Source organism: Paraniabella ginsengisoli, assembly GCF_022513635.1.
GTDB lineage: Bacteria > Bacteroidota > Bacteroidia > Chitinophagales > Chitinophagaceae > Niabella > Niabella ginsengisoli.
In genome coordinates this window covers 115,343-230,685 of the sequence record NZ_JAKWBL010000001.1, presented here as the reverse complement: position 1 = coordinate 230,685, position 115,343 = coordinate 115,343, and the positions used below count along the sequence as shown (strand labels likewise).

General features: G+C 38.4%; 127 protein-coding genes, 2 tRNA genes, 12 pseudogenes and 3 riboswitches (2 of these 144 running past the window's edge). Of the genes and pseudogenes, 73 read left to right on the top strand and 68 right to left on the bottom strand.

What is annotated here, in order from left to right:
• On the top strand, positions 1–297 hold the 3' portion of the coding sequence (gene tpx, locus MKP09_RS01255; protein WP_240825979.1) for a thiol peroxidase. 201 nt of this gene lie to the left of the window's left edge; only the last 297 of its 498 coding nucleotides appear in the window; its start codon lies beyond the left edge, outside the window; its stop codon occupies positions 295–297.
• Between the two features lie 50 nt (positions 298–347).
• On the opposite strand, the gene MKP09_RS01250 is transcribed toward tpx, so the two are convergent.
• Positions 348–419, bottom strand: a tRNA-Arg gene (locus MKP09_RS01250).
• Between the two features lie 406 nt (positions 420–825).
• Here MKP09_RS01250 and MKP09_RS01245 point away from each other — a divergent pair.
• Together MKP09_RS01245 and MKP09_RS01240 are read left to right on the top strand one after the other, a co-directional pair.
• Positions 826–1,098 carry a DUF6496 domain-containing protein gene (locus tag MKP09_RS01245; RefSeq protein WP_240825977.1) on the top strand — a complete coding sequence of 91 codons (273 nt, stop codon included), beginning with the start codon at positions 826–828 and terminating at the stop codon, positions 1,096–1,098.
• Positions 1,065–1,550: a hypothetical protein gene (locus MKP09_RS01240; RefSeq protein ID WP_240825975.1), complete on the top strand. Its 486-nt coding sequence runs from the start codon at positions 1,065–1,067 to the stop codon at positions 1,548–1,550. Before MKP09_RS01245 ends, MKP09_RS01240 begins: the two co-directional genes overlap by 34 nt.
• A 243-nt stretch (positions 1,551–1,793) precedes the next feature.
• Here the strand turns inward: MKP09_RS01240 and MKP09_RS25155 are convergent, their stop codons facing one another.
• From MKP09_RS25155 to MKP09_RS01205, 9 genes and pseudogenes are all read right to left on the bottom strand, one after another.
• Complete coding sequence (locus MKP09_RS25155) at positions 1,794–2,093, bottom strand: chloride channel protein (protein ID WP_262915061.1); 300 nt, start codon at positions 2,091–2,093, stop codon at positions 1,794–1,796.
• Between the two features lie 5 nt (positions 2,094–2,098).
• Positions 2,099–2,536 (bottom strand): annotated as a pseudogene (locus MKP09_RS25150) (chloride channel protein); the annotation flags it as partial.
• Positions 2,475–3,095 (bottom strand): chloride channel protein, encoded by a 621-nt coding sequence (locus tag MKP09_RS25145; protein ID WP_262915060.1) that lies wholly within the window; start codon positions 3,093–3,095, stop codon positions 2,475–2,477. The gene MKP09_RS25145 and the pseudogene MKP09_RS25150, both read right to left, overlap by 62 nt.
• 28 nt (positions 3,096–3,123) lie before the next feature.
• Positions 3,124–3,195: riboswitch (Fluoride riboswitch) on the bottom strand.
• Between the two features lie 107 nt (positions 3,196–3,302).
• Positions 3,303–3,881, bottom strand: coding sequence for a MarC family protein (locus tag MKP09_RS01230; protein WP_240825973.1), 579 nt, complete (start codon positions 3,879–3,881; stop codon positions 3,303–3,305).
• Positions 3,882–4,108: 227 nt separating this feature from the next.
• Positions 4,109–5,611 (bottom strand): TonB-dependent receptor plug domain-containing protein, encoded by a 1,503-nt coding sequence (locus MKP09_RS01225; protein WP_240825971.1) that lies wholly within the window; start codon positions 5,609–5,611, stop codon positions 4,109–4,111.
• The gene (locus MKP09_RS01220) at positions 5,602–5,877 is read right to left on the bottom strand and encodes a hypothetical protein (protein WP_240825959.1); all 276 of its coding nucleotides are present in this window, start codon (positions 5,875–5,877) and stop codon (positions 5,602–5,604) included. Before MKP09_RS01220 ends, MKP09_RS01225 begins: the two co-directional genes overlap by 10 nt.
• A 100-nt stretch (positions 5,878–5,977) precedes the next feature.
• A riboswitch (cobalamin riboswitch) is annotated at positions 5,978–6,186 on the bottom strand.
• A 177-nt stretch (positions 6,187–6,363) separates the two neighbouring features.
• Positions 6,364–6,864: a YeeE/YedE family protein gene (locus tag MKP09_RS01215; protein ID WP_240825958.1), complete on the bottom strand. Its 501-nt coding sequence runs from the start codon at positions 6,862–6,864 to the stop codon at positions 6,364–6,366.
• A gap of 8 nt (positions 6,865–6,872) precedes the next feature.
• Complete coding sequence (locus tag MKP09_RS27180) at positions 6,873–7,223, bottom strand: YeeE/YedE family protein (protein ID WP_317235161.1); 351 nt, start codon at positions 7,221–7,223, stop codon at positions 6,873–6,875.
• A gap of 295 nt (positions 7,224–7,518) precedes the next feature.
• Positions 7,519–8,262, bottom strand: a complete 744-nt coding sequence (locus tag MKP09_RS01205; protein WP_240825956.1) for a sulfite exporter TauE/SafE family protein — start codon at positions 8,260–8,262, stop codon at positions 7,519–7,521.
• 115 nt (positions 8,263–8,377) lie between these two features.
• On the opposite strand from MKP09_RS01205, the gene MKP09_RS25135 reads away from it, so the two are divergent.
• The 10 genes and pseudogenes from MKP09_RS25135 to MKP09_RS01155 all read left to right on the top strand — a co-directional run bounded on the left by MKP09_RS25135 (position 8,378) and on the right by MKP09_RS01155 (position 16,414).
• Complete coding sequence (locus MKP09_RS25135; RefSeq protein WP_262915059.1) at positions 8,378–8,962, top strand: amino acid permease; 585 nt, start codon at positions 8,378–8,380, stop codon at positions 8,960–8,962.
• A gap of 59 nt (positions 8,963–9,021) precedes the next feature.
• Positions 9,022–9,411, top strand: coding sequence for an APC family permease (locus MKP09_RS25130; protein ID WP_317235227.1), 390 nt, complete (start codon positions 9,022–9,024; stop codon positions 9,409–9,411).
• 167 nt (positions 9,412–9,578) lie between these two features.
• Entirely contained in the window at positions 9,579–9,758 is a 180-nt protein-coding gene (locus MKP09_RS01195) for a hypothetical protein (protein ID WP_240825954.1), read from the top strand.
• Positions 9,758–10,926 (top strand): annotated as a pseudogene (locus MKP09_RS01185) (trans-sulfuration enzyme family protein). The gene MKP09_RS01195 and the pseudogene MKP09_RS01185 overlap by 1 nt, the downstream one beginning before the upstream one ends.
• A gap of 214 nt (positions 10,927–11,140) precedes the next feature.
• Positions 11,141–12,352: a T9SS ring complex lipoprotein PorK/GldK gene (gene porK, locus MKP09_RS01180; RefSeq protein WP_240825931.1), complete on the top strand. Its 1,212-nt coding sequence runs from the start codon at positions 11,141–11,143 to the stop codon at positions 12,350–12,352.
• 40 nt (positions 12,353–12,392) lie between these two features.
• A complete protein-coding gene (locus MKP09_RS01175; protein WP_240825930.1) occupies positions 12,393–13,022 on the top strand; it encodes a GldL-related protein in 630 nt (209 codons plus the stop codon).
• Positions 13,023–13,078: 56 nt separating this feature from the next.
• Positions 13,079–13,453 (top strand): hypothetical protein, encoded by a 375-nt coding sequence (locus MKP09_RS25125; RefSeq protein WP_262915057.1) that lies wholly within the window; start codon positions 13,079–13,081, stop codon positions 13,451–13,453.
• 106 nt (positions 13,454–13,559) lie between these two features.
• The gene (locus tag MKP09_RS01165; RefSeq protein ID WP_262915056.1) at positions 13,560–14,588 is read left to right on the top strand and encodes a GldM family protein; all 1,029 of its coding nucleotides are present in this window, start codon (positions 13,560–13,562) and stop codon (positions 14,586–14,588) included.
• 60 nt (positions 14,589–14,648) lie between these two features.
• Entirely contained in the window at positions 14,649–15,710 is a 1,062-nt protein-coding gene (porN, locus tag MKP09_RS01160; RefSeq protein ID WP_240825928.1) for a type IX secretion system ring subunit PorN/GldN, read from the top strand.
• Positions 15,711–15,757: 47 nt separating this feature from the next.
• Positions 15,758–16,414 (top strand): DUF6089 family protein, encoded by a 657-nt coding sequence (locus MKP09_RS01155; protein ID WP_240825926.1) that lies wholly within the window; start codon positions 15,758–15,760, stop codon positions 16,412–16,414.
• A gap of 3 nt (positions 16,415–16,417) precedes the next feature.
• On the opposite strand, the gene MKP09_RS01150 is transcribed toward MKP09_RS01155, so the two are convergent.
• The 3 genes from MKP09_RS01150 to MKP09_RS01140 form a co-directional block, all read right to left on the bottom strand.
• Complete coding sequence (locus MKP09_RS01150) at positions 16,418–17,254, bottom strand: metallophosphoesterase (RefSeq protein WP_240825924.1); 837 nt, start codon at positions 17,252–17,254, stop codon at positions 16,418–16,420.
• 32 nt (positions 17,255–17,286) lie between these two features.
• A complete protein-coding gene (locus MKP09_RS01145) occupies positions 17,287–18,552 on the bottom strand; it encodes a lipopolysaccharide biosynthesis protein (protein WP_240825922.1) in 1,266 nt (421 codons plus the stop codon).
• Between the two features lie 335 nt (positions 18,553–18,887).
• Positions 18,888–20,552 carry a M1 family metallopeptidase gene (locus MKP09_RS01140; RefSeq protein ID WP_240825920.1) on the bottom strand — a complete coding sequence of 555 codons (1,665 nt, stop codon included), beginning with the start codon at positions 20,550–20,552 and terminating at the stop codon, positions 18,888–18,890.
• A gap of 8 nt (positions 20,553–20,560) precedes the next feature.
• Between MKP09_RS01140 and MKP09_RS25120 the strand changes: the two genes are divergently transcribed.
• The 3 genes from MKP09_RS25120 to MKP09_RS01130 are packed head-to-tail and all read left to right on the top strand — an operon-like array spanning position 20,561 to position 22,685.
• A complete protein-coding gene (locus tag MKP09_RS25120; protein ID WP_262915055.1) occupies positions 20,561–21,187 on the top strand; it encodes an ABC transporter substrate-binding protein in 627 nt (208 codons plus the stop codon).
• Positions 21,070–22,386 (top strand): ABC transporter substrate-binding protein, encoded by a 1,317-nt coding sequence (locus tag MKP09_RS01135; RefSeq protein ID WP_262915220.1) that lies wholly within the window; start codon positions 21,070–21,072, stop codon positions 22,384–22,386. Before MKP09_RS25120 ends, MKP09_RS01135 begins: the two co-directional genes overlap by 118 nt.
• Before the next feature lie 14 nt (positions 22,387–22,400).
• On the top strand, positions 22,401–22,685 hold the full coding sequence (locus tag MKP09_RS01130; protein WP_240825917.1) for a CBU_0592 family membrane protein: 285 nt from the start codon (positions 22,401–22,403) through the stop codon (positions 22,683–22,685).
• Here the strand turns inward: MKP09_RS01130 and MKP09_RS01125 are convergent.
• Positions 22,672–23,268, bottom strand: coding sequence for a TetR family transcriptional regulator (locus MKP09_RS01125; RefSeq protein ID WP_240825914.1), 597 nt, complete (start codon positions 23,266–23,268; stop codon positions 22,672–22,674). The two genes, MKP09_RS01130 and MKP09_RS01125, sit on opposite strands and share 14 nt — an antisense overlap.
• Positions 23,269–23,617: 349 nt before the next feature.
• Here MKP09_RS01125 and MKP09_RS01120 point away from each other — a divergent pair, with 349 nt between their 5' ends.
• From MKP09_RS01120 to MKP09_RS01090, 8 genes are all read left to right on the top strand, one after another.
• Positions 23,618–24,298: a TonB-dependent receptor plug domain-containing protein gene (locus MKP09_RS01120; RefSeq protein ID WP_317235226.1), complete on the top strand. Its 681-nt coding sequence runs from the start codon at positions 23,618–23,620 to the stop codon at positions 24,296–24,298.
• Positions 24,289–24,735 (top strand): hypothetical protein, encoded by a 447-nt coding sequence (locus MKP09_RS01115; protein WP_240825896.1) that lies wholly within the window; start codon positions 24,289–24,291, stop codon positions 24,733–24,735. Before MKP09_RS01120 ends, MKP09_RS01115 begins: the two co-directional genes overlap by 10 nt.
• Positions 24,717–25,127, top strand: coding sequence for a hypothetical protein (locus MKP09_RS01110; RefSeq protein ID WP_240825894.1), 411 nt, complete (start codon positions 24,717–24,719; stop codon positions 25,125–25,127). The genes MKP09_RS01115 and MKP09_RS01110 overlap by 19 nt, the downstream gene beginning before the upstream one ends.
• A gap of 122 nt (positions 25,128–25,249) precedes the next feature.
• Positions 25,250–26,761, top strand: a complete 1,512-nt coding sequence (locus MKP09_RS01105) for a SusC/RagA family TonB-linked outer membrane protein (RefSeq protein WP_394800995.1) — start codon at positions 25,250–25,252, stop codon at positions 26,759–26,761.
• Positions 26,755–27,783 (top strand): SusD/RagB family nutrient-binding outer membrane lipoprotein, encoded by a 1,029-nt coding sequence (locus MKP09_RS01100; protein ID WP_317235224.1) that lies wholly within the window; start codon positions 26,755–26,757, stop codon positions 27,781–27,783. The genes MKP09_RS01105 and MKP09_RS01100 overlap by 7 nt, the downstream gene beginning before the upstream one ends.
• On the top strand, positions 27,753–28,148 hold the full coding sequence (locus tag MKP09_RS25115; RefSeq protein ID WP_317235223.1) for a SusD/RagB family nutrient-binding outer membrane lipoprotein: 396 nt from the start codon (positions 27,753–27,755) through the stop codon (positions 28,146–28,148). The genes MKP09_RS01100 and MKP09_RS25115 overlap by 31 nt, the downstream gene beginning before the upstream one ends.
• The gene (locus MKP09_RS01095) at positions 28,145–28,285 is read left to right on the top strand and encodes a hypothetical protein (RefSeq protein ID WP_240825892.1); all 141 of its coding nucleotides are present in this window, start codon (positions 28,145–28,147) and stop codon (positions 28,283–28,285) included. The genes MKP09_RS25115 and MKP09_RS01095 overlap by 4 nt, the downstream gene beginning before the upstream one ends.
• 93 nt (positions 28,286–28,378) lie before the next feature.
• Positions 28,379–30,745 carry a phosphocholine-specific phospholipase C gene (locus MKP09_RS01090; protein ID WP_240825890.1) on the top strand — a complete coding sequence of 789 codons (2,367 nt, stop codon included), beginning with the start codon at positions 28,379–28,381 and terminating at the stop codon, positions 30,743–30,745.
• A gap of 36 nt (positions 30,746–30,781) precedes the next feature.
• Here the strand turns inward: MKP09_RS01090 and MKP09_RS01085 are convergent, their stop codons facing one another.
• From MKP09_RS01085 to MKP09_RS01050, 8 genes are all read right to left on the bottom strand, one after another.
• Positions 30,782–31,396 (bottom strand): YdeI/OmpD-associated family protein, encoded by a 615-nt coding sequence (locus MKP09_RS01085; protein WP_240825886.1) that lies wholly within the window; start codon positions 31,394–31,396, stop codon positions 30,782–30,784.
• A gap of 62 nt (positions 31,397–31,458) precedes the next feature.
• A complete protein-coding gene (locus MKP09_RS01080; RefSeq protein WP_240825885.1) occupies positions 31,459–31,605 on the bottom strand; it encodes a hypothetical protein in 147 nt (48 codons plus the stop codon).
• An 88-nt stretch (positions 31,606–31,693) separates the two neighbouring features.
• Positions 31,694–32,092 (bottom strand): ClpB D2-like domain containing protein, encoded by a 399-nt coding sequence (locus tag MKP09_RS01075; protein ID WP_240825883.1) that lies wholly within the window; start codon positions 32,090–32,092, stop codon positions 31,694–31,696.
• Positions 32,089–32,667 carry an AAA family ATPase gene (locus tag MKP09_RS01070; RefSeq protein ID WP_240825881.1) on the bottom strand — a complete coding sequence of 193 codons (579 nt, stop codon included), beginning with the start codon at positions 32,665–32,667 and terminating at the stop codon, positions 32,089–32,091. The genes MKP09_RS01075 and MKP09_RS01070 overlap by 4 nt, the downstream gene beginning before the upstream one ends.
• Positions 32,668–32,675: 8 nt before the next feature.
• Positions 32,676–32,939 (bottom strand): ClpX C4-type zinc finger protein, encoded by a 264-nt coding sequence (locus MKP09_RS01065; protein ID WP_240825870.1) that lies wholly within the window; start codon positions 32,937–32,939, stop codon positions 32,676–32,678.
• A gap of 148 nt (positions 32,940–33,087) precedes the next feature.
• Entirely contained in the window at positions 33,088–33,744 is a 657-nt protein-coding gene (locus MKP09_RS01060; RefSeq protein WP_240825868.1) for a ClpP family protease, read from the bottom strand.
• Between the two features lie 169 nt (positions 33,745–33,913).
• The gene (locus MKP09_RS01055) at positions 33,914–34,594 is read right to left on the bottom strand and encodes a ClpP family protease (protein ID WP_262915054.1); all 681 of its coding nucleotides are present in this window, start codon (positions 34,592–34,594) and stop codon (positions 33,914–33,916) included.
• Positions 34,595–34,849: 255 nt separating this feature from the next.
• On the bottom strand, positions 34,850–35,659 hold the full coding sequence (locus tag MKP09_RS01050; RefSeq protein WP_240825866.1) for a diacylglycerol/lipid kinase family protein: 810 nt from the start codon (positions 35,657–35,659) through the stop codon (positions 34,850–34,852).
• Positions 35,660–35,881: 222 nt separating this feature from the next.
• Here MKP09_RS01050 and MKP09_RS01045 point away from each other — a divergent pair, with 222 nt between their 5' ends.
• Both MKP09_RS01045 and MKP09_RS27750 read left to right on the top strand, forming a co-directional pair.
• Positions 35,882–36,277 carry a phosphatase domain-containing protein gene (locus tag MKP09_RS01045; RefSeq protein WP_240825864.1) on the top strand — a complete coding sequence of 132 codons (396 nt, stop codon included), beginning with the start codon at positions 35,882–35,884 and terminating at the stop codon, positions 36,275–36,277.
• A gap of 17 nt (positions 36,278–36,294) precedes the next feature.
• Positions 36,295–36,588: a phosphatase domain-containing protein gene (locus MKP09_RS27750; RefSeq protein ID WP_394801020.1), complete on the top strand. Its 294-nt coding sequence runs from the start codon at positions 36,295–36,297 to the stop codon at positions 36,586–36,588.
• 154 nt (positions 36,589–36,742) lie between these two features.
• Here the strand turns inward: MKP09_RS27750 and tig are convergent, their stop codons facing one another.
• Positions 36,743–38,140 carry a trigger factor gene (tig, locus tag MKP09_RS01040; protein ID WP_240825862.1) on the bottom strand — a complete coding sequence of 466 codons (1,398 nt, stop codon included), beginning with the start codon at positions 38,138–38,140 and terminating at the stop codon, positions 36,743–36,745.
• Positions 38,141–38,223: 83 nt separating this feature from the next.
• A tRNA-Leu gene (locus tag MKP09_RS01035) sits at positions 38,224–38,305 on the bottom strand.
• 230 nt (positions 38,306–38,535) lie between these two features.
• Between MKP09_RS01035 and MKP09_RS27175 the strand changes: the two are divergent.
• The 7 genes and pseudogenes from MKP09_RS27175 to MKP09_RS00995 all read left to right on the top strand — a co-directional run.
• A pseudogene (locus MKP09_RS27175) lies at positions 38,536–39,062 on the top strand (HD domain-containing protein); the annotation flags it as partial.
• Positions 39,036–40,097, top strand: coding sequence for a RelA/SpoT family protein (locus tag MKP09_RS01025; protein WP_394801019.1), 1,062 nt, complete (start codon positions 39,036–39,038; stop codon positions 40,095–40,097). The pseudogene MKP09_RS27175 and the gene MKP09_RS01025, both read left to right, overlap by 27 nt.
• Complete coding sequence (locus MKP09_RS01020; RefSeq protein WP_240825852.1) at positions 40,088–40,786, top strand: ACT domain-containing protein; 699 nt, start codon at positions 40,088–40,090, stop codon at positions 40,784–40,786. Before MKP09_RS01025 ends, MKP09_RS01020 begins: the two co-directional genes overlap by 10 nt.
• A gap of 252 nt (positions 40,787–41,038) precedes the next feature.
• Positions 41,039–41,313 (top strand): annotated as a pseudogene (locus MKP09_RS27745) (adenylosuccinate synthetase).
• Positions 41,297–42,298, top strand: coding sequence for an adenylosuccinate synthetase (locus MKP09_RS01005; RefSeq protein WP_394801018.1), 1,002 nt, complete (start codon positions 41,297–41,299; stop codon positions 42,296–42,298). Before MKP09_RS27745 ends, MKP09_RS01005 begins: the two are co-directional and overlap by 17 nt.
• Positions 42,299–42,379: 81 nt before the next feature.
• Positions 42,380–42,796 (top strand): hypothetical protein, encoded by a 417-nt coding sequence (locus MKP09_RS01000; RefSeq protein ID WP_240825823.1) that lies wholly within the window; start codon positions 42,380–42,382, stop codon positions 42,794–42,796.
• Positions 42,797–42,820: 24 nt separating this feature from the next.
• Positions 42,821–44,080 (top strand): anthranilate synthase component I family protein, encoded by a 1,260-nt coding sequence (locus MKP09_RS00995; RefSeq protein ID WP_240825821.1) that lies wholly within the window; start codon positions 42,821–42,823, stop codon positions 44,078–44,080.
• Here MKP09_RS00995 and MKP09_RS00990 read toward each other — a convergent pair.
• The 3 genes from MKP09_RS00990 to MKP09_RS00985 form a co-directional block, all read right to left on the bottom strand.
• Positions 44,069–44,446, bottom strand: a complete 378-nt coding sequence (locus tag MKP09_RS00990; RefSeq protein WP_240825812.1) for a type II toxin-antitoxin system death-on-curing family toxin — start codon at positions 44,444–44,446, stop codon at positions 44,069–44,071. The genes MKP09_RS00995 and MKP09_RS00990 overlap by 12 nt on opposite strands.
• A gap of 64 nt (positions 44,447–44,510) precedes the next feature.
• Positions 44,511–44,636 carry a hypothetical protein gene (locus tag MKP09_RS25110; protein WP_262915053.1) on the bottom strand — a complete coding sequence of 42 codons (126 nt, stop codon included), beginning with the start codon at positions 44,634–44,636 and terminating at the stop codon, positions 44,511–44,513.
• Positions 44,637–44,773: 137 nt separating this feature from the next.
• Positions 44,774–45,451 carry a class I SAM-dependent methyltransferase gene (locus MKP09_RS00985; RefSeq protein ID WP_240825810.1) on the bottom strand — a complete coding sequence of 226 codons (678 nt, stop codon included), beginning with the start codon at positions 45,449–45,451 and terminating at the stop codon, positions 44,774–44,776.
• 150 nt (positions 45,452–45,601) lie between these two features.
• Here MKP09_RS00985 and MKP09_RS00980 point away from each other — a divergent pair, with 150 nt between their 5' ends.
• A complete protein-coding gene (locus tag MKP09_RS00980) occupies positions 45,602–46,333 on the top strand; it encodes an esterase family protein (RefSeq protein WP_240825807.1) in 732 nt (243 codons plus the stop codon).
• Positions 46,334–46,497: 164 nt separating this feature from the next.
• On the opposite strand, the pseudogene aat reads toward MKP09_RS00980, so the two are convergent.
• Both aat and MKP09_RS00970 read right to left on the bottom strand, forming a co-directional pair.
• Positions 46,498–47,141, bottom strand: a pseudogene (gene aat, locus MKP09_RS00975) (leucyl/phenylalanyl-tRNA--protein transferase).
• A 29-nt stretch (positions 47,142–47,170) separates the two neighbouring features.
• Positions 47,171–47,464, bottom strand: coding sequence for an ATP-dependent Clp protease adaptor ClpS (locus tag MKP09_RS00970; RefSeq protein WP_240825798.1), 294 nt, complete (start codon positions 47,462–47,464; stop codon positions 47,171–47,173).
• A gap of 139 nt (positions 47,465–47,603) precedes the next feature.
• Between MKP09_RS00970 and MKP09_RS00965 the strand changes: the two genes are divergently transcribed.
• From MKP09_RS00965 to MKP09_RS00955, 3 genes and pseudogenes are all read left to right on the top strand, one after another.
• A complete protein-coding gene (locus tag MKP09_RS00965; protein ID WP_240825796.1) occupies positions 47,604–48,017 on the top strand; it encodes a hypothetical protein in 414 nt (137 codons plus the stop codon).
• 200 nt (positions 48,018–48,217) lie between these two features.
• Positions 48,218–49,894: pseudogene (locus MKP09_RS00960) on the top strand (GMC oxidoreductase).
• A gap of 211 nt (positions 49,895–50,105) precedes the next feature.
• Positions 50,106–50,750: a gluconate 2-dehydrogenase subunit 3 family protein gene (locus MKP09_RS00955; protein ID WP_240825794.1), complete on the top strand. Its 645-nt coding sequence runs from the start codon at positions 50,106–50,108 to the stop codon at positions 50,748–50,750.
• 7 nt (positions 50,751–50,757) lie between these two features.
• Here MKP09_RS00955 and MKP09_RS00950 read toward each other — a convergent pair whose 3' ends face one another.
• The 5 genes from MKP09_RS00950 to MKP09_RS00930 form a co-directional block, all read right to left on the bottom strand.
• The gene (locus tag MKP09_RS00950; RefSeq protein WP_240825793.1) at positions 50,758–51,033 is read right to left on the bottom strand and encodes a Trm112 family protein; all 276 of its coding nucleotides are present in this window, start codon (positions 51,031–51,033) and stop codon (positions 50,758–50,760) included.
• 8 nt (positions 51,034–51,041) lie between these two features.
• On the bottom strand, positions 51,042–51,752 hold the full coding sequence (locus tag MKP09_RS00945) for a thiamine phosphate synthase (RefSeq protein WP_262915052.1): 711 nt from the start codon (positions 51,750–51,752) through the stop codon (positions 51,042–51,044).
• Positions 51,661–52,737 (bottom strand): AIR synthase family protein, encoded by a 1,077-nt coding sequence (locus MKP09_RS00940; protein WP_240825791.1) that lies wholly within the window; start codon positions 52,735–52,737, stop codon positions 51,661–51,663. Before MKP09_RS00940 ends, MKP09_RS00945 begins: the two co-directional genes overlap by 92 nt.
• Positions 52,724–53,446, bottom strand: coding sequence for a class I SAM-dependent methyltransferase (locus MKP09_RS00935; protein ID WP_240825790.1), 723 nt, complete (start codon positions 53,444–53,446; stop codon positions 52,724–52,726). Before MKP09_RS00935 ends, MKP09_RS00940 begins: the two co-directional genes overlap by 14 nt.
• Before the next feature lie 77 nt (positions 53,447–53,523).
• Positions 53,524–53,611: riboswitch (TPP riboswitch) on the bottom strand.
• A 59-nt stretch (positions 53,612–53,670) separates the two neighbouring features.
• Entirely contained in the window at positions 53,671–54,738 is a 1,068-nt protein-coding gene (locus tag MKP09_RS00930; protein ID WP_240825789.1) for a glycoside hydrolase family 18 protein, read from the bottom strand.
• Between the two features lie 470 nt (positions 54,739–55,208).
• Between MKP09_RS00930 and MKP09_RS00925 the strand changes: the two are divergent.
• The 5 genes and pseudogenes from MKP09_RS00925 to MKP09_RS00905 form a co-directional block, all read left to right on the top strand.
• Positions 55,209–55,541, top strand: a pseudogene (locus MKP09_RS00925) (SulP family inorganic anion transporter); the annotation flags it as partial.
• Positions 55,542–55,612: 71 nt separating this feature from the next.
• Positions 55,613–56,734: a SulP family inorganic anion transporter gene (locus tag MKP09_RS00920; RefSeq protein ID WP_240825787.1), complete on the top strand. Its 1,122-nt coding sequence runs from the start codon at positions 55,613–55,615 to the stop codon at positions 56,732–56,734.
• A gap of 220 nt (positions 56,735–56,954) precedes the next feature.
• Positions 56,955–57,743, top strand: coding sequence for an SDR family oxidoreductase (locus MKP09_RS00915; RefSeq protein ID WP_240825785.1), 789 nt, complete (start codon positions 56,955–56,957; stop codon positions 57,741–57,743).
• A gap of 76 nt (positions 57,744–57,819) precedes the next feature.
• Positions 57,820–58,179, top strand: coding sequence for a hypothetical protein (locus MKP09_RS00910; RefSeq protein WP_240825776.1), 360 nt, complete (start codon positions 57,820–57,822; stop codon positions 58,177–58,179).
• Positions 58,180–58,181: 2 nt separating this feature from the next.
• Positions 58,182–59,088, top strand: a pseudogene (locus tag MKP09_RS00905) (helix-turn-helix domain-containing protein).
• A 10-nt stretch (positions 59,089–59,098) separates the two neighbouring features.
• Here the strand turns inward: MKP09_RS00905 and MKP09_RS00900 are convergent.
• The 10 genes and pseudogenes from MKP09_RS00900 to MKP09_RS00865 form a co-directional block, all read right to left on the bottom strand.
• Positions 59,099–60,223 (bottom strand): cysteine desulfurase family protein, encoded by a 1,125-nt coding sequence (locus MKP09_RS00900; protein ID WP_240825774.1) that lies wholly within the window; start codon positions 60,221–60,223, stop codon positions 59,099–59,101.
• Between the two features lie 309 nt (positions 60,224–60,532).
• Positions 60,533–60,817 (bottom strand): GNAT family N-acetyltransferase, encoded by a 285-nt coding sequence (locus MKP09_RS00895; protein WP_240829033.1) that lies wholly within the window; start codon positions 60,815–60,817, stop codon positions 60,533–60,535.
• Positions 60,818–61,164: 347 nt separating this feature from the next.
• Positions 61,165–62,640, bottom strand: a complete 1,476-nt coding sequence (locus MKP09_RS00890; RefSeq protein WP_240825772.1) for a hypothetical protein — start codon at positions 62,638–62,640, stop codon at positions 61,165–61,167.
• Entirely contained in the window at positions 62,577–62,954 is a 378-nt protein-coding gene (locus MKP09_RS00885) for a hypothetical protein (protein WP_240825770.1), read from the bottom strand. Before MKP09_RS00885 ends, MKP09_RS00890 begins: the two co-directional genes overlap by 64 nt.
• A gap of 369 nt (positions 62,955–63,323) precedes the next feature.
• Positions 63,324–65,063, bottom strand: coding sequence for an AsmA family protein (locus MKP09_RS00880; RefSeq protein WP_240825768.1), 1,740 nt, complete (start codon positions 65,061–65,063; stop codon positions 63,324–63,326).
• A 120-nt stretch (positions 65,064–65,183) separates the two neighbouring features.
• Positions 65,184–65,552, bottom strand: a pseudogene (gene metG, locus MKP09_RS25105) (methionine--tRNA ligase subunit beta); the annotation flags it as partial.
• A gap of 44 nt (positions 65,553–65,596) precedes the next feature.
• Positions 65,597–66,520: a methionine--tRNA ligase gene (locus MKP09_RS25100; protein ID WP_262915051.1), complete on the bottom strand. Its 924-nt coding sequence runs from the start codon at positions 66,518–66,520 to the stop codon at positions 65,597–65,599.
• Complete coding sequence (locus MKP09_RS25095; RefSeq protein ID WP_262915050.1) at positions 66,504–67,289, bottom strand: class I tRNA ligase family protein; 786 nt, start codon at positions 67,287–67,289, stop codon at positions 66,504–66,506. The genes MKP09_RS25100 and MKP09_RS25095 overlap by 17 nt, the downstream gene beginning before the upstream one ends.
• 83 nt (positions 67,290–67,372) lie before the next feature.
• A complete protein-coding gene (locus MKP09_RS00870) occupies positions 67,373–67,660 on the bottom strand; it encodes a type II toxin-antitoxin system RelE/ParE family toxin (protein WP_240825766.1) in 288 nt (95 codons plus the stop codon).
• A gap of 14 nt (positions 67,661–67,674) precedes the next feature.
• Positions 67,675–67,908, bottom strand: coding sequence for a hypothetical protein (locus MKP09_RS00865; RefSeq protein WP_240825764.1), 234 nt, complete (start codon positions 67,906–67,908; stop codon positions 67,675–67,677).
• Between the two features lie 156 nt (positions 67,909–68,064).
• On the opposite strand from MKP09_RS00865, the gene MKP09_RS00860 reads away from it, so the two are divergent.
• The 13 genes and pseudogenes from MKP09_RS00860 (at position 68,065) to MKP09_RS00795 (ending at position 75,921) form a co-directional block, all read left to right on the top strand.
• Entirely contained in the window at positions 68,065–69,270 is a 1,206-nt protein-coding gene (locus MKP09_RS00860) for an erythromycin esterase family protein (RefSeq protein ID WP_240825762.1), read from the top strand.
• A 129-nt stretch (positions 69,271–69,399) separates the two neighbouring features.
• Entirely contained in the window at positions 69,400–69,588 is a 189-nt protein-coding gene (locus MKP09_RS00855) for a hypothetical protein (protein ID WP_240825760.1), read from the top strand.
• On the top strand, positions 69,546–69,842 hold the full coding sequence (locus MKP09_RS00850) for a hypothetical protein (protein WP_240825758.1): 297 nt from the start codon (positions 69,546–69,548) through the stop codon (positions 69,840–69,842). The genes MKP09_RS00855 and MKP09_RS00850 overlap by 43 nt, the downstream gene beginning before the upstream one ends.
• Complete coding sequence (locus MKP09_RS00845; RefSeq protein ID WP_240825756.1) at positions 69,800–70,789, top strand: phosphohexomutase domain-containing protein; 990 nt, start codon at positions 69,800–69,802, stop codon at positions 70,787–70,789. The genes MKP09_RS00850 and MKP09_RS00845 overlap by 43 nt, the downstream gene beginning before the upstream one ends.
• Before the next feature lie 125 nt (positions 70,790–70,914).
• Positions 70,915–71,148, top strand: coding sequence for a hypothetical protein (locus tag MKP09_RS00840; protein WP_240825748.1), 234 nt, complete (start codon positions 70,915–70,917; stop codon positions 71,146–71,148).
• Positions 71,149–71,288: 140 nt separating this feature from the next.
• Positions 71,289–71,612, top strand: a complete 324-nt coding sequence (locus MKP09_RS00835) for a hypothetical protein (RefSeq protein WP_240825746.1) — start codon at positions 71,289–71,291, stop codon at positions 71,610–71,612.
• A gap of 213 nt (positions 71,613–71,825) precedes the next feature.
• On the top strand, positions 71,826–72,293 hold the full coding sequence (locus tag MKP09_RS00830) for a hypothetical protein (RefSeq protein WP_240825744.1): 468 nt from the start codon (positions 71,826–71,828) through the stop codon (positions 72,291–72,293).
• A gap of 139 nt (positions 72,294–72,432) precedes the next feature.
• Positions 72,433–73,229: pseudogene (locus tag MKP09_RS27740) on the top strand (SDR family NAD(P)-dependent oxidoreductase).
• Between the two features lie 158 nt (positions 73,230–73,387).
• Positions 73,388–73,771, top strand: a complete 384-nt coding sequence (gene rpsF, locus MKP09_RS00815; protein WP_240825738.1) for a 30S ribosomal protein S6 — start codon at positions 73,388–73,390, stop codon at positions 73,769–73,771.
• Positions 73,772–73,807: 36 nt separating this feature from the next.
• Complete coding sequence (rpsR, locus tag MKP09_RS00810) at positions 73,808–74,071, top strand: 30S ribosomal protein S18 (RefSeq protein WP_240825728.1); 264 nt, start codon at positions 73,808–73,810, stop codon at positions 74,069–74,071.
• Between the two features lie 140 nt (positions 74,072–74,211).
• Entirely contained in the window at positions 74,212–74,583 is a 372-nt protein-coding gene (gene rplI, locus MKP09_RS00805) for a 50S ribosomal protein L9 (protein WP_240825726.1), read from the top strand.
• 293 nt (positions 74,584–74,876) lie between these two features.
• Positions 74,877–75,281, top strand: a complete 405-nt coding sequence (gene rbp / locus MKP09_RS00800) for an RNA-binding regulator (protein WP_240825716.1) — start codon at positions 74,877–74,879, stop codon at positions 75,279–75,281.
• Positions 75,282–75,411: 130 nt separating this feature from the next.
• Positions 75,412–75,921, top strand: coding sequence for a hypothetical protein (locus MKP09_RS00795; RefSeq protein WP_240825714.1), 510 nt, complete (start codon positions 75,412–75,414; stop codon positions 75,919–75,921).
• A 649-nt stretch (positions 75,922–76,570) separates the two neighbouring features.
• Here MKP09_RS00795 and MKP09_RS00790 read toward each other — a convergent pair.
• The 3 genes and pseudogenes from MKP09_RS00790 to MKP09_RS00780 form a co-directional block, all read right to left on the bottom strand.
• On the bottom strand, positions 76,571–77,083 hold the full coding sequence (locus MKP09_RS00790; RefSeq protein WP_240829031.1) for a S66 peptidase family protein: 513 nt from the start codon (positions 77,081–77,083) through the stop codon (positions 76,571–76,573).
• Between the two features lie 63 nt (positions 77,084–77,146).
• Positions 77,147–77,415 (bottom strand): annotated as a pseudogene (locus MKP09_RS00785) (LD-carboxypeptidase); the annotation flags it as partial.
• A 92-nt stretch (positions 77,416–77,507) separates the two neighbouring features.
• Entirely contained in the window at positions 77,508–78,401 is an 894-nt protein-coding gene (locus MKP09_RS00780) for a S66 peptidase family protein (RefSeq protein ID WP_240825705.1), read from the bottom strand.
• Positions 78,402–78,676: 275 nt separating this feature from the next.
• On the opposite strand from MKP09_RS00780, the gene MKP09_RS00775 reads away from it, so the two are divergent.
• Genes MKP09_RS00775 through MKP09_RS00765 form a run of 3 tightly spaced genes read left to right on the top strand, consistent with a single transcriptional unit; the run spans position 78,677 to position 80,582 of the window.
• The gene (locus MKP09_RS00775; RefSeq protein ID WP_240825703.1) at positions 78,677–79,291 is read left to right on the top strand and encodes a phosphatase PAP2 family protein; all 615 of its coding nucleotides are present in this window, start codon (positions 78,677–78,679) and stop codon (positions 79,289–79,291) included.
• Positions 79,291–80,001, top strand: a complete 711-nt coding sequence (locus MKP09_RS00770; RefSeq protein WP_240825695.1) for a hemolysin family protein — start codon at positions 79,291–79,293, stop codon at positions 79,999–80,001. Before MKP09_RS00775 ends, MKP09_RS00770 begins: the two co-directional genes overlap by 1 nt.
• Positions 79,998–80,582 carry a transporter associated domain-containing protein gene (locus MKP09_RS00765; RefSeq protein ID WP_240825693.1) on the top strand — a complete coding sequence of 195 codons (585 nt, stop codon included), beginning with the start codon at positions 79,998–80,000 and terminating at the stop codon, positions 80,580–80,582. Before MKP09_RS00770 ends, MKP09_RS00765 begins: the two co-directional genes overlap by 4 nt.
• 609 nt (positions 80,583–81,191) lie before the next feature.
• On the opposite strand, the gene MKP09_RS00760 is transcribed toward MKP09_RS00765, so the two are convergent.
• Positions 81,192–82,766, bottom strand: coding sequence for an OmpA family protein (locus tag MKP09_RS00760; RefSeq protein ID WP_240825683.1), 1,575 nt, complete (start codon positions 82,764–82,766; stop codon positions 81,192–81,194).
• A gap of 238 nt (positions 82,767–83,004) precedes the next feature.
• Between MKP09_RS00760 and MKP09_RS00755 the strand changes: the two genes are divergently transcribed.
• From MKP09_RS00755 to MKP09_RS00735, 5 genes are all read left to right on the top strand, one after another.
• Complete coding sequence (locus tag MKP09_RS00755; protein WP_240825681.1) at positions 83,005–83,907, top strand: polyprenyl synthetase family protein; 903 nt, start codon at positions 83,005–83,007, stop codon at positions 83,905–83,907.
• A 307-nt stretch (positions 83,908–84,214) separates the two neighbouring features.
• Positions 84,215–84,403 carry a DHH family phosphoesterase gene (locus MKP09_RS00750; protein WP_394801017.1) on the top strand — a complete coding sequence of 63 codons (189 nt, stop codon included), beginning with the start codon at positions 84,215–84,217 and terminating at the stop codon, positions 84,401–84,403.
• Positions 84,404–84,444: 41 nt separating this feature from the next.
• A complete protein-coding gene (locus MKP09_RS00745) occupies positions 84,445–84,876 on the top strand; it encodes a DHH family phosphoesterase (RefSeq protein WP_240825677.1) in 432 nt (143 codons plus the stop codon).
• Positions 84,873–85,265, top strand: coding sequence for a DHHA1 domain-containing protein (locus MKP09_RS00740; RefSeq protein WP_240825675.1), 393 nt, complete (start codon positions 84,873–84,875; stop codon positions 85,263–85,265). The genes MKP09_RS00745 and MKP09_RS00740 overlap by 4 nt, the downstream gene beginning before the upstream one ends.
• Before the next feature lie 191 nt (positions 85,266–85,456).
• Positions 85,457–85,735: a hypothetical protein gene (locus MKP09_RS00735; RefSeq protein ID WP_240825673.1), complete on the top strand. Its 279-nt coding sequence runs from the start codon at positions 85,457–85,459 to the stop codon at positions 85,733–85,735.
• Between the two features lie 4 nt (positions 85,736–85,739).
• Here MKP09_RS00735 and MKP09_RS00730 read toward each other — a convergent pair whose 3' ends face one another.
• Entirely contained in the window at positions 85,740–87,710 is a 1,971-nt protein-coding gene (locus MKP09_RS00730) for a KUP/HAK/KT family potassium transporter (protein ID WP_240825670.1), read from the bottom strand.
• A gap of 280 nt (positions 87,711–87,990) precedes the next feature.
• Between MKP09_RS00730 and MKP09_RS00725 the strand changes: the two genes are divergently transcribed.
• Both MKP09_RS00725 and MKP09_RS00720 read left to right on the top strand, forming a co-directional pair.
• Complete coding sequence (locus MKP09_RS00725) at positions 87,991–89,604, top strand: hypothetical protein (RefSeq protein WP_240825663.1); 1,614 nt, start codon at positions 87,991–87,993, stop codon at positions 89,602–89,604.
• A 194-nt stretch (positions 89,605–89,798) separates the two neighbouring features.
• A complete protein-coding gene (locus MKP09_RS00720; RefSeq protein ID WP_240825661.1) occupies positions 89,799–91,247 on the top strand; it encodes a tetratricopeptide repeat protein in 1,449 nt (482 codons plus the stop codon).
• 252 nt (positions 91,248–91,499) lie between these two features.
• Here the strand turns inward: MKP09_RS00720 and MKP09_RS00715 are convergent, their stop codons facing one another.
• The gene (locus tag MKP09_RS00715) at positions 91,500–91,664 is read right to left on the bottom strand and encodes a hypothetical protein (protein ID WP_240825659.1); all 165 of its coding nucleotides are present in this window, start codon (positions 91,662–91,664) and stop codon (positions 91,500–91,502) included.
• A 291-nt stretch (positions 91,665–91,955) separates the two neighbouring features.
• Here MKP09_RS00715 and MKP09_RS00710 point away from each other — a divergent pair, with 291 nt between their 5' ends.
• The 3 genes from MKP09_RS00710 (at position 91,956) to MKP09_RS00700 (ending at position 93,725) form a co-directional block, all read left to right on the top strand.
• Positions 91,956–92,351 (top strand): hypothetical protein, encoded by a 396-nt coding sequence (locus MKP09_RS00710; protein WP_240825657.1) that lies wholly within the window; start codon positions 91,956–91,958, stop codon positions 92,349–92,351.
• Between the two features lie 132 nt (positions 92,352–92,483).
• Complete coding sequence (gene purQ, locus MKP09_RS00705; RefSeq protein ID WP_240825655.1) at positions 92,484–93,209, top strand: phosphoribosylformylglycinamidine synthase subunit PurQ; 726 nt, start codon at positions 92,484–92,486, stop codon at positions 93,207–93,209.
• A gap of 63 nt (positions 93,210–93,272) precedes the next feature.
• Positions 93,273–93,725, top strand: coding sequence for a protein-disulfide reductase DsbD domain-containing protein (locus tag MKP09_RS00700; protein ID WP_240825653.1), 453 nt, complete (start codon positions 93,273–93,275; stop codon positions 93,723–93,725).
• Positions 93,726–93,981: 256 nt separating this feature from the next.
• Here MKP09_RS00700 and MKP09_RS00695 read toward each other — a convergent pair whose 3' ends face one another.
• Complete coding sequence (locus MKP09_RS00695; protein ID WP_240825651.1) at positions 93,982–94,551, bottom strand: UbiX family flavin prenyltransferase; 570 nt, start codon at positions 94,549–94,551, stop codon at positions 93,982–93,984.
• Positions 94,552–94,561: 10 nt separating this feature from the next.
• Complete coding sequence (locus MKP09_RS00690; protein WP_240825638.1) at positions 94,562–95,113, bottom strand: DUF502 domain-containing protein; 552 nt, start codon at positions 95,111–95,113, stop codon at positions 94,562–94,564.
• Between the two features lie 251 nt (positions 95,114–95,364).
• On the opposite strand from MKP09_RS00690, the gene MKP09_RS00685 reads away from it, so the two are divergent.
• The 5 genes from MKP09_RS00685 to MKP09_RS00665 all read left to right on the top strand — a co-directional run bounded on the left by MKP09_RS00685 (position 95,365) and on the right by MKP09_RS00665 (position 102,364).
• Positions 95,365–95,520 (top strand): TetR family transcriptional regulator, encoded by a 156-nt coding sequence (locus MKP09_RS00685; protein ID WP_240825635.1) that lies wholly within the window; start codon positions 95,365–95,367, stop codon positions 95,518–95,520.
• Positions 95,514–96,002, top strand: a complete 489-nt coding sequence (locus MKP09_RS00680) for a TetR/AcrR family transcriptional regulator (RefSeq protein WP_240825632.1) — start codon at positions 95,514–95,516, stop codon at positions 96,000–96,002. Before MKP09_RS00685 ends, MKP09_RS00680 begins: the two co-directional genes overlap by 7 nt.
• On the top strand, positions 95,989–97,341 hold the full coding sequence (locus tag MKP09_RS00675) for a TolC family protein (protein ID WP_240825629.1): 1,353 nt from the start codon (positions 95,989–95,991) through the stop codon (positions 97,339–97,341). Before MKP09_RS00680 ends, MKP09_RS00675 begins: the two co-directional genes overlap by 14 nt.
• A 30-nt stretch (positions 97,342–97,371) precedes the next feature.
• Positions 97,372–98,583, top strand: coding sequence for an efflux RND transporter periplasmic adaptor subunit (locus MKP09_RS00670; RefSeq protein WP_240825626.1), 1,212 nt, complete (start codon positions 97,372–97,374; stop codon positions 98,581–98,583).
• A gap of 106 nt (positions 98,584–98,689) precedes the next feature.
• Complete coding sequence (locus MKP09_RS00665) at positions 98,690–102,364, top strand: efflux RND transporter permease subunit (protein ID WP_240825624.1); 3,675 nt, start codon at positions 98,690–98,692, stop codon at positions 102,362–102,364.
• 105 nt (positions 102,365–102,469) lie between these two features.
• On the opposite strand, the gene MKP09_RS00660 is transcribed toward MKP09_RS00665, so the two are convergent.
• The 16 genes and pseudogenes from MKP09_RS00660 to rfbA form a co-directional block, all read right to left on the bottom strand.
• A complete protein-coding gene (locus MKP09_RS00660) occupies positions 102,470–102,901 on the bottom strand; it encodes a DUF417 family protein (RefSeq protein ID WP_240825622.1) in 432 nt (143 codons plus the stop codon).
• Between the two features lie 237 nt (positions 102,902–103,138).
• Positions 103,139–103,723 (bottom strand): 50S ribosomal protein L17, encoded by a 585-nt coding sequence (rplQ, locus tag MKP09_RS00655; RefSeq protein ID WP_240825620.1) that lies wholly within the window; start codon positions 103,721–103,723, stop codon positions 103,139–103,141.
• A 144-nt stretch (positions 103,724–103,867) separates the two neighbouring features.
• Positions 103,868–104,869: a DNA-directed RNA polymerase subunit alpha gene (locus tag MKP09_RS00650; protein ID WP_240825608.1), complete on the bottom strand. Its 1,002-nt coding sequence runs from the start codon at positions 104,867–104,869 to the stop codon at positions 103,868–103,870.
• Positions 104,870–104,988: 119 nt separating this feature from the next.
• On the bottom strand, positions 104,989–105,594 hold the full coding sequence (gene rpsD, locus MKP09_RS00645; RefSeq protein WP_240825606.1) for a 30S ribosomal protein S4: 606 nt from the start codon (positions 105,592–105,594) through the stop codon (positions 104,989–104,991).
• A gap of 197 nt (positions 105,595–105,791) precedes the next feature.
• Positions 105,792–106,094 (bottom strand): 30S ribosomal protein S11, encoded by a 303-nt coding sequence (gene rpsK / locus MKP09_RS00640; protein ID WP_449586705.1) that lies wholly within the window; start codon positions 106,092–106,094, stop codon positions 105,792–105,794.
• Between the two features lie 268 nt (positions 106,095–106,362).
• Positions 106,363–106,743, bottom strand: coding sequence for a 30S ribosomal protein S13 (rpsM, locus tag MKP09_RS00635; protein WP_240825591.1), 381 nt, complete (start codon positions 106,741–106,743; stop codon positions 106,363–106,365).
• Between the two features lie 37 nt (positions 106,744–106,780).
• Positions 106,781–106,900: a 50S ribosomal protein L36 gene (rpmJ, locus tag MKP09_RS00630; RefSeq protein ID WP_449586404.1), complete on the bottom strand. Its 120-nt coding sequence runs from the start codon at positions 106,898–106,900 to the stop codon at positions 106,781–106,783.
• A 25-nt stretch (positions 106,901–106,925) separates the two neighbouring features.
• A complete protein-coding gene (infA, locus tag MKP09_RS00625) occupies positions 106,926–107,147 on the bottom strand; it encodes a translation initiation factor IF-1 (protein WP_240825575.1) in 222 nt (73 codons plus the stop codon).
• A gap of 153 nt (positions 107,148–107,300) precedes the next feature.
• Positions 107,301–107,693: a hypothetical protein gene (locus MKP09_RS00620; protein WP_240825572.1), complete on the bottom strand. Its 393-nt coding sequence runs from the start codon at positions 107,691–107,693 to the stop codon at positions 107,301–107,303.
• Positions 107,694–107,832: 139 nt separating this feature from the next.
• Entirely contained in the window at positions 107,833–109,926 is a 2,094-nt protein-coding gene (recG, locus tag MKP09_RS00615; RefSeq protein WP_317235222.1) for an ATP-dependent DNA helicase RecG, read from the bottom strand.
• Positions 109,927–110,145: 219 nt separating this feature from the next.
• Positions 110,146–110,649 carry an RNA polymerase sigma factor gene (locus MKP09_RS00610; protein ID WP_240825570.1) on the bottom strand — a complete coding sequence of 168 codons (504 nt, stop codon included), beginning with the start codon at positions 110,647–110,649 and terminating at the stop codon, positions 110,146–110,148.
• 117 nt (positions 110,650–110,766) lie between these two features.
• Positions 110,767–111,441, bottom strand: coding sequence for a tyrosine-protein phosphatase (locus tag MKP09_RS00605; protein WP_240825569.1), 675 nt, complete (start codon positions 111,439–111,441; stop codon positions 110,767–110,769).
• A gap of 94 nt (positions 111,442–111,535) precedes the next feature.
• Positions 111,536–112,516, bottom strand: a complete 981-nt coding sequence (locus tag MKP09_RS00600) for a UDP-glucuronic acid decarboxylase family protein (protein ID WP_240825567.1) — start codon at positions 112,514–112,516, stop codon at positions 111,536–111,538.
• Between the two features lie 265 nt (positions 112,517–112,781).
• Positions 112,782–114,097 (bottom strand): annotated as a pseudogene (locus MKP09_RS00595) (UDP-glucose dehydrogenase family protein).
• Between the two features lie 177 nt (positions 114,098–114,274).
• Positions 114,275–114,856, bottom strand: coding sequence for an acyltransferase (locus MKP09_RS00590; protein ID WP_240825565.1), 582 nt, complete (start codon positions 114,854–114,856; stop codon positions 114,275–114,277).
• 5 nt (positions 114,857–114,861) lie between these two features.
• Positions 114,862–115,343, bottom strand: partial view of a glucose-1-phosphate thymidylyltransferase RfbA gene (gene rfbA, locus MKP09_RS00585; RefSeq protein WP_240825563.1) — the 3' portion only. The gene runs 373 nt beyond the window's last position; only the last 482 of its 855 coding nucleotides appear in the window; the start codon falls outside the window, past its right edge; its stop codon occupies positions 114,862–114,864.

Sequence of the window (115,343 nt, the reverse complement as noted above, 5' to 3'; positions counted from 1 at the left end):
AACGAAGAGGCCAGCTCGCTTGACAACACTGTAGTTGTAAATATTTCTAAGGATTTGCCCTTTGCACTCAAGCGTTTTTGTGCAGCAGAAGGACTTAACAATGTGGAAACCCTATCTGATTTTCGTGGTAGTTTTGGTACCGATTACGGTGTGTCGCTTGTTGATTCTGGTATGAAAGGGTTACTGAGCCGTGCTGTAGTTGTGGCCAACGAAAACGGGGAAATAACATATACCGAGCAGGTTCCCGAAATAGCGCAGGAGCCTGATTATAATGCTGCCCTGGCTGCACTAAAATAATAAAAAGTTAATTAAAAAGCCCCGGCTAAAATTTTAGCCGGGGCTTTTTGTGGCCTCGCCCAGAATCGAACTGGGATCTGGAGCTTCGGAAACTCTTATACTATCCATTGTACTACGAGGCCAAAAATTCAAAAAACAAATTCTAATTCTAGAATACTACAAAATAACAACCTCTTTAACTATCCCCGTCCGACCAAGGTCATCCGGACTGGCATTTACTACGAGGCTTTTTTCGCGGCTGGCAAAATTAAGTTAAAACACTTAACCTTAACGCTATTGTTTGTCAAAGTTTGAGCAGCATTTTTATCTTTTATAAAACAAAGATTTTAAAAGTCTTTACATAATCTATCCACGACCTCTATGAGAAGTTTCCTTGTATATAATTTTTCTGCATTTTTTATTATATCATTTTCAAAAAATGTTATGTACCTTTTGTGGATGTAGTCTCACATATGATTAAGAATACATGGTATACTTTTTGGAAACGTTGTATTACAATCAATCTTCTAATTCATTAAATTCACCACTATGGCAAAATATTCTAAAGCCGCCGGCAAGTCTGTAAAAACAGCAATGCGCAAAATGAAAAAAGGCAAATTAACCTCCGGCACATCTGACAAAAAAGTAACTTCCAAAAAGCAAGCCGTTGCTATTGGCCTGTCTGAAGCCAGAGAAAAAGGCGCAAAAGTCCCTGCAAAAAAACAGCAGCTAAGAAAAAAGCGGCAGGTAAAAAAGCTACACCCGCTAAAAAAGCTGCTCCAAAAAAGGTGGCGGCTAAGAAAGCGGCTCCGAAAAAAGTAGCGGCTAAAAAGGCGGCTTCCAAAAAATCAACACCAAAAGCAGCACCAAAGAAAAAAACAGCAGCTAAGAAAAGTGCACCGGCCAAGAAGAAGTCTGCAACTACTCCATTAAAGAAATCGCCGGCCAAGAAAAAATCATCTGCGAAAAAAACAGCGTCAACTTCAAAAGCAAAAATGCCCGGCGAAACTTCTGACACCGGAGCATTTGTTGATAATGATGCTAACACTACAGTAGATGAAACAATAACCAATAATGATATAAACAATAGCATTACGCCTGAAGCGCAGGAAGGAACAGCAGTTTTTTCAGGTTCGCAACCTGATCAGAAATGGATGCCAGATGACTTGAAAACTTCACCACACGATTCCTTTCATGGAAATATAAATCCATCAAAAGCAAAGACCGGCGTTAAACCTTCCGGTAAAAAACCACTTTGGGATTCTAGGAAATAAAATTTAAAAGAGAGCCGCTGAAATGTTTCAGCGGCTCTTTTAATATCGAAGTTGTTTAAACTTATTTTTTTACCACATAGCAACATAGGTTTTATAATAAACAGGAAGCACAAGAAACATATAAGTTTTATTTACAAGAATTATGTTCCGCCAAAGGCGAATCTATATATCCTCAAATGAAGCAAATGCTATGTACCTATGTGCTAATTTCAAAAAGTCTAAACAAGTTTATCACGCGTCAGTCTACAAATCCTGAAATGCCTTTCCAGCATCTTTAACCATTATTTCGTTTTTTACCTCACCAATAATCTGGCCCTGATAAATACTATTATGACCTGACATCAAGTAGGCAACAACACAAGCTAATCCAACATACACACCGCAATCTGCGCCAAACAATTCTATTCCCATTAAAGTACAAGCCAAAGGAGTATTGGTTGCGCCAGCAAATACCGCTACAAAACCCATTCCTGCTAATAAGCTAACCGGCAGCGGAAGAAATAAAGATAAAGCGCTACCCAACGTTGCGCCTATAAAAAACAAAGGCGTTACTCACCGCCCTTAAACCCTGCTGACAAAGTGATAACCGTAAAAGCAATTTTTAGTAGAAAGACCTGAGGCTCCATTTGGTCATCAAAAGCTTCAACAATACCGGCTATTCCTAAGCCAAGATATTTGCTTGTGCCTAATAAATAAATCAGGCCAATGATTATTAAACCACCAATGACGGGTCGAAGTGGAGCATAACTAAATGTTGATTTGAAGAGAGATGTAGCTCGATGTAGCAACCGGCTAAACAATGCGGCGCATAAGCCAAAAATAATTCCTGCGGCAACTACATATAAAATAGCCGTTATTGAAATCTTCGGAACATCTGAAATATGATAATGCGTATGGCCAACCTGCCATAGCCTTGTAACCATATCAGCAAAGATGGAAGCTGCAAAGGCAGGTAGAATAGCATTGTAACGTATCCGACCAATTAAAAAAACTTCTAATCCAAATACAGCACCGGCTAAAGGTGTGCCGAATACAGATCCAAAACCGAGCTACAGACGCAATCAATAAAATGCGCCTTTCTTCATTTGTCAGCCGAAAAGGTTTGCTAAGCTGGTCAGCAATTGACCCTGCCATTTGTATAGCTGTTCCTTCACGTCCAGCAGAACCACCAAACAAATGAGTTAAAATAGTTCCCGCATAAACAAAAACCGCCATTTTTAAAGGAATTTTATTGGCTGGCTGATGAATCGATTTCAATATCAGGTTGTTCCCTGATTCAACACTTTTACCGTAATGATGATACACCCAACCAATAAGGAACCCCGCCGCAGGCAATAACCAAATGATCCATTTATGTTGTTCGCGAAAAGATGTAACCCAATTAAGAGAAGTCAGGAAAGCAGCAGAAGCCGAGCCAATTAAACCACCAAGAATACTGCATATAAGCAACCATTTAACTATAAAGGAAAACCCGGGATATTTTTTGAAAAGATTGCTTAACCCTGTAAAAGTATGTTTGAATGATAGTGACTGGTGAGTGGACATAATTTTCCTGATTAAAATTTTTATAATTGATTAATCAGGCGTCATCAGCCTCGCATTGGCGGGCGGTTGGGTAAGGAAGAACACCATTTCCTTTTTGCTTTGCGAAGATACATACGATGTACGAATTACGATGTACGATTTTTTTGTGCTGGATAAAATTGCTAAATATTGCTGTGATACGTACATCATTCACCGTACATCATACATTTACTGTAATAGCCCTGCTGCATTAGCAGCAAATATTTTTACTGAAATAGCTAAAAGGATCACACCAAAAAACTTTCTGATAGCAATCAATCCGCTTGGGCCTAACAACCTTGATATAGTACTAAGCGATTTTAAAACAGTGTAAATAACGATCAGGTTTAATACAATGGCTATAAAAATAGTTTGCACCTGGTAATTAGCTTTTAAAGACATAATAGTTGTTAACGTTCCCGATCCGGCAATTAGGGGAAACGCCAGCGGAACAACCGTAGATGCTTTTACGTCACCGTCGGATTTGAAAAACTCAATACCTAAAACCATCTCCAGCCCCAAAATAAAAATAACTATAGAACCCGCTACAGCAAAGGATTTCACGTCTAAACCTAAAACATTCAGAATGGGATCTCCCAAAAATAAAAATAAGATCATTAACGCTCCCGCTATTATAGTTACACGAAACTCTCTTATACCACCTGCCTTATTTTTTATAGAAATAAGAATAGGTACAGACCCGATTATATCAATAATAGCAAAAAGTGTAAATGCAACGGTAAGTATCCCTTTATAGCTAAAATCCATATTGCTTGTTTGGTTTTTGGACAATCTGAAAATGCCACAACGAATATAAACTATTGTTTTTGCTATTAAACATTGGTTATAAATGAATAGATAGAATAGTTACCTTAAAGAGCCTCTCTATCAAAGCTTAAGCCGTAGGCCTACGTTTAAAGACCTTCCTAAAACATCGTATCCATATACTTCATAATAATCTGCATCCAGCAAATTTGTAACCTGCGCAAAAACTTTTAGTTTCTGTTTAAAAAAGTATATTCTCCGTATATGTCCCAAAGGCTATAAGCTGTAAGAGGTACATTCAATTGGCCATAAGGAGGTACGGATTCAAAATACAAATCATTTCTTTTCCCGAAGTTTTGAAAATTGGTACTCACAAAAAATGATTCCGTTACCTGGTAACCCAGGTTGGCACCGAAGGCATGTTTGGGCCTTTTAAAAAGATTATTATAAGTAGTATCACCTACCGCGGCTGCAGTAGTCACTTCGCCTTCCGTAAAAGTGTAAAATAGTTTTAGCCTGATATCATCAGTAAAGCGGATGACTGATTCAATCTCCACACCATGATCTTTTTGGCGATTATAATTTATATACTGCTGGTTTTGATAAGCAATTATATTTTTTGTGTTTCGCGAAAAGCCAACTACGCGTATATCGAACTTTTCATCTGAAGTAGTATATTGAACACCCCCGTCTATAGTATTTGATTCTTCAGGTTTAAGTTCAGGATTTGCACCAAAAGAACCATACAACTCGGAAAGTACCGGCACTCTGAAAGCTGTTCCATAATTTATAAAAAGTTTCAGCTTGTTGCTGATCGAATAAGATGGATTGATGGAATAGGTAAAATTATTTCCGTACCTGGAATGATTGTTTAAACGGCCACCTACTTCCATATTAAATCCTTTCCAGTTTTTAAGAAATAGAGAAACATAAGGGCTTACCATTTGTACACTCGTATCCCCACTGGTAGGATTGGGATCTTTCATGGTAATATCATCATATCTTACGCCTACTAATGTTTGAAAGTATTGATGCCAATCTACTCTACTAAAAATCTCTGCGGTCTTTTTGTTTCCTTTGTAAGCCTTTACAAATCCTTCCGGATATTGTCTTTCAACATCATCAAAAGAAAAAATACCGGTAATGCTTGCCTTGTCAAAACTGTATTGGGCCTGGGTTCCGGTTGAAAGTAATTTTGAAAGGAACGCGTTTTGTCCGCCAACGAATGCATTATTAGCAAACGTGCTTTTAAAATAAGCATAACGAAAGAAAGGTTTTACATGAAACCGATCTGTTACAGCGCCATCAATATCAATACTGGCGGCGTTTCGCAGCATCCCATTCCGTGGAAAATTTTGATTTCCCAAAGTATCTTTTGCTTCTGCTATACCTCCCGTTTCATCATGCATGAAAGAGATATTATAAGAAGATCCGCCTAAACTTCCATTTAATCCGGCATGGGCTTTAAGCGTGTTATAACGGCCATAGCTGATTCCTCCATACAAACTGGCCGGTTTTTCCATCCCTTTCTTTGTAATAATATTGATCACACCAGCTACTGCGTCAGTTCCATATAATGTACTTTGCGCGCCTTTCAATATTTCTATTCTTTCAATAGCATCAACAGGAAACATTCTTAAATCAAAAGCACCGCCAACTCCGGTAGGATCATTTACAGGCACACCATTCACTAAAATAACAGTGTATGCGTTTGCAGCACCTCTTAAATACACACTCTTATCTTTTCCCGGTTGGTATTACTACCGTTAACAATAAGTCCCGCCTGCTCATTAAGAATTTGCGAAACATCCTTACCGCCCGCCTTCTCCAGATCTTCGCTCGTAATGATCGTTACTACCTTACCTGTTTCACTTATCTTTTTAGGAAAGCGGGTTGCTGTTACGGTTACCTTTTCGAGATTTTCGTTAAGCGTTTCGGTTTGCGCCTGTAGTGTGCTGTAAAAAACAACAGCAACCACTACTAAAATTTTTCTTTTCATTGTTTGATAGAAACTTTAGTTTGACTGCTTCCGGAAATAAACAATAGGAAATATAAGCGCCGCAGCGGTTACACTCCATGCCTTTCACCCGAAAGCCTGAATGATTATAAAGATTGTGGCAGGTCTTCTGGCTTGGCCCTTCTTCAAAACCTTCCCATTCCTTATTCGGAACAGTGGTTATCTATTGAAGCTTGTAGCTCCTGTTGGAGCTGGGCCAGCTTACAGCTACGGGGATAGCGCCGGATTTTCACCGGACTTCCCTTTTAATGCTATGCCTGAGGCAGAGCAACCAAAATCGCCGCGAAAGTAATGAATTGTAAGAAGGTTTGTTCTACAATAAGTTCTAAGCAATTAATTTTTATTGAGTCAGCAATAAACATATCTCATCAGTATTGCCACGCTCGCTTGTACAGCAGCATAAATATCAACCTATATAAACAACGCCATTTCGCGTCAACCTGGTCTGACGGCCTCCGTCTGACCACGCTAATGTGGTAACTTTTCTCTTAAATAGCCGTAAACCCAGGTGCCAGCCACGGCGCATATCAATACAACTATAACTACTAAAGCTCCCGTTCCGATTTGTGCAAATAAAGGACCCGGACAAGCGCCTGTCATAGCCCAACCTAAGCCAAACAAAAGCCCACCGAAAACCTGTCCCTTGTTAAATTTCTTAGATTGAAAAGTAATAGTTTCTCCACGTATGGTTTTTATGTTGAACTTTTTTATCACCCATATAGAAATCATTCCCACAAATACAGCGCTGCCAATTACGCCATACATATGAAAGCTTTGAAAACGGAACATTTCCTGTATCCTGAACCACGAAATAATTTCGGCTTTCACAAATACAATCCCAAACAAAACGCCAACAATAAGATATTTTATATTGTATAACCATGAATGTTTAGTTCGAGAGTTACTTTCACTAGCTTCATTAATCTCAACCTCAAAATCTGCAATACGGGTTTCACTAAAGTTTTTCATAGCCGTTTTTATAATTTCATAATTATTGGAAGGATCAAATTGGCCATTACAAAACCGCCAATCATAAAGCATATGGTTGCAATAAGCGATGGCCATTGCAAATTGCTTAAACCCATAATTGCATGGCCGCTTGTACAGCCGCCAGCATAACGCGTTCCAAAGCCAACCAAAAAACCTCCTGCTACCAATAGTAAAAAACCTCTTAGTGACAGCAATCCATCCCAACTAAAAATTTCTTTGGGCAGCAAATGTTGTGTATCATATATGTTATAGGTTTTGAGTTCAGCTAATAATGCCGGTGCCACTTCTACTTCATTAGGGTTTGATAAGAAATAAGCCGCCACGTAACCGCCGATCAAAATACCTCCAACAAAAAATAAATTCCAGGCTTCTTTTTTCCAATCGTATTTGAAGAAAGAAATATTGGCTGGAAAACAGGCGGCACATATATATGCCGCAAATTTGAAGAAATACCAAACTTCTTATTACCTAACAATAAAAGAGCGGGGACAATCAATCCTATCAGGGGTCCCGCTATATACCACGGCCAGGGTTGTTTTATTAGTTCGATCATGATTAAAGTTCTTTATATTTTCGAATGTTATAATTTGATCACACTTATCACTTCATGTATAATAATATAAATGCCCATTATTAACACAAACCATCCAAAGCTTTTTTAAGAACAGTTGCTTCTATGCGCTTTCCTATTGCCGATCCTATAAATATACCTACAACAGAAATGCCTGTTACTGTCAGTAATAAATCCCAATCCATAATATGATGAGTAATGTCATCAGCAAAGCCGACCAGACTATTCATTGTTATAATAACCAATGATGTGCCTATAGCGGTTTTTACGGGTAAACGCAATAATATCGTCAGTGCCGGTATTAATAGAAACCCACCTCCTGCACCTAACAAGCCTGTCACCAATCCCACAGCTATTCCATAAACAGATACTTTGAAAATGCCAGCCTTTTGCACTGTTGATACGGAAACATCCCTATTATTTTTGATCATTGAAAAAGAAGAGCCGATCATTAAAAACGCAAATAGCAACATTGTTATAAATGCAACAGAGATCTTAAATCCAACAACGTTTAGCATAACAGGCAAATGCGGAATGATGTAATGCCTGATACAAAATACTGTTACCACAGACAAAGTTCCGAAAATGAGAACCGTTTTGATCTCTATTTTTTTATTTACAAAATTTGTTACAGAACCTACAAGGCTTGTTGTTCCTACAATAAATAAGGAATAGGAAGTCGCTAAAACAGGGGAAACATTAAAAAGATAAACTAATATAGGAACGGTTAGTATAGATCCACCTCCACCTATAAGTCCCAGTGAAAGACCTATCAGCAAAGCAACTATATACCCAATTATCTCCATACAGTATACTTACAGTTACACAAATATCATTCAAATCCAACAAAGACATACATCCTGATAAACCGACACATGTAGCAAGAACTATCTTTTAAATATTTCTTTATCTTCAACTTTAATGAAAAAACAACTGGGACTTTTTGATCTCACCATGATCAGCGTGAGCTTTGTTATAGGCATGGGTATTTTTCGGGCGCCCGTTAATGTTGCCGCAGCCACCCCTACGCCCCTTCTGTTTTATTTGTGCTGGATCGCTGGCGGCCTTGTTGCATTATGTGGTGCATTGACATATGCTGAAATTGGTTCGCGCTCACCTATAACAGGCGGATACTATAAAGTTTTTTCTTATGCTTATCATCCGTCTATTGCTTTTGCTATCAATTGTATTATTTTGGTCAGCAATGCTGCTTCTGCCGCCGCTGTGGCGCTTGTTGGCAGCGAATATATTGTTGGCGTTGTTGCTCCCGAGGCCAAAGATGCCCTGTTTATGGCGATCCCATCAAATGCCAGCCATATAAAAACTATCGAGATCATTATTGCAATTACGTCAATAGCGATTTTTTATGTTGTAAATATGCTGGGTTTACGCCTTAGTGCCCGCACGCAGAATGTGTTGATGATTATAAAAATAGGATTGGTGGTATTGCTAATCGCACCCATTTTTTTGCTGATCAGGCAGCGGCTACATCCATTGCTCCATTAAGAACAGAGCAAATTTCAACACCTTTACGGGAATATATAAAAGCTTTTGGAATAGGATTGGTGGCTGTAAGTTTTACCTATGGCGGTTATCAGCAAACCATTAATTTTGGCGAAGAAGTAAAAAACGCCAATAAAACTATACCACGCGGCATACTTTTGGCGATCCTGTTAATTGTTAGTTTGTATATGCTGATTAATTACGCTTATGTTAAAGTAATCGGTTTTGAAGAGTTAAAACAAAGTAAGAATATTGCTGCTATAATGGCTTCAAAAATATTTGGTGCTAAAGCAGAAATGGTGCTTTCTGTATTGTTGTTTTTAGGTGTATTAGCGTATATCAACTCATCACTGCTAAGCAACCCGCGCGTAATGTATGCAATGGGAAAGGACCGGATACTTCCTGTTTCTTTCACACAAAAAACAAGTATGATGCATTTGCTTTGGCAATAAGCGCGTTTGCGATCTTAACAATGTTCATCGTTTTCTGGGCAAAGGAATTTGACAAAATACTCAGCTTTACTATTTTTCTTGATTGTTTTGGTATGGCCTTATCTGCTGGAAGCATTTTTTATTTCAGAAAAAAGACCAAACATCTCAACAATAAAGACATATACAGTATGAAACTGTATCCTTTGCTGCCTATTATTTTTATAGCAGCTTATACTTTTGTAGGCATTAGCATAGCGCTCGATTATGAAAAGAATGATTATGCAGCGTTAACAGGCTTGGGTGTTTTGGCCTTTTTCATGGTATTATATTTTATTTTTTACAGAAATATTAAAAAAGAAACTTTATAATGGATCTTTCATTTATAATTAACGAATTAGGTGAAGAAAGGGATCAGTACTTTAACGCTATCGCTCCTCCGATATGGCAAGCCAGCAACTTTGCTTTTAAAGATGTAGAAAGCTTCAGCAATGCTTTTAAAGATGAAAGGAACGATTATATATACAGCCGCGGCATTAATCCAACTACTGACATCTTGCGAAAAAAGCTTGCTGCATTAGATGGCGCAGAAGACTGTCTACTTTTCAATAGCGGGGCCGCAGCTATTTTTGCTGGAATATTAGCCAATGTAAAAGCAGGCGACCATATTGTTTCTGTAAAAAACCCTTACAGTTCTGCAAAAAAATGTTCGACTCGATGCTGCCAAGGTTTAATGTAACGGTCAGTTATATTGATGGCAAAACGATCAACGAATGGCAGGAAGCCACCAAAGCAACAACCGTTCTTTTTTATCTCGAATCGCCCAACAGCTGGACTTATGAGTTACAACCTTTGGAGGAAATTGCCGCTTTCGCCAGACAGAAAAATATTATCACTTTTATTGACAATACCTACTGCACACCCATTTATCAAAATGTAATGGATATGGGCATAGATATAACCATGCAAACGGCTACAAAATATATTGGAGGGCATAGCGATACTTTAGGCGGTGTGCTTTGTGGCAGCAACGCCCAAATGAAAAAAATATTTGATACCGAATTTATGACCATCGGCAGCGGCTTACAACCTTTTAATGGCTGGCTGTTACTGCGCGGTTTACGAACATTGCCCATGCGTTTAGAGCGCATTAACCAAACAACGCAGCAATTAATCACGTTTTTAGATCAAAATCCCAACATAGAAAAAATCATTTTTCCTTTTCATCCTTCATTCGATCAATATGAATTGGCTAAAAAGCAAATGAAGGCAGCTTTAGGATTAGTAACCATCGTTCTAAAAAATAAAACAAGAGCAGCAATCATACTGTTTTGCGAAAGCCTGAAACACTTTTTAATGGCGGTAAGCTGGGGAGGGCACGAAAGCCTTGTAATTCCCAGGTGTGCTTTTATACCTGAAAACTTATTCGACCCTAATAATGAGAGCCATCGCCACATACGTCTTTATTTTGGACTTGAGGAAGTAGCTTACCTGATGAAGGACTTAGAGCATGCTTTAGATATTTCGGCTCAAAAATAATCAATAGCGAATTTTATAATTCAATAAAGATCAGTAGACTAATTCCCGTTTCTACTTCAAAATCATCTTTTCGTCAATTTTAGGCAAGGCTTATCTGTAAAATCATCTCTGCATTATATTTATTACGCCAAATTACAAATTTGGTATATGTTTTGCTCAAAAAGTAGTTTTGACTTGGTTTAAACCTAATCTAAATAAAATTCGGTCATTTAATATGAATAAAATCATTGCTCTTTTATGTATTGTAATTTTTGTATCAGTTCATGCAGATGCGCAAAAAGGACAAAGGCTTAAAAAATTAGTAGGTAAAAAGTCAAACATATCTGGCACACTTCCATTATCAGTAATTGAAATACCTACAGGAACATTTGTAATGGGAGACGAAACCGACACTTCTTCTGTTTTAAAAAGAGAACAATCCAAGCCGGTGCTAATCAGTGGTTTTTATATGTCGCAAACCGAAATTACCAACGCTCAATATAAAGAGTTTGTTCATTGGGTAAGGGATTCAATAGCTGCTCGGATTTTAGGTGGCGAGTATGTGAACGTCAATTCAGGAGATACCGCAGTAAACTGGAAAAATGCTTCCAAAATAAATTATGCGAATCCGGAAATTATGAGCCGCCTCGGCGACCTTCTGCTTGACCCATCCCGCACATTGAACAATAAAAGAACCATTGACCCCCAAAAGCTTGTTTATTTATTACAGGGGTTTAATTACCAGGAAGCGGCAAAAAGAGAAAACAAAAACAGAGCACCGAGTGAATTCATCTATAAGTATTCCGTTCCCATTTATCCTGACACACTTTGCTGGATGAGGGATTTTGGTTATTCGAACAATGAGCAAATGGCTGTTGGTTATTTTAGCAGCCCAAAATATCAAAATTATCCTGTTGTTGGGGTTAGCTGGAACCAGGCCAGTGCTTTTTGCGACTGGATGACCAAGCAAAAAATAAATACTTACCAGACAAAAAATAAATTAGCCGAAGGTGGTAAATGCCGTCTTCCAACTGAAGCGGAGTGGGCATATGCAGCAAGCCTTAATAATGCTGATGACCCTGATAAGGTAGCCGACAATGATTCTACCGCAGTTGCTGATATTAATGCTGAAGGTAAAATTTTCCCGGTTTATGTAAACGACAGAAAAAGAGGAAAAGCCGGATTATATAATCTGAAAGACAATGTTTCTGAATGGATGATCACTTCTTACTATGAAGGTGGGGAAAATTTTCAAAATAGGTTTAATCCCGATATTCAGTTTGGTACGCCACAATCCCAATCAAAATTTCAAAGAAGAAAAGTATTAAGAGGCGGTAGCTGGAAAGATTCTCCTTATTTAGTTACAACAAAGAACAGGTCTTACGAAGATATGGACGCTACACACTCCTATATTGGTTTTCGTGTTGTCATCAACCTTCCTGAATAATTATTATTCCAACAAAATATAAAACAATAAATAAAACTATATGTCGGCAGAAAAAAATTCGAACATACAACGCTATTTAAATATTTTCTTCTCTCTTGGCGCGGTGCCGGTTCTGTTGGGGGCTCTGTTTAAATTAACAAATACTGCTCCTATTGGCGATCCTGACACATGGTTAAAGTTCGGAATGTACACTGAAGCATTGGTTTTTTTGATTTATGCATTGATGTACGCCTTCAAACCAGAAGCGTTAGATGATGCAACGACAGTTGCTGTAATAGAAAATACATCCGTACAAAAAACATCGCGCACCGGAAGCGCTTTAGCATCAATGGATGAGATGTTGCAGGCCGCAGACATTACTCCCGAATCGTTAAACAGGTTAAGTGATGGTTTTAAATCGCTCGAAGTAAATATCAATAAAATAAGCAGCGCAACTAATAGTGTAGTAGAAACCGAAGAATATGCGAAACAGGTTAAGGAAGCAACACTTTCTATACACAGAGTCAATACATACTATAATAAACTTGCAGAAACTTCTCATGCACTGATCAATAGTGCAGAAGATGCAAAAGCAACGCAGAAAGAAATGGCAGACTTGGCTAAAAACCTGGCTAAACTAAACCAGATGTACAGCAGTATGATCTCTGCAATGCAAATGAAAGGTGCATAGCATAAATCTTCTAAACGCGAAATTCTAAATTTTAAATTCTAAATACATAATTCCAAATGGCTTTACCTAAAGAGCCCCGTCAAAAAATGATCAACGTGATGTATTTAGTGCTTACAGCATTGTTAGCGCTAAATATATCCAGCGAGGTATTGAATGCATTTAGAACGATGGATAAAAGTTTTTTAAATGCCAACGCAACCATCGATAAAAAAACGCAGACCATTTTTTCTTCGCTCGAACAAAAAATAAATGATCCCAAAACCAGGGATCTTGCAGCTATTTGGAAGCCAAAGGCAGACAGAGCAAAGCAATTGTCGGATGAACTGATAGCATATATCGATAATATAAAAACGCAGATACAAAATGAAGCAGGCGGCGCTGATGGCGGTCATTTCAATGAAAAAACACAAATGCTGCCACAAAAATTTTAGTTGAGGGAGATGAAGGAAGTCAGTTACTTAATAGATTAACCGATTATAAAAAAGTCTTTTAGGTATCGATGCAAAAATCAATAACCAGTTTAAAAACAATTTACCATTGGACCTCAGTATGCCTGATGTTCAAAATAAAAGTAACAATAACTGGGAGGCAGCGTATTTCAGAAGAACCCCGGCTATTGCAGCGATCACCATTCTTTCTAAATTTCAAAGTGACATTAAAAATGCGGAAGCACAAGTAGTAGAATATTGTCATAATCAAATTGGTGAAGTACAGGTAGTGTATGATGAATTTCAAGCCCTGGCAACTGCCAATGCGCAGTTCCTGTTACCGGGTAGTGAATTTACTATAACGGCTGGCGTGGGTGCATTTAGTAAAAACGCGAAGCCCACTGTAACTATTGATGGCGTTGCGGTTCCACTTAATGCTAATGGACTGGCAGAATATAAATCAATTGCCGGAGGTCCCGGATCTTATACACGAAAAGTGAATATTTCTTTTATCAAACCAGACGGAACAACAGCCACGCTTACAAAAGATATTAATTATGTTGTGGCATCTCCTACTGGCTTGACCGTAAGTGCAGACGCTGTAAAAGTTTTATATGTTGGGCTTGACAATCCTATTTCAGTTGGTGGCGGTAGCGGAACAAATGCGAAAAATCTTCGTGTATCCATTAACCAGGGATCAATCTCCGGAAGTGGTGGCAAATACATTGCGAAAGTTACAACTCCGGGCACAGCAAAAGTTACTGTAAATGATGGTAAGCAAAATACCAGTTTTGATTTCAGGGTTAAATCTGTTCCAACGCCAACAGCAATGGTAGGCGCAAGCAAAGGTGGACGCATGCGCGTTAACTCCTTCAAGGCGCAAGCTGGCGTACGTGCAGAATTAGAGAATTTCGTGTTCGAAGGCGTTAAGTTTACGGTGTCTAGTTATACGATGACTTTTACAGGTGCAGGATATCCCGAGTTTATGCATAAAGCAGTAAGTGGAAACTCATTTAGTGGAGTGCGCAGCCTTATTGAACGAGCACAACCAGGCAGCACAGTTACTATCGATGAAATAAAAGCTGTTGGGCCTGGAGGAACAAGAACATTACCACCTATAGCATTTAACTTATATTAATAGCAAATAGCTCTTGTTTGTTAAGGCGGTATCATACTATTAAAATCATAAAAATATAAAATGATGAAATTTCGTTTTATCTGTAGCATAGTTTTATTATTGTTCGTTAGCGGAACCGTTGTTGCGCAACGTTCACCTCGAAGTGCTTACGATACACCATCATCTCCATCCAAAAACAATAATAATACTGGCAACAACACGAAAAAAGCAACACAGCCAGAAAAGCCTATTGTTGAGCAAGAAGGTGGTGAAAGCGGCGACTACGATACCAGTATGCCGGAAGCTAACATGCCAATAGAAGTTGTGGAAGATGAAGGTGAAGGCGGATTGTATGGCACAACTAAACCTTCTTTGAGAAAAGATAATATTTTGGTTGATGATAATACAGACAGCGCTGCAACACCACTACCCTATACACCCTTGTATTCAGCTGATGCGATGTACCGGGTTAGAGTATGGCGTACTATTGACGCACGCACCAATCAAAATGCGAAATATTTTTACAACAAAGCTATTGAAGGCGAAGACAACAAACGCCTGATCAATATTATGCTAAAAGCAATTAAAGAAGATAGCATACAGGCTTTTAGCAGTATTGATGACAGGTTTACAACTCCTATAACTTTTGAAGAAGCGCTGGCAGGTTTTGGTGGCGGCACAGATACTTCCGCAAAATATGATATGGAAGGTAATATAGCTGGTTACCAGGTTAGAAGCAGAGCAGTATCACCCGATTCAATATATAAATTCAGACTTAAAGAAGAATGGTTGTTTAATAAACGTGATGGAAAAACTTATGTAAGAATACTAGGCATTGCACCTGTTACCAGCTACACAAGTTCAGACGGATACACTATGGAAAACAGTGAACATGCTATTTTTTGGATTTATTATCCCGACCTGAGAAAAACATTAGTTCGCAATAACATTACCAATCCATTGAATATTGGAGGTTATGTAACATGGGAAGAAGTTTTTGAAAACAGGCTCTTTGAAAGCCGTATTCTTAAATCAACATTAGATGCTGAAAATGGATTTAAGAATACACCGCTAAAAGTAGATCAGGCTGAAGTAATTCAAAAACAGTTGAACAATTTAGGTGCTCGCGGATGGACTAGATAAGCCGAATATTTACGGATCCGGACAACAAAATAATAAAAAGTACAAGAATGAAATTCAATAAAAAAGCGCTCTATATTTTATTTGCTATAATTACCATTTCTGCTCATACAAATGCGCAGGATTACAGACCTCAAAAAAATAGTTTAGGATTTAACTTTGGAGCCCTTACCTATTCCGGCCGTTTTGCTGTGGGAAGTTCCCTTGCCGATCATTCTTCATTATACGCTTCCTTAGTATATAGAAGAAGGGTTTGGGATAAACTATATGTTCGTGCTGAAGCTTTTGGAGGCAGGATGAGAGCTGATAATACAAATATTGAATCTCAGGCTAATAAGCCTAACGGAAGGTTTCAAACTGAAATGGCTGAAGCCACGGTTAAAGCAGAGTATGATTTTTTGGATCTGCATGCACATAAGTTCACACCATTTTTAAATGTCGGTGCCGGTGCATATGGCATGTTCAATTACTCCTCTAGTGTAGGGTTGAAAGACAGAAGCGACAAAATTGGTTTTGTAATGCCAGTTGGTGGCGGTGTAAAATATAAGCTTAATAACCGCATCAAGCTATTAGCAGAAGGCAACTTGAGATTTTTCTCTAAAAATTTAGACGGCAGAACTGGAGGAGACATCAGTAACCCCAACAGATATTATAGTTTTGGCTTTGGAATGATTTATGAACTGGAGCCATTTAATGTACTCTGGTAATTTTCATATTGTTTGTAATTCGAACAAAGTTATCTCGGGTCTTACATTAAACCTTACAGGCAAATAATGTCCTAAAGCCCGATTAATGTATACCGTCCTATTGTTTCCTAAATTAATTTCACCTGCCGAATACTTTTTGTTTTGTACAGGTAGGATTGGCGGTGGTAAAAAGGGTGGTTTACACTGTCCGCCATGAGTATGTCCTGCCAGGATCCATCCTTCGTAATTGTTCCATATATCAAGATCACAGGTATCCGGATTGTGAGATAAAACCAGATTAGCGATGCCCGGATTATATTTGCTCATTGCCATTTCAGGGTTAAAATTAGTTCCCCATAAATCGTCAATACCGATAATGTTCAAATTACTTACTAGCACGTTGTTATTTCTTAAAACAGTGATCCCTGCGTCTTTTGCAATTGCGGTAACAGCATCAGCCACGTCGGGTTGTGACCAATTTTTCCCATAATCATGATTACCCAAAATGCCGACCGTACCTTGTACTCCTTTAACAGCATACTTCAATACTTCTTTCAATTCGGTGTAATTGCCAGCGGTATCAAAACTTATAAAATCTCCTGTATAAACAACGATATCTGGCTTATAAAGCGAGGCTTCCTTAAAAGATTTAATTAGGTACTCCTTATCAACCTTGCCCACATGTATATCACTAATCTGCATCACTATTGTTCCCTTTAAATGTGGCGGTAAATTGGAAATATGAATTTTTTGTCGAACGAATTCCAGCCAATGAGGTTCTATCTTCCAGGCGTAAAAACCCGTCAAAGCCGATGCGCCAGCAAGCATTCCCAATGTCTTTGCAAATCTTCTACGGTTCATTAAAAAAGGAGTTATGTACTTAAGGAGTTCGTTTATTTTTTCTTTCCCCATGGAGTACGATTAAGTACTGCTTCTAAAACAGGTTTAATGTCTGGCGACATTTTTAAATAAATGACTCCTGTAATATAAAGTGCTGCAAAAAATACAGACCGCCCGACTAACGCCCAAAAGCAGTGCATCTCTTTAAACAAAAAATAAGTTGAAAAAAACGCCACAGCCGCTAACACAATATTGTATGCGGTCTTTATATTAAAAGGGAAAAGAGCGAATTTTTTCCAAAGAAAATAAATGCGGATACCGTTGTATATAGCGTAAGAAATAAGTCCTGCAATTGGCGGCCCCACAATGCCATAAGCTTTTGCAAAAAGGTAAGATAAAGGAAGAATAATAATCAACAGGATCACGCCACTCCAGGTCTCAAATCTCCAATATTTTGATGTAGCAATCACCTGCGCATTTACACCCGTTCCCAGGTCAATCACTCTTGTAATACCCATAACAATGAATGCTGAAAAACCAAGGGCCCACTCAGGTTTTAATTTAAAAAAATGGACAGCATCCACGAAGTTCAGTGCGATCAGGCAAAACAAGAGCAGCGATATGATTAATAAATTGATGGAGGATCGCGTGTAGATGTCGCTTATCTTCTTTAGATCCTTTTGCTTCCATGCATTTGCCAGATGAGCCACAGATACGTTGATAACGCCGCGCTGGGGCGCCTGTATCACGCTGGTCATCAGTTGCGCAAAAGTAAAAATGGCAAGATTTGTCAACCCATCTTCCACTACAGAACCGATAACCAAAGAATCAAACACCTGGGACAACATCGACACAACAATAGAAAAATAAACAACGCCGGTAAACCTGAATAATATCTTCCGTATACGTTTTGTAACGAAACTGATTTTAAAATTAAGTTTAAACGATCCGGTAGATATGAGGTAAATAAGCATCGTTAACGCTATACACGGATAGGTGAGTGCATACAATTTAATAAACAAACCAAAATCATTAATAACACCTGTGGCAAAAAGAATAACCAAAATTAGTATCAATACCCGCCACTCTACCTCTTTTAAAAAAGTAGCAAATACAGGACGGCGTATGCTTTGGCAATAGGCTTCAAGTATATTATACATCGTAAGCCCAAATCCAAATACATAAACCCAATAATAATAGTCAACAAAAAGCGGTGAGTTTGTACTATACTTCCGAACGACTAAATACTCGAATGAATAACCAAATGCCAACACAATTAAAAAGCCAATAATACCCGTAATGATAGCGATAGCCAGCATATCGTTCTTATCGCGGCTCAGCCTGTCTTTATAGTAGGGGAAAAAATTTCAGAACATAACTTGGCATTGCCACAGCGCTAAGCGATGCAATTAGCGCTGACAAGTTGATGAACAAGCCGGTAAGGCCGTATTCCTCACTTAAAAAGAGATCCTGCTTACCAAAAAATAAGTATTCAAAAACCCGATAGCAAAGCCAAAGTAAATGACCAGCGATGATATGATGCTTTGCCTCCTGATTTTCCCACTCATTGCATGTTTCCGGTTTAGCTTTTATTTAATCTGAAACCAGCTTTCAAACATAGAACATTTTGAAGTTTGAAGCGGAAAGCCTGGATTTAAAATTTGATTTCTTTAACAGTAATATAAAAATCGGGGGCTACCGCAAGTTCTTTGCCACCTGCATTTGATAAGGAAATTTTCTTTTCAGATTCAGTTGGATACAGCCATTTTCCATTTATCAATTTTACTGGCATATTAAATCCTTTCACCACATTTGCCCACTTGTAAGCGATCTGACTTCCTTCAATTTTAAATTGAAGTTCAGGAATTTTAATCGTTCTTAAATATTGATCAAAAATCTTACTTAAATCTTTACCGCTTTTATCAATCATGTATTTTTCCACCTGCTCAGTTGTTACCGTTTGATGATAGAATTCTCTATTCAATCCTCTTAAAATATTTTTAAAGAGCACATCATTATTAATGATCTGCCGAATCGTATGCAGCATGTTACCACCTTTATAATACATATCGCCGCTGCCTTCTTCATTCACTCCATACCTTCCAATTATAGGTATATCATTAGTTACATTTTTCCTCGTTCCAATTACATATTCACGGCCCGCTTTCTTCCCGAATTCACATTCCACAAACATCGTTTCACTGTAGTTAGTAAAGCTTTCATGTATCCACATATCTGCAATATCTTTTGAAGTAATATTATTGGCAAACCACTCATGGCCACTTTCGTGAACAATAATAAAATCAAATTTCAATCCCCAACCGCTTCCACTAAGATCTTTACCTAAATATCCCATTCCATATTTATTACCATACGCCACACCGCTCTGATGCTCCATTCCCAAGTGAGGCGCATCAATCAGTTTATAGCTATCTTCATAAAAAGGATAAGGCCCCATCCAACTTTCAAAGCATTTGATCATCGGCTTTACCACGGCAAACTGTTTCTTTGCTTTCTCAAGATTATAATCTAACACCCAATAACTAAGATCCAGCAATCCCTTCTCCCCTTTCATTTGATCTGTGAAATTTACATACTTACCAATGTAAGGAATGATATTGTAATTGTTGATCGGGCTTTTTACTTCCCATTTCCAGGTTGAAGTTCCATCGCCATTCTTGCTACTATTAATCAATCTTCCATTACCTACCCCTACTAATGTGTCGGGCACAATCATCGAAAGTGTAGCGCCGCTATCCGGTTCATCGGCTTGATAATCTTTACAAGGATACCACACACTTGCGCCCAATCCCTGACAAGCCACGGTGGCCCAGTCTCTGCCCTGCTCATCTTTAGTCCATATCCATCCACCGTCCCAGGGCGCATTTTTAGCCTCCACAGGTTTTCCGTGAAAGTAAACGGCAATCTTTCTTGAACCAGGTTTAATTTTATACATCGCATTCGGATCTCTAAAAGTCACCCAAAAAACATTACCTTCTCTCTCAATCGGAAGCAACTTTCCTTCATAAACCACACTATCAATCATCATCGGTTCCTGCATATCAACCTGCATCCGCTTTGCGCCAGTATCATAAAAAGTAATGATATTATTGCCACTAATCGTTTTAGACGGAAAGTCCGGCTTCACAGTAAGGTCATACCTCAACACATCCCAGCCAACTCGCCCCGCGCCATAACTACCTCGCAAACTGTCCTCACGAGTAAATGTTTTCTTTTCAACACCAAGTTGTGCCGCAGCATTATTAGCAAGCATTACTACAAAAAATAAAACGACTACTTTGCAAAATATTTTAACCATAGTTATGATTGAGCTGTAAATTTAACCTTTCATCATTAAAGTATATTTTAGAAATTGATAAACGGCTTACGCAGATATTTTTTTATTTTGAGCGTGCCCCTCGTGTGGCCAAGCACCAATCTAAACACTCGGGTCGGGCTGCTACAGGGTTACCGCCCCTTCGCTACGCTACGGGGCCGCTCGGTTTCACCTCGCGCCTTTCGCATCCCTCACGCAAAACTCCGGTTGCGTTTCTTTTATTTATAATTGTTGTTGCAGCCTGTTCCTGTGCAGATGGCAGTAAATCTGGTAAACAAATATTTCATTACAACGAATACACGGGCATCGCGTCTCTCGATCCTGCTTTTGCAAAAAACCAGTCAACCATGTGGCCAGCGCATCAACTGTTCAATACACTGGTAGAAATTGATGATAGCTTAAATATCAAACCATCACTTGCCACTCATTGGGATATTTCAGAAGACAAACGCACTTATACTTTTTATTTAAGGAAAGATGTTCTTTTTCATGATGATGCCTGCTTTCCGCAAAACAAAGGCCGCAGGCAATTGCTGCCGATGTTGCATTCAGCCTTAGCCGCATTACCGACCCCAAAACAGCCAGCCCCGGCGCCTGGATTTTTAACGGTAAAGTAGATTCATTACAACCTTTTATAGCTCTTAACGATACTACGTTCCAACTTAAACTACAAAGGCCTTATCAACCCATACTCGGCATCTTATCCATGCAATACTGTTCCGTTGTAGCGCCAGAAGCTGTCGAAAAATATAAAAATAATTTTCGTCAACATCCCGTTGGTACAGGCCCATTTAAGTTTGTAGTTTGGGAAGAAGGGCAAGCTTTGATTCTTACCAAAAATAAAAATTACTTTGAACAGGATAGTGTTGGTAAAAAGCTCCCTTATCTTGATGGGATAAAAATTACGTTTCAGACCAGCCGGGCTACAGAATTTCTACTATTCAGGCAAAAGAAACTTGATTTTATAAATGAACTTGACCCGAGTTTTAAGGACGAAGTGCTTACTAAAAAAGGAACGCTTAAAGAAATATGGAAGGATAAAATTGAATTGCAAACACAACCCTATCTAAACATTGAATATTTAGGCATTTTGGCAGATTCTAATAGCGAACTTGTAAAAAACTCTCCGCTTCGTTTTAAGAAGGTTAGGCAAGCCATCAACTATGGATTTGACAGGCGTAAAATGATTTTATACCTGCGCAATTCTCTTGGAACACCCGCAGAGAGCGGCTTTGTCCCAAAAGGCCTTCCATCTTTTAATGATTCACTTGTAAAAGGATATAATTATGATATTACCAAAGCCGCGCAATTACTTAAAGAAGCAGGATTTCCAGGCGGTAAAGGATTGCCAACTATTAAGCTATTAACCATTTCTATTTATGCTGACTTCGGAAATTTTATTGCAAAGCAGTTAGAAGAAATAGGCATTCCGGTGCAGGTTGAAGTAGTACAAAAATCTTTGTTATTCGAAATGACTTCCGGCTCTAAAGCAGCATTCTTTCGCGGCGGCTGGATAGCAGATTATCCCGACGCTGAAAATTATCTTTCTGTGTTCTACTCTAAAAATCCGGCACCGCCTAATTATACCCGATATAAAAATGCGGAGTTTGACAAAGTCTTTGAACAGGCGATAAAAGAAACGAATGATTCTTTAAGATATGTGCTGTATCGCAAAGCTGATCAAATAGCGATTGATGATGCGCCTGTTGTACCGCTTTGGTATGACAAGGTAATTCACCTGGTACAAAAAAATGTAAAAGGGTTTCCGCCTAATGCCCTGAATTTACTGGAATTGAGAAGAACAACTATCGAATAAGTAATCAATTAATCATGAGCCTTGATCTGTTAACAATATTTGTAAGTGAATCGGTTTCCTCCATTTTGGGTTGGCTGGGTACAGGGTTTTATCTGCTGGCTTATTTACTTATAAGCATCAACAAAGTAAAAGCAAACCGTTATACGTATCATCTATTAAATGTGCTTGGCGCCGCCGGACTAATTATTCACGCAATATATATGAACGATGGTCCAAACCTAATTTGCAACCTGGCCTGGCTATCAATTGCATTTATCGCAATCATCTCCATAAGCCGTAGAAAAATCAAACAAAATTAAGTAAGGTTAATGCTTGTTTCTTATACCTTCTCAATCCCGCTTCATAGTCTTTGTCGTTTTTAACAAGACTCAGATAGTAATATGCACCATCAACCAAGACAAAGATAAGATCTGCAGTCACCGCAGGATTACTTACATCTAATGCGCCTTCCTTTTTACAAATTTTGATATGCTGTTCAAGATTTTTCCGAAGTGTTTCAAGTAATTGTCGATAACGCGCACCGATGGATTCGCTTCTTAAAGCAAGAGCATAGCAGCTGTATGAAACACTATCATCAAATAAAATATTCCACTTCTTAGAAAACACATTGTCGATGATCTTAAGCAAAATGCTCTTTGAATTACCTGACGCAGAGGCAGGCACAGTAAATATTTCAAGATACCTGTCTAATATAAATTCTATAAGCCCATTCACCAGATGTTCACGGCTTTTGAAATAATGAATGATCAGGCTTGGATTCATTCCTGCAAGTTCTGCCGTCTTAGCTAACGAAGCATTTTCCAGCCCTTCTTGTTTGGCTATTCTATAAAACACCTCGATAATTTCTTTTTGTCTGGCGTCCTTTAAACTTTTTCTTCCCATGATTTATCCTGGTTTTCCGGGTAAAATAATAAATACTTCGCCCTCTTTATAATACAAGAAATCTTTTTACGAAAATAATAATTCAATAAACACCTAAATATAAAGACCTTATTTGTATAAAATGCAGGTAACATAAAAATAATAATAAATTAATTGAATGTTCATTCAAAATAATTTTTTAGTATTGTATTGCCATATACTTTTGATGATGTCAATAGCACATTCAGGAAAATGAAACGCGTAACCGAAACTGTGCTATAAAAAAACCTGAATTGATGTTCATTTTATGAAGCGTAGTTTATAACCCTTTTAAAACAATAAAATACTGGATATATGAAAATCCCTTTTCATCTGCTGCCTGCTATTCTTTTTTGGCGGCGCGTCCTTTGCTCAAACCCTTACTGTATCCGGCACCGTAAAATCTGCCCGTGATAGTAGCACATTAATGGGTGTAAGCATTACAGAAAAAAACAAAACAAACACGGTACAGACAGATAGCCAGGGACAATTTACAATCACGGTAGCACCAAATGCTGTACTGGTTTTCACCTCCGTTGGCTTCGCTTCGCAGGAAGTAACTGCAACGAGCTCCCAGGTTGATATCTATCTTGCAGATGCCTCGAATACTGATCTGGCGGAAGTAGTTGTTACTACCGCGTTGGGAATCAAAAAGCAGCAGAAAGCTTTAGGATATGCGCTGCAGGAAGTGAAAGGAGAAAGCCTTGAGAAAACCCGAACGCCAACTGCGCTTGGATCGCTTGTAGGTAAAGTTGCGGGGTTGAATATTACGAACAGTACAGATCTGTTCAGAAATCCCGGCATTGAATTAAGAGGCCAAAATCCACTGATTGTTATTGATGGCATTCCAGATCCTAACGCAGATCCTTATAAAATAAATGCTGATGATATTGAAAGCATCACTGTCTTAAAAGGTCCCGCTGCCGGAGCTCTTTATGGACAAATCGGTATTAACGGAGCTATCATGTACACAACTAAGCGAGGAAAAAAGGCGTTGTTAGCGTGGATGTAAACTCATCAACCATGTTTCAGGGAAGCTATACGGTAATACCAGAAGTTCAGCATCAATATGGCGGTGGCGATGCCGGAAAATACGCCTACATCAATGGTTCTGGAAGCGGCATAGAGGGCGGAGGCTGGCTGTGGGGTCCAAAACTTGATCAAAAAGATCCGAATACAGCAAGTGGCTTTGTTGAGCTACCCCAATATAACAGTCCATACACGCCTGACAAAACATACACCGTTACTTTTCCTGACGGAACTTCCTCAACAGGCAATTACCAACCCATTCCATGGGTATCGAGAGGAAAGGATAATATCCGGAATTTTTTCAAACAGGTATTTTGTCAACGAACAATATATCCGCCTCTGCCGGCAATGACAAAGGTTCATATCGCTTGTCCGCAGGTCATATTTATCAGAAAGGGCTTGTGCCTAACACAGGCGTAAACAATTCCTCATTTTCAATTGGCGGTAATTATAATCTCAGCCCAAAGCTTAACGTAGATGCAAAGCTGACTTACAACAGAGAATATTCTGACAACTACCCAACTATTGGCTACGGGCCTCCCAACATCCTATATAATCTTATACTTTGGATTGGAACAGATGTTGACATAACAGATCTTAAAAATTACTGGTTACCGGGGCAGGAAGGCTTGCAGCAACGTAACTACAACCTATCATGGTATAACAATCCATACTTTGTAGCGTATGAATATCTAAATGGCTACAAAAAGAATAATGCCTTTGGTCAAATTACATTCGATTACAAGTTTACAAAAGATCTTTCTTTAAAATTCAGAAATGGGTCAACCAATATTCGGAAAATTCAGATATAAAAGAGCCGTATAGCTATGTAAACTATAGCTTTATTTCAAAAGGCAATTATAGCGTAACCAATTCTAATTATTTTGACATCACTTCAGATCTGATACTAAATTACAATCATGATTTTAGTGATATGTTGAGGTTAAATGTAAATGCTGGAGGCGCCAATTCATACAGAAACCTGAAAAGTGCTATATCTTCTACAGATGGCCTCACTATTCCTGAATTTTATAATCTAAGCAATACTACCAATCCGCTAACAGGGAGGAATATTTTGCAGGAACGCAGAACAACAAGTGCTTACGGTACGATAGATGTGGAAGCACTTAAATTTTTGTATCTAAACTTTACAGGGCGTTATGATAAAGCGTCAACATTGGCTATTAACAATAATGCTTATTTCTATCCTTCAGTTGGTTTGTCTGCAGTATTATCAGACGCATTAAAGCTACCACAACCAATTTCCTTTTTAAAAACACGTGCATCCTGGGCTAAAGTAAATACAGGTTTTGTAGATCCTAACGATCCTTATGCACACATCCTTACTTATTCAATTGGCAACAAATGGAACAATAAAGGATCTGTAGTTTGGCCGGGTACGGCTATAGCGCCCCAACTTATTCCAAGTACGGTAGAATCTGCGGAATATGGATTAGTTCTCGGTTTGCTGAGAAACAGGATCAATATAGACGCTACTTATTTCAGGAATAAGGAATACAACGGTTTTACAACAGTGCCTCAATCTGAGGCAAGTGGCTATTTAAACCTGTTACAAAATGCTAACATTTACGTAAGAAAAGGATGGGAGTTTGTAGTAAGCGGCACTCCTGTTTTAAACAGCGACTTTAAATGGGAAACCACTTTCAATTTCAGTAATAGTCATCGTTGGCTTAAGAAAGCAACTGCACCTGGTTCAAATGGGTTTGTGGATAAAATCAATGAGCCGGGAAGTATCAAAGAAGGTGATCGAACTGACCGGGTATTTATCACATATTCCCAAACAGCGGATGGCCGGCCAATCTATAACGCTAACGGATCTTTGGCTTTTGACGCCAACCCACATTTCTTTGGTTATGCTGATAGCAAATGGATGTACGGATGGCAAAATTCGTTCAACTACAAAAACATTGGTTTAAGCTTCTCTTTCGATGGCCGTTTAGGTGGTTTAATATATTCAACTACGAATCAAAAAATGTGGTGGGGTGGCGCTGCCATTGAAACAGCCAACTCCTATCGTGACGATGCCATTGCTGGAAATAATACCTATATCGCACCGGGAGTTGTTGTAAAAGATGGTTCTGTTACTTACGACAGAAGAGGTGAAATAGTTTCTGACACACGCCAGTATGAAGAGAATACAACTGCGGTAAATTATATTTCCTTTATGCAAAGCGATGCAGGCAATGCCCTAAATAACTATTTCTACTACAGTGGTAGTTATCTTAAAATGCGTGAGTTGGTCCTCTCCTATAATCTTCCAGCCACTTGGGTAAAAGGTATTTTCAAAGCCGCATCAGTATCTTTTATCGGGAACAATCTTTTTATTCTTTCCAAAATCCCAAATGTAGACCCTGATGCTGAATCAGACAATCTTCAAACACCTTCAGTAAGAAGCCTTGGTTTTAACATCAATCTTAAATTTTAAAAGTATCTAATCATGAAGTATACTTCTATATATGTATTTATCATTTCGGTAATACTTTTTCCTGTAAAAAGTTTGAATATTTTCAGGAAAACCCAAACGAACCAACTATTGCCGATCCTTCATTATTACTAACTAATATTGAACAAACTGCATTCTCCAATATCAATGCTGATGCAGGCCTTGCAAGTCGTCAGTTAGTCTACACCCAGGGAAATAGTTTATCGCAGTATTACAATTGGACCAGAAGTTCGATGAACTACTCAAGCATCGCGCAGGTGGTTCGGATGGAACAGGAAGCGCAGCGTGTGAACAAAACCAATTATCGTTACCTGGCAAAATTTTTTAAATCTTATTTCATTGTATCAATGACGCAGGCATTTGGCGATATTCCATATTCGCAAATGATGCAATCGATCGAGCAAAATAATTTTACTGATTCATCTGCTGTAAGGCCGGTATATGACAAGCAAAAAGATATTTACCTAAAAGTACTTAGTGAGCTAAAAATCGCCGGTGATTCTCTTGGTAGTACATCAGATGCTATTACTGGCGATTTAATTTATAACGGATCAATAACGGCATGGAAAAAACTAATCAATTCATTTACCTTAAGAGTATTAATGAGTTTGTCAAAAAAGGAAGCCGATACCGATCTTAATATTAAACAACGTTTTAATGAAATCGTCACTAATCCGGAAAAGTATCCTTTAATAAATAATAACTCTGAGAACGGAAAGTTGACTTACTACGACATAAACGGCAACAGATATCCTTATTACAATAATAATTCCATGAAAACGGATTATTACCTGGACAGCTCTTTTGTAGATATTTTACAGGGATTCAAGGATCCAAGGCTTTTTACTTATGGACAACCTGCCGGTACGGTAAATACTTCAACTATTAAAGATTTTAGTAAATATGACGGCTTAGTAGGAAGCGCACCATTGTCTTACAATACAGGTAAAAAGGGCGAAGCCAGGCTTCATCTATTAATCGTCGCTATGCTTACGACATATTAAATGAGCCTAGTTTATTGATGAGCTATGCTGAAGTTCAATTTTTGTTGGCTGAAGCCTCCATTCGTGGATGGACAGGTGGCAATGCTAACAATTTGTATAAGGAAGGTATAAAGGCCTCGCTTCAATTTTCTAATTTCAATTATCCTTCTGTATCAGGTGTTCCATATACTGGGCAGCTATATTCAGATGATGACATTACAGAATATATCAATCAACCGATCATCAATTTACAAACTGGTAAACAAATTGAACAGATCATTACACAAAAATATATCAGTATGTTTATGAATTCCGGGTGGCAGATCTTCTATGAACAAGGCGCACTGGTTTTCCTGTTTTCGAAACAGTATTCTCGGGTGTATTGAATAACAAACGAGTGCCCAAACGCTGGATGTACCCAATTGATGAACAAAACAATAATACTACTAACCTAAATGCTGCCATTGCCAACCAATATCCCAATGGAGATGATATAAATGGTGTGATGTGGATATTGCAATAAACCAAAGAACCTTAAATAAAAAATTATCATCTTTGAAGGCAACTTTTGTTGTCTTCCTTTTTCTTATCATCATTTAAAATTGCTTTGTATAAAATGGCGCAAAAACGTAGAGATTTTTTAAAGAACGCAGCAATACTATCGGGAGTGGCGGGACTTAATAATGTGCTGCCATCCAGTATTCACAAAGCCCTGTCCATTAACGCAGATAAGGGTACTACTTTTTATGACGCGGAGCATATTGTTTTTTTAATGCAGGAAAATCGTTCTTTCGACCACATATTTGGCTGTATGAAAGGCGTTCGTGGCTTTAACGATCCGCGTATTAAAACCCTCCCGGACAATAATAAAGCATGGATTCAGAAATCAAAAAACGGAGCAGCACATGCACCATTCCATATTGATATCAATAAAACCAAAGTAACCTGGCAAGGCGGACTACCGCACGACTGGCCCGATCAAAGCCGGGCGCGCAACAATGGGAAATATGATCAATGGATACCGCAAAAATCTGAAATGTGCATGGGTTATTTCAATAGAGCGGATGTTCCCTTTTATTATGCCTTGGCGGACGCTTTTACACTTTGTGATCATTATTTCTGCTCATCGCTTACAGGCACTACGCCCAACCGTTTGTTTTTTTGGACAGGTAAAATTCGAGAACAATTAAACGCAACTTCAAAGCCAGCCGTTCGAAATTCGCAGGCCGAAAGCCGCACCAATACTTATGTTGACTGGAGTTCTTTCCCCGAATTGCTGGAAGATAATAATGTTAGCTGGAAGATCTATCAAAATGAATTATGGAGCGCAAAGCTTGATGATAACACAGATTATTGGTTGGGAAATTATGGTGATAATGCAATTGAATATGTGAAAAAACATCATGTTAAACTCTCCGCTTATTTTAGAAAAAACGGCGATAAAACATCGAACCCGACGCTGAGCGCAGATCAAGTGCTGGAACAATACAGTAGACTCAGTCAAAAAGAAAAAAATCTGATTGATAAGGCATTTACAACCAATATTGAAATTGAAGATTATTTAAAACTACAGCCTTATACTTTTACTGACGATACCGGCAAAGAGCAAACGATACAAATACCAGCAGAAGATATTTTTCATCAATTTAGAAAAGATGTCGACTCTGGCAATCTGCCTACCGTTTCCTGGCTGTCGGCACCACAGGCTTTTTCTGATCACACCAGCACACCGCTTTACGGAACCTGGTATGTATCAGAAGCGCTGAATATTCTTACTAAAAATCCTGAAGTGTGGAAGAAGACTATTTTTATTTTAAACTATGACGAGAATGATGGTTATTATGATCACTTGCCGCCATTTGTAGTTCCCGATCCAAATAATGCTTCTTCAGGTAAAGTTTCTAATGGAATCAATATTGAATCTGATTTCGACTTTGGCACCAATTGGCCGATTGGTTTAGGTTATCGCGTTCCGATGATCATTGCTTCTCCATGGAGCAAAGGAGGTTTCATCAACTCGCAAATACACGATCACACTTCAACATTAATGTTTCTCGAAAAATTTCTTCAGAAAAAAACAGGAAGGAATATTCAATCTTCTAATATCAGTAGTTGGCGAAGAGCGGTGTGCGGCGACCTTACTTCAGCTTTCCGCCCTTACAACGGCGAGCGTTTTCCGTTGCCAGAGTTTCTGAAAAAAACAGCCGTTATTAATGATATTCAAAATGCAAAAAACAAACCAGCGCAGGTTGTACCCAAGCCTTTAACGGATGATGAAATTTGCAAGATCAATAATCATCATACTTTCTCTAAACAAACTTCTGAATGGATGCCGGAGCAGGAAAAAGGAACAAGGCCAGCCAACGCATTGCCTTATACGCTACATGCCGATTGTAATCTGAATAAAAATAAAGACACCGTTGATTTATTTTTTGAAGTAGAAAAAAATGAACAACATGCCGGCTCGGCTTTCAATATGTACACGCCCACCAGTTATAGAAATGAAGCAGGCAAAACATGGTTCTATGCTGTTAAGGAAAACGACAAGGTTGCGGACAGTGTTTTTTTAAAAGAGTTTGAAGGAAATAAGTATAACCTCTGCATTAACGGTGCAAACGGCTTTTTCAGGCATTATAAAGGAGACAATAATGACCCTGACCTATTGATCCATTGCCGGTTTGAAAAGAAAGCAACATTCAACAAAAGCTATACAGGCAATATTTTGCTCGAAGTGGAAAACAAAGGATTGGAACATCATACTATTTTGCTTGAGGATAATGCTTACGGGATGAAACCACAAACCATAAAAATAGAAGCGGGTAAAAAGAAGGCGATAAAAATCAATCTTGAAAAAAACTCAGGCTGGTACGATTTTACAGCAACCGTTGACGGAAACGATACATTCAGCAAACAATATGCAGGCCATGTAGAAACCGGAAAGGTTTCTATTACTGATCCTTTTATGGGCGGAGTGATTGGTTGATTTTATAAATCCCACGAATTAATTCGTGGGATATTTTCATTCATATTTCCAGTTCCGGCCTTTTCCTTCCGCAATCCACTCCATTGCAGATGCCAGGCGCTTGTCGCGCGTAGCATCTGTTTTGGCATCGTTGATCCATTGTATATATTCCTTACGATGAGAAGGTGAAAAATTTTCAAATACCTCTTTTGCCTTTTTATTTTTTTGAAGCGCTTTTGATAATGCTTCAGGCACGGGCAATTCAGCCGATTTTTTAGCCGGTGCTCTTTTCATCGTCACACCGAGATCAGCTAAATGAATGGCTTCTTTTACCGCTGCTATCAAGTCCATATCCTTTGGTAAATCTTTAACCGATGTGATATTAGCGATGCGGCCAAATTCGGAAGCGGCTTCGGTTGCTTTTTCCAGATAAGGTTTTAAAGCTTTTACTTGTGCGCCAAGCCAAAAACCAATGGCGCAATGTTTTTTAAATGCTGCAACGCTGCACATCATTTTCCCTTTATAATCGAAAGAGGGAACGCCCCATTTTATCGATTCTGTAATATCAGGCGAAGCCTTATGAACAATGGCGCGAAAATGTTCTAATATTGGCTTTGCAAAATCAGCAGATTTAGCAATGTAATCATCTACTTTTGAATTTAATGTTGGCATACTATAAATTAAAAAAGCAAGCTGTTTAAGCTTGCTTTGTAAAATTAGATATTTTTCTGTAATTAAGAATTGCCAAACAGATTGCCTACTGCGCCTTCCAGCATCGGGAACTTTTCAATTACATAACTTTTAATTGTTTCTAAAGTTTTCGCCGCTTGCTCGTCTGTAAGGCCAGCTTCTGCTTTTAATTTTTCTACTAACTCGTTCATATTTTTATTTCTGATTTAGGATTTGAAATTTCTGATTTTAGAACATCCGACATCGTAAATTATACATCCTACATTCCCTACGCTGCTTTCACCAAGCCCATCTTGCTTTTACTAAATTTGCGCTCTGCATAATCTTTAGTAAGTGTAAAACTTTTTCTGAAGATGAAGGCAACTCATACATAGCATCCGTAAGAATACTTTCGCAAATACTACGCAATCCTCTTGCGCCCAGCTTATATTCTACGGCTTTCTGTACCATGAATTCGTACACGTCTTTTTCAATCTTAAGTTCTATTCCTTCCAGTTCAAATAACTTTTTGTACTGCTTCATCAATGCGTTCTTAGGTTCTGTAAGAATATCGCGCAATGTAGATGCATCCAGAGGTTCAAGGTGTGTAACCACAGGTAAACGGCCTAGCAATTCCGGAATAAGGCCAAAGGATTTCAAGTCTTGTGAGTTCACAAACTTTAGCAGATTCTTTTTCATATCTTCCTGCAACTCTTTGTCAACGTTAAAACCAATCGTATTAGTTTGAACCCGGCGCCGATAATTCTGTCAATACCATCAAACGCGCCTCCGCAAATAAACAGAATATTGTGCGTATCTATTTTGATCAATTTTTGATCCGGATGTTTACGTCCGCCTTGAGGAGGAACCAACACATCAGTACCTTCAAGCAGTTTTAATAAACCCTGCTGAACGCCTTCGCCGCTAACATCTCTTGTAATACTTGGGTTATCGCTTTTGCGCGCTACTTTATCAATTTCATCAATATAAACAATACCGCGTTCGGCAGCTTCTACGTCATAATTACAAACCTGCAATAAACGTGTAAGGATACTTTCCACATCTTCCCCAACATAACCTGCTTCTGTAAAAACCGTAGCATCTACAATTGCAAAAGGCACATTCAACACTTTTGCAATACTGCGCGCCAGCAGGGTTTTACCAGTACCGGTTTCGCCCACCATTACAATGTTACTTTTCTCAATTTCGATCTCGTTGTGCGAATCAATTTCACGGCTGTTTCTTTGTCTTAATCTTTTATAATGATTATACACTGCAACGGCTAAAACTTTTTAGCATCGTCCTGACCAATAACATAGTCATCCAAAAAAGTTTTGATTTCCATTGGCTTTTTCACATTTAGTGAGAAGCCCTGGCTTTGAGGGTTGTCTTTAAGATGTAATTCCTGATCAATAATTTCCTGGGCGTGCTCTACGCAATTTTCACAAATGTGTCCGTCCTGGCCAGCAATAAGTATTTCTACTTCATCGCGACTACGTCCACAAAATGAACAATGCAAAACAGAACCCGATATTTTTTCCTTCATAATATAATTGCAAAGTTAAAAAAACCACCTTTAATGAGTGGTTTTTTTAGAATAAATGGCTTTTAATGCAATTGTTTTACAATCAGTTTAACATTATTAATAGTCAAGCTTTTATAAAACAACGTGCATTACAGCTTTTCTTGAACTTTTATAATTTTTCAACTATTTTGTCCGCGATGCCATATTTAATAGCTTCTTCAGCGTCCATCCAATAGTCGCGGTCAAAATCGCGCATCACTTCCTCAATTGTTTTTCCGCAATTGTCTGCCAATATTTTAGCGCCGATATGTTTGACGCGCTGTGTTTGACGAGCCTGAATCTCAAGATCGGAGCTTACACCGCGAATATAACCACCCAATGATGGCTGGTGGATCATTACCTCGCCATGCGGATAAATATATCTGTTTCCTTTTTCGCCACCGCTTAACAAAATACTCCCCATGGAAGCTGCAAGGCCCATACATATTGTATGCACAGGGCTGCTGATCATTTTCATGGTATCATAAATGACCATTCCGCTAGTTACCACGCCACCCGGGCTGTTAATATAGAAGTTGATCGGTTCGCCGGGTTTATCTGCTTCAAGCAATAAAAGCTTGGTGGTTACTTCCCGGGCACTTTTATCATCAACTACACCCCATAAATAAACGGCGCGTTTGTCGAAGAATAATCTTTCAAGGCGTTTGTTCAACATCATCAGTTCATCGCGCTTATCTTGCGGCTCTTTAGGATCTTCTTCTTCTCCTTCATCGTCGCTTACAATTGGCCTTTGCCATTTATTATTGTATATGTTTGAAAAGTTCATTTTTTTAGATTTATGGCCTCTCCCTAACCCTCTCCGGAAGAGAGGGGAATAGGTTCAAAATTGTTTTAAAAGTTTTTTATATGGTGAGAATATGATGATGCCATATATTTTGTAGTACAAGAGTGCGACGCAATACCGATGCCACTTGTGCTACAGCTGGTATCAAAAATTATTTCTTCTTATTTAATAACAACACTTCATCCACTAAACCATATTCTTTTGCTTCTGGTGCTGTCATCCATTTATCGCGCTCAAAATCTTTTTCGATTTGTTCTAAAGATTTACCGGTATGCTCGTTCACTATTTCATACAAATCGGTTTTAATCTTGCGGATTTCGTTCACCGTAATTTCAATATCACTTGCCTGGCCGCCAATAGCGCCGCTTGGCTGGTGCATCATAATGCGCGAATGTTTTAAGGCGGCTCTTTTTCCGTTAGTACCCGCACCTAATAAAACACAGGCCATAGACGCGGCCATCCCTATGCAAATAGTTGCAATGTCAGGAGATACATACTGCATCGTATCATAAACGCCCAAACCCGCATAAACACTGCCTCCCGGACTATTGATGTACATATTAATATCACGAACACGGTCGGTGCTGTCTAAAAATAACAATTGCGCTGTGATGATGTTGGCCACTTCATCGGTAACAGGATAGCCTAAAAAAATGATGCGATCCATCATCAAACGGCTGTAAACATCCATTACAGCAACGTTCATAGGACGCTCTTCAATAATATTCGGCGTAAGTGCCGTAACCAAATGATTACCGTAGCTGTGAAGCGTATTACTTGAAATGCCTCTGTGCTTTACGGCATATTTTTCAAACTCGGAATTATAAGTCATATATATTATTTGATATGTGGTAAACGTACATAAAATTTTGCATCGAATTTTATATCGTAGCATAAAATGTACAGATCAGACCTAAACAAATATCTGTCCATTTAAGAAAACACAAAAAAGGATGACATGTTGACTGAAAGCGCGAATTTTTTGAGGTCAATTGGGCAGTTTAGGATCAGATATTACTCTTTTCAAGATAAGCAGTTGGCAAAATTATCTGTATGTTTTGGGGCTGTATAACGGCTGAGATATTTTTTACTTTACCGATATATTCTCCGTCAACCTGAAAATGTATCCTGCTTTTTGAAATGATATCAACAGATTTTGTTTGGTATATTTCGATATTTTTTTGTCGAAGCCAAGTGAGAACATCATTTTTAAGATACCGAAAAATGACAATCGCTTCACTACCACAACTTCGAAAATACCGTCATTTATTTCTCCTACGGGGTTGATAACTGCTCCTGTGCCATATTTCCCCGCATTTGCAATTACAATCATAAATGCTTTTCTGTTTATAACAGAATTATTATGCTCTATTTTAATATTGAGCGACTGGCGCCGTACCAATGTTTTCCAGGCTACTTTTAGATAGCCGATTTTACCGCGCGTATCTCCCTCTTCAAAATTTTTAATCAATTGTGCATTAATGCCCGCATCGCTTAGATGAAGACACATGTGTTCATTATTTAGAAGAATCGTGTCAACACCTGTAACTACCCCATTCTCAATAATATTGAGCGCATCAGGTAGCTTTACAGGAATCAACAATTCCTTGGCCATTCCGTTAGCTGATCCAGCAGGTATAATTCCTAACGCCATTCCGGTTCCTTGTACCGATTCGGCGACAAGCGCTATCGTTCCGTCCCCGCCAACTGCCACAACCTTATTTGCTTTGGCACTTTTTATGTAGTTATCAAGTGCGCCGCAATCAACCGGATCGGTAAGGTCGTAAAAATCCAGCTCCACATTTTTACCATTGAAATAAGTTTTAATTTCAGATTGCCAGTCAATGGTTTTATTGCCTGCAATGTTATTGATGATGAAAAGAATTTTGACCGACATTATTTTTCTGTTTAAAATCTTTTAAGTGTTTAAAAACTTTCTACAACGTAAACTCGAACTTAATAATAAACCGCACTTAAAGCTATACAAAGGCTTTGGAAATGCAAGCCATTGCACCGTTTTAGGCCATGCGTTATACCGCTCTGCATCGCCGAGGGAGATCTATAAAAAGGTTTTTTTCATAACACGCTGTCTTTACTTAAGACATTTATGGTAAAAACAATGCCAGATGCGTTAATTGAAGTAATATGGCAAGGAAAAAATTATGAAACACGCTCTCAGAAGGATGGCTTTTTCTCTTTAGACCTTCCCAATGACAATGCCCTGAACAGCGGAATTTATGAGGTGGAAGTCACACTTAAGAGCGGTAATGGTACGCAAAAATTAAGCTCGGCTATTTTTCAGATAACAATTCCGGCTTATAACCAATATACTTTCATTTCTGATATAGATGATACTTTCCTTATTTCCCATTCAGCGTCCATTTTCAAAAGATTAAAACTTTTATTGACCCGAAATGCACATAGCCGACAACCATTTGAAGGTGTTGTAAAGCATTATCAGGCGCTACAACTGGCGCAAACTACCGAAGAAAAGCCTAATCCTTTTTTTATGTAAGCAGCAGCGAATGGAACCTGTACGACTTTATAAATGTATTCATCAGAAAAAATAAATTACCCGACGGTATTTGTTTATTAAATCAGATACAAACACTGTCAAAAGTCCTTAAAAGCGGACAAAAAAATCATGCAAGTAAGTTTGCCCGGATTGTAAGAATATTGGAAGCTTACCCGACTCAACGGTTTATATTGTTAGGTGATGATTCCCAACACGATCCATATATTTATGCTTCTCTTGTCAAAAACTTCCCCGACCTTATTCATTGTGTATATATTAGGTGTGTAGGCAAAAAAAGAAGCCTGCTGTAATAGCTGAGCTCGATCAGGTGTCAGGAAGAGATGTGCCCGTTTGCTATTTCACGCATAGCCGCGATGCATTAAAACATTCTGTTGATATCGGGCTTATTACAGAAAAACAAAAGGCGCTTTAAAAGCGCCTTTCTATATTTTATGCAGAAACTTATTAATGATGAGCGTGTTGATGCTCGTTTACCATTTTAGTAAACTCTTCTGCGTTAACTTGCTTACTTGTTGGCTTTATTTGTGTTTCGGCCCACTCAAAAACTTTTTCAGATTGAATGCGATTGTAAGCATCTTCAACATACTTACGATCTTTCATCATTCTGTCGATGTAATCATTCACCCATGGTTGCTCAGTATCGTTAGGCATCATTCCACCCATGTAACTAAACAATTGCGCTTGAGCAAAAGCCCTTAATTCTTCAGGCTTTACCTCAACACCCTGATCTTTGACCACCTTTTCAGAGATCAATGTCCATTTTAATTGATTTAGAAATGTAGGCATTTCTGTATCAATCTGCTCTTCCGTTTTTGCAGGTTGTTCGCCTTGCTCTTGCGCACTTTGTGTTACCAGCCATTTACGTAAAAATGCTTCTGGAAACTCGATATTAGTATTATCCACCAATTTATGGAAGATCTGATCCTGAATTTGGTTACGGCTTTGAGAAGCCCAATAATTGAATATCTGATCTTTTATTTTAGCGCGGAACTCTTCTTCTGTTTTCACATCTCCTTCCGGATAAAGCTGAGTAAATAATTCTTCGTTCAACTCTTTCTTTTCCAGTTCGCTTATTTTTGAGATGTTCAGTTTGAAAGCTTTCTTTTTGTCAGCTTCTTCATCCTTATTCAATCCCAAATCTGCAGCAATAAATTCCAGCTCCTTATCTTCAAAGGCATCAGCCAGCACAATATTGATACTGTCGCCTACTTTTTTGCCGTTTAATTCTTTTTGAATTGCTTCGGTAAAATAGCTCAGGAGAAGAGAATTTTCTTTTTTAAGGCCATCTGCCACTTCATTTCCGTCAGCATCTACTTCAACGAAAGTTACGTTCAGTACGTTATTCGAGCCATCAACCACATCTTTATCGGTCATATTGCCATAACGATTCTGAAGCCTGTCAATTTCCTCATTGATCATTTCGTCTGTAATATCAATATTATAACCAGTGATATCTGCTTTAGACAGATCAGCTAATTCAAATTCAGGTTTTAATCCGATTTCAAAATCGAAAGTATAATCACTGGGATTGTTTATATCCAATTTTGCAAGATCGGTGTCGAGTGGTAAGGGCTGTGCGAAAATCTCAGCCTTTTCAGTTTGTAAATGATTGATCAACTCCTTATCTACAGACTTTAAAACTTCATCTGTAAATAAAGAAGGTCCGTACATTTTTTTGATAAGACCGGCAGGTACTTTACCAGGCCTGAAGCCTTGAATACTTGCTTTTTTGCTATATTCTTTCAGAGATTTTTCGAACGAAGGGAGATAATCGGCCTTATCTATCTTTACACTGATTTTTTCGTGTAATTGGCCTATCGGTTCTTTAGTTATTGTAGCCATTAATTAAAAAAAGTTTGAAGTTTAATAGTTTAAGGTTTAAAAGTTAACCTCAAACGTTAAACATCAAACCTTAAACTAAAGAGTCCGGATGAAGGGACTCGAACCCCCACACCTTGCGGCATCAGATCCTAAGTCTGACGTGTCTACCAATTTCACCACATCCGGTAAGAACTTAAATCGGGCAGCAAAAGTAAGGGTTTTCCTCAATATTGCAACTTTTATTATTTGCTTTTTAGAATTGAAAAATTGGCTCCTAGAATACTTGTCTACACTCACCTTCACGCATCTTTTCCCGCCTCACAATTGTTATAGTTTTTACATATATTACATTTACAAACTTGTCAGCATAAGTTTTGCTGAACAATAATAATTAGATCAGACGCAGGATATTGACAATGAAGACTATAGAGCAAAAACCCAAATATAACCTGAACGATGAGGAAGAAAGAAAACTCATTGTAAGAGAATACCGTTCGCTAATGCGGCTTTTAAAAGACAAATTAAAGCCGGGCGATAAAGATCTTACTCGCGCTGCTTTCGAAATGGCGGCGGATGCACATAGCAGCATGCGGCGGAAAAGCGGTGAACCCTACATTCTACACCCCATCGCTGTAGCAAAAATCTGCGTGGAAGAGATTGGCCTGGGCGTTCGTTCTACCATTTGTGCCTTATTGCACGATACAGTTGAAGATACTGATATCACCTTACAGGATATTGAGAAAGAATTTGGCCCCGAAATAGCAAGGATCGTTGACGGACTTACTAAAATCTCCAATTTCATTGATACAACAGTTTCTCAACAAGCAGAAAATTTTAAAAAATTCTGCTCACGCTTACTGATGATCCCAGGGTTATTTTGATCAAACTGGCAGACCGCCTGAACAACATGCGTACGATGGATAGCATGAAGCGGGAAAAGCAGTTGAAAATATCTTCTGAAACAGTTTACATATTTGCGCCATTGGCGCATAGAATGGGGTTATACGCTATTAAAACGGAGTTTGAGGATTTGGCTATGAAATATCTGGAGCCAGATATTTATAAGGACATAGCGCGGCGTCTTGCTGAATCTAGAAGAGAGCGAACCCGATACATCAATGAGTTCATCAAACCTATTCGTGAACAACTCGAAAAAAGCAATTTCAATTTTGAAATTTACGGTCGGCCGAAAAACATCCACTCCATTTGGAACAAGATGAAAACAAAGCAGGTTGCTTTTGAAGAAGTGTATGACCTTTTTGCCATTCGTATTATATTGGACAGTACGCCTGAAAAAGAAAAGGAAGAATGCTGGAAAGTGTACTCCTTAATTACGGACGAATACACGCCTTCGATAGAGCGTTTACGCGACTGGGTGAGCAATCCCAAAGCAAATGGTTATGAAGCGCTGCATACCACTGTAATGGGGCCGCGCGGTAAATGGGTGGAAGTGCAGATACGCACCAAACGGATGAATGAAATTGCTGAAAAAGGCCTGGCTGCTCATTGGAAATACAAAGAAGGCACAGCTACTGAAAACCGCTTCGATAAATGGTTTCAGCAAATAAGGGAAACGCTGAATAACGAGGATCCCGACAGTGTCAATTTTCTACAGGAATTCAAAAGTAGTTTCCTTACCGAGGAAATTTATATTTATACGCCTAAAGGCGATATTAAAATGTTGCCCGCCGGCAGCAGCGCGCTGGATTTTGCGTTTTCTATTCACTCAGCTATCGGTGCAAAAACAATAGGAGCAAAAGTCAATCATAAGCTGGTTCCTATAAGTCATAAGTTAAGCAGCGGAGACCAGATAGAAATTATTACAAGTAATAAACAAAAACCATCTGAAGACTGGCTGAAATTTGTTGTTACAGCAAAGGCAAAGACAAAAATTAAAGATGCGCTAAAAGAGGAAAAAAACAGGTTGCAGACGAAGGCAAATACACTTTACAAAGGAAGCTGGAAGGTATGGGCGTAACTATGTATCAGGGGAATATTGAGGCCATTGCTCATTTTTACAAACTCAATTCCAACCTGGAGCTTTTTTATCAGATTGCCATTAAAAATATTGACTTAAAAGAATTAAAAGAATTTAAAGTTTTTGGCGACCGGTTAGAAGCGCCAGCACCCGTAAAACCAACTGATGTAAAGACAGAAACGCAGCCAAGCCCTACACATCACCCAGCTCCGTCGAAAGATGCGGAGTTGATCATTTTTGGTGAAAGCAGCGATAAAATAATGTACAACCTGGCCCATTGCTGCAAACCCATTCCCGGTGATGACGTATTTGGTTTTGTAACTACAGGAAAGGGGCTTACAATACATCGTACCAACTGCCCGAATGCTGCAAAATTGATGGCCAATTATGGGCATCGAATCGTAAAAACGAAATGGGCCAAAAACAAAGAGATTTCGTTCCTTACTGGTATTATGATCATTGGAATTGACGATGTAGGAATGGTGAGTAAAATCACTAATCTGATCTCGGGTGAACTGAAAATAAATATTGCAGCACTTACTATTGAAGCTACTGAAGGTGTTTTTGAGGGTAATATCAGAGTATTTGTGCACGACAAAGAGGAGCTGGACAATCTCGTAAACAGGCTGCTTGAAGTGGGTGGGATTGAGTCGGTAGAAAGATATGATACTGAAGATATTCCGAAGTAGGTTTGGGTAAAGTTATTGGTTGACGGGTTTACAAGTTGACACTGGCTCCGAAGGAGCCAAACTACAATAGGCGGATGCGTAGCTTCCGGGTAATAAGCGGCGAATATGCAGGATGCCATAAGTATTACAGTTGAAAAGTGCGACGCAAGACCGATGCCATATATTTACTGCCGGGTTCACCAACAAACCAAACTACACATCAATACGAACCCTTATTTTTGCACTTCATTTTAAAAACATAAAACACAGTAGATGGTAGATGTAATTTTAGGGCTGCAGTGGGGCGATGAGGGAAAAGGTAAAATTGTTGACTATTTTGCTAAAGATTACGATGTTATAGCCCGCTTTCAGGGTGGCCCAAACGCAGGCCACACCTTATACAAGGATGGAAAAAAATAGTGCTGCACCAAATACCATCTGGTATTTTTCATGAAGGGAAAGTAAACATTATTGGCAACGGCGTGGTGCTTGATCCAATAACCCTGAAAAAGAATGTGAAAAAGTTGCTGAATTTGGCATCGACCTGAAAAAAACCTATTCATTTCTGAGAGAACCAATATCATCGTTCCTACACACCGAGCGTTGGATAAAGCATCGGAGCAAGCAAAAGGTAAAGGAAAGATAGGATCTACACTTAAAGGCATTGGCCCGGCCTATATGGACAAAACCGGCAGAAATGCATTGCGTGTTGGCGATTTGCTGAGGGAAGATTTTAAAGAGATGTATGAACAGCTAAAACAAAAACACCAGGTTATTATTAATACTTATCATTTTACTGATGATATTAGCGCTGACGAAAAAGAATTTTTTAAAGCTGTTGAATTTTTAAAAGAACTGAATATTATAAACGGCGAATATTTCATCAACAAATTATTGAAAGAAGGAAAAAGAATATTGGCGGAAGGTGCGCAGGGAAGTATGTTGGATATAGACTTCGGAACTTTCCCATTTGTAACATCTTCCAACACTATTTCCGCCGGTGTTTGTAGCGGCTTAGGTCTTGCTCCGCAACATATTAAAGATGTGATCGGCATTACAAAAGCATATTGTACACGTGTGGGTAGCGGGCCGTTTCCTACAGAACTCGAAAATGCTGACGGACAAAAGCTACGTGATATAGGTAAAGAATACGGAGCAACCACAGGACGTCCACGCCGTTGCGGATGGATTGACCTGGTGGCATTGAACTTTGCCTGCATGATTAATGGCGTTACGAAAATTGTGATGACCAAGGCGGATGTTTTGGATGAATTTGAAGAATTACAGGTTTGTACAGCATATAGCAAAGAAGGACAGGAGTTGACAGAAATTCCATTGCGTTTAGACTTGGACCACTACGTACCTGTGCTGGAAAAATTTGAAGGCTGGAATACTGATATCAGTCAGGTAAAAGATGCGGCGGCACTTCCAGAAAAAGCAAAATCATATATTGATTTCATTAATAGCTATTTGGGCGTGAACGTGGACTTTATTTCTAATGGACCTGAAAGGGATCAATTAATTGTAGTCTAATATTTTTTCTAAAAAAATTTATTTCAAAAATTTGGCGGTTTAAAAAGTTCGGCTAAAATTTACATTCTAATTTATTAGATAATGGCAAAGTCAAATAAATCAAAAACAAGCGAAACAGATAAGGCTTATGATGAAGAAAAGCCTGTAAAAAATAATTCTTCAAAATCGAAAAAAGAGGAAGGGTCTGACGAAGACGACGACTTCCTTGAGGAGGATGAAGCGCCCAAGAAAAAGGTAAGGCGAGTAAAAAAGATGACGACGATGAGGATGCGGAAGAGGTCGACGACGATTGGGAAAAGGCAGAGGAAGAGGAAGATTGGGATAAAGACTTTGAAGAGTTTGATCTGCCCAAATCGAAAGGAAAAGCCACCGGTGGCGGTGGTAAGAAGTCTTACGACGATGATGATGATTTCAAAGTGGATGATGAGTTTAAAGACTTATTCGGCGGCGGCGGCAAAGATGACTTCGACGATGAAGATGATGATTACTAACTATTAATAATCTATTTATTAAACAAATCAATTGCGGCGCAATTTTGCAGTAAGCGATACAAATGTTTTTAAACAAAAAGTGTTGAATTGGCTAAAACAGTTCAGCACTTTTTGCTTTTTAGACAGTAGCCAATATCAAAATGGTTATGACCTTATTGTGGGCGCAGGTGTTTCAGAAAGTTTTAACTCATCAACGCCTGATGCGCTCGATAACTTTCAATTATTTATTAATAAAAAAGCAAGATGGCTTTTTGGGCATCTTGGATACGAATTGGCAACATCCGAAAAAATAAGCCATTCTTATAAAAACGATCAACTATTTTTTCCGGACTTGTTTTTCTTCGAGCCTGAAATTTTACTGACGCTAAAGCACGGTGAAGTAATAATTGAAGCGACAGATACAGAAGAAATTTTCAACAATATTCAGCAAACAGTACCGCCTGAAAGCAAGTACGAGCAACAGTTTCAGCAAATTGAAAGTAAAATATCAAGAAATGAATACTTATCAATACTAAATCAGTTGAAGCAACATTTACAACGCGGGGATTGCTATGAGATAAATTTTTGCCAGGAGTTTTTTGTAAAAAATGTATTAGCAGACCCATTTTCATTATTTAATAAACTGTGCGAAAAATCGCCCAATCCATTTTCGGGTTTATACAGAATTGATGATAAATGGCTGCTTTGTGCCAGTCCGGAAAGATTTATAAAAAAGGAAAAGGATCAGATCATTAGCCAGCCGATAAAAGGAACTTTGCAACGTCATCAAAATAATGATCCGGAAAAAGAACGAGTTGCTCTTTTACAAAGCGAAAAAGACCGCGCCGAAAACGTGATGGTTGTTGACTTGGTAAGAAATGATCTTTCGCGGATTTGTGAAGAAGGAAGTGTAAAAGTAGACGAGCTGTTTGGCATTTACAGTTTTCCGCAGGTGCATCAAATGATCTCAACAGTTAGCGGCAGATTAAAAAGAGAGGTTAAATTCAAAGACATTATTAATGCTACTTTTCCTATGGGTTCTATGACGGGTGCGCCCAAAGTAAAAGTGATGCAATTAATTGATCAATATGAAAAAAGTAAGCGTGGTATATTCTCCGGCGCTTTAGGTTATATAAACGCTGACGGAGATTTTGATTTTAATGTAGTTATCAGAAGTATGATGTATAACCAATCTACCCAATACCTTTCTTTTCAAGCTGGAGGCGGCATTACCATTTACAGCGATGCAGAAAAAGAATGGGAAGAAAGTTTGTTAAAAGCTAAGGCGATAAAGGAGATATTAGAAAGTTGAGGTATTCATTTTTAACCATTCAACAATGTCATTGTATTTACCGACACCTGTTGAAATTTTGATACAAAAGTCATAAAGAGCGTTTTCACTTGCCATTATATGAACGGAGTATTCAAATAAAACGGCAATCATTGCTAAAACTCCGGTGCGCTTGTTACCATCGATAAATGGATGATTGACAATGATGCTTTCTATTAGTGCAGCAGCTTTCTCCAATGGAGATGGATATAAAAAATCGCCGCTAAAGGTTTGAAATGGTCTTGCTATAGCAGATTCCAAAAGACCTATATCTCTTACTCCTTTGGCACCTCCAAAATCGTCGATAGACAGATCATGTAAATTAAGCACATCTTCTAAAGAAATCATTGGGCAAGTTTTTTCAACACATTTCCATACATGCTTTTAACCTTGTCGTAATGTTGTGAAAGATTCAATGCCTCCCCTTCTTTTTTGAAGGTATTTTGGATAAGTATTCCAATATTTCTTTCAAAGCTTTTTCATCTTTCAATTCTGAAACTTCCTTTATTACCGCAAGCTGCATTTCTAAAACACTCATATCTTGTATTTTTTGTACCTCAAATTTACGAAATACTTACTTCTCGGCTATATAAAACAAATCCAAGCAATCATTACCGGCTTCCGCCAAAAAGTAATCCGTCATTTTTATTTTAGAAACCATTGCGTTATCACTACTCAGCATTTTTTACGGTTCCATCGGTTCATAATATCATAAGGAATTTGCAGGCACCAACGTGGCAGGTTGTATTGAAGATTCAGCACATCAAACCTGGTTATTTTTTCAACAGCTTTTTTATTAGCATGATAATATTCCATCGCCGTATCATCGCCATACACACCCAATGTTTTTACTGAGCTAAAACTTTGCAGTAGCAACGCTTTCAACTCCGGAACCAGGTACTCACGAATATGCCATGGATTGCGCGTCAGCGACATTTTTTTATTGGGTGTAGTTACAATCAGTTTGCCACCAGGCCTTAATACACGATGTATTTCCTGCGCAAATAATTTGTCGCTTTTAATGTGTTCAATTACCTGAAAGGTGATTACAAAATCAAAACTATTATCTGCAATACCCGTAAGTGGCGGAAAAGTTGTTTTTAAAAACTCAATGTTGCCGTTGGCCTTTACCAGTTCATTCACATTGGTGTTTTCAAACTTATCCAACGTTACAAATTTTGTTGCTTTTGAAGCAATCATTTCAATACCATAACCGCTGCCGGTGCCTAGCTCCAATACTTTGCCGTTTACAAGCTTTGCTGCTTCCGCATACGCAAAAAGCGACCGCTGAAATACATAATTATCTGATTCTTCAACATGTGATACCCTTTCTGCAGTTTGAATTAAAGCCATATTTTATTTTAAACTGAATAAATTAAGCAGCAAAAATAACTGGTTATTACAGCATTTTACATAAAAGGCTTTAAGAAACAGATGAAGTTGAAAAATCCTGATTACGAATCATATTATTATTCTATTTTACATAACATTTAAACACTGCACATGAATAGAAAAATATTTGGCTGGTACAGTCCGTCTTTAAATAAAGAAATGCCCATTGTTAGTTACGGCGATTATGGATTTGCTCTATTACTCGTTCCAACGGCGGCGGCAGATTTTTTGGAGTACGAAAGGTTTCAACTCATCGATTCGTTAGCGCCATTTATAAATGATGGCAAAATGAAAGTATTTTCTATAAACAGCGTCAATAATGAAAGTTGGCTCAATAACGATATGACCAACTGGGATAAGTCGCACAGACATGCGCAATGGAACCAATACATTTATGATGAAGTAATTCCACACATCAAAAACGAAACAAGTCCCGAAACGCCGATATTTATAAGTGGTGCATCCTTTGGCGCACTTCACAGCATGAACTTATTTTTAAAACGCCCCGATCTTATCAACGGTGTTATTGCAATGAGCGGCGTTTACGATCTTACTTATTATAGCAACGGATACATGGACGATAATGTTTACTTCAATAGTCCGCAACATTATATGCCCAACCTGACAGACCACAGCATACTCGAAAACATCAGGCGTAGCAACCATATTCATATTCTTACCGGAAGCGGCGCCCACGAAGATCCGCGTGCAGGCGGCGAATTTGCAAAAGTTCTATACGAGAAAGGTATCAATTACGAATTTGATAACTGGGGCGAAAACTATAAACACGATTGGCCTACCTGGCGCGATATGTTACCCAATGTTTTTGCTACAAGGTTTTAGTTTTTTTGTATATCAGCAGCAGAATACAAATCATCGGTCTTGTGTCACTCACTTGTGCTGATGAATATATATCATCCTATAGATTCGACGTAAAAAAACCTGCGAGGTTTTCAAAACCTCGCAGGTTTATCACCTTAATCCAACATACCCGAGTTTAGAAATTTTCAGACAAACTTCTTCAGCAACTCGTCAAATTCAGAACCGTCAATCATCCTGGCACCAAGGCTCTCCAGATATTCTGTATGCACCTGGCAATCTATTAACTGCACATCTTCTGTTTTCAGTTGCTGTATATATTTTGTAAACGCATATTTGGAAGCATTGCTTACAAGGCTAAACATACTTTCACCAAAAAAACTTTGCCCAAACGGATACCATATAATCCGCCAACTAATTTGTCATCCAGCCAAACTTCTGCGCTATGCGCATAACCCAGCTCGTGTAGTTTGGTGTACGCAGCAATAATTTCCTCATTGATCCAGGTTCCGTCTTGTCCTGCACGGGGCACACTTTTACAATGAGTGATGACGTTTTTAAAATCTTTGTTAACAGTAAATTTAAAGGCATTCCTGTTCAACAATGGCCGTAAACTTTTGCTAACTCTTAATTCGTTGGGAAACAATACAAATCTTGGATTGGGGCACCACCAAAGTATAGGTAGCTCGCTGTACCACGGAAAAATACCAGATTGGTAAGCAAGTAACAAACGGTCTACAGACAAATCGCCTCCAATTGCCAGTAAACCATCTGCTTCGGCTAAATGCACCGGAGGAAAATGGAACGTATCATCGAGGGCAAAAATTGCCATTTCTATAAAAGTTGAATATTAAAGAGGCTTTAAGAAACAGTTTCTTCAACAGTAGCATTAATGCCTCTTTCAAGAATGGCTTCACACAAAGGCTTCAGCTTATCATATTCACCTTCCTTCACCGCATATTTCCCTTTAAAATGAATGAATAAGGAGCATTGTTCCGCCTGTTCAAAACTATGTCCACACACTTCCATCAACGTTTCAATGACCCAATCAAACGTGTTCACCTCATCATTCCAAACAATCAGCTGGCAAGTTGAGGCGGTATCGGTCATTACCTCCACATCTTCTAAAAACTTAGTATCAGTGCTGTTTTGCATCGTGCAAAGATAATTTTTTTGCTCTAAAAGCAATTTCGCGGTGCGCCAATGCAACCTATATCCATTTGGCACACTCCTTGTCTTATATTATAGTATAATCTAACCCTAAAAACTTATCTCTAAATTTAAAAACGAAGAAATGAAGAAATTTACATCGTTCGCCCTTTTGGCTGTAGTTGCCCTTTTAGCTTTTGCCTCATGTAGTAAAACCCGCGATGGACTTGGCCTTGATACGATTGACAATAATGCAAGAACTGGAAAATGGGAAGTAACACATCAAATCTACTTAGGAAGTGCTACGGAACCTGCCACATCAGAAAATCTTACCGAAGGTGCTGGTTATGCTGAATTTAAATCCGATGGTAAAGTGTATTATTATAATGAATCAGGCGTAAAAGATGCCGGCACAAGTTACTCCTTCTCAGATACCAAATCTATGAATTATGATGGCGACAAATATGCCATACAAGAAAACCTCGCTGGCTCTTTTAGCAAAATGACCATACAGCGCGAAACTACAACAGGTAGAGAAGTGTACATATTTCAACGCTAAGTAACTACTCTTTTTAAAGGTAATTACAATTAAAAAATTATGGCCCGGATAATATCCGGGCTACTTTATTTTATCCAACAACCAAAATCTTTTTCTTTCAAATTAGGTTTTTAATCTTTTTTAAATATCTTTAAAATCTGCTTGCGACAGACGCTTGTTATATTTTTTATCGAAAACTATTTTTTAAAAGAAAACTTTTTATGGCAGAGAATACTTATGACGCAATCGTTATTGGTAGCGGCATTTCAGGCGGCTGGGCCGCAAAAGAACTCACGGAAAAAGGTTTGAAAACGATCATGTTAGAAAGAGGCCGTGACATTAAACATGTGGAAGGATACACAAACGCGAATAAAAATCCCTGGGATTTTCCACATCGTGGAGGCAGAACGCAGGAAATGATCAAAGACTATCCTGTACTTAAAAGAGATTATCCGCTAAACGAAACCAACCTGGATTATTGGGTTAACGAAAAAGAATGCCCTTATACTGAAACTAAACGTTTCGACTGGTATCGTGGTTATCATGTAGGTGGGCGCTCACTTATGTGGGGACGCCAAAGTTACCGACATAGTGATATTGATTTCGAAGCCAACTTAAAGGACGGTATTGCTGTTGACTGGCCGATACGTTATAAAGACATCGACCCATGGTACAGTTATGCGGAAAAATTTGCCGGTATAAATGGGACCAATGAAGACTTTCCCGGCTACCCGCATGGCGACCTAATGCCTGCAATGCCTATGAATTGTGTTGAGAAAGATGTTGCAAAAAGAGTGAGAGATCATTATAAGAATGCACGTATTGTAACTAATGCACGTGTAGCTAACATTACGCAGCCGCTACCCGGGCGTACGGCTTGTCAGTACCGTAACAAATGTTGGCTGGGATGCCCGTTTGGCGCATATTTCAGTACACAATCTTCTACACTTCCTGCCGCAATGAAAACAGGAAACCTTACGTTAAGACCCTTTTCAATTGTTACTAAAATCATTTATGATAAAGACACTAAAAAAGCAAAAGGTGTTGAAATTATCGATGCGGAAACCAACAAAACCTACGAATATTTTGCAAAAGTTGTTTTTGTGTGCATCTGCGATGAACTCAACATGGGTGTTGATGAATTCCGCTACAGATGTTTGGGAAGGCGGCCTTGGTAGCAGTAGTGGTGAGTTGGGACATAATTTAATGGATCACCATTTTCGTTGTGGTGCATCTGGCCGTGTAGAAGGCTATGAAGATAAATATTATTTTGGCCGCAAACCGGGCGGCATCTATATTCCGCGCTTTGCAAATGTAGCTAACGACAAACGTGATTATTTGCGCGGCTTCGGTTATCAGGGAGGCGCAAGCCGTCAAAACTGGCAACGCAACATTGCAGAATACAGTGTTGGCCCTGAACTGAAAGACGCGCTTTCTGAGCCTGGCTCATGGACGATGGGATTAGGCGCATTCGGCGAAATACTTCCTTATCATGATAATAAAATAACGCTTGATAAAAACGTAAAAGACAAGTGGGGATTACCTGTTCTGAATATTGACGCAGAAATAAAAGAGAACGAGAAAAAATGCGCGCTGATATGATGAATGATGGTGCTGAAATGTTGGAAGCAGCTGGCCTTAAAGATGTGCATACTTATGAAAGCGAATATGGCTTTGGACAAGGTATACATGAAATGGGTACAGCGCGTATGGGCCGCGATCCTAAAACTTCAGTACTCAATGGCAACAACCAGGTTTGGGATTGTAAAAACGTATTCGTAACTGATGGTGCATGTATGACAAGTGCGGCTTGCGTAAACCCGTCGCTTACATATATGGCGCTTACCGCCAGGGCTGCTGATTTTGCAATGAATGAATTGAAAAAAGGGAATTTGTAAGTTGACTGATGACAGGCAATAGAACCTGGTCAATTGTAATTATAATCCAACATCTGATATCAATTAAAGAATAAAAAATTATTTAAAAGACAGGAATAACACATGCAGAAGATTGTTCGATGCCATCAACCGTCAACTTAAAGTATTACTGTCATCTCAAAATAAAGAACTATGAACAGAAGACAAGCCGTTCAAAAAGTTGCTACTACTAATGGGAGGCACTGTATTGGGAGCAGAATTGTTCATTCAAACAGGCTGTAAAACAACTCCTGAAAAAGAGGCCGCAGAAGCCGGAGTCAAAGCTTTGCCAGATTTTTTTACGAAAGATGAGATAGCTTATCTGGATGAAATAGCAGAAACTATCTTACCAAAAACCGCTACGCCTGGCGCTAAAGATGCCAAAGTGGGCGAGTTTATGAACGTAATGGTGCGTGACTGCTATACACCTGAAGATCAAAAAATATTTAAAGATGGAATAGAAACTTTAGAAAAACGCAGCAAGGAAAAGTATAGTAACGGCTTTATGCAAATGCAGCCGCAACAAAGAACAGAACTGCTAACAGCACTCGACAAGGAAGCTAAAGAGTTCAACAAAACGGATGAATATAAAGCTAAAAAAGAAGCGCTTGCTAAAGAGGAGCACATAAAAGATTCCATAGCAGAGACTAAGGGCAACTTTGGATATGCCGCGGCCAGTATGCCCAAGCATTATTTCAGCATGATGAAAGAACTTACTTTGCTGGGATTCTTCACTTCTGAGCCAGGCGCTACAAAAGCTTTAAGGTATGCGGCAGTTCCAGGTAAGTATGATCCATGCATGCCTTATAAAACAGGCGATAAAGCCTGGGCAACCTAATTTTCGGTTATTCCGGACCTTCACCCAACATAAAGTAACTAAAGGTTTTATCCTTTAAAGAATCTTTCCATTTGCTAAGTAATGGTTGTTCCAGCTTATAGTCACGATACTGATCAGGATTCATAATTGGTATAGCTTTTACAATTGGGTAAAGGCGCGTGCATTTTTTACAAACGAAATATCCTTCAATTACACGCTCATCTACATCCTTGACAATTGTGGTCAACTCAAGTTCATCTTTATCGAACGGACAGCATAATTTATTGATCGTTTCAGGCTTCATCTTTTTTGTTATAAGTTATTGTAATAAGCTTCAACGGCGGTTACAGGATCATCGCTTTTCATAATACCTGATATAACAGCCACTCCGGTAAAATCAAGTTCTTTTAACTCTCGAATATTTTCAGGCGTAATACCACCCGCAAGAAAAACTGGTTTTTTGAAAATTGTCTTTGCTTCTTTTATAGTATCAAATACCACAAGCTCGCAGCTATTAGCGCTTAGCGAGGGGAACATAGAGCAGAACGAAATATAATCTGCATTGTTGTCAGCTGCCCATCGCACTGTTGTCAAATCGTTGTTGCAGGTCAGGCCCCACAAGAAGTTTCTGTCAATTTGTTTTTTTATTAATTCCAGATCTTCAGGTATCTCATCAAAATGAACACCATCAAGTTTTGTTGTTTTAAATAGCTCCCATTTATTGTTAATGAAGACAGGAATACTAAAGCTGTGGCTGATTTCGCATACTTCGTTTATGAGCGTTAACGGACATTGCTCTTGTTTGAAATGATCCCATATTTGAATCGCGACAATTTTTTCTGACGCCACTTCTTTTAAAATCCTAAAAACTGCACACTGTCCATCATTGGATCGATCACTAAATAAATGCCCTGATTTGACAAGCTGTTTTTTATTTCCATCCTTCTTTACATGCTTTTGAAAATGCTGCCCAATATGGGTCTTGTAATTGATATTCCAACAATTCGGATTTCTGGTTTTCAATGATACTGATACCTTCTTTTGCCTCAGTTAATATTCCAACTTCAGCACATTCGATGTTTTCATTTTTTAATTGTCCAATGATCAATTCCACAGCTTGCCTTTTACAACAAATAAGCATAGAACCTGCGCCAATACAGCGTCTTGGATCTAAAGTAAAAACCTCACACACTTTTTGTTGCACTTCATGAACAGGCAATAATTCATTATGAATAATTGCTCCGGTTTTAGATGCTACACAAAGCTCATAAATAGCGCCCAAAACGCCGCCTTCAGTAACGTCGTGCATTGCGGTAACAGCTTGCTTATTGGCGTTACCTTTAGCAGCTACTACTGCATCTTTCAAGGAGGAAGTATCATAAAAGGACGCACAGGCGGATTGATAAATTTCGTTACCACAATATTGCTTAATCGTTTCCGGAAAACTCATTGCTAATATGGCTGTTGAAGAAATGGCACAACTTTTTGTAACCAATATCACATCGCCAGGTTGCGCCATAGAAGAGACAAGCATTTCATCTTTCGGTGCGATGGCGACCAATGTTCCGCCACCCGAAATAGTGCTGTTCTGCCCTTCAACAAAGCCCGTATGCCCGCCGGTAATAGCAACTCCAATGTCGCTGCAATATTTGTGAATACAATCCCAATAAGTCAAAAAATCTTTTTTAGAAAAATCCGACGGAAGATTCAGCACCATTTGCGCGTACATAGGAGCAAATCCTGTAGTAGCAATATCGTTAGTCATAAGATGTACAGACAACCATGCTGATTCCTGCAAACCAAGAGAAGGAATAAGAGACAGCGGATCACTGGCCATCGCCATCATCATATTTCCAGGCAGATTTATAAGAGATACATCGACCCCAAATGCAGGGCCTACGGTAACTTCATTTCGTTTAGATCCACATCGGTTGCTCACTAACTGATCTAACGAATTTGCTTCCAGCTTGCCTGGCTTATTCATTTCAATAGCATCAATCAACATCATTCAAACTTATATAAAGTCCAAAAAAATCACCAAGTGGCAAACCCCACTGTTGTACAGGAAACCATTTAGGTAAACCCGTGCAGGTCCACTCAATCGTGTATTTTCTACCCTCCAAAGCGGTATGAATAATTTCAGTTAGCTTTTTGGGTGTATAAAATGTAGCAGTAACATAAAAGGGATTTTTTCCAAAAAGTTGTTGAACCCTTCGTCTTACAACTTTGGTAGAATTACGATTCATCATGCCCATTGCAATGCCATATTTTGCAACTCTCGCTGATTCCCTAATCACTTTAACCGGATCTTTATAATATTCAAAAGTGGTAATAAATGCCAGCGCATCAAAACTGTGATCTTTAAAAGGCATAAAGTGTGAATCGGCCATTACCAGGTCGCCATCAAAAAGATGTCGCGCCTGTGATAACATTAAAGGTGAAATATCGCCACCTGTTGCATCAATACCAATCTCTTTCCACCAACGGGTAAAGCGCGTAGTGCCGCAACCAAACTCCAAAAGCTGCTTTATTCTTTTGTCTTTGGATACTAATTGTTCCATTACTTTTTTCTGCCATATTTCTGCGCGCTTGTAACGGCCTTCATACCATTGCTCGTACGTGTCGGTATGTTCCCGGTTAAAAAACCATTCAGGCCGTTGTTGCCAGTTTTGCTGATGTGCAGGAATTAATTCAAGATGTGTTGTTTGTGACTCCATTTATTTATACTTTCTATTACCAGAAATAAAAAACCCCATCCAGCGGAAAATACCAACGAATGGAGCGTCAAAATGGAAATCAGCTTCATTAGCATCCCTACGTTGGCATTACCCAAATCAGGTAGCGGGTATGATCTCAGCCCAAAGGCACCCCGTGCTACAGGAAGTAAATGTAGTAAAAACTTTATTGAATACGGAAAAATCTCTTCATCCTGTTTATATATTTATTTTCTTGATTTTATAGTATGATCGATTACGTTTAAGTAGCCACCTTCATTCTTATCAAGGCTGAGCTCCCAAAACATAATACCTCCAAGGCCATTATCCACAGCATAATTGGTCTTTTTTGTGATAGAACCAGCATCATCAAAAGTGGCAAATACTTTTTCTTTAGCATTGTAAGCATAGCTCGCTTTAGCCACTTCATCATAATAAAATTCGAAGCCCTTTTCTTTATTAATGCTACTTTCAAAAATGCGGTACGGAATGAAGCTTTTAAAAACACCAGGTTGATAAAGGCCATTATTAATGCTTTCAACTTCTCTCCAACTACGGCCATAAAAAGCAGCGCCAATAACCATTTTGTTTTTAGGTACACCAATCGAATCCAGATAATTTACACATGCATCGGTCGATTCGCTTTGTTGCTTTGTTGAGTAAAGCGGCGTGTGATGACCGGTATGTGGCGTCGCTCCATTTACAAGATCATAAGTCATCAGGTTCACATAATCAACAACTGGCATTACATTTTTCCAATCAACGGATTCTTCCAGGTATTTTTTAAACCCTCCAGCCGCAAAGCTGATTTCCTGCTTTTTACCTAAAGATGTTCGCAACGCTTTCACTAACGCCGTAAAATTTTCTTTATCCGCTAATTGATACGGATGTCCCGGATGCCCTTCAATAGTAGGATATTCCCAGTCCAGATCAATGCCATCTGTTCTAAAATAATCGGCAAGCGCTTTTACTGATGCAGCAAATTCGCGCCTTCTCTGTTCAGTAGAAAATACATCCGAACAGGTTTTACAACCACCCCAACCTCCCAGCGATAATAATATTTTCAATTTTGGATGTGCTGATTTTAAGGAGACCAGTTTTTGAATCGTTAAAGAATCACGATCGTTATCAACGGCCAATTTATTGCCACGCAAATGGCAAAAACTATAAATGATATGGGTTAGTTTATCAACTTGAAAACTATCAATTTTAGTAGCGTTTGATGAATAATAAGCGATCACACGGAAGGAGTTACCTGATTTTTGTGCATGAACAGCAATCACCGTAAAAAACATAAAATGATACATGTTAAAAAAAACGGATAGTGGACATCATGATTGAATGAATTGATTGAGTTGGAAGATACTAAAGTTTTAAAATTGCCATGCCAAATAATAACCGGTTCATATCATCTCCAAAATAACATTTTGTTCTTCGCCATTTTTTATTAGCCCGGCAATAAACATATAGCATCTTCGTTGCGGCGCTCCGTTTAACAGCAGAATATATGGCATCCTACAAGTATCCGCTGCATACTGATAACAAGAAGACCCCTAGGCTACGTTTCACTTCGCTCGGCATAACGGACGAGCAAGACACTTCGGTTAACGTCATGGTGAGCGAACCAAGTGGAGTCGTACCATCTCCTCGACCTCAACCATCTGCTTATTATTGTATAGCACGACAACATTACTAATTGTAATTAAGCGGCAAACACTCTTTTGTATTATTAGAACTCCATTATTTACTTTTGCCTTTTTACAATATGACTCCCATCATCAGACTTTTCGATTTTTCTCAAAAAGTAAATTACAGAACCGAAATATTGGCCGGCCTGACCGTGGCAATGACCATGATCCCTGAATCATTATCATTCGCTATTCTCGCTGGCTTTCCACCTTTGACCGGATTATATGCAGCTTTCATCATGGGCCTGGTAACCGCCATCCTGGGAGGCAGGCCTGGCCTGGTTTCGGGCGGTGCTGGCGCAACGGTAGTAACACTTATTGCGCTGATGAAATCGCATGGAATTGAATATGTATTTGCGGCAGTGGCTTTGGCCGGCATTGTTCAGTTGCTGGTTGGTATATTCAAGTTAGGGAAGTTTATACGGTTAGTGCCTCAACCAGTTATGTATGGCTTTGTGAATGGACTTGTGTTATCATTTTTATGTCTCAACTTCTGCAGTTTAAAATATCTGACGGAAGCGCCTGGCTTACCGGAACTACATTATATACAATGCTTGGACTGGTGGCGCTTACCATTGCTGTGGTGCTATTATTTCCAAAGATCAGTAAAGCCATACCGTCTTCGCTCGTGGCTATTATTATTGTATTTGCAGTTGTTGAACTGTTTGGAATACAAACAAAAACAGTTTCGGATATTGCTTCTGTAGCGGGCGGCTTTCCACCGTTTCACATACCTTCTATTCCTTTCAACTTTGATACCTTAGGAATAATATTTCCTTATGCCTTAGTGATGGCCTGCGTGGGCCTTACAGAAGGTTTGCTGACGCTTAATCTTGTGGATGAAATAACGGCCAGCAAAGGCAATAGCAACAGGGAATGTTTAGCACAAGGAACAGCCAATTTGCTAAATGGATTTTTTACGGGAATGGGGGGTTGCCCCATGATTGCGCAAACCTTTGTGAATCTTTCGGCAGGCGCCAGGGCGCGCCTGTCGGGCATTATAGCCGCCATTACTATTTTGATCATCATTTTATTTGGAGCACCTATAATTGGGAGATTGCCCATGGCGGCCCTTGTAGGAGTAATGATGATGGTTGCCATCGGCACTTTTGAATGGGCAAGTTTTCGCATTATCAATAAAATGCCAAAGGCAGATATCGTTGTGGGAATTCTAGTTGCCGTAATTACCGTGTGGTTGCACAATCTTGCATTGGCAGTTTTAATTGGCGTCATTATAGCCGCATTAGTATTTGCCTGGGAAAGCGCCAAGCGCATACGCGCCAGAAAATATGTTGATGAAAGCGGTGTTAAACATTATGAAATTTTTGGCCCTTTATTCTTTGGCTCTACAACTGCTTTTGCTGAAAAGTTTGATGTAGCGAATGATCCGCAACTGATCATTATCGATTTTAAAGAAAGCCGCATTAGCGATATGAGTGCAATTGATGCTGTAAATAAAATTACCAAACGCTATGCAGATGCCGGAAAAGCAGTACGCTTACGACATTTAAGCGCAGATTGCAGGCAACTACTTTCTAATGCTGCTGGTGTTATTGAAGTAGACGTAATGGATGATCCGGATTATAGGGTTACGGAGAAGTAGGTCAAGAAAGTTAGGTCAATATATTTTAATTTTATCAAAAAAGATAGGACACCAGTTTTTTGGTATATGAGATATAAAATTCACCTTCGGAAATAAGAAACCTATAAAATTGTTCAGCCTCACATCTCCCAACATTCCCTTTTAGCTACAACACCGCGACTTTTGACTACAGCTGTTTTCTGATAACTGCTGAACTTTGCTTTAACCAAAAAGCAGAAAAATGGATTTAAAAAATAGCACAATCCTCATCACCGGAGGAACAAGCGGTATGGGTTTAGAGTTTGTAAAACAACTCTCCAAAATCGGTGCAAAAGTAATCGTTACCGGACGCAACGTGGATGCGCTGAGCGAAACAAAAAAACAGTTTCCCAATGTGTGCACTTTTCAAAGTGATGTAAGCAACCCGAAAGACATTGAGCAACTCTGCAAAGAGGTAACACAACAGTTCCCTGATTTGAATATCATCATTAACAATGCAGGCATGATGCGGCTGATCGATTTGCAAGACACTTCTTTGGATTTAGACAATATCAATCGCGAAATTGCTACTAACCTTTCCGGAACCATACAAATGGTGCATCAGTTTTTACCGCATTTACGCACCAAAAATTCGGCGGGAATTGTGAATGTTTCATCTGGTATTGCATTTATGCCATATTCGGCTGCGCCCATCTACAGTGCTACAAAAGCCGGTGTTCGTGCCTATACACAAGCCTTGCGTTTACAATTAGAAGCTACCAACGTAAAAGTATTTGAAATGATTCCTCCTGGTGTTAAAACCAATTTGCAAAACGACTGGGAAAAACAACCTAATCAAAGTATGATGATGACTGCCGATAAAATGGTGAAAGTAGCTATTGATGGGTTTTTGAAAGATAAAAAAGAGCTCAAACCATTCTTAATAAAAGTTATAAAATTGGCGAGTAGGATTTTACCAAATGTTCTTTTAAAAGTTGGCCACCGTGAATTTAAAGAAATCAAAAAACTTCAAAAGAGCAAAATAGTATGATATGGGCTCCACTTTTGGCAAAACAACGAGGTTCAAAAAAATTAAATAAATTGAGTACATTCATTAAAAATGAAAAATGGTAAAAAGCATCCTCTCTCTCATCTTGCTTCTGATTTCAGCAGGACTTTCGTTTAAACACGGTTGGGATACGTTGAATTATAAGAAACGTCCTGAGTCATTTAAAATGATGAGCGAACTTGGCATTTCGGAAACAATGATCCCTTTGTTTGGCGGAATGACGCTTTTGATCGGCGTATTGTTACTTATCCCTAAAACGTTTTTTCTGGGTAATATGCTCAACGCAGTTTCGATTGTGATCGTTATGGCATTGGCTGTGAGAGCAGGAAATTTCAAAATGGCTTTGATGGAAATTCCGTTTTTAATATTGCCTTTGGTAATGATTTGGTTGAAATATCCGTTTGTAAAAACCGCTTAGCTATGAACCCTATCAAAATCAAAACTATCGCCGAAGCACACGGGGCTTTTGGGCTACTAGGCCCGGAACATCCTTTGATCAGCGTACTGAATTATGCTGATTTCCAAATACCTCCAAATGGTGGGGAAATGAGTGCGCTGCTGGATTTCTATTTCATTTCCCTGAAAAAAGGATTTACCAATAAACTTTTTTACGGTCAGCAGACTTATGATTTTGATGAAGGAATGATGTATTTCGTAGCTCCCAATCAGGTATTAAGAGGTGCTGGACCAGAGCCCGATGATGATCTTTCGGGTTGGGTTCTATTGATACATCCCGACTTTTTCTGGGGAACATCGCTGGCAAAAAATATTAAGAAATATGATTTTTTCGATTATGCTGTAAATGAAGCTTTATTTGTTTCTGATAAAGAAAAAATATCATTACCGGCATTGTTCAGATTATTCAAACCGAATATCAATCCAATATTGATAGATTCAGCCAGGACATTATCATTTCGCATATTGAAACTTTACTAACCTACGCAGAACGTTTTTATCAACGACAGTTTTTGACGAGAAAAAGAGCAATCATCAGATACTTAACCAGGTGGAACAGCTTTTGAACGAATATTTTAATAACGAGAACTTGCTTTCAAAAGGGCTACCAACCGTTCAATTTGTAGCAGACTCCCTCCATATTTCTGCAAAATATTTAGGCAGTTTATTGAAACAATTAACCGGGCAAACCACCCAACAACATATTCACGAAAAACTGATCGAAAAAGCTAAAGAGAAACTTTCAATAACAAATTTGTCAGTTAGTGAAATTGCTTACGAATTGGGATTTGAACATTCGCAAAGCTTCAGTAAACTATTCAAGACAAAGACTAAACAAAGTCCGTTGGAGTTCAGGCAGTCGTTTAACTAACTGAAAGGCTCTACATCAACTCCTTCAACTTAGCAATCACAATGTCTATTTCTTCCTTCGTATTGTGTTTGCTAAAAGAAAACCGGATCGCTACTTTATTGGGATCGCCGCTTACTTCGTTAATAACATGCGAGCCCTGATTGGCGCCGCTGCTGCAGGCGCTTCCACCAGATACACAAATATTGTTGATATCCAAATTGAATAGCAACATTTCCGATTTTTCACTTAGTGGAAACGATGCATTCAGCACGGTGTACAACGAGCTGCCATTATAATCACCATTAAAAGTCACTGACGGAATCTCTTGTTGCAATTGCTCCGCCATGTAGGTTTTCAGTGATTTAATATATTCCGAATCTTTTTCATAATGATCCATGGCTAATTGCAAAGCTTTGGCAAAGCCAACGATGCCGTAAATATTTTCAGTTCCGGCACGCATATTTCTTTCTTGTCCGCCGCCATGTATCATTGGCTTTATCTGTAATTCACGATTTACGTATAAAATACCTGCGCCTTTTGGTCCGTGAAATTTATGACCAGCCGCGGAAATAAAATCAACCTGTATACGACTCAGATCAGTAGGATAATGTCCCACTGTCTGCACACAATCAGAATGAAAAAGCGCATTATATTTTTTACACAAAGCACTTACCGCATTAATGCCTAACAAATTTCCAATTTCATTATTAGCGTGCATCAAACTTACCAAACATTTTCCTTCGGTATTGGCCAGTTGTTCTTCCAGGTTTTTTAAATCCACATGCCCATCCGGCAATAACCTTACAAAGCTATGCGATACATCGCCGCTTGCGTAATGAGATACGGTATGCAATACGGCGTGATGTTCAATAGGCGAAGTGATAATATGTTTGCAACCCAAATCCCTGATAGATGCCAGAATAGCAGTATTGTTGGCTTCTGTGCCGCCGCTGGTAAAAAATATTTCGCCAGGATGCGCGCCTAATAAGCGCGCTACGCTTTTACGTGCATTTTCTACCGCTAGCCGGGTTTCGCGGCCATAAGAATATATTGAAGATGGGTTACCGAAATGAGTGGTCATGTAGGGTAACATGGCATCCAATACTTCTTTATCAAGTGATGTAGTTGCTGCATTATCTAAATATATCCGTTCCATAACAAAGCGTGCGATTTAACGCGCAAAGGTATTATAAATAAATATATAAGATAGATGGACTAATAGTGGAAGAGATGACAGATGACAGATTGGAGATGACAGACTGATAGTTCAGAGATAAAAAAGTTAGTTTGATGGTCAAAAAGGCGTGTATAACAGATTCACCTTTTTTACTACATTTAAATCGCCCGGAGGCGATAGCATATTAGTGTGAGGCGAGGACGCCTCACACAGAGGCACATTTGTTATACACCCCTGAATAAAAAACGCCAGTCTGTTTTAGTCGTACAAACGGTCAACTGTCATCTGTCAACTGTCAACTAATTCTCCTCCCTTTCTATTCATAATTGTTTCTGGATTTGTGAGTTGTTCAAACCCAAACTGTTTATATAATTCATGCGCATCCTGAGTAGCAAGCATCATTCTTCTTAATCCAAAATGATCTGCTATCTGACAAAATGCTTCTACCATTTTCTTTGATAATCCCCTGCCACGATGTGCGTCGAGGATAAAAACATCAGCAAGATAAGCGAAAGTGGCCTTATCGGTTATAATACGGCCAAAACCCACGAGCGTATTATCGCCATCATAAATTCCTAAACAGATTGAATTTTCAATGGATCGCTCGACTGTTTTTAATGGGATTTTTTTGCCCAGTAACTTTCATCAGCAAGATATTGATAAACTATACCTATGTCGATTTTTGTTTTATCAAAAGAAAAAAGATAATTATTGAAATTGAAGTTTGTAAGAAGATTTTCTGTTGACATGTTATAAATATTCGAAGATATACATTATTGAGATTTGTATTGAAGTTGAAGTTCAAAGGACTCCTTCGGAGCGTGTGATCTACTAAACTCTCAGGGGATTTTGTTGATGATAGATAATCGGAACGATAAACCGAGCGTGGCAACGAAGATGCCATAAGTACTGAAGCTGGGCTAATCATTTTTCTTTTCTTCTGCTTTTCGTTTATTATACTTACGTAGCTTCTTTTTAGCGCCTGGCAATCCGACGCTCGACTTAATACCCTCCAATGTAGTTTTAATGATGTAGTTGATCGGAGACTTGTCCTGCCAGCGTTCAAAAAACACCAAAGATTCTTTGCCACGATTGTTATTGCGAATAATAAATGTCATGGCTGCCCAGCTAACAATTTTATTAATACAGGTTTGATTGGGTAAATCTTTTTTATTGAGCAAGCCAAGTTTTAAACCATTGTAATGCATATAGGCATTGCCAATTGCTGCGTCATTAGTACCAATGGCATTTACCTGCAGGCTTTCCAAATTGCCGCTAAATACTTTCGCGCCCACCAATGGAACCAAGACCGTATTGAATTGCGTAAGATCCATTGGGCCTGTTGTTAGATCCATTCGCATATACCCGGTAGTGTCGGCATAAGATTGTGCAACATTAAGTGTAGTATGCAATTGATTCAACACATTGGCCGATGCGATTATATAAATACTGTCGTTAGGTTTTATGTCATAGTTTTTAATATTGCGCATTGCTACATTCAGATCTGCCACCGAAATAATGCCCAACGTATCTGTATCAGGATTGATCTCCCAATAAGTTACATTCATATTGTTTAGCTTAACGCTGTCGATGTTCAGGCTACTTTTGAGCTTTAGTAGCATTTCTGCTGGTAGAGGCTTATATCTTTTAGCGGTGTCTGGCTGGGTTTTATCTTTAAATGTGAAAAGATCTACATCATTCAACTCAATACGTCCGATACTTAAAATACTATCGTTATTATATTTTTCAAGATCGATGGGCCCACCAATTATTTTACCTGTTTTTATTTTTAAATAATCTTCGTTGAATGCTTTGGCAATACGGTATTCTTCAACTGATTGCTGTGGAACAAGGCTGAAAGAATCAACACCCAGCACGCGGTCTTTAACAGTGAATCCATGCCATTGAAGCGTACTCTTAGCAGTTGTAAATTTGCCATTGGTTCCGTTTATACTTAGGGCTGGGCTATTTGTGATAATATCCCCTACATTGCCAACATATTTAGAATTTAAGGCCACATTTCTGACATCTCCTTTGTCAAGTTCCAATACCGCATTATTTGCACCCAAACTATCAAATCCCAATTTATCTAAGGAAAGAATATTCAGATTGGTACGCCAATCCATTTTATCATCTTCGTTCTTCTTAACTAAAACATCATTCAATTCTATATTCAGCTTATTGTCATTTGTTGCATATTTCATGCCTTTGGCAGTTATAAACTCAAAGTTGGTAAGGAACATTTTTATTTGAGCCGCGGTTACAGGCGCATCCGGAGTGGACTTAAAGTCAGTTATCTTTAAGTAACTATTTAATTTAGATCCGTCCCAACTTATATAACTCGCGGAATCTTTCTGATTGGTAATAGATACTTTGATATCGGGCCGCTCCAGCAAAGCAGAACCGAGTTCAATGCTTGTAGGTTTCTTTTTTTCCTTCTGTATAGTAGTATCTTTTTTCCAAGTTTCACATCAATCTTCGGGTCTGAAATTACAAGGCCCTGCAGGGTTAAATTGCCGCTTACAATTTCGGTGATGTTTGGAATAATGGTAAGCTTAGGTATAACGGCAATAATCGAGTCAATGCTGTTTATTTTCTCAATCTGAATATCTTTTATTACACTATGATTTTTGTCTTTTATATCCAGTTGGCCAACAGACACCCGCAAGTCAGGACCTAACATTAAAACTTCCTGTCCGTCAAGACTCAACCCTTTTATTTCCGGCTTGCCTGCTGCATTTTGTGTAAACTCGTTTAAAAGTATCTTGTTAAACTTCCCTGTGATATTGTTTTCTTTTAATGCAACTGCGATAGATGTATTCGAACCCTGAATATTTCTGAGAACTAATGGCGTTTTCTTTTTCTTTGCTTTATCGGGCCGGCTGCTTTTTCGATGCTTGTGTCATATCCAAGGTAGCATTGCCCCATCGTACACCATCTATGAAAATACTTTGACTTACACTGTCCAGAACCACGGTACCAATATGTATATTTTGAGCGTTTGCTTTCAGGTTATTTGAATTCAGCAAAAGGCTGTTTGCTGTAAGGCCACTTTTATTTTCAGAGAGATGGACTTTAGTCAGATAAGCAGTAAAGTCTCCTTTTTTAAAGTTCCTTTGTCAAAACTCAATTCATTTACGGAACGCTGTACACTTTTTATTCGATTGGAACTCGTAAAATCATTAGCCCGAAGATCAATATTGGTATTGGCAAGATGTAAGGTTGCCCCTTTAGGAAAGGTCAGCGTTATATCGCCTCGATGAATACCAAGATTTTTAAGGTCCATTACATCATCAACATTATTAAGCGCTTCAAATAAATTTTTTGACCTGGCTTTTCCTTTCTTGCGTATTAGCGTATAATTCACTTTGGGATCATAAAAAACAGCACTTTGCGCGGAGAAAATATTTTCATAAAGAAGCGCCTCCCACGAAAGACCACGCACCTGAAAGCTAGGCATAGAAAGGCTTTTAATGATGCGTCCTTTGTCAAACTCTTTAAAATTAAACTTACTGAGATTGATAATGTCGTCTTCGAAACGTATACTGTCAAAAGATATAGCATAACGCCCATCTCTTAGAACATTTTCATAGTTGTGTAGCGACATCACAAACTTATCAAGAGAGATGGGTCGCACATCATCCTGAATCACCACCAGACCGTACATATCGAAATTATTATCTTTCGATGAAAACGTACTTGTCTTGCCCCGCCGGATTGTATTCACATTAATATTAGCATTCTTAACTCCTACATACCCCAATCTCATGTCTCCCAGCAATTGCTGTATCACACCATCGATCCTTTCCTGGCGTCCTTTTTTCTTTTTGTTTTTGCCATTGCTTTTATCGCTGTCTATATCCAAAAATATTTGAGGGCGATTGCAAAAAACAGAGTCTGCAATAATAGTTTCAGAACTATAAAGTGAGTCGAAATTGATATTGGTGAGCTGGAGTTTATCAAAGAATATTTTGAATGCAGTTTTTGAGCTGTCTCCTTTAACAGCACGAAGCGTACAACTATCGAATTCCACCCGCTTATTCTGAAGGTTAACCCTAAAATCTTTAAATGCAATAAAATGACGCCCACCGGGAAAGGCTATGTTCTGATTAAATGTTCGAATAGCTATATTATCTGTGAAAGAAATTTTTTCTTTATTCCTTCCGCCAGTGGTACTATCCAATTGAAGATTATCAAGCTGTACATATATATTACTTACAGCAAAGGGCGTTTCATTGGTTCTGGTTTTATCTACCAAAGAAAAACTTCCATTATCCAATCGAAATTTATCGATCTGTAAAACATTTATCGCGTCTGTTAATGATCTGGATATACGCCCCATTTCTTCAGCAACGGAGAAGCTACTATTGTCGGTGGCTGTAGTGTCCTTGCTTTTTACACGGGCTTTATTACGTGTAAAAATGACGCTTGGAGAAGTAAGTTTTATAGAGTCGATCAGTATTTCCTTCTTGAATAAAAGCGGTAAAAACCCTCTTGCTTTTATGCTAATATTCTTTGTGTTAACTGAATAACTAGTAGCCGCTGTTGTGTCGGTGCTGAATATAGAAGCTTCTTTAAGTTCGATTTTATTTTTTATCCAGTTAAATTTAAACTCTTTGACCTTTAGTTTAAGTTTTCCATTGGATTGTGTATAGACGATTTGCTCAAGCGCTTCTTCTGCGTGATCAATAAACCAAAAATTAAAAGCAAGTATTACGGTGGCTATAATACCCAGCAATATCAGCATACTGCGGTACCTCAGCCTTTTAAAGCGCAGCTTTTTTAGCTTTAATTCTCTTAAACTAATCCTCTTCTTCAAATACGGTATTTATGGTTTTTGCGATGGTCAATTATTACATAGGGACAGGTCCGGTATATTAAAAATACACAAAAGGCCGAACAAAACATTCGACCTTTTTATAATTTGTTCTTAATAGTTTTAACTTACCTGGCTTCCATTAACTGCAGCTTCGTCAGAATTAATAAAAATTAATTTCCCATCCGCATCTTCTGCCATTAGTATCATGCCGTTACTTTCGATACCACGCATTTTGCGCGGTGCCAGATTAGCAACTACAACAACTCGTTTACCAATAATGCTTTCTGCACTAAAGTGTTGGGCAATACCTGAAACAATGGTTCTTTTTTCAAAACCCAGATCTACCTCCAACTTTAAGAGTTTATCTGCTTTTTGAACTTTCTCTGCAGATAGTATTGTTCCTGATCTCAAGTCGATTTTAGCGAAATCATCAAAAGAGATTTCAGATTTGAGATTTGAGATTTCAGATTTGGCATCCGCTTTCGCTGCATTTAATTCTCCTCCACCGGAGGAGCTAGGGGAGGCACCTGCTTTTAGCTCTGTATTTGTGCCTCGATTTCCACATCTTCAATCTTTCTGAACAAAATTTCAGGTGCTCTTAAAGAATAGCCTACACTTAACAGGTTTATTTTCCCTGCATTATCCCAATCCAACATTTTATCAACCACTTTCATCATGTGAAGCATTTTCCTGGCTGTTGCAGGTAAAAACGGATTAATTAAAATAGCGAGGTTGGCGGTTAACTGAAGACAAAGATGTAAACAATTATCAATGCTTTTTTGCGCATCGGAATCTTCCGCTACTTTTTTAGCTACTATCCAGGGTTCTTTTTCCTGCATGTACTTATTCCCCTTACGGCTCAAATCAATTACTTCATACAAAGCATCCCGGAAACGATAATGCTCCAACGCGGTTTGTACTTTTCCTTTAGCCGCTTCTATATCGGAAATAATAGCTTGGTCCTTTTCATCTAAAACGTCCGTATGTAATTTAGGTACTTTACCTCCGCATAATTTATGCATCAATACAAATGCGCGATTAACGAAATTCCCAAATATGGAACCCAGTTCGTTATTGTTTCTGTCCTGAAAATCTTTCCAGGTAAAGTCATTGTCCTTATTTTCAGGCGCATTGGCACAAAGCACATACCGCAGCACATCTTCACAACCCGGAAAATCTTTAATGAATTCGTGTACCCACACCGCCCAGTTGCGACTTGTTGAAACTTTATCTCCTTCGATATTTAGAAATTCGTTGGCTGGTACATTATCAGGCAACACAAAACCGCCATGTGCTTTAAGCATAGCAGGAAAAATAATGCAATGAAAAACGATATTATCTTTTCCTATAAAATGAACCAGTTTTGTGTCTTCCTGGCACCAGTAATCCGCCCATTTATCCGTTAATTCTTTGGTAGCAGAAATATATCCGATAGGTGCATCAAACCATACATACAACACTTTTCCGCCTCCCCTTCGGGGGCCGGGGGCTTGGAACTTTTATTCCCCAATTGCTATCGCGCGTCATGGCGCGGCTTTGCAACCCACTGTCGAGCCAGCTTTTACATTGTCCAAATACATTGTTCTTCCATTCGGTATGATCTTCCAGTATCCATTTCTTTAAAAAATCTTCATAATTCTGTAAAGGAAAATACCAATGCTTTGTTTTCTTTTTAACAGGAATCGCATCGCTCAAAGCGCTTCGGGGATTGATCAATTGTTCGGGCGATAAAGAGCTTCCGCATTTTTCGCACTGATCGCCATAAGCATTGGGGTTGTGACAAACCGGACATTCGCCGGTAATATATCTGTCTGCTAAAAAAGTATTGGTTTTTTCATCGTAAAATTGCTCCGTTTCTTTTTCTTCAAATAAGCCATCATCATACAATTTTTTGAAAAATGCCGATGCAGTTTCATGATGCACGGGGCTTGATGTTCTGGAATAAACATCAAAGGAAATGCCCATTTGGTTAAAGCTGTTTTTTATTTGTTCGTGATAGCGATCCACAATTTGCTGCGGCTGCACACCTTCCTTCATGGCACGAATGGTAATAGGCACGCCATGTTCATCACTTCCGCCAATAAATTTTACATCTTTATTTTGCGCACGTAAAAATCTTACATAAATATCTGCAGGAATATAGCAGCCTGCCAAATGACCAATATGAATAGGCCCGTTCGCATACGGCAATGCCGCCGTAACCAACACTCTTTTAAATTCGCTCATAACCTTGATTAATGCTTGTAATTTGTGGGCAAAAGTAATTATAATTAGGCAAGCTGAGGAATATTAACGCGAGGCAATGGTGGTTAGTATTCTTTAGGCTTCATACTTGTGTGGCGTATTTGTATAACCCGAATTTCTTGGGCTGATACATGGTAGGCAATCCGGTATTTGTACACCTCGTAAGCTCGATAAGAGCCGTCCTCGTTTTTCATTCGGTATTTATCAGGATTATGCCGTTCAGGGTTTTTAGGTAATTCTTTTATGGTAGCCAGTATTCTATTCTTTACCTTTTCTGCATTTTGCAATGAGCTTTTTCTAATATAAATATAAATTTCACGAAGTTGTTTTTGAGCTTCTACATCAATTATCAATCTCCGATTGTTACTTACCACGATTGTATGTCTTTTTCCAGCTCATCCATTGTGATAAACTCACCATTATCAATTCGGGCCATTGCCTCATCTAATTCCCGATTATATTGCTCAATGCTAATTTTTTCTTCGGAATTTTTCTTGCGCCCATTTAGAAAAACACGAAGCATTTGCAAAACAGATTTCTTTTCCGTTTCATTCAATTGCATGAAATAGCTGTTCCATTCTTTTTCCAATACGTTTGCCATTATATTGATGTTTGCACAAATTTACTTTTTTAATTTGTTAAACAGAAATAAGCCGTTTAGCACCTGCTGATAATTCTAACTTAACAAGCTGTTAATTAACAACCTCTTTTTAATGATACAAAACACGGTACATTATTTTTGCTCAAACTTTACTTTATGCCAATAAAACTATTACTACTTGCTTTATGCCTATTATTTAATACGGCATTTTCACAAACCAACATTGAAGAAAAAGTAAACAACTTAAACGATATTATAAACCCAATCACAACAGTCAACCCCGAAGATAATTTTGATGACATTTATTTTCTAAAAACCTCTTTAAAAAATGCAACGGTAATTGGTATAGGCGAAAGCACACACGGCACAGCAGTTTACAACACTTACCGACAAAGATTAATACGATTTTTAGTTCAGGAAATGGATTATAAAGCGATTATTGATGAAGGCGATATTTTAGCCGCTGAAATAATTGATGCTTACATTAATAACCAAACGGACAGCCTTGAGCTTATTGGAAATATTCAGCCTGTAGTTACCAATAAAAAAGAATTGGATTGGTTGCGGGCATACAATAAAAACAAACCCGAAAATGAAAGAGTACATATTTATGGGATGGAAGTGCGGGGTTTTTATAGTATTATAAATCGCATCAAAGACTATCATCAGTTCACTCCTGCTGACAATGTTGTTTTAAAGAAATTTACCAGCAACGTCGGTGTTGGATATAAAAACCTAGCAAAAGCCGATTTTGAAAATATAAAATCAATTGCTGAAAAATTGAGTGCCGACTGCAATGACCCCAGATGTAAAACTTATTTGCCGCTTTTAAATCAACAAATAGATTTTGCTTATCGCCAAAGATTTGGAAGAGGCGGTTTTAATGTGAGAGACGGTTATATGTTTAAAAACACAAAAGCTATTGTGGCAAACTCGTATCAAAACAAGGCAATTGTATTGGCACATAATGGACATGTTCAAAAAACGAAATTTGGAAAAATGCGATCGCTCGGATATCTCCTTAACAATTTTTATAAAGACAAGTACTTTGTAATTGCAACTGATTTCGGCGCAGGAGGCGTGACTGTTTTTGATGAAAGATCGAAAGATTATCAAAGCAAATATTTTGATGCCGTTAAGGATAGCAAAGCCGTTGAGTACTATTTCCAGCAATGTAAATACCCCAACTTTATACTGGATATAGCTGATGCAAGAAGTAATCCGAAAACAAAATTTTTGGTAGCCGAAAGAACAAAAATGCTCAGAAATATGGGAGCAATGGGAACTGTTATTGATTGGCCAATACGTTTAGCCGATAATTACGACATGATTGTCTTTTTTAGAAATACGGATATGAAGTAATCCTGGAAACCGACTTCCGGTCTTTCCGACTTGCGGTCTTTCCGACTTGCGGTCTTTCCGACTTCCGGTCTTTCCCTGACTTTTTCCCCACTTTCTAACTACATTTGCAGCCCAAATAAGATAAACAATATGCCTCTTATAAAAAGTATATCTGGAATACGTGGAACAATCGGCGGACAAACCGGCGAGACGCTTTCTCCTGTAGACGTAGTGAAGTTTACGGCAGCCTACGGCGCCATCTTAAAAAAAATGCTGCGAAAAACAAATCTGTCAAAGTGGTTATTGGCCGCGACGGGCGCATTAGCGGGAGCATGGTAAGCAGCCTTGTGCAATCCACTTTATCGGCAATGGGAATTGATGTGGTGGATTTAGGCTTAAGCACCACGCCAACGGTTGAAATTGCGGTTCCGATGGAGAAGGCCGATGGCGGCATCATTCTTACTGCAAGTCATAACCCAAAAGAATGGAACGCGCTGAAACTGTTAAACGAAAAAGGAGAATTTATTTCTGCAGAAACGGGGAAGAATTATTGCGTATTGCTGAAGCTGAAGATTTCACATTTGTGCCTGTAGATAAGTTAGGAAAAATAACTTCCGATACATCTTATATGCAGAAGCATATTGATGCCATTCTTAATTATCCTTTGGTAAATAAAGATGCCATTGCCGCAAAAGATTTTAAAGTAGTGGTTGACGCGATCAACTCAACAGGAGCCACTTTTGTTCCGGCTTTGTTAAACGCTATAGGAGTTGAAAACATTGTTGTTCTGAATAAAGAGGTCACCGGAAATTTTGCTCATAATCCTGAACCCTTACCTCACAACCTAACAGAGCTTAGCAATACAGTAGTTAAGGAAAAAGCACATTTGGGCATTGCCGTAGATCCGGATGTAGACAGGCTTTGTTTTGTATGCGAAGACGGCAGCATGTTTGGCGAAGAATATACATTGGTTGCTGTTGCAGATTACATTTTATCGCAAAAGAAAGGTAACACAGTAAGCAACATGAGCAGCACCAAAGCATTGAAAGAAATTACGCTGAAAAGAGGCGGCGAATATTTCCCATCCGCCGTAGGCGAAGTAAATGTGGTTAAAAAGATGAAAGACGTAAATGCTGTAATTGGCGGCGAAGGCAATGGCGGCATTATCGTTCCCGATTTTCATTATGGACGAGATGCACTTATTGGTATTGCATTATTTCTTTCTCATTTATCCAATCAAAAAGGCAGCATCAAATCTCTGCGTAATAATTATCCTGATTACTTTATTAGCAAAAATAAGATCGAGCTCGACAGCAATATCGATGTTAAATCCATCTTTAAAAGTATTAAAAAGAAATATGCTAAAAACCCGATAAATGATGAGGATGGGCTTAAAATAGAGTTTGATAACGATTGGGTGCATCTGCGTACATCAAATACAGAACCTATCATCCGGATTTATTCTGAGAGCGATTTTGAAAGTAAAGCCAACCATATAGCACACAAGTTAATGGAAGATATAAAAGAAGAGATTAAGTAAGAAAATCTTTGTACGATCGCCCGGTTATTGCCGGGCTTTTTTGTGTCCAATATATTTTACCTACCTGCTGTAATCGATTTTAGATTATGCTATCTTTGAATAGATTCTAAACCAAATCGTTTAAAATGAAAAATGCAATTGCTTTTTTAATAGCATGTATATGCTTCTTCTGTGTTAATGCCCAAACCATTGAAAAATCTAACATTGATATAATTCTTAAAACAAATGGTGATGAGCTGCAAGGTAAAGTTGTAGAAATTGAAGATGATGAAGTGAAATTTACTTACGAGGGGGAATCATTGATTTACAAAATCAAAAAACAAGATATTGTTAAGGTCACTTATGGCAGCGCCGCATAGAGTTCTTTAACAAGCAGCCTTTAGCATCCGAAAAAAATGCCAACAATAAACCTTCCAACATATCTCTTGAAGACCATCATAATAAAGTAGCTATTTTACCCTTTGGGTATATCAAAAACAGCCAGAGCGCAAGCGATGAAATGAGCTACAAAGCACAAAACACCGCTTACATGCTTTTAAGTAAACATTCCGGAGAATTTACAGTTGTCGATCCTCGAACTACTAATGCCATACTTGCCAAAGCTGGTATTAGCAGGTCTAATATGATGAGCTACACGATGGATGAAATATGCAATATACTGGGAGTAGAATATGTTGTTGACGGCACTATTACACAAACGCTTACATCCAGCATTACTACATCTTCTAACAGCGGATCAAATAAGGATAGTAAAAAAGAAGGAGAAAAAAATATAACGAAACCTCAAGCACAATTAATACCGCTAATTATCAAACCAGCGTAACGTTAAACATCTATACAGATAAAAATAAAAATATCTATAACGAAGAAAGAAGGGCTTTGTTAGCTCAAAATGAAGGCGCCTACGATAGCCCTTTGCAATATTTGTTAAAACGAATTCCGTTATACAGAAAGTAATTTTTAAAAAGCTTTAAGCAATTTTTAGTTTGTCGTGGCACTGTATTTGTCCTTTTACAATGAACTAAAATCTCGATCTATGACAAACTTAAATTTCGAACTCCCCGATTCTGATAAAGACAAAAAAGAATTAAGACCTGATGAGGGAACACTTGACCTTCCTGATGTTAATGACATACCTGGCCAGGAGAATGTAAAACCTCCTGAATTAAACCAGGATGAAAATCTAACAGCCGCATCTGATGATGAAGAAGGTGTTGGTATTTTAGATGACGAGGTCGATGATGACTTAAATGATGCGACAAATGTTAGTAAACAGGAAAAGGACCTCTTAAAGCAAGCCGAAACAGTAGGAACCGATGATGATGACGACCTAAAGAACGCGCAACTTGACGACGTTGACTTTGAAGGAGAAAAATTAAATGAGAAAACAACACTTGATGGTAAAGATTTAGATGTGCCTGGCCAGGAAGAAGACGATGAGAACGAAGATATTGGTGAAGAAGATGAAGAAAATAATGAATACAGTTTGGGCGACACAAAATAAATAAGCCTTAAGTTGAGAATGCCTGAAATTTCCATGAGATTTCAGGCATATTTTTTTGTAATAAAGGAAAAATATTTGAACAAGAACCTTGAAATAGACGTAATATGTTTAATACTTTCAGAATTCAAAATTTTAAATAATGGATCTACAATTAAACGGAAAAACGGCGTTTGTAAGTGGCTCAACCGCAGGAATAGGATTGGCCACAGCAAAAAGGCTTTTAACAGAAGGCGCCAATGTAATTATCAATGGCCGTAGTAAAGAAACAGTAGACAAAGTGGTTAGCCAACTTAAAAGCGTTGATCCAACTTTCAACATAAGCGGCATAGCTGCCGATTTCTCCAAAGTTGAAGAAGTAAATAATTTAATAGCAGCATTGCCATCCGATTTAGACATTCTTGTGAATAATGCTGGAATTTTTGAACCTAAGCCTTTTGACGAAATACCAGATGAAGATTGGTTTCGCTTCTTTGAAGTAAACGTTATGAGCGGTATTAGGCTTGCCCGTCATTTCTTTTCAAAAATGCTTAAAAAAACTGGGGCAGGATCATCTTTATTTCAAGTGAATCAGCAGTATTTATCCCTGATGAGATGATTCATTACGGACTTACAAAAACCGCTCAACTTGCTATTAGCCGTGGCCTTGCGGAGCTAACAAAAGGTAGTAATGTAACGGTGAACGCCATTTTGCCTGGTCCAACAAAATCGAAAGGTGTAGGCGGTTTTATCGAAGACCTGTCAAAAGCTAATAATATAAGCGTGGAAGAAGTAGAAAAAGATTTCTTTAAAAACATGAGGCCCACATCACTCATTCAGCGCTTCGCTTCAGTAGAAGAAATAGCCGATATTATAGCATTTTATGTCAGCCCGCTGGCATCTGCAACCAATGGCGCAGCTATTCGAGTTGAAGGCGGTTTGGTCAGATCTATATTATAATCCAAGTCTTAATTAATTTTGTTTCAATTAATTACCCGGCACCGGCACCCTGTGGCATCGAAATTGCGTCGCACAGCTTCAGCTTCAGTGCATGCATCAACATTATATGCAGGTTTCAAATTACCAGCCATAATGTTTTTCAATTAAAAAACCTATCTTTGCAGCCCCTTAGCAAAAGCTGGGGATATTTTTATTTTTTAACCAAATTTCACAGGGTAATGAACAATTATGAATTGATGGTGATTTTTACCCCGGTTTTAAGCGAAGATGAGTTTAAAACTGCTCAGAAGAAGTTTGCCGACATGGTAACTGAAGCAGGTGGCTCTATCGTACACGAAAACCCATGGGGACTAAAATCACTGGCGTATCCAATCCAGAAAAAAACTACAGGTTTATACTGGGTTCTGGAATATACTGCGCCATCCGACTTCAATGAGAAGCTTAAAATACAGCTTCTTCGTGACGAATCAGTACTTCGTCACCTTTGCACTAAACTCGATAAATACGCCGTTGAGTATAATGCAAAAAAGCTAGTGGCGTAAAAACAGGAAACGAAAAAGCAGTGGAGGCTTAATACTATGGCAAAGAATGAAATAAAATACCTTACAGCCATTAAAACCGATAAGCGCGTAAAAAAATTCTGCCGCTTTAAAAAATATGGCATCCACTATGTTGATTATAAAGACATAGAGTTTCTAAAAAAGTTCCTGAACGAACAAGGTAAATTATTACCACGTCGTCTAACTGGTAATAGCTTAAAGTTTCAGCGCAGAGTATCTGATGCTGTTAAAAAAGCCCGCCAAATGGCACTTTTACCTTATGTAACAGATTTGATGAAATAGTTCATAGCTTATAGTTCATGGCGAAAAACTATTAACCATGAACTATTAATCATGAACCAATTAGTAACCATCCCTAACTCGCTACATGCGAAGGACAGTCACAATCAAGGATTGGGCAAAAGGGGACTAAAAATAATACAATGGAAGTAATTCTAATCCAGGACGTAGATAACCTGGGCGGTATAAATGAGGTAGTAAATGTAAAAAATGGCTACGCTCGTAACTTTTTATTACCAAGTAAATTAGCAGTTGAAAACAACGCTAGTAATAAAAAACAATTAGAAGAAAGACTTAAGCAAGCCAAAAAGAAAGAAGCAGCAATGTTGGCAGTAATCAACGATGTTGTTAGCAAATTGAGTGCTTCTCCTTTAAAAATTGGAGCTAAAACCGGTACAAGCGGTAAAATTTTTGGTAGCGTAACTAATCTGCAAATCAGCAGGGCCATTCGCGAACAAAAAGGTTATGAAATTGACCGTAAAAAATTCAGATTACTGAAGAAGTTAAAGAATTAGGTACGCATAAAGCTACTATCGATTTCGGTAATGGCCATTCTACCGAGTTGGAATTTGAAGTAGTTTCTGAATAATTAGCACTCTCAAAAAATTGATTTCTAAGCCCCTCCTGACAGGTTGGGGCTTTTTTCATGATTTAATAAAATAATTTTATTGCGGAAACGACTAAATTACCAGTATATTTGTAATAATATTATGGTGTATATTCAGTATTAAGGTTCCATGTTACATAAATGTTCATTGATCTTGGTTACTGTTTTCTCACTTTCTTTAAAATTTTTTAAAACAAAAAAATGAACATTTACGTTGGTAACTTAAGCTGGAACCTAAAAGACCAGGACTTACAAGATTTATTTAGCTCACATGGAGAAGTAACTTCAGCTAAAATCGTTTTAGATAAATTTACAAACCGTAGCAAAGGCTTTGGTTTTGTAGAAATGGCTAATGATGATGAAGCACAAGCTGCTATCACTGCTTTAAACGGAACAGAAGTTGACGGTAGAAATATCGTAGTAAACGAAAGCCGTCCAAAAGAAGGTGGCAACAGCGGCGGTGGCTTCAAAAAAGAAGCTTTGGCGGCGGCGGTAACAGCGGCGGCGGTTATGGCGGCGGCGGTTACAAGAAAAGCGGCGGCGGCGGTTATGGCGGCGGCGGATACCGTGACCGTAGCAGCGACTACAATAAAGATTTCTAATTAATTTTTTATTATAAGATCTTTAAAAACCTGCAATTTTGCAGGTTTTTTTCTTTTTAAGCTATTCTTCAAATAAGTATTAACGCTTCTATTCTTTACATTTGCGCTCTAAAAAATTATCCCAAAAAATGAAAATGAAATTTACACTCACACTGGCTTTTATTTATGTTACAACGGCTCTTTTTGCGCAAAGCGAATACAAACAATCAATTGGCCTTAGATTAGGAAGTGGTTATTATGATGTTGCATCTGCAGCATACAAAACATTCCTTAATGACGCCTCTGCCCTGGAATTTAATCTGGGTATCAATCCGGACAGAGTTGGACGCGGCGGCCCCAAATGGACAAGCGTTTCTGCTGCGGCTACATATCAACATCACTTCGATATTAAACCTGTAGACGGTCTTAAATGGTTTGTTGGCGGCGGTATCGTTCTTTCAAATACCTTTTCGAATAATGATCATTACACCGGTTTCGGAGTAGGCTTATATCCTACAGGAGGCGCTGATTACAAATTCAAGAAAATACCTTTAGCAGTTTCTGCAGATGTACGTCCTACATTTCACATTGTTGAGCCATTTGACTATAACAAATACAACAACTTTTATCCAAATGTGGGTGTGTCAGCACGGTACACTTTTTAAACATATTTCAACTTTTTTTGAGCCACTTGTTTTAACAAGTGGCTTTTCTTTTTCATGAATGTTTGGCTTGTTTGTTGTAAATATTCAATAAAAATAAAGCAAAATGAAAACCCTAAAAATCTCGTATCTATCTTTTTTCCTGATACTAGTTATTACGATAATTAGTTCTTGTGCGCCGCCAAGAAGGCCACAAAGGCCCAAACCACCAAAAAGGCCATTTACACAAAACATGGAAAGGCTTTCTCCGGAAATGTCAAAATACTTTGCTCTTTACAATGTATTTCTTACAGAAAATAATGATCAAAGGGGTTAATTTCGTTAGCGCTCTCTAAATACGGTTCCTTTTTACAGAAAAATTGAAATTTTCATACATATTTATTGAGCTTTGTTCTCATCTTCGCCCTACATATAGCGAATTATTTGATAGCAATCAAATGAAATGATAAAAAAATGTGAAAATTCAATAAAACCATTAACAATCGTTTGCAAAATATCAGTTTAAGTTGTAATTTCGAATTGAATTTTCATAGGATAAGGTTTAATGGTTAATGGTTTTTGATGAAGTCCCCAACATCTTTAATGTTGGGGATTTTTTTATGCCTTTTAAAGAATAAAATTTTTTTATCTCTTCACGATTATTCGATAGTAATCATTCATCAAGCGTCACTTTTTTAGTAGCCACTTTTAACTTATAACCCACTCCAATTTTAAGGGCATAATTTTCCTTATCGTGGCTTACGGGAAAATTAAAGCAAACCGGATATTTAAATTCTTTAACTGCATCATATATTATTTCCTGAACCGTTGCGCCAAATGGTCGCTCTGTGTCCCGCGTATCCGTAAATCCACCCACTATCAGCCCAGCCAATTTGTTTAACTTTCCACTTCTCTTCAATTGATAAATCATTCTATCGATCGCATATTTTTGTTCACCAATATCCTCAATAAAAAGAATACGCCCTTTGGTTTTGATTTCTGAAGGTGTACCAATTCCGTGAACTACTAAGGCTAAGTTGCCACCCACTAATTCTCCTACGGCTTCGCCAGTTCTGTTTAAATCATGCCCTTCGCATGTATATTTTGCCCATTTACCTTCCAAAGCATCTTTTAATGAAATTACATACCTGTTGATATAACCAGCATCATTAAAAGCAGCTGCCATTGGTGCATGAAGCGACGAAATAAAATAGTTGGAATGAACATGTGTATGAAAGATGGTAATATCGCTAAAACCAATTACCCATTTCGGATTTTTTTAAATTTTTTGAAATTGATCTTGTCGATGATTCTACCCATCCCGTACCCACCACGGCCGCAAAGCAGCGCCTGCACTTCATTATCGTCAAGCATATTCTGAAAATCTTTCAACCTTTCTTCATCTGTTCCGGAAAAATAAGTTTCGGATTTACTGCCTAACGTGCTGCCCACTTTCACTTTGTAACCCCATTCTTCCTGTAATATTTTTACACATTCGGCAGCTTTTTCAAAGTCCATATACCCGGCCGGACAAACGATCCCTATTGTATCGCCTGGTTTAAGATAGGGTGGAGTTTTAATAATCATTTATTAAACGTTCGAATAAATTTTTAATTCGCTTCTTTCAGAGTAACCCCGGAGGAGGTAACTATTAGTTCATGTATTACACCGCATTTCACTGCGAAATTATCGATCTGATGACCAACAGGAAAGTTAAAACAAACCGGATAATTATATTCCTTTACCTTATTCATAACAATATCATACACACTTTGCCCAAAGTATTCTCCGGGATCGTCCTGCTTTACCTTCATTCCTCCAATAATAAGTCCCGAAAGTTTGGAAAGTTTTCCTGTTCGTTTAAGATTCCAAAACATACGATCAATACTATACAGATACTCGCCGGTATCTTCTACAAAAAGTAATTTTCCATCAGTGTCAATATCAGATGCAGACCCAGCAAGGCTTTCCAGTGTTTTAAGGTTGCCACCAACCAATTGTGCTTTAGCATTACCGGTACGATTAAAAGTATCAGCTGGCGCCTCATATTCCATTCTATCCCCACGTAATGCTTTATTTATTGACTCTATTGTTTGCTTTTGTAATGGGTCTGCACTCTCCCAAATGTCTGGGAAACTATTGCACATTTTAGAATGGATTGTTGCAATGCCCAGGTTCTTCTGAACATGAGAATGAAGTACGGTAATATCACTGAACCCAATGATCCACTTAGGATTTTGTTTAAATTTATCCCACTTCAAACCATCAACAATCCGAACGCTACCATAGCCGCCACGCGCGCACATTATGGCTTTAACTTGAGGGTCGTCAAGCATCATTTGCATATCACTTAAACGCTCAGCATCAGTGCCGCCAAAAGTATGATCCCGTTTTCCAATTGTATAACCCACTCTAATTTTAAATCCCCATTGTTGCAGCAAAGTTGCAGAAGGAATGATGTCTTCACGCGTTATAAATCCAGCCGGAGACGTTATCCCAATCATATCTCCAGGCTTTAGATAAGGAGGTATAATGTTTTTGTTATCGCTTGTATCTTTCGCCTTAAGTTGTAAAAAGGACTAACCGCTAATGCTGTGGTTGAAGCGATAAACTTTTTACGATTCATATACGCTAAGATAAGATAGGAAGTTGTAAAACAAGACGAGCACGTTACGATATCTTATCACTATCTCTAACTTGAATCTGAGTCCTACTTTCTTTTCAGTAACAATAAAACTTCCAAAAATAAATTTAACCAGTATCACTATTTTTGCATCTTATGGATATACCTGGTTATATTCCCTTTCCGGATTGGTTTGTAAGTGCAGATCGATGGCTTTTTGAATTAATCAACATAAAACTGGCCAACGATACTTTTGATAGTATACTCCCGTTAATGCGTAACCCCTTTGTATGGGGCCCTCTGTATCTTTTTATAGTAACATTTACGATTGTCAATTTCAAAAAAAACGGATGGTGGTGGTTTGCACTTGCATTAGCTACTGCAGCTTGCACAGATATTGTTGGAGCCCGCATTTTTAAAGAAGGATTTGAACGGCTGCGCCCTTGCAACGATCCTGAAATGTTTGGACATGTTAGAATGGTATTAGGCAGATGCAGCGGTGGGTTTAGCTTTGTGTCAAATCATGCTATCAATCATTTCGGCATTGCTGCTTTCATGTTCATTACTTTTAGAAGCTGGTTCAAGTATTCATGGCTACTATTTGTATGGGCCGGAATAATTGGGTTTGCCCAAATATATGTGGGGGTGCACTACCCTTTTGATGTTTTATTTGGGACTCTTTTAGGTATTTTAATAGGCATGATCACTGGTAATATCTTCAACAAAAAATTCGGATTTCCTATCTTCGATAAGCAATCAATCATAATTTAATGGAACTAATCATAATTGCCTTACTTATTTTATTGAACGGTTTATTTTCTATGGCAGAAATAGCACTTGTCTCTGCAAGGAAAGCCCGGTTAGAAGCACAGGCAAATAAAGGCGATAAAAAAGCAAAAGATGCATTAAATCTTGCCAATCATCCCGATCACTTTCTGTCAACTGTGCAAATTGGAATTACACTTATAGGTATTTTAACAGGTCTTTATTCGGGCGATAAAATAACCGGCGACATTGTTGCCTTTGTTGAGAAATTCCCTTCTCTTGCGCCTTACAGTAAAGGTATCGCTACAACAGTTGTGGTAATTCTTATCACATATTTTTCGTTGGTATTTGGAGAATTGATTCCCAAACGAATCGGCTTATCATCGCCGGAAAAAATTGCTAAATATGTTGCAGCACCCATGCGAATTGTAAGCTGGATTACTTTTCCCTTTATCTGGTTACTTACCAAATCGACAGGACTTATTGCCAAGATATTTAAAATTAAGACTGATAACTCTCAGGTTACGGAAGAAGAAATAAAAGCCATCATTAATGAAGGCACAGAACAGGGAACGCTGGAGGAAACAGAGCAGGAAATTATTGAACGCGTATTTCACTTAAGTGACAGGAATATTACTTCTTTGATGACGCACCGCAGTGATATTGTGTGGTTTAATACAACGGATACCGAGGAGATGATCAAAGAAAAATATTGAAAGAACCTCATTCTATTTATCCTATATGCGAAGATGAGATCGATAATATAAAAGGAGTTATTTCACTAAAAGACCTGTACACAAACAGAGATACGATACTATTTAAGGATCTTATGCGTCCGGCCTTATTTGTTCCTGAGAACAATACTGCTTTTAAGGTGATGGAGAAATTTAAAGAGTCGCAACTTCATTCCTGCTTCATTGTAGACGAATATGGCAGCGTATTAGGTATGATCACAATTAAAGACATACTTGAAGCTATTATCGGAGATATGCCACAACATGACGATGATGAGTACGAAGTAATTAGGCGTGATGACGGTAGCTTTCTGGTGGATGGGCAGCTTCCTTTTTATGATTTTCTTTCTTACTTTGATAAGGCTGACTGGATGAATGAAGGAGAACAAGAATTTGATACTATTGCAGGCTTTATATTACATAAACTAAAGCGGATTCCGATTGCATCTGACAAGCTTGAATGGAATGGCTTTGATTTTGAGATAATGGATATGGATGGACACCGAATCGACAAAGTTTTGGTAAATATCAGCGAAGAAATAAGGGATGAAATGGAGGATTAACGGCCACATATTTATCCCTAAATTAACGATCATTCAGTTATATAAAACTTGCCGACCATTTTTTACTGGAACTTGCTCTAACTAAAGTCCTAAGAATCTAATTACACAAAACTTAATAAGTAGCCTTGTGACATTTATTCTAGTCACTATTCTTTAAACTTATATTAAATAGAGCCTACAAGAATAACTTTATCTGGACTATTGCACCATGCATCGACTATTTTTCGTTCTTTAATATAAAGACACGCTCAAGTTCGAGTTCCTCTAAATGTATTTACTGAGATATAGCTTTGGCTATACCGTCATTATGTAATACGGAATGATTATCAGGCCGTTTTTTGTTGAGATTACTTACTCCTTCTCCTTCGGAGAGGGTTGGAGTGATGTCTGATTTAAAGGTAACTTTGTATAACAACGACGTATTTAAATCTTTACTTCGCTTGTTCATCCTACTATTCTTATGTCCCCCTCGTTTAAACTTATTGCTTTCATATTCAGAGAATCTTTGACAGAGCATTTATAGCACGAAAAAATAATTACATAAAGTATTAAAAACAAAAAAGCCCTTCTCAAATGAGAAGGGCTGTATTTGTTATAGCAAAAAGTATATTAGTTTTTGCGAAGATTTGGATGTGGAGGAGCTACAGTGTTAGGTCCATCTTCACCCATTGCAGCAGCGCGGATGTCTACAACATCACAGTCACCACCTTCTTGGCCAGAGCTGAAGATAAATCTGTCGCTACCAACGCCTTCATTTTCTACTAAGTGAGAGATCACTTTGTTTACATGATCCCAGCTTAATTGCTGTTGGCGTTTAGTTGCTGCGCAGTAACCTACAACTACAACTTTACAATTTGGATTTGCTTTCAATTTAGAAGCTACAGTTGCTAAAGTACCAGCAGCATCATCAGAAAGTTTGTTAGAATTTGCTTCAAAATGGATGCTTGGTAATGCACCTAATAAAGCTGCACATTCTGTACCAATTGTACCTTTGCAATCTTCTGGGCAAGGACATTTACCTACACCGTCAGCATCAACTGGCTGGCAATAAGTTGGAGTTACTAACTCTTTATCTTTACAATCAGGAACGCCATCACCATCTGTATCGCGGCTAACACCATGAGTGTCAACTGGGCAACCAGCAGGAGTTTGTTCTTGGTCGAATTGGTCAGTTACACCGTCACCATCAGCATCTGGAAGAATGATCTCAGGAACCCTGCGAAGTTCACCATATGCATAGTTAAGTGGGTTTAACCAGTAAAGAGGTTCAACTCTTTTAGATTTGCTACCAAGGTTGAAATTAAGACCAATTGTAGCATAATTATAGAAGTCTTTATCTTGGTTTGCATGAAGTGCAGGGAAAGAAGCATCGTTAACATCGCTTCCGTTAAAAATAAACCTGTCTTCCAAAGCCAAATTAACACGAGAAGAAAGTCTGAATGCGATACCAGCACCTACAGTAGCTGATGGGCTAATGTAACCTGCGAAAGTTTTAGACCATCTTGGGTTATCGCCAACGTGCTTAATCATATCTGCCTTCTCAATATCTTTATATTGTTCACGCAAATCTTTTAAGATGTCTTTGCGTTCTGTTTCTGCAGAAGTCAGACCGTTTACATAGCGTGCAGACCAAGTTCCCACGCCAAAACCACCTAAAACATATATAGTAGCGCCGGTTTGTCCTTTATAAAAACGGATATTACCAACATTTGCTAATAATTGTAAAGATAAATCTTGACTAGTTGTACGATAGTTTGCAACTCTGGTAACACCGTCTACCATCTCTGCAGGACCTTGCCATGCCTGACCTTCAGATTTACCGTATAAATACTCTAATCTAAGAGAAAGAACGTGGCCTAAAGATTTACGTAAGTGACCTCCGAAACCGAAAGATCTTAAAGGATTAAAATCAGCAGAAGCGTCACCATTGATAGTTAGCGAACCAACTTTAACACCTAACTCCCACATATCTTTGGGTTTTGCAGGGTAGTCGTAGTTCCCAACCATAAACTCATTGTGCTGAGCCAGTTGTTTGCTGTTGTAATAATTTGAATCTGTAACTGAAACTGTTCCATAAACCGGATGTGGTGCGGTATATGGGTGCGACGGACTCACTTGTGCGAAGCCTGTCGACGCAACCAGGCAACTAAGGCCTGCTAGTAATTGGTACTTTTTGCTTGTCATAACTAAGGATTAAGATTTAAAATGATTTTCTTAATAAGTTCAGCAAATTTAGAGCCATTTGTTAAAAAAACAAATTTTATCCTAAAAAATAATTAAAAATGCTGGTTTTCTATGAGTACAAATACTGTGCAAAAGTTAAATATTCATTTAAAATTGCCGTATTTTGCTCAATTATTGTTATGAGTTTACCTGTTTTTTAATAAAAAGTGAGCTAGAAAGCTTCGAAGAAAGATTTAAAATGGCCGTAAAAGGGCAAACGCCGCTTTTAAACAGTATACTCAGGTACATTGTTAAAAGAAAAGGTAAACAATTGCGGCCTATGTTTGTTTTTTTGTCCGCTAAATTGTTTGGATCACCTACCGAAGCTACCTATCGCGCTGCTTCGCTGGTCGAAATCCTTCACACTGCCACACTTGTTCACGATGATGTAGTTGATGATTCACTTGAAAGAAGAGGCTTTTTCTCGGTTTATGCACTTTGGAAAAATAAAGCATCCGTTTTGGTGGGGGATTATTTGTTAGCCAAAGGGCTTATGCTTTCTCTTGAAAATCATGATTATCGCATTTTACATATACTTACTGATGCAGTAAAGAAAATGAGCGAAGGTGAATTGTTACAATTGGAAAAAGCACGCAGCCTCAATTTAAAAGAAGACATTTATTATGAGATCATTCAGAACAAAACGGCTTCTCTTTTAGCTTCTGCATGCAGCGCTGGCGCATGGTCTGCTTCAGAAAATGATGATAATGCCGAAAAAATGCGACTGTTTGGTGAAAAAACGGGTATCGCTTTTCAAATCAAAGATGATCTTTTCGATTATGCAAGCGAAGATGTGGGCAAACCTACAGGTAACGATATCAAGGAAAAGAAAATGACATTGCCACTCATTTACACCCTGAATAATACCGATAAATCTACCAAGCAAAAAGTAATTAATATTGTAAAAAACAATAATAACGATAAGAAAAAAGTGGCATGGGTGCTGGATGTGGTAAAAGAAAGCGGCGGTATTGATTACGCAACTGAAAAAATGTACGCTTACAAAAAAGAAGCGCTTGAGGTTTTAATGCAATGCCCGGATAACGAGTACAGAAAAGGCTTACAGGATTTGGTAGAATATGTAACCGAACGCAAATATTAAGTTAGTACAGTTCAAGATATTGTTTAAATATTGAACCGGGCTTTACTGCTTCTATCATCGGTGTTGCGTCGCACTCTTCACTTGCGCTGCATATCCCAACTGCTAACGTCAACAATAAATATTTTTAAATTTTGATCAAGCGCTGGAATATATTACAAGCTAACGATAGTAACGTTTTCTCTTTACAAAACGAGCTTAAAATAAACAGTACACTTTGTAAAATACTTGTTCAGCGTGGCTTTTACACATTCGATAATGCTAAAAATTTTTCCGTCCGCAACTAAACGATTTACATGATCCATGGTTGATGAAGGATATGGAAAAGGCTGTAAACCGTATTGTTACTGCGTTTCAGACAAATGAAAAAATATTAGTGTTTGGAGATTATGATGTTGATGGCACAACCGCCGTAGCCAGCATGTATAGTTTTCTTAAAAAATTGCACAACAAAATTTCATTTTATATTCCTAATAGATATAAAGAAGGTATGGCATAAGCAAAGCTGGTATTGATTTTGCAAAAGAAAATAATTTTACATTGATTGTAGCACTCGACTGCGGTATAAAGTCAGTTGACCTGGTTGAATATGCCAGTACATTGGGCATTGATTTTATTATTTGTGATCATCACCTACCAGATGAAAAAATTCCGCAAGCAGTAGCCATTCTTAATGCGAAACAAAAAGATTGTCCTTATCCTTTCAAAGAATTATGTGGTTGTGGCGTAGGTTTTAAGCTGATGTGTGCCATTTGCGACAAGCTCAATATACCTATCGAAAATGCATACGAATCTCTTGATCTTGTTGCTACAGCCATTGCTGCAGATATTGTACCCGTGATAGGCGAAAACAGGACACTTGCTTTTTATGGCTTAAAAAAGCCAATGAAAACCCCAACCTTGGCATCAAAGCTTTGGCAACGCTTAGCGGAGCCAAATTGCCACTGCATATCAACAACCTTGTTTTTATGATCGCGCCAAGAGTGAATGCAGCTGGGCGAATGGATGATGCCAGTAAAGCCGTTCAGCTCTTTATTGCAGAAACGAACGAGGAGGCTTTGCAATACGCAGAACTATTACATAGCGATAATACTGACAGAAAGGAAGCCGATTCTAGTATTACAACAGAAGCATTGGAACTCATTGCTCAAAACCAACATTGGGCTGAAAGAACTTCCACAGTTGTTTATCAGCCTCACTGGCATAAAGGTGTAGTAGGAATTGTTGCATCAAGGTTGATCGAACATCATTACAGGCCCACCGTTGTTCTTACAGAAAGTGGCCATTATGTGGCGGGCAGTGCAAGAAGTGTTCCTGGCTTTAATTTATATGAAGCCATTCATGATGCCGTGAATATTTAATTGCTTACGGCGGGCATTTTGCTGCGGCAGGCTTAACATTAGAAAAACATAATGTAGATATTTTCAGGAATAAATTTGAAGAGATCGTATCAGCAACAATAAAACGTGAACTTTTAGTTCCTGAAATCATTATAGATGCTGAAATTTCATTTAAAGAAATTACCCCGGCATTATATAATATTCTGCAACAAATGGAGCCCTTCGGACCAGAAAATATGACACCGGTTTTCATTGCCCGCAATGTAGTAGATACAGGCTTTAGCAAAATTGTAAAAGAAAATCATTTGCGCCTAGTGGTAAGGCAGGACGATATTACTTTTACTGGTATCGGATTTAATATGGCCGACAAATTTAAAGTAATTGAACAGCGTAAACCATTCGATCTTGTTTTCAAAATTGATGAAAACGAATGGAATGGTCAGAAATCTTTACAACTGCGTATTGAAGATATCAAGTCATCAGAAATGTAACCAATTATCCAATCCTCGTAAGTTTTACATCAGTGACAGGAGCCACAACTAATGGAAATTTCTCTACCGTAACATTAGCTAGATCTAATCCAAAGCTTTTTTCTTCAGATAAGCTGATGTGTTTAATGATGAAATGCACTTTCATGATCATCTTTTCAATAAATGGAAGATCATTATCCTGACTTAAATATTTCTCCATCACCATAAATTGAAAATCTCCTACAGTATTACTACTGGCAAGGCTTTCGTAACGGCTCATAATATTTACTTCTTTATTTTGAACCAGATCTTCCACCACTTTTTTAAATAAAAGATTGATTCTCGGTTGCATCCTGAATCCCAGCCTAAAATCAATTCTTATAATATCATTCGGAATGATATGCTCAACTTTATATTCGGAAGTATAAGGATCATCAACAGTATCTACGTGTACAAACCAGTAGATATCGGCCCTTTTAGGCTTTCGGTTTAAGATGGAGTAAATGATTTTATGTTCTATTTCTTTGGGATTATCTGCACTTGTTAAATAAATCAGATGTGTGGCATATTTAGCAACTGTTTTATCATGGCTGAGTTCCTGTATTTTCGAAATATAATGTTCCATACGAACAAACTCCACATACCTGTTCTTAATCTTTCTGGCACGATACCATACGTACATGACCAGAAACATAATACCACCAATGAACAAGGTGATATAGCCACCATGCGTAAATTTTTCCATTAATGCAATAAGATATGCAGTTTCTACAATTGAGAATAACAGCAGGAATAGATATATCCATACACGTTTAATTCTTTTCAAAACCATGTAATTAGCAAAAAGAATGGTAGTAGTTATCATGGTAACTATAATGGCTAAGCCATAAGCGGCTTCCATTTTTGAAGACTTTTGAAAATACAATACAACAAAAACGCAACCTGTAAACATGATGGTGTTAACCGCGGGAATAAACAACTGGCCTTTCGCTTCGGATGGATAACGAATACGAAGTTTTGGCCAAAGGTTTAATCGAATAGCTTCCCCAATTAACGTATAAGCTCCGGAAAGCATGGCCTGGCTGGCGATGATGGCCGCCGTGGTTGCAATAATTACGCCCGGCAAAATGAACCACTCCGGCATCAGGTTAAAAAAAGCATTGATGCCGATAGTTTGTTTAATATCGTCCGTAACAGTAAGCTTATTATAATGGGAAAGTAAAAAAGCGCCTTGTCCAAAATAATTTAATAACAAACAGGTTTTTACATATATCCACGAAAGGCGGGTGTTTTCACGGCCAGTATGTCCTAAATCGCTATACAGTGCTTCGGCTCCGGTTGTACACAAAAATACCGCGCCAAGCAGCCAAAATCCATGTGGATAAGTAATTAAAAAATCAATGGCATAATGCGGACTTAATGCCCGAAATATGGTGATGTCATCGGTTAAATGTAATGCTCCAAAAACAGCCAGCATGGTAAACCAGATAAACATAATCGGGCCAAATATTTTACCAATAGAAGCAGTTCCAAATTGTTGCAGAAAAAAGAACACACTTAAAATGCCTAATACAATCCACACAATAGCTGAAGTAGATAAATCTTTCAGTGCAGGAAGAATTTTCAAACCTTCGATAGCGGAAGTAACCGTCATGGGTGGCGTAATAATTCCATCGGCAATAAGCGCAGCGCCGCCAATCATAGCCGGAATAACTAACCACTTTCTCCGCCGCCGCACAAGCGCATACAAAGCAAAAGTACCACCCTCTCCCCTGTTATCAGCCCGCAGAATCAGGATTACATATTTAATGGTTGTCTGAAGTGTTAGCGTCCAAATGATGCACGAAAGTGTTCCAACAATTAGCTGCTCGGTAATTTGCCTGTTACCAATAATTGCGTTGAACACGTATAAAGGAGAAGTACCAATATCACCGTAGATTATACCTAAAGCAATAAGCAGGCCAGCAGCGGTTGCTTTATTAGTGTGAGATTTCACTAGATAAGACGTGATTTAAATAATAAAATACAAAGGTTATATAAACGTGGTAATTGAAAAAAACTTTCTTTTAGCTCACAACCCTTATATTTTGAAAGAAAAGTTATAATTCATAAACGACATTTCTATTTATAGCTGATTCTCATGGTATTCGTAACTTTATAGCAAAAATTGGTTCGTATATTAAACAACCTATTTCTTTTTTACGTATCTATTAGTAAGTATTGCCATACGGAAGGCTTTGGCATCAATCAGACTGACAAAAAATAAAAAATAAAAGATGAAACGCATATTTTTATCCGCACTCTCCTCCATATTTTTCACAATTGCTCTTTATGCGCAGACTATTACTTACGCCGATATTACTAAAGGCGATGTAGAGCGAATGAATTTTGAAATTCTTGGTAGATCTGCAGACAATTACCTGGTTTATAAGGAGGTAAAAGGAAATCATCGCATATCCGTTTATGATTACAAAATGGGACTTCGGGAAGATATTCCCATTACGCAATTGCCCGAGCGGGATGACTTGCTGGATATTACTTTTTATAATTCAGGCAATCATAATTACTTGCTTTATCAATACCAGGAAGGCGATGTTGTTTTTCTAAAAGCCTTGGGCATCGAAGCAAACGGCCGCATATTAAACGAGCCGATTCTTTTAGATACAACGATGATCGCTTATAAAACAGATAATAAAATATATAGCATCATTACAAGCAACGACGAAAGCAAACTATTGGCTTTTAAAATTAATAAAAAGGACAAAAGCCTTTTTCGCTTTACCACAAAATTATTTGATGAGTCTCTTCAGCCAATTGGCGAAAGTAAGTTTTCAATACCCATGGAGTATAAAGGTGATTATTTAACCGGATATACTTTGACCAACGATGGCAACTATGCTTTTGTAAAGTATCATCGCCAAGCGAATGGAAACATTGTTGATGTTGCCCTTATAGAAAAAACTGCTACTGATGATAACTATCGTGAGCAAAAGTTAAACATCAACGACCTTTTTCTTGACGATATAAAAATCATGATAGATGAAATGAGCGGGCGTTATATACTTTCCTCTTTTTATAGCACAACAAAGCGTGGAGACATTGATGGCTTGTACGTATATGGTGCTGAAAAAAATACGGGCAATGTAATATTTGAGAACACTACTGTATTTAATGATGATCTGAAAAAGAGAGCCAAAGGGCGCGGCAATAGTAAAAACGCATTTAATAATTTCTTCATTAATAATATTATTGTACATGGCGATGGCAGTTTCACAATTGCATCAGAGGCTTTGTATAATACCAATAACTGGGATCGTTGGGGAGCCTGGGGTGGAGCCGGCTTTTGGGGTGGCGGATTTGGATGGGGAGGACCAGGAGGTTGGGGTGGCTGGGGACCCGGTTGGGGCTGGGGTTGGGGCCGCTGGGGCGGTGGCTTTTGGCCTTACTCTTATTACTCACCATTTTTCTATCGCAGCTATTGGTGGGGTGCATGGGGACCAGGTTGGGGTGGATCTGGTTGGGGAGGAAACTCGCAACAATTTAATGCAGGCAATATAGCTATCGTTTCGTTTGACAGCGAGGGTAATAAAACCTGGGATAATGTAATTGTAAAATCGCAAAGCGAAAATAATACAGATGGCAGTATTTCTTACCAGGTTCTTCCTTCAGCAAATAGCACACAATTTCTTATAAATAATTCAGGGAAAATATCGGAGCTAGAAATTATCGGTATTAATGATGATGGAACTGTGCAAAAAAGGCAGCCGATAAAAGCCAAAGACAAAAGAATAGATTTCATGCCTAAATATGGTAAACAAACAGAAGAAAAAGAGATCATCATTCCCTATTCTTACAAAAGCAATATTTCATTTGCCAGAGTAGAACTTTAGAGAACGATTATTAAGGGCCAAGCTGTTCCAACCACAATAAATCGTAAATTGAAGCGCAATATAATTGCGCTTTTTTTTGTAGCTTGACATATAAGTCCTGACACCAGATAGATTTTTCGAGAAAAAACACTTTTACTTAAAATTGAAATAGCCTGGCCGCTAATAAACCACTACCAATTTATACTGTAGCTTGTATGAAAAATTTGCTTACAATTATTTTATATCTTTTTGTAGCCAGCTCTGTAAATGCTGCTGACTCTACCCAAAAAAAGAATTTTGAAAAAATTCTTGGCATGGAGAAGGGCGAAAGATTAAAAAATATTATGGATCTTTTTTATGATAGGTATTATTTTTCTTCCGACTATGACGCTGGCCTTGACCTTGCTTTAGACTCTTTAAAAAAATACCAGGTTGCAGAAACTCCGGCGCTTATCTATTTTGCACAATCACTAATTGTTCGTCGTAAGCAAGATTTCATTAAGGCTGAGCAACTATTACTTAAAGCCATCAATTGGGCTGAAAAAGGCGATAATCTTTATCTTCTGGCCTCTTTACACACAACGCTTGCTTTCGCACAGACGGGGAAGGGAGACGTTTTAGGTGCTTTGCATAGCTATCGTTTAGCAAGAAACGAGGCAGAGAAACTAAAGGACAAGCGGCGTATAATTTCATCAGAATTGGGGATTGCTGATATATACAGAACCTTGCAGTTATATAACCATGCCATTTTCTATTTGGATCAGGCAGGATTAAGATGTACCGGTAACAATCCATATGATCAAAAAATGACATTTGCAATTTCCAAAACAAAAGCCGATGTATTTTTTGCTATGCAAAAGGCAGATTCTGTGAAGTTATATTATAATAAAGCTTTAACCTTGAACAAGCCAGATTATAACTCAAAACGAGAACTAATGAGGCTGAACTATTATGTGCTTATTTTATCTGGCCGCTATGATGAAGCCATTCCTTTGATAAAACAAGTATTGGATCCAAACGTAAAATACTTTCGCCATATTGACCGTCTTAATCTGGCGGAAAGCTATTTCAAAATAAACGACCACAAATCAGCAGTTTCAGTAATCGAACATGTTGTAGCAGATTCTATGCATGCATATTCTTATATTAAAATACATTCATATAAACTTTTAGGAGAGATCGCTTTGTCAAAAGGACTAAATGAAGAGGCGCTTCGTTATCAAAATTTAGGGTTGATAGAAGCCGAAAAAAGTATCAAAAACATGACAGAAGTTAGCGACCTCAGCTTTCAAATCAGACTTGACCAAATGGAAGTAGAATCCAAAGCTCAGGCTTCACTCTTTAAAAAGGAACGGACGATTTTGGTTTTTGGCCTTTTAGCAACAGCGTTAGGGGCGATTATTATTGGTTTATTTTATAATAGCATAAGACAGAAAAGTAAATACGAAAAATTGCTTGCCGATAGTAAAACCCGCGAGTTGTCTTTTTTAAATTCACATAAAACGAGAAAGCCACTGGCTAATATTTTAGGCTTCTGCAATCTGGCAAGAGAAAGTGATTCCCCAAAATCGGATCTTCTTACTTATTTTGAATATATAGCTATATCTGCCGCGGAGTTAGACGAATGGGTAAAGGAGGTTGACAAAAAATTAAAAGAAGATTGACTTGTAATAAAGGCAAGAATTGATCTATATTTTAGTAGCTGCGCAAATAGCCATAAGTCGATATTAAACTTTGCTTTTAAAAAATGCCGCATTCATTCTATTTTTGCCAAAAAGAATACTGCTCATGACAGGCATCTTCAAACAGAAAACGCCAGGTAATATTATTCTGTTATGCATGCTGGGCATATTTCTAAAATTACCTTCCTTCGCTAATAGTCCAGGAGTTATCATAAAAGATAGTGATAGCGCGCTTTATATCGCTACCATTAATTTTATTAAAAATTTTTCTAATAGCGGGTTCTTTTTCACTATTATAGCTTTTGTTATCAATTTATTGATCGTGGCCATTTTAACCGGATTCACAAACTCCGAAAGACTAATGGGCAAGCCCAACTTTCTTACAGGGATGTCATACATGCTGATCACTTCTTTTCTACCTTCTTTTAATCTATTATCATCAAACCTTATCGCCTCAATTCTACTATTAAGTGCATTTTCACTTTTACATAAATCTTATTATACCAAAAACAATATTTTTAATGCTGCTTTCTTGATCGGGCTCGCATCTCTTTTTTCTTCCCTGCTATTTTTTTTATTGCCTGGGCTTTTTTGGCATTGGCGGTACTCAGACCATTCAGGTTATCCGAATGGGTTGGTCTATTATTAGGCACAACTACTCCATACTATTTCTATACCGCGTACCTGTTTATGTCTGATCAGTGGCATATTCCAGGATATTTTTATTCCTTGACATTTCTGAGCTCAACAGTCAAATATTCGTTATGGCATGCTGGTGCATTATTTTTTCTGCTGGCGCCGCTGCTAACCGGTATTTATTATATGCAGGCAAATGCTGCAAAAATGTTGACACATGTGAGAAAAGGTTGGTATCTGTTTCTGGGCTATCTGGTAATAAGCATTGTCGTATCGTTATTTGACATTGAAAAAACTTCAGAAAATCTCATACTGGTGCTTGTACCAATTGCGGCTTTTCATGGTTATGGATATTTAAATGCCGAGTTGCGCCTCTATCCTAAAATCGCTTTCTGGGCTACTGTTATCTTTATTTTGGCTGAGCAGTTATCTGGTAATTTTTTGAATTAGACATAACTATACTATTTAAAAACACAGATCATCAATAGTTGTTTGTCTACAAAATCAGGATTACCTTTGCCCAATAATTTTTTCATACAATAGCCCACGGCAATTCATCCCGTCAGGCAAAAAAATATACGAATGAAATTTGGTGTAGTTGTTTTTCCAGGATCTAATTGTGATAGAGACATGCAGGATGCATTGGAACAAGATCTGGGTCAGGAAGTTGTCATGTTATGGCACAAAAGCGAAGATCTGAGTGCTTTTACAACAGAAGACTGTATTGTGTTACCTGGTGGATTTTCTTATGGCGATTACCTGCGCTGTGGCGCGATAGCCCGTTTTAGCCCGATCATGAAACAGATAATAACGTTTGCAAATAATGGCGGGAAGGTGTTTGGAGTGTGCAACGGTTTCCAGGTGTTGTGTGAATCCGGCTTATTGCCAGGCGCTCTTTTAAGAAACGATAAACAAAAATTCATCTGTAAGAACCTGTATTTAACACCCGATGGTTTTTATAAAGATCAAATAAAAGAAGAGGCAAATATTTATCAGCATAGTTATAAAATACCGATTGCGCACGGCGAAGGCCGGTTTCATGCAGATGAAGCTTTGCTGAATGAGCTGGAAGCCAATGGTCAAATACTTTTCAGATACTGTAATGAAAGCGGTGAAGTTGTTGCCGATGCCAATCCAAATGGGTCTGTACGTAATATTGCCGGCATTTGTAATAAAACACGAAACGTATTCGGAATGATGCCGCACCCGGAACGTGCATGCAGTACTACATTAGGTAATATCGATGGGAAAAAATATTATCCTCGCTTCTCATGGCCACACAACCAGTTTAGCAAAAAATGCATCTAAGTAGCGCAGTATGCCAACTTTCGACATATTGCGGTTGTTTATTTTAGCATAAAAAAGCATGAAATGAAGAAATTATTATTAGCACTGGTATGCATATTAACTGTAGCGTTGGCACAGGCGCAATTAAATCCGGTAAGCTGGAAATTTACAAGCAAAAAAGTATCTGAGAAAGTATATGAAATTCATATGACAGCAGTAATCTCAACTGGCTGGCATTTGTATTCTCAAAATCAACCTGAAGACGCCATTGCTATTCCAACAAAATTTTCTTTTACCAATAACCCTTTGGTTAAGCTTGACGGGAAAATTTCAGAGATGGGTAAAATGGAAAAATTTCATGATGCAAGCGTTGATGTAAGCGCTAATCAATACTCCAAAACAGTAACTTTCGTACAAAAAGTAACCCTGAAAGCAGCTGCGAAAACTAATATTTCAGGTTCGGTAACCTATCAAACATGTGACGATAAACAGTGTCTGCCTCCTAAAAAAGTACCTTTTAAAGTGAATTTAGGTTAAAGAAAAAATTTAAAATATTGAATTTTCAATTAAAAATGTAAAATGTAAGCGAAACATCGGGCTTGTGTTTTACATTTTTCTTTAAATAATATATTTATTTATTGTATCAACTGCAGCATATAGCTCATCGATCTTCCGCCAGCTGGCGGACACTTGAGCTGTAGAACATAAATCAACCCATACGTGTCCGACCCAGGCGGATAAACGACAATTCATCCCATTATCCATCGACCATTCACTATTGACTATTCATCATCTACATTCCTTCTACGCCCCATCGGAAACTTTTAATATCAAATCCCGCAAGGTCTAATATTCTATCAGTTACTGTTTGGGCCAACTCCTGAATAGTTTTGGGCACACTATAAAATGAAGGTGTTGCGGGACAAATAATACCACCAGCCAACGTTATTTTTTCCATATTCTGAATATGTATCAAGTTATATGGGGTTTCCCTTGCTACACAAATTAACTTCCTACGTTCCTTCAATATTACGTCAGCTGCGCGTGTAATCAAATCGTTCGAAATGCCATTGGCAATGCGCCCTAAAGCACCCATTGAGCATGGGGCAATAATCATTGTATCGTATTGTCCGCTTCCCGATGCAAATGGCGCTGAGAAATCATTTTTATTGAAGTATTTAACACCTTTCTTATTTTCAAAGGGTGCCTGCATTTCTACTGCCCACACTTCCATTGCATTATCAGTAGCTACCACAGAGACTTCTTCCCACTGATCTTTTAACTGAAGTAATTTATCAATTAACTGCGCCGGATAAATCGATCCGCTGGCTCCTGTAATTGCAATCAATATTTTTCTGCCCATAATATAAATTTTAGCTTTCCACTACACCGCCTGTCACCGTGTATTTCATGGCATCTCCTGCTGTAAGATTTTCAATCATTCTTACACGCTCTTTCGGCAAAATGTAAAGCTGGCCGGCAAAATTATACGCCTGTGGCACATAAACGCCAACCATTTCATGTCCTATATTAAACTTATCCATTTCATCGTCGGTCAGGAAACCAACGATCCATACATCATTATTAAATACATTGGCCAATACGGCTTTTGTAAACTTTTTCTTATCGCCGGCAAATGCCTGAAAAAAGTCTTTTATTGATTTATAAATAAGCTTAATACCAGGTGTACGCTCCAGCCAGTGATCAAAAAAATTGATCATGCTTTCCATAATAAAGTAACTACTTAACCATCCAATAAAAATGATGAAGACAATTATAAGTACGAAGCCAACTCCGGGTGTTACAAAAACAGGTCTCAAAAAACCGTCTATCCAATTGAACACTGTGTAGAGAATATAAGCAGTAATAGTAATCGGAGCCAGTATAATAACGCCTTGCACAAAATACCTGAAAATTGTTTTCAACCCTGTTTGCTTAGGGGTGTGTGGAAGATATTTAGCCATTTACAGTGCAAGATAATACATCTTTAAATGAAACGCTCAACCCGTCTTAGTTGCAACTCACCTGTTTTAATAAACCATTCACCTAAAAATATTTGATTCCATTTAAGGTATTTTAATTTCACATTCGTTTTCAAAAACCAGAGGCGAAAAAATTTATTGCCGGAAACTTTAGAACCGTCAAAAGTTTCCTTAGTTTCGCACTCCAAATGGTGATGATTGTAGATAATAAGGCAAGAATTAGAGAAAAGGCTAAAGAGCTTTTTATGCAACTGGGCATGCGGCGGGTAAGCATGGATGATATAGCCCATTCGATAGGAATGAGTAAAAAAACCTCTACCAGTATTATACTGATAAAGAAACATTGGTAGCTGACACTATTGAAATGATACTGGAAAACAACAGTACCAATTGTGAAAACTGCCGACAAAAGGCAAAAAACGCAATTCATGAAGGTTTTTTAGCCACAGCTTCGGTATCGGAAATGATGAGGCGTATGAACCCGGTATTACTTTTTGATATGCAGAAATATTATCCGGTCGCCTATCGAAAGTTCTTAAAATTCAAGGGAGAGTTCTTATACAATTTTATCCGTTACAGTCTTGAATGGGGCGTTAAAGATGGCCTTTTCAGGGAAGATATAGATGTAAATTTCGTGAGCCGGTTAAGGCTTGAAAGCATTAACCTCCCTTTTCAGCGGAGCTTCTACGATGCAATGGACACTGACCTTGGCACCCTTCAGGAAGAGATCTTTATTTTGTTTTTATACGGAATAGCCACACCTAAAGGAACAAGAATGATTAATAAATATAGAACAGAAAAGCAAAAACCATTTACTGATGATAACAAATAGAATAGCAATAGTAGCGCTGCTGCTCTTTGCTTTTACAAAACCAAACTTCGCTCAGCAAACGCACCAATTTTCTTTGCAACAGGCTTTGGAATATGCAGAAAAAAATAATGTGCAGGTTAAAAACGCCTTGCTTGATATTAAATTACAAGAGCAGGTAAACAGGGAAGTAACAGGAAGTGCTTACCCACAAATTAATGCGAGTGGTGAAATAGTTGACAATTTAAAACTTCCCATTTCTATTATCCCCGCCGGAACAGAATTTGTTCCTGGCACACCTCCAACTACAGAAGACACAAGACTTGCTTTTGGTGTTAAGTGGAGCAGTATGGGTGGTGTTACATTAAGTCAAATACTATTTGACGGGCAGATTTTCACTGGTTTACAGGCAAGAAAAACGCTTATTGATTATCAGAAAAAAAATGCAGAAGTCACATCTGAAGAAATAAGGGTCAATGTGTCTAAAATATATTACCAACTGGTTCTTAGCAAAACTCAGATTTCTCTTTTAGATACAACTATTAATCTCGTGAAGAAAAACAGACACGATACAAAGATCATGTATGATAATGGTTTTGTAGAAAAACTTGAGATTGATAAGTTGGACGTTCAGCTTTCAAATCTGCAATCTCAACGAACTCAATTGCTGAATACTGTCAATAATGGGTATTTAGGATTAAAGATGCTAATTGGTATGCCTATCAATGATGAACTAATACTTACAGATGAGCTTAACGATGATACTATTCGGGATGGAGTTCTGGAGGCTAGCCAATTTGATTACAGCCAGAGGAAAGATTTTCAGTCAGCATCTCTCGGATTAAAATTATCCGAGTATGATATTCAGCGATATCAACGTAGCAAAATCCCACAATTAGTTTTAAACGGTTATTGGAATCAAATGACTCAGGCAAATCAATTTGGCAATATGTTCGGTTCAGGCTCATATTGGTTTCCAGTAAGTGCTTTAACACTGCGTTTAAACATTCCCATATTCAACGGATTTGCGACTAACTCAAGAATCCAGCAGGCAAAAATAAAGTTACAGCAAACTGAAAATAGCGTTGAAGGGCTTAAGCTAATGATCGATCAGGAACGAGCCAGTGCGGTAAATACTTTCAAATCTGCCATAACAGATATGGATTATCAAAAAGAGAATATGGAATTAGCAGAACGAGTGTATCAGCAAACTAAAAAGAAACATGAGGTTGGAACTGGCAGTCAAATTGAAATTGATGCTGCGCGTACCGATCTTCAAACTGCCCAAACTAATTACTACAGTGCACTTTACAATGCGGTAATTGCTAAAATTGATTTCTTAAAAGCTTCAGGCAAACTATAACTACAAATCAAACACAATAAAAACCTTTATATGCAGTATATATTAAAACTAACATCGATAATAGCGTTTACCGCCATCTTAGCATCTTGCGGCGATGGTAAAAAGGAAAAAAACAGCGCACTTAACGATAAAAAAGTTCAGCTTGAAAAATTGAAAGGCGAGCAAAAGAAAATCTCTGATCAGATCAACAAATTGAACGACGAAATAGCTGTTCTGGATCCATCTTTCGTGAAAGCCAAACTGGTAACTGTAGAAAAGATCGGTGTAGATAATTTCGATCACTACATTGATCTTCAGGGTAAAATTGATGCCCGTAAAAACGCTTACGTAGCGCCACGTAATGGTCAGGGCGGTATCGTACGTGCGCTTTATGTGAAACAAGGTGACAGAGTTCGCAAAGGTCAAACGCTTTTAAAATTAGATGATGCAATACAACGTCAACAACTGGTTGCCGCGCAACAGCAGGTAGCTACAGTAAAGGCGCAGCTGGAACTTGCAAAAACAACTTATCAGCGTCAAAAAAATCTTTGGGATGCCAATATCGGTGCAGAAATGCAGGTAATACAAGCCAAAGCCAATGTTGAACAATTAACTGCACAATTACGTGCAGCAGAAGCCCAGGCTGGTTCTGCGCGTGAACAAGTTAATTTTTCAAATGTTACTGCTGATATTGATGGTACAATTGATCAGCTCAATATCAGAGTTGGCGAAATGTTTACAGGCATGAGCGCATCTGGCCCGCAAATCTCGATCGTTAATACTTCTGCTTTAAAACTATTAGTAAATGTTCCTGAAAACTACCTGGATCGTATAAATGTAGGTACACCTATTACAGTTACTTTACCAGAAGCTGATAACAAACAGATAAAAACAAAAGCATCGGTTGTAAGTAAACTTATCGACCCATCTACCAGAAGTTTTTATGTTGAAGCAAATGTTCCTTCAGATCCGGCCATACGCGCCAATCAGATAGCAAGAGTTCAGATAGAAGATTACTCAAAACCAGAAGCTATTACCATTCCGGTAAACACATTGCAAACAGACCAGCAAGGTAAATTCGTTTTAGTTGCTGCCACTGAAAACAAAAAACTGGTTGCCCGCAAAAAACGTGTAATCCCGGGGCAATTGTATAATGACAGGTTAGAGATTAAGTCCGGACTTGCAGCAGGCGACCAACTGATTACCGAAGGTTTTCAAAGTGTGTACGATGGTCAGGTAATTACCACAACACCGGTTAAATAAGATGACAGTTTTGAGATGACAGTTGGCCGGAGGAATTCTTGTCAATTTGCTGTCATCTGTCAACCATCATCTGTCAACTTAAATATCAAACTTTAAACTCAAATTCATGAGTGCTTTAGAAAATTTTACTGAAAAATTCAAAGAGTTTAAGCCTACTTCGTGGTCGGTTAAAAACCGTACTACGGTTTATCTCCTTATACTTTTTGTATCAATATTTGGGGTGACAACCTTTGTTACCCTTCCCAAAGAGAGCTTCCCGGATGTAGTAATTCCAACGGTTTACGTATCTACAATTTACGTTGGTAACTCTCCAAAGGATATGGAAAACCTGGTAACGCAGCCTATTGAAAAACAAATCAAAGGCATCACCGGCGTAAAGGTTTCCAAAGTAACCAGTACTTCTGTTCAGGATTATTCTGCCATACAAGTGGAATTTGGTACGGATGTGAAGGTAGATGTGGCCGTGCAGAAAGTTAAAGACGCAATCGACAAGGCCAAGCAAGATCTTCCAACTGATCTTACACAAGAACCAACCGCACTTGAAGTAAGCCTTTCTGAAATGCCTATCATGTACGTAAACATAAGCGGCGATTATGATGGAGTGAGGTTGAAAGAATATGCAGATAAAATGCAGGACAGGCTGGAAGAGTTGCCACAAATAACAAGAGTAGATATGGTGGGTGCGCCTGAGCGTGAGTTTCAGGTGAATGTGGATAATGCACGCATGGAGGCAGCTGGCGTAACGTTTGACGATATTGCTAATGCCATTAAGTATGAAAACATGGACATTAGTGGTGGCTTGCTGGAAGTGGGCAACATGAAACGTAATCTTCAGTTAAAAGGACAGTTTAAAACTGCTTACGATATTGAAAAAGTGATCCTGAGAAATAGCAGCGGCAATCCTGTATATCTAAAAGACATCGCTTCTATTAAAGATACGGTTAAGGAAACAGAAAGCTATGCGCGCCTGGATGGCAAGAATGTAGTTACGCTTAACATCGTAAAACGTTCTGGCGAAAACCTGATTGAAACCAGTGATGCGGTAAAACAGATTTCTGCAGAAATGAAGACCGATCTTTTCCCTAAAGACCTGGATGTAGTTATTACAGGCGATCAAAGTATTTCTACCAGAACATCATTTAATGATTTAGTTAACTCAATTGTAATCGGGTTTATACTGGTATTAATCATCCTGATGTTTTTTATGGGATTAACGAATGCATTTTTCGTGGCGCTAAGTGTGCCGCTAAGTATGTTCGTAGCATTTATGTTCATTCCCCTGGGCGAAATTATTATTGGAGGCAGCATCACGCTCAACTTCATGGTACTTTTTGCATTGTTGTTTGGGCTTGGAATTATTGTGGATGATGCCATTGTGGTAATCGAAAATACGCACCGAATTTTTGTTGAAGGACGTGGCAAAATCAATTCCCAAAAAGCCGCTATGATAGCGGCTGGCGAAGTATTTGTGCCGGTATTAGCGGGCACCTTAACTACGCTGGCTCCCTTTTTCCCACTACTGTTCTGGCCAGGTATTATTGGTAAGTTCATGGTGTATTTGCCGTTGATGCTGATATTCACACTGGCGGCATCTTTATTAGTAGCATTCATTATGAACCCGGTTTTTGCTGTTGACTTTATGAACCACGAAGAAGGGCATCACGAAAAGAAAAAATCTGATATATTCAAGTCCAGGGCATTTCTTGCAATGATTGTTATTGGTATTTTATTTAACATATTTGGCTTTTTAGCAAAAGCTCCTGTAGCTACCCCAGAAGAATTGGCTGTAGGAATTGAACCTGGTGGCGGAGCGAAGAGCATGTTCCATTTTATTGCGAACCTCTCCTTATGTCTTGCATTGTTAATGGTTCTTAATAAGTACTTCTTTTCCGGATGGATACATAATTTCCAAAACAGAGTGCTGCCCTGGATTATGAGCCATTATGAATCTTTATTAAAATGGGCAGTAAACGGATGGAGGCCTGTTTGGTTACTGGTAGGCGCATTCGGGCTATTGGTGGTTTCAGTCATTCTATTTGGCATGTCATCTGCAGCAGGCAGAACGCAGGTTGTATTCTTTCCAGGTTCTGATCCTAATTTTATTTACGTCTACTTAAAATTACCAACCGGTACAGATGTAGAATATACTGATTCGGTTACTAAATATCTGGAAACAAGAGTGAACAAGGCACTAAATCACGATCCGCTAAAAGGGAAGAAAAACCCAATTGTAGAAAGTGTTATTGCTAACGTTGCAGTAGGTGCAGCCGATCCCAACAGTGGAGATAGAAGTACCCGAAGCGAACTGGGCCGCGTACAGGTTTCGTTTGTTGAATATGAAAAAAGACATGGTGAGGGAACGGCTCCTTATCTTGATAAAATCCGATCGGCAATTAAAAATATACCGGGAGCAGAAATATCTGTAGAGCAGGAGCAGAATGGACCACCCACGGAACCGCCTGTTAACATTGAAGTAGCTAGCGAAGAGTTTGATGATATGATCAAAACCGCAGTTGATCTGAAAAACTTCTTGGACAGCGTGCAAGTTCCTGGTGTTGAAGAATTAAAGATGAACGTTGACCTTGCAAGTCCTGAAATAGCATTAACAGTTAATCGAGAACGTGCATTGAGAGAAGGTGTTTCATCGTCTCAGATTGGTATGCAGTTGCGTACAGCCCTGTTTGGTAATGAAGCCAGCAAAATAAAAGATGGAGAAGATGAATACAAAATTTATGTGCGCAGCAGCGAACTGCAACGTAAAAGCCTTACTGATCTTTTAAACATGAACATTCGTTTCAGAGATCTGGCTACGGGGCAAGTAAAAAGTGTACCTATCAGCTCTTTGGTTACGGTTGATTACTCTAACACATTAGGAAGTGTACAACGCAAAAATCAAAAACGTGTAATTACGTTAAGAAGCAATGTTCTTTCAGGTTATACACCAACAGCCGTAAATGCTGATATAACCAATGCTATTGAAGGTTTCCGCAAAACCGGTGATGATGTAACTATCAAACAAACGGGAGAAGGGGAACAACAAGCAGAAACAGGTGCGTTCCTGGGTAAAGCATTGGTAATAGCATTAGGTTTGATATTATTGATTCTTGTAGCGCAGTTTAACTCGATGAGTAAATCCATTATCATTCTTACAGAAATTGTCTTTAGTATTATTGGCGTGTTGCTGGGCTTTTTCTTTACCGGCATGACTGTATCAGTTGTAATGACGGGTGTTGGTATTCTCGGTTTGGCGGGTATTGTAATTAAAAATGGCATCCTGGTAATTGAGTTTGCAGATGAATTGAGATCGCGCGGGATGAAAACCCGTGAAGCGGTGATAGAAGCAGGTAAAACGCGTATTATACCGGTACTACTTACTGCACTTGCCGCAATTCTGGCATTGATACCGTTGGCAATTGGTTTCAATATCAACTTCGTAACCATGTTCTCCGAACTGAACCCAAGAATTTTCTTTGGTGGTGATAATGTTACTTTCTGGAAGCCGTTATCATGGACCATTATCTTTGGTTTATTATTCGCATTCTTCATGACTTTATTTATGGTACCAAGTATGTATTTAATTGCTGAAAGGCTGAGACGCCCAATGCAAAAGCAATACGGCGGAAAATGGATCTCGTTCCTTGGTATTCCACCTGCCATATTCCTTTTCATTCCTTTGATGTTTATAACGATGTTCAGGCAGAAAAGAAAAGTAGCAGCAAGAAGAAGGAAACTTTCGAGCGACAATAAAGCTAATGAATCCTTTATCGGAAGCTGGTTATAACAATTACCATTAACCTTAGAATAAATAAAAAGAGGCCTTGAACGGCCTCTTTTTTTATGTGTTTAAACTGTCTACGGCATCTAGATATAGCATTAAGTAACATGCTTATTTTCCAAGGCTCTTCCCAATTATAAGCAATGAAATACCTACAGCCATTAGATCTTTTAAAATAAAAAATTGTGTGATTGGCACGCCATCAACCACTTTAAAAGAATCTGGTGTTGTAAACAAAAAGCTTAGTGTGGCCAAAAAAGTTCCAAGCGATAAAACACCTCCGATGATTCCCGCCGGTTTCCAAAAGAAATGAAGTAAAAGGCAAGCAGCGGTAACAATTTCAACAGCGCCTATAATATTTGAAACCCCTTGTACGCTACTGATCTCATAAAGCCAGTTCATTAAAAAGCTATTTTGAACAAGAGGTTCAATCGCTTTTGCTTCGGTAGGGGTGAATTTAAAAACACCTATCCATAATAAAATAATAGCAACACCGATAACGCTAATTATGTAACCGAGATTCTGAAGGTTAGTTTTTTTCATTTTGTTGGTTTTGATTAGAAGTCAAAAGTATTACTTTTAAATTCTAATACGATAGTGACATTTAAATTAGACCTCACCCCGACCCTCTCCAAAGGAGATACAGAAAAAAATCGGTCTGATAAATAATTCATTTTCGTACAAAAAAACAAACCTGCGCCAATCGAAAAATGCGTTCTTTTATAAACAAAAAAATGCCCCGCTTTCGCGAGGCATCCATTTATTTAAGCAGGTAAGATATTAAGCTTGTTCTTTACCTTCTTCTTTAGTTTCTTCAGAAGTTGCAGCTGTATCTTCAGCAGGTGCAGCAGCTACTTCTTCCGCTTTTACTTCTTCTACAGGTGCTTCACCAACTGCTGTTTCTGTAGCTTCAGTAGCGTCTTCAGCTTTCTTTTTACCGCTTCCACCACGACGACGAGTACGTTTTCCAGCAGCTTTTTCTTCACCAGCACCTTTACCATAGATCTCGTTGTAGTCAACCAATTCGATCAATGCTTTTTCAGCGTTATCACCAGGGCGTGCACCCAATTTAATGATACGAGTGTAACCACCAGGACGGCCGCCTATTTTACCAGCTACGTTATCAAACAATTCTTTGATAGCTTCTTTATCTTGCAAGTGTCCGAAAACAATACGACGTTGGTGTGTAGTATTTTCTTTGCTTTTAGTGATCAATGGCTCAACATAAACACGCAACGCTTTAGCTTTAGCCAACGTTGTTACAATGCGTTTGTGTTGAATTAATTGACAAGAAAGATTGGCTAATAATGCTTCTCTGTGCGCTTTAGTGCGGCTTAAATTTTTGATTTTGTCTCCGTGACGCATGACATTTAATTTGAAGATTTGATATTTGATATTTCAAATTCAAACCGGTTAATAAATTCAGCTATACCGTGTCAGGAATTATAGCCTACTGTTGTAAAACAAATTAGCTAATCAGCACATCGGCTAATTAGCTAATTAAAAAAATTAATAATCGTCTTTATCGATACCTAATTTCTGAAGATCCATACCAAAACCAAGGCCTCTTTCATTCAATACCTGCTCAATTTCAGAAAGTGATTTCTGACCGAAGTTTCTAAACTTCATCAGGTCTTCCTGCTCATACTGTACCAGCTCGCTTAAAGAATTAATTTTAGCAGCTTTTAAACAGTTGAAGGCACGTACAGAAAGGTCAAGATCTTCTAATGGCGTTTTCAATACTTTACGCAATTGTAATGTATTCTCATCAACCAGATCTTCTTTCTTTTCTTCTTTATTATCGAAAGTAATATTCTCATCAGTAATGATCATCAGGTGCTGAATAAGGATGCGGCTTGCTTGTTTTACTGCATCTTCAGGATGGATGGTACCATCTGTAACAACTTCCATAACTAATTTTTCATAGTCAGTACGTTGCTCCACACGAGTATTTTCAATACTGTATTTTACGTTCTTAATAGGAGTATAAATAGCATCAATTGGAACTAAACCAACTGGCGCATCTTTTACTGCATTCTCTTCTGCAGGCACATAACCACGGCCTTTGCCAATAGTTAGTTCAATATCCAGCTTAGCAGATGAATCCAAAGTGCAGATAAGCAATTCAGGGTTCATGATCTGGAAAGACTGTGTACCATCGGCGATCATACCGGCAGTAAACTCTGTTTGATTTTTTACTGACAATGAAATTTTTTCATTTGCCACTTCATGCTCAACAGTTTTCTTAAAGCGAACCTGCTTTAAATTAAGGATGATCTCAACCAGATCTTCGCTGATACCTTTAATGGTTGCAAATTCGTGGTCAACACCATCTATTTTAATAGCCGAAATAGCGTAACCTTCCAAAGAGCTCAATAAAACCCTGCGAAGTGCATTACCAATGGTAACACCGTAACCCGGCTCCAAAGGTGCAAATTCAAACTGAGCTTCAAAATCAGATGCTTTTTGTAAGATGATTTTATCCGGCTGTTGAAAATTTAAAATTGCCATATTTTATTTTTATAAGTGAATGGTGAATGAGGTTAAGAAAGATGACAGTTAAAAGATGACGGATGACAGAAAAACGAACGCTGTCAACTGTCAACAGTACACTGTCAACTCACCCTCAATTACTTGTTATACAACTCTACAATCAACTGCATGTTAATGTTTTCAGGAACACTTTCCCTTTCAGGATAAGTAATGAAAGTACCTGTAAAAGTTGTCTCGTTAAAATCAACCCAAGAGAATTTAGGATTTTTCGCAGTCACAACACTTGTAATTGAAGTACGTCCTTTGCTGTTTTCTTTAATAGTAATTACATCTCCGGCTTTCAATAAATAGCTTGGGATGTTTACTACTTCACCATTTACTTCAATGTGCTTGTGGCTCACCAACTGGCGTGCAGCAGGGCGGCTGGGTGCAATACCCATGCGAAAAACTGTGTTGTCTAAACGAGATTCAAGTAATTTGATAAGGTTATCACCGGTTACACCTTTACGACGGTTAGCTTCTTCGTAAGTTTTGCGGAATTGTTTCTCTAAAACACCATAAGTGTATTTAGCTTTTTGTTTTTCGCGCAACTGCAAAGCGTATTCACCTAAAGTTTTACGTTTGCGTTTTTCACCGTGTTGACCAGGAGGGTTACTGTTCTTACCCAACCATTTACCATTACCTAAAATAGGCTCTCCGAAAATACGGGAGATCTTGGTCTTTGGACCATTGTAACGTGCCATAATTATACTTTCATTTAAGCTTTTTTGAAACCGGTACAACAATCAGTAAAAAGCTTTGGAAAAAATGAATTGCGTACCCTTTTTAAAAATGAAACCGAAATGGCTCAAAATATGTATGAGACCGAAAGTCAGAGAAGTCAGAAAGACCGGTAGCAAGTACTTGCCGACTTTCTGTCTTTCCGACTTCCAGACTGTTATTAAACTCTTCTCTTCTTAGGAGGGCGGCATCCGTTGTGCGGAAGCGGAGTAACATCTTTAATAGTTACGATTTCGATACCGTTCTGAGATAAAGAGCGAATAGCGCCTTCTCTACCAGAACCTGGACCTTTTACGTAAACATCTACTCTTTTCAAACCTGCGTCAGTAGCAACTTTTGCTGCATCAGCTGCAGCCATTTGAGCGGCATAAGGTGTGTTCTTTTTAGAACCACGGAAGCCCATTTTACCAGCGCTGCTCCAGGAAATAACCTGGCCTGTTTTGTTGGTAAGGCTGATAATAATGTTGTTGAAAGTTGCTGAAATGTGCGCATCGCCGTAGGAGTCAACTTTTACGATCCTTTTTTTGCGGCTGCTTTTGCGCTTAATTGTGCTTTTGCCATGAGAAAACTGAGGTAATCTTTAAATTAAATAATAAATTCTGCCTGTGGCAGAACCCCAAACCTATCCTCCACCTGCACCTGGCATCCGGACTGAGTTTGATAAACTGGTGCTATAATGTTTCGACAAGCTCAACATGACACAAAAAATGTCAGGCTGAGCCTGACGAAGCCTATTTCTTAGCTGCTTTTTTCTTACCGGCAACAGTTTTACGTTTTCCTTTACGTGTGCGACTGTTTGTTTTAGTACGCTGACCACGAACTGGTAAACCTTTTCTGTGACGAAGACCACGGTAGCAAGCGATGTCTAATAAACGTTTGATGTTCATTTGAGTTTCGCTACGCAGTTGTCCTTCTACCTTTAACTCTTCAGTAATAGTTAAACGAATAGCGTTAAGATCGTCATCGTTCCAATCATTTACTTTTTTGTTACGGTCAATGCTATTCTTATCCAGAATATATTTAGCCGTAGAAGGGCCAATTCCGTAGATATAGGTCAAACCTATTTCGCCCCTTTTATTTTTTGGTAAGTCAACACCGGCAATACGAGCCATATTTTAATTTTAAATTCTAAATTTTAAATTCTAAATTTCAATTATCCCTGGCGCTGCTTATAGCGGGGATTTTTTTGTTGATAATGTACAGTTTTCCTTTACGGCGTACAATTTTGCAATCCGCGCTGCGCTTTTTTATTGATGCTCTTACTCTCATCTTTTTTGTTTTTAAGATTTGACGCTTAATGTTTATACCTAAAATTGATGCGCCCGCGGCTTAAATCGTAAGGCGACATTTCCAAACCAACTTTATCGCCAGGTAAAATACGGATGTAGTGCATCCTCATTTTCCCTGAAATAGTTGCTAAAATCTCATGGCCATTATCCAATTTCACCTTGAACATTGCGTTGGACAAGGCTTCCAAAATAACTCCGTCTTGCTTTATTAAAGGTTGTTTAGCCATAAAAATTTTAGGGGTGCAAAGATAGGAAGATTATGTTAATAAAAAAAACCGATTTGGAATTTTGTCCAAATCGGTTTTGAGTTTAAAAGTTGACTGGTTGACAAGGAATTCCATTTTAATTAATTAACCTTGAACTTGGCAACTTTACTTCCTCTACGCTTCCAATGGCATTTTGGTCATATCAAGATGAATATTTTGAAGATGATGAACGTTTATGGGATGATCAAAAAAGCGGTTATCCTCTCTGTACCAGGCTTCCACTTTCGAGAAATCGGTTTCGGAAGGAACATGAACCCTGAAAGCACGTTTACCATATTTCACCCCTCCTGCATCTGATTCCAGCTTTTCAAAACCGAGGTTTAAGAGTTGTTCTTCCGACAAAGGCAGCGGTTTGATATATTCCAATTCATACCAAAATTCCTGCACGCCATTATTCACACATACTTTATGGTCTTCATTGCTTACACGTAAAACAGTTCCCTCCCTTTCTACCCCGTTATCATTTAGCATAATCCAGTCGCCGGGCTTTAATTCAGATAGTTTCATAAATCGATTTTTTTAAATTGAATTTAAATGGCTTAACAATAGTTAAGGTATTTAAATTTATGCCAAACATTCAACTTTTACAAAGATTTTTACTCGTTTGCGTGTTGAATGGTCAGACCGAGATGGTCAGATCAGGTTTTCACGAAATTTTACTCCAAACCGTTTTTCCTTTTTGCGACTGAAGAAATGTTTTCAGCGCTTCGTTTTCCGGCTTAGTTAATTCAGGATCATCTGTCAAGATCTCTTCTGTTACTTTCTTTGCTACATCTACCATTGCCCGGTCGTTTACAATATTGGCGAGTTTAAAATTAAGAACTCCGCTTTGACGGGTTCCTTCAATATCGCCGGGCCCGCGCAGTTCCAGGTCTTTTTCAGCAATGACAAATCCATTATTAGTGGAAGTCATTATTTTCATTCGTTCCCTCGCAACGTTCCCTAATTTTTTGCCTGTAAGTAAAATGCAATAGCTTTTTTCAGCACCGCGCCCTACCCTGCCTCTCAACTGATGCAATTGAGAAAGGCCGAACTTTTCAGCGCTTTCTATTACCATCACCGATGCGTTAGGCACATTTACGCCCACTTCTATTACAGTTGTAGAAACCATTATTTGTGTATCGTGTTCTACAAAACGCTGCATATTCAATTCCTTTTGCGCGGCGGGCTGTTTGCCATGCACCATGCTGATCCAATACTGAGGTTCAGGAAAATAGGTTTTAATCTCATCATAACCACGCATCAGGTTTTCGTAATCAAGCTTATCGCTTTCTTCAATTAGTGGGAAAATGACATAGACCTGTCTTCCCAAAGCTATTTCCGATTTTATAAAATCCATCACATTGCTGCGGTCATTATCAAAGCGATGAACGGTTTGTATAGGTTGCCGGCCAGGTGGCAATTCATCGATCACACTATAATCTAAATCGCCATAAGCAGTCATTGCAAGTGTTCGGGGAATGGGTGTTGCCGTCATAACAAGTACATGCGGCGGGGTTTCGTTCTTTTCCCAAAGCCGGGCTCGTTGGGCTACACCAAACCGGTGTTGCTCATCAACAATTACAAGACCGAGATTTTCAAACTTAACAGCATCTTCAATAACGGCATGTGTTCCAATCAACAAGCGGATAGAACCTTCGGACACTCCATGCAAAATGAGTTTCCGTTCTTTTCCTTTGACGGACCCGGTTAGCAAAGCCACTCCAATATCCATCTCTTTTAAAAGTTGAGAAATACCTTGAAAATGTTGCCGGGCCAAAATTTCGGTAGGCGCCATTAATACAGACTGATAACCATTATCTGCAGCTAAAAGCATACAAAGCAATGCCACTATAGTTTTTCCGCTACCAACATCACCTTGTAACAAGCGGTTCATTTGACGGCCTCGGGCTGTATCGTTCCTGATTTCCTTAAGCACACGCTTTTGGGCGCCGGTTAATTCAAAAGGTAAATACTGATTATAAAAAGTATTGAAATAATCTCCTACAACATCAAACAACACACCCTTGGAAAACCTGTGCCGCTGCGATCTCAACAGGTTCATGCGCATTTGAGCCAGAAAAATTTCTTCAAATTTTAAACGGCGTAAGGCGGCTTCATAATGTTGTTGGGTTTGCGGAAAATGTATTTGCTGGTAGGCTTCAAAGCGCGACATCAATTTTAAATCGCCCAGCATTTTTTGAGGGAAGTTTTCCGGAATATCCTGTTGCCTTATATGTGGCAATAATATTTTGGTAAGTTTCCCAATCTGCCTGCCTCCTAAATTTTTTGCTTTCAGTTTTTCTGTTGATGCATAAACAGGTTCCAGATTCGTTTTTCCTTCGAGCTTTTCGGGGGCCCATGTTTCCATTTCGGGATGTACAATCTGTGGTTTGCTCAAAAACCAGGAAAGTTTACCATAAACAATATACGCTTGTCCGGGCTGCAACATTTTTTGAATCATGTTAATGGCGCTAAACCAAACCAGCTCCACTGTTCCGGTCTTATCCCGTAATTGAGCAATCAAGCGACGGCCACGCCTTTCTCCTATTATTTGAAAGGGTTCCAAAATACCCACAAACTGTATATATTCCTCAGCCGGACTTACATCGGCAATGGGTGTGATTTTGGTTTTGTCAACATGCCGAAAAGGGAAATGATTCAGCAGATCGTTAAACGTAAAAACACCCAACTCTTTTTGTAAGAGTTCGGCGCGTTGCGGACCTACACCTTTTAAATAGGCAATAGGACTGGATAGTATTTCTGATTTATGATTTATGATGCGCTATTTACAAAAGCAAAAATAGGGAGTAGCGTGAAAGACAAAAAGTAAGGAATACCTAAATTAAAAATGGATATTAGAAAAAATGGTGAAGCGATGGGATATGCACCACAAAGGAAGAGTGCGACGCAACAAAGATGATAGTTGCACTACAGCTGGTCACATAAAAAATCCCGCTTTTTTAGCGGGATAATATTTTTAATACCGGTTGATCTGTTCTTTCAGCAATTTGCGCGCAAAGTGTATGCGGCTTTTGATGGTACCAAGTGGTTCATTCAGGTATTCTGAAATTTCCTGGTATTTGTAGCCTTCAAAATATAATTTAAAAGGCACTTTAAAAGTTTCAGGAAGCGCATCCACAGCGGCTTCTATTTCTTTTTGCCTTAAACTACTTTCAGCTGAATTTGCTACTGATACCTGGCGTAAATTGATCAGGTAATCTTCAGGTGTATTGTCGAAAACCGTTCTGCGCTTAGCGTTACGGCGATAATCATTAATAAAAATATTACGCATGATGGTAAACAACCACGCTTTAATATTGGTACCTGAATTGTATTTCTCTTTGTTGGCTAATGCCTTGTATAGGGTTTCCTGGTAAAGGTCGTTAGCCGTTTCGTTGTTCTTTGTCAGATTAACTGCAAATGGCTTTAAAAATCCTGCATTGTCAACCAGTAAATCGCTAAACTCTTTTTCTTTTTCCATGCTGCCCTAATATTTTCTTGTGAAGAAATGTGGTCAAAATTAATATTTAACTATCAATTTAACCTTGCTGCCAGGAAATATTACAAAAATTTTACCGAATGAGAAAATATGACAATACTACAGTTGATTGTTAACAATTCTGCCGCTATTGACAAGTGTTTTTACCTCCTGGCTGACATTAATTGTTTTTAGACGCGCCAAATGACCAGTATGATGCATGTCCGTACCAATAAAATCGTAAAAATCATGTTTTACAAAATAATTGGCCATTTCTGAAACTGTTTTGCCATATCCTCCGGTTGCAGATAAGAGATTTAGCTGGAACATACAGCCATTATCCTTAAGATCGTGAAGCACATCATACTGCTTATATAAATAAGTATATCGTTCTGGATGCGCTAAAATAGGCTGGTACCCCGCCATCTGAACATCAAATAATATCTCCTTCATATTCATTGACATGTGCATGACAGAAAATTCCACCAAAACCATATTATCTTTTACGGTAAGCAGCGGTTCCTTTTTTTGCAAAAGTTCGGAAAGATGATCATCTAAAAAATATTCAGCGGCAGCATGTATTTCTATATCGATACTTCTTTTGTTTAATTCTTCACGAACATCATCAAGCTTTGAATGGATAATTTCAGGTGTGTTTTTATAAATATCCCATAATATGTGAGGAGTGGTAATAAGTTTGGAATAGCCTTGGTTCTTAAGTCCTTCGATCAACTCCATAGATGTTTCCATGTCGGAAGCTCCGTCATCAATGCCTGGCAGTAAATGCGAGTGCATGTCCGTTTTCAAAACGCTGCAATCAAATGAACCCCGTTTTTCTTTTTATTAAATAATCCAAACATAAACAGTTCTTACGCATCAAAAATAAAACTTATTTCGAAGACGCAAACTCCTTTGGCTGCTTAAACCACTCCTCTGGAGGGAGGGACTTAAAATAGTTGTAGGTTTCTGCAAGACCTTCTGACCTGTTTACTGTAGGTTCCCAGTTCAGAATTGCCCTGGCTTTTGTTATATCTGGCTTGCGTTGCTTTGGGTCATCAACAGGTAAAGGCTTGTAAACGATCTTTACGGTATTGCCGGTTAAAGCCAACACCTCTTCTGCAAAATCCTTTAAAGATATTTCATCGGGGTTGCCAATATTTACCGGATGTACATAATCACTTAACAATAAACGATAAATACCATCAACCAAATCATTTACATAACAAAAACTGCGCGTTTGCGAGCCGTCTCCAAAAACCGTTATATTCTCGCCACGCAATGCTTGTCCAATGAATGCCGGCAATGCACGTCCGTCGTTAAGTCTCATGCGCGGTCCGTAAGTATTGAAAATGCGTATAATCCTCGTTTCTACTTTATGAAAAGTGTGATAAGCCATTGTAATCGACTCCATGTAGCGCTTTGCCTCATCATACACGCCGCGCGGGCCAACAGGATTTACATTACCCCAGTATTCTTCTGTTTGAGGATGTACTAATGGATCTCCGTAAACCTCGCTGGTGGAAGCAACTAAGATTCTTGCTCCTTTTGCCTTCGCCAGTCCCAAACAATTGTGAGTTCCCATCGCTCCTACTTTAAGGGTTTGAATAGGAATCTTTAAATAATCGATTGGGCTTGCAGGAGAAGCAAAGTGTAGAATATAATCAAGGTTACCCGGAACATGAATGTATTTGGTAACATCATGATGGTAAAACTCAAACTCCGGATTAGGAAACAAATGTTCCAGATTTTTAAGGTCGCCGGTGATCAGATTATCCATCGCTATTACATGATAACCTTCTTTTATGAACCTGTCGCACAAGTGTGATCCTAAAAAACCAGCAGCACCTGTTACTAATACTCTTTTTTTCATCCTTACTATTTTAATTTTATTGTCCGGGCTCATGAATAGAACTCATCTTCCTTGCCACGCTCGCTTCAACTGTAAAATATAACTCAACCTATATATTCTTCGCCATTGTCTGAACCAGGATTTTATTGGATTATAAGATTAACAGTACTTGAAAATAATCAATGTTCAGTTTTCAACAATCAATCTCCAATAACTGTAACCTGAAACTTTAAACCATTATCACCCGTCCGAACCGGGTTCATCCGGGCGGGCATCATCACAATGGCTAATTAGCAATTATTTTCCGTCCAATGCTATTATAATAAAATCCAAGCTCTTCCATTTTTTCAAGGCTGTACACATTTCTGCCATCAAACACGACTTTATTTTTCAGATCCTTTACCATACGCTCAAAATCAGGATTTCTAAACTCGCTCCACTCCGTTACTATTAGCAAAGCATCTGCATCTTTTAATCCAAAATATTGATCTTTCGCGTAATTAATTTTGTCACCGAATATACTTTTCACGTTTTGCATAGCCTCCGGATCAAACACAGTTACTTTAGCGCCTGCATCAAGTAACTCTTGTATAAGGTCGAGAGCGGGAGCATCGCGAATATCGTCCGTTTCCGGTTTAAATGCCAGTCCCCACATTGCAAATTTTTTGCCCTTGAGTTGATTCTTATAATATTTTTTGATTTTCTTGAACAGAATTGTTTTTTGATTCTTATTCACCTTCATCACAGTATCCAGCAATTTAAAATCGTACTTGCTTTGTTTGGATGTATGATGCAGCGCAAGTACATCTTTAGGGAAACAGCTTCCTCCGTAACCTATTCCAGGAAACAGAAAGCGCTTACCAATGCGACTGTCGCTGCCAATACCAATTCTTACAAGATCAACATTCGCACCAGTCAGTTCACACAAATTCGCTACTTCGTTCATATAAGAAATACGCATGGCCAAATAGGAATTAGCTACATATTTAGTCATTTCCGAGCTACGCTCGTCCATAAAATATATTGGGTTCCCCTGACGCAAAAAAGGCTGATAAAGCTCATTCATCGCATCGCGCGCACGGTCTGAAGATGTACCAATAACAACTCTATCTGGTTTTAAAAAATCGTCTACCGCAATACCTTCGCGTAAAAATTCTGGATTTGATACAACATCAAAAAGGTCATTCGAAAGTTTTTTGCTCAATACTTCGGCAACCTTTTCAGCAGTTCCAACAGGAACTGTGCTTTTGTTAACGATTACTTTGTATTCTGTAATAATAGCTGACAGATCTGCTGCTACCTGAAGTATATATTTAAGATCGGCGGAACCATTTTCACCGGGTGGTGTAGGTAAGGCAAGAAATATAATATCAGATTTTTTTACTGCTGTTTTAAGATCAGTACTGAAAACAATTCGTTTTTCTTTGATATTTCTTTGCAAAAGAACATCAAGACCCGGTTCATAAATAGGGCATTTGCCTTTTTTAATTTGGCAATTTTTTCTTTGTTTACATCAACGCAGTGAACAATATTCCCTGTTTCGGCAAAACAGGTTCCGGTAACTAAACCTACATAACCAGTACCAACTACAGCAATTTTCATCTGTTTATTTTTTATTTTGATTTAGAGATTTGCCAGGCCTACTTAATTACAAGTAACATCAGGAGGGTTACAATTTATTTTGGTTTGAATGTACGCAAATGTAATTCTAAAAAAATATATTCAGATACATTTTAAAGTATTTAGTCAAATACTGCGGCTATTAAATCACATACTACCTCAGCCTATATTTTTTACCGAGACTATTCCTTCCTTCAGAATATATGCTTTCTTCGTTTTGGGGCAGCTGTATTTACCAAACTCATTGAATGATATCCTTTCTCCCATTTCATTAACCCAGCCTATTTGCTTAGCCGGATTGCCCACCATTAATGTGTAATCAGGAATATCTTTTGTTACAACAGCGCCTGCGCCAACAAACGCGTATTTGCCTATTTCAACACCGCAAACAATTGTAGCGTTGGCACCTATTGTAGCTCCTTTTTTAATCAAAGTAGGTTTGAATTCCTGTTTGCGATCTACTGCGCTTCGTGGATTAATTACGTTGGTAAAAACCGCCGATGGACCAATAAATACTTCATCTTCGCAAATGACGCCTTCGTATAATGAAACATTATTTTGGATCTTAACTTTATTACCGACAACAACCTTATCGCCGATAAAAACATTTTGTCCCAAAATGCAAGCCTGGCCAATCACAGCAGTGCCCATGACATGGCAAAAATGCCAGATTTTGGTGTCGAGGCCAATTTCTGCGCCTTCATCTACAATTGACGTAGGATGTACATAATGGTCAGCCACTATAATTACAGCTTTTTTAGGTATTCTCCATAACCGCTCTTGATAAGTTCGTCACCCAACACACCCAACTGATCTTTAGTAATAAATCCGTTGCGCCAGGCAATCTCTTCAATGCAGCCAATTTTAGTGCCTTGTCTTTTTTCAATCACACGAACAAACTCTGCCGCATCTGTCAAAGAATCGAACGTGCCGGTATCCAACCAGGCAGTTCCTCTGTCAAGTACAGACACATGAAGTTTTTCTTCTTTTAAGTATATTTTATTAATGTCCGTGATCTCATATTCGCCACGGGCAGAGGGTTCTAATTGCCTTGCTATATCCACTACACCATTATCATAAAAGTACAAGCCGGGTACAGCATAATTAGATTTAGGTTGTTCAGGTTTCTCCTCAATCGATATCGCTTTCATATTTTCGTCAAACTCTACTACTCCATATCTTTCCGGATCGCTAACCCGGTAAGCAAAAACATATCCACCTTCAACAT

What these genes read in the sequence shown, in the direction of transcription:
- MKP09_RS00670 (WP_240825626.1), top strand. Translation starts at nt 97,372, where the DNA reads ATGCAGTATATATTAAAACTAACATCGATAATAGCGTTTACCGCCATC.
- rplQ (WP_240825620.1), bottom strand. Translation starts at nt 103,723, where the DNA reads ATGCGTCACGGAGACAAAATCAAAAATTTAAGCCGCACTAAAGCGCAC.
- MKP09_RS00965 (WP_240825796.1), top strand. Translation starts at nt 47,604, where the DNA reads ATGAAGAAATTTACATCGTTCGCCCTTTTGGCTGTAGTTGCCCTTTTA.
- MKP09_RS01215 (WP_240825958.1), bottom strand. Translation starts at nt 6,864, where the DNA reads ATGAAAAACTTTAGTGAAACCCGTATTGCAGATTTTGAGGTTGAGATT.
- MKP09_RS00920 (WP_240825787.1), top strand. Translation starts at nt 55,613, where the DNA reads ATGTCTCAACTTCTGCAGTTTAAAATATCTGACGGAAGCGCCTGGCTT.
- MKP09_RS00930 (WP_240825789.1), bottom strand. Translation starts at nt 54,738, where the DNA reads ATGTTTTTTACGGTGATTGCTGTTCATGCACAAAAATCAGGTAACTCC.
- MKP09_RS01105 (WP_394800995.1), top strand. Translation starts at nt 25,250, where the DNA reads ATGTTGAGGTTAAATGTAAATGCTGGAGGCGCCAATTCATACAGAAAC.
- MKP09_RS25125 (WP_262915057.1), top strand. Translation starts at nt 13,079, where the DNA reads ATGGCTTTACCTAAAGAGCCCCGTCAAAAAATGATCAACGTGATGTAT.
- MKP09_RS00835 (WP_240825746.1), top strand. Translation starts at nt 71,289, where the DNA reads ATGAGCTACAAAGCACAAAACACCGCTTACATGCTTTTAAGTAAACAT.
- MKP09_RS01025 (WP_394801019.1), top strand. Translation starts at nt 39,036, where the DNA reads ATGGATAGCATGAAGCGGGAAAAGCAGTTGAAAATATCTTCTGAAACA.
- MKP09_RS01085 (WP_240825886.1), bottom strand. Translation starts at nt 31,396, where the DNA reads ATGCCAACATTAAATTCAAAAGTAGATGATTACATTGCTAAATCTGCT.
- MKP09_RS00830 (WP_240825744.1), top strand. Translation starts at nt 71,826, where the DNA reads ATGACAAACTTAAATTTCGAACTCCCCGATTCTGATAAAGACAAAAAA.
- porK (WP_240825931.1), top strand. Translation starts at nt 11,141, where the DNA reads ATGAATAAAATCATTGCTCTTTTATGTATTGTAATTTTTGTATCAGTT.
- MKP09_RS00860 (WP_240825762.1), top strand. Translation starts at nt 68,065, where the DNA reads ATGCCAATAAAACTATTACTACTTGCTTTATGCCTATTATTTAATACG.
- MKP09_RS00750 (WP_394801017.1), top strand. Translation starts at nt 84,215, where the DNA reads ATGAAGGATATGGAAAAGGCTGTAAACCGTATTGTTACTGCGTTTCAG.
- MKP09_RS01230 (WP_240825973.1), bottom strand. Translation starts at nt 3,881, where the DNA reads ATGGATTTTAGCTATAAAGGGATACTTACCGTTGCATTTACACTTTTT.
- MKP09_RS00940 (WP_240825791.1), bottom strand. Translation starts at nt 52,737, where the DNA reads ATGATGTTGATTGATGCTATTGAAATGAATAAGCCAGGCAAGCTGGAA.
- MKP09_RS25110 (WP_262915053.1), bottom strand. Translation starts at nt 44,636, where the DNA reads ATGAGTGTTTTAGAAATGCAGCTTGCGGTAATAAAGGAAGTTTCAGAA.
- MKP09_RS00865 (WP_240825764.1), bottom strand. Translation starts at nt 67,908, where the DNA reads ATGGCAAACGTATTGGAAAAAGAATGGAACAGCTATTTCATGCAATTG.
- MKP09_RS00735 (WP_240825673.1), top strand. Translation starts at nt 85,457, where the DNA reads ATGGAGCCCTTCGGACCAGAAAATATGACACCGGTTTTCATTGCCCGC.
- MKP09_RS00740 (WP_240825675.1), top strand. Translation starts at nt 84,873, where the DNA reads ATGATCGCGCCAAGAGTGAATGCAGCTGGGCGAATGGATGATGCCAGT.
- MKP09_RS00990 (WP_240825812.1), bottom strand. Translation starts at nt 44,446, where the DNA reads ATGATTTCTTTAGAAGATGTGCTTAATTTACATGATCTGTCTATCGAC.
- MKP09_RS00770 (WP_240825695.1), top strand. Translation starts at nt 79,291, where the DNA reads ATGGAACTAATCATAATTGCCTTACTTATTTTATTGAACGGTTTATTT.
- MKP09_RS00950 (WP_240825793.1), bottom strand. Translation starts at nt 51,033, where the DNA reads ATGAAGCCTGAAACGATCAATAAATTATGCTGTCCGTTCGATAAAGAT.
- purQ (WP_240825655.1), top strand. Translation starts at nt 92,484, where the DNA reads ATGAAATTTGGTGTAGTTGTTTTTCCAGGATCTAATTGTGATAGAGAC.
- MKP09_RS01220 (WP_240825959.1), bottom strand. Translation starts at nt 5,877, where the DNA reads ATGAAAAGAAAAATTTTAGTAGTGGTTGCTGTTGTTTTTTACAGCACA.
- MKP09_RS00955 (WP_240825794.1), top strand. Translation starts at nt 50,106, where the DNA reads ATGGGAGGCACTGTATTGGGAGCAGAATTGTTCATTCAAACAGGCTGT.
- MKP09_RS01050 (WP_240825866.1), bottom strand. Translation starts at nt 35,659, where the DNA reads ATGTCGGTCAAAATTCTTTTCATCATCAATAACATTGCAGGCAATAAA.
- MKP09_RS01045 (WP_240825864.1), top strand. Translation starts at nt 35,882, where the DNA reads ATGCCAGATGCGTTAATTGAAGTAATATGGCAAGGAAAAAATTATGAA.
- MKP09_RS00695 (WP_240825651.1), bottom strand. Translation starts at nt 94,551, where the DNA reads ATGGGCAGAAAAATATTGATTGCAATTACAGGAGCCAGCGGATCGATT.
- MKP09_RS00725 (WP_240825663.1), top strand. Translation starts at nt 87,991, where the DNA reads ATGAAACGCATATTTTTATCCGCACTCTCCTCCATATTTTTCACAATT.
- tig (WP_240825862.1), bottom strand. Translation starts at nt 38,140, where the DNA reads ATGGCTACAATAACTAAAGAACCGATAGGCCAATTACACGAAAAAATC.
- rplI (WP_240825726.1), top strand. Translation starts at nt 74,212, where the DNA reads ATGGAAGTAATTCTAATCCAGGACGTAGATAACCTGGGCGGTATAAAT.
- infA (WP_240825575.1), bottom strand. Translation starts at nt 107,147, where the DNA reads ATGGCTAAACAACCTTTAATAAAGCAAGACGGAGTTATTTTGGAAGCC.
- rpmJ (WP_449586404.1), bottom strand. Translation starts at nt 106,900, where the DNA reads ATGAGAGTAAGAGCATCAATAAAAAAGCGCAGCGCGGATTGCAAAATT.
- MKP09_RS00665 (WP_240825624.1), top strand. Translation starts at nt 98,690, where the DNA reads ATGAGTGCTTTAGAAAATTTTACTGAAAAATTCAAAGAGTTTAAGCCT.
- MKP09_RS00660 (WP_240825622.1), bottom strand. Translation starts at nt 102,901, where the DNA reads ATGAAAAAAACTAACCTTCAGAATCTCGGTTACATAATTAGCGTTATC.
- MKP09_RS00720 (WP_240825661.1), top strand. Translation starts at nt 89,799, where the DNA reads ATGAAAAATTTGCTTACAATTATTTTATATCTTTTTGTAGCCAGCTCT.
- MKP09_RS01195 (WP_240825954.1), top strand. Translation starts at nt 9,579, where the DNA reads ATGAAACTGTATCCTTTGCTGCCTATTATTTTTATAGCAGCTTATACT.
- MKP09_RS00675 (WP_240825629.1), top strand. Translation starts at nt 95,989, where the DNA reads ATGATAACAAATAGAATAGCAATAGTAGCGCTGCTGCTCTTTGCTTTT.
- MKP09_RS25095 (WP_262915050.1), bottom strand. Translation starts at nt 67,289, where the DNA reads ATGAGCGAATTTAAAAGAGTGTTGGTTACGGCGGCATTGCCGTATGCG.
- MKP09_RS00970 (WP_240825798.1), bottom strand. Translation starts at nt 47,464, where the DNA reads ATGCAAAACAGCACTGATACTAAGTTTTTAGAAGATGTGGAGGTAATG.
- rpsR (WP_240825728.1), top strand. Translation starts at nt 73,808, where the DNA reads ATGGCAAAGAATGAAATAAAATACCTTACAGCCATTAAAACCGATAAG.
- porN (WP_240825928.1), top strand. Translation starts at nt 14,649, where the DNA reads ATGATGAAATTTCGTTTTATCTGTAGCATAGTTTTATTATTGTTCGTT.
- MKP09_RS01245 (WP_240825977.1), top strand. Translation starts at nt 826, where the DNA reads ATGGCAAAATATTCTAAAGCCGCCGGCAAGTCTGTAAAAACAGCAATG.
- MKP09_RS25135 (WP_262915059.1), top strand. Translation starts at nt 8,378, where the DNA reads ATGAAAAAACAACTGGGACTTTTTGATCTCACCATGATCAGCGTGAGC.
- MKP09_RS01055 (WP_262915054.1), bottom strand. Translation starts at nt 34,594, where the DNA reads ATGACTTATAATTCCGAGTTTGAAAAATATGCCGTAAAGCACAGAGGC.
- MKP09_RS00600 (WP_240825567.1), bottom strand. Translation starts at nt 112,516, where the DNA reads ATGAAAAAAAGAGTATTAGTAACAGGTGCTGCTGGTTTTTTAGGATCA.
- MKP09_RS00980 (WP_240825807.1), top strand. Translation starts at nt 45,602, where the DNA reads ATGAATAGAAAAATATTTGGCTGGTACAGTCCGTCTTTAAATAAAGAA.
- MKP09_RS00840 (WP_240825748.1), top strand. Translation starts at nt 70,915, where the DNA reads ATGAAAAATGCAATTGCTTTTTTAATAGCATGTATATGCTTCTTCTGT.
- MKP09_RS00650 (WP_240825608.1), bottom strand. Translation starts at nt 104,869, where the DNA reads ATGGCAATTTTAAATTTTCAACAGCCGGATAAAATCATCTTACAAAAA.
- MKP09_RS00795 (WP_240825714.1), top strand. Translation starts at nt 75,412, where the DNA reads ATGAAATTTACACTCACACTGGCTTTTATTTATGTTACAACGGCTCTT.
- MKP09_RS01175 (WP_240825930.1), top strand. Translation starts at nt 12,393, where the DNA reads ATGTCGGCAGAAAAAAATTCGAACATACAACGCTATTTAAATATTTTC.
- MKP09_RS00700 (WP_240825653.1), top strand. Translation starts at nt 93,273, where the DNA reads ATGAAGAAATTATTATTAGCACTGGTATGCATATTAACTGTAGCGTTG.
- MKP09_RS01000 (WP_240825823.1), top strand. Translation starts at nt 42,380, where the DNA reads ATGGCAAAGTCAAATAAATCAAAAACAAGCGAAACAGATAAGGCTTAT.
- MKP09_RS01150 (WP_240825924.1), bottom strand. Translation starts at nt 17,254, where the DNA reads ATGAACCGTAGAAGATTTGCAAAGACATTGGGAATGCTTGCTGGCGCA.
- rbp (WP_240825716.1), top strand. Translation starts at nt 74,877, where the DNA reads ATGAACATTTACGTTGGTAACTTAAGCTGGAACCTAAAAGACCAGGAC.
- rpsD (WP_240825606.1), bottom strand. Translation starts at nt 105,594, where the DNA reads ATGGCACGTTACAATGGTCCAAAGACCAAGATCTCCCGTATTTTCGGA.
- MKP09_RS01125 (WP_240825914.1), bottom strand. Translation starts at nt 23,268, where the DNA reads ATGGGAAGAAAAAGTTTAAAGGACGCCAGACAAAAAGAAATTATCGAG.
- MKP09_RS25145 (WP_262915060.1), bottom strand. Translation starts at nt 3,095, where the DNA reads ATGTCCACTCACCAGTCACTATCATTCAAACATACTTTTACAGGGTTA.
- MKP09_RS00775 (WP_240825703.1), top strand. Translation starts at nt 78,677, where the DNA reads ATGGATATACCTGGTTATATTCCCTTTCCGGATTGGTTTGTAAGTGCA.
- MKP09_RS00755 (WP_240825681.1), top strand. Translation starts at nt 83,005, where the DNA reads ATGGCCGTAAAAGGGCAAACGCCGCTTTTAAACAGTATACTCAGGTAC.
- MKP09_RS00935 (WP_240825790.1), bottom strand. Translation starts at nt 53,446, where the DNA reads ATGGAGTCACAAACAACACATCTTGAATTAATTCCTGCACATCAGCAA.
- MKP09_RS01130 (WP_240825917.1), top strand. Translation starts at nt 22,401, where the DNA reads ATGAGCCTTGATCTGTTAACAATATTTGTAAGTGAATCGGTTTCCTCC.
- MKP09_RS01020 (WP_240825852.1), top strand. Translation starts at nt 40,088, where the DNA reads ATGGGCGTAACTATGTATCAGGGGAATATTGAGGCCATTGCTCATTTT.
- MKP09_RS00910 (WP_240825776.1), top strand. Translation starts at nt 57,820, where the DNA reads ATGGTAAAAAGCATCCTCTCTCTCATCTTGCTTCTGATTTCAGCAGGA.
- rpsM (WP_240825591.1), bottom strand. Translation starts at nt 106,743, where the DNA reads ATGGCTCGTATTGCCGGTGTTGACTTACCAAAAAATAAAAGGGGCGAA.
- MKP09_RS00760 (WP_240825683.1), bottom strand. Translation starts at nt 82,766, where the DNA reads ATGACAAGCAAAAAGTACCAATTACTAGCAGGCCTTAGTTGCCTGGTT.
- MKP09_RS00790 (WP_240829031.1), bottom strand. Translation starts at nt 77,083, where the DNA reads ATGGCAGCTGCTTTTAATGATGCTGGTTATATCAACAGGTATGTAATT.
- MKP09_RS00710 (WP_240825657.1), top strand. Translation starts at nt 91,956, where the DNA reads ATGTCTGATCAGTGGCATATTCCAGGATATTTTTATTCCTTGACATTT.
- MKP09_RS00915 (WP_240825785.1), top strand. Translation starts at nt 56,955, where the DNA reads ATGGATTTAAAAAATAGCACAATCCTCATCACCGGAGGAACAAGCGGT.
- MKP09_RS01205 (WP_240825956.1), bottom strand. Translation starts at nt 8,262, where the DNA reads ATGGAGATAATTGGGTATATAGTTGCTTTGCTGATAGGTCTTTCACTG.
- MKP09_RS00855 (WP_240825760.1), top strand. Translation starts at nt 69,400, where the DNA reads ATGCCTCTTATAAAAAGTATATCTGGAATACGTGGAACAATCGGCGGA.
- MKP09_RS01065 (WP_240825870.1), bottom strand. Translation starts at nt 32,939, where the DNA reads ATGAAGGAAAAAATATCGGGTTCTGTTTTGCATTGTTCATTTTGTGGA.
- MKP09_RS00605 (WP_240825569.1), bottom strand. Translation starts at nt 111,441, where the DNA reads ATGCACTCGCATTTACTGCCAGGCATTGATGACGGAGCTTCCGACATG.
- MKP09_RS01155 (WP_240825926.1), top strand. Translation starts at nt 15,758, where the DNA reads ATGAAATTCAATAAAAAAGCGCTCTATATTTTATTTGCTATAATTACC.
- MKP09_RS00780 (WP_240825705.1), bottom strand. Translation starts at nt 78,401, where the DNA reads ATGATTGGGATAACGTCTCCGGCTGGATTTATAACGCGTGAAGACATC.
- MKP09_RS01140 (WP_240825920.1), bottom strand. Translation starts at nt 20,552, where the DNA reads ATGGTTAAAATATTTTGCAAAGTAGTCGTTTTATTTTTTGTAGTAATG.
- MKP09_RS00715 (WP_240825659.1), bottom strand. Translation starts at nt 91,664, where the DNA reads ATGTATGACATCCCTGTAAGAAAGTTGGGCTTGCCCATTAGTCTTTCG.
- MKP09_RS00685 (WP_240825635.1), top strand. Translation starts at nt 95,365, where the DNA reads ATGATTGTAGATAATAAGGCAAGAATTAGAGAAAAGGCTAAAGAGCTT.
- MKP09_RS00985 (WP_240825810.1), bottom strand. Translation starts at nt 45,451, where the DNA reads ATGGCTTTAATTCAAACTGCAGAAAGGGTATCACATGTTGAAGAATCA.
- MKP09_RS01060 (WP_240825868.1), bottom strand. Translation starts at nt 33,744, where the DNA reads ATGAACTTTTCAAACATATACAATAATAAATGGCAAAGGCCAATTGTA.
- MKP09_RS00610 (WP_240825570.1), bottom strand. Translation starts at nt 110,649, where the DNA reads ATGGAAAAAGAAAAAGAGTTTAGCGATTTACTGGTTGACAATGCAGGA.
- MKP09_RS01145 (WP_240825922.1), bottom strand. Translation starts at nt 18,552, where the DNA reads ATGCTGGCTATCGCTATCATTACGGGTATTATTGGCTTTTTAATTGTG.
- MKP09_RS00620 (WP_240825572.1), bottom strand. Translation starts at nt 107,693, where the DNA reads ATGAAACTATCTGAATTAAAGCCCGGCGACTGGATTATGCTAAATGAT.
- MKP09_RS01080 (WP_240825885.1), bottom strand. Translation starts at nt 31,605, where the DNA reads ATGAACGAGTTAGTAGAAAAATTAAAAGCAGAAGCTGGCCTTACAGAC.
- MKP09_RS00900 (WP_240825774.1), bottom strand. Translation starts at nt 60,223, where the DNA reads ATGGAACGGATATATTTAGATAATGCAGCAACTACATCACTTGATAAA.
- MKP09_RS01090 (WP_240825890.1), top strand. Translation starts at nt 28,379, where the DNA reads ATGGCGCAAAAACGTAGAGATTTTTTAAAGAACGCAGCAATACTATCG.
- MKP09_RS01075 (WP_240825883.1), bottom strand. Translation starts at nt 32,092, where the DNA reads ATGAAAAAGAATCTGCTAAAGTTTGTGAACTCACAAGACTTGAAATCC.